The sequence below is a fragment of the Bradyrhizobium semiaridum genome, assembly GCF_020329505.1.
Lineage (GTDB): Bacteria > Pseudomonadota > Alphaproteobacteria > Rhizobiales > Xanthobacteraceae > Bradyrhizobium > Bradyrhizobium semiaridum.
Map to the genome: position 1 here is coordinate 1 of NZ_JAGKJJ010000011.1, position 112496 is coordinate 112496.

Below are 112496 nucleotides of genomic sequence, written 5' to 3' on the forward strand. Positions count from 1 at the left end.
CAGCCCGCGGCAACGAGCTCGGCATCGGCGCCATCGGTCACCTGCGCGAGCAGGTTCGCGACCTCGGCGAGGTGGTTGATATAGGGCTCGTTACCCCGCCCCTTGCGCGCCATGCCGTTATGGCGGCGCGCAGCGAACTCGGCAGCTTCGGAGATCAGACGGATCGCGGGGAGCATGGCTACGGCGCTCCCGTTTGAGCGGGCGCACTATCGGCGCGCGATGAGATGACTTCCGCCGGAGCCCGGGGCTTACCCCTCTCCCCAACCCTCCCCCGCAAGGGGGGAGGGAGCCTGACCAGCGTGCTCACCTCAGCTCGCGTTACCATTACTTTCTGTACCATCAGCGTTCCTCCGCTCTATCGGACCCTGAGGTAAGGGACGCACCAGCGGAAGGGTTCCCTCCCCCCTTGCGGGGGAGGGTTAGGGAGAGGGGTGCCGCTTGCTGCGCTGCTTCCGCGATGCTCAGAGCAACACCTTCCAAATTCTTCGTCACGTCGTCATTGGTGAACCTCAGCACGCGATACCCGCGCGATGCCAACCACGCATCCCGCCGCTCGTCGCGGCGAATACGTTCTTCGAAATCATGGCTCTCGCCATCGACCTCGACAATCAGCTTGCACGAATGCGCGACGAAATCCGCGATATAGTTGCCGATCGGCGCCTGGCGGCGAAAATTGAGGCCGGCGAGTCGATCAGCCTTGAGATGGCGCCACAGCAAAGTCTCCGCACGCGTCATGGTGCGGCGGAGCTGCCTGGCGCGATCGCGCTGCGTATCGCTCACCTGAGTGTGCGGCATACCCCTCTCCCCATCGCAAATGTGAGGGACGCACCAGCGGAAGGGTTCCCTCCCCCCTTGCGGGGGAGGGTTAGGGAGAGGGGTGCCGCTTGCTCTGGTTGGTAAACTGAGGCGAGAAGCACGCTTGCATCGTTCGCGCCGCCGAGTTGGATTGCGCGCGCACGCAACGTCTCATCGGTCGGCGCCCGGGGCTTACCCCTCTCCCCAACCCTCCCCCGCAAGGGGGGAGGGAGCCTGACCAGCGTGCTCATCTCACGTTGCGTTACAACTACTTTCCGTACCATCAGCGTTCCTCCGCTCTATCGGACTCTGAGGTAAGGGACGCGCCGGCGGAAGGGTTCCCTCCCCCCTTGCGGGGAGGGAGCCCTGCCAAAGTACTCACCTCACAAGCCATCACAGCGACCCCGCGCGAATCACAGCTTCCCCTTCACCTCGGCGCGGAAACCGTGGATCACGCGCTTGCCCGCCAGCGCGACGAGCTGGACGTCGCGGGTCTGGCCGGGTTCGAAGCGGACGGCGGTGCCCGCGGCGATGTCGAGGCGCATGCCGCGGGCTTTCTTGCGGTCGAATTTCAGCGCCGGATTGGTTTCGAAGAAATGATAGTGCGAGCCGACCTGGATCGGGCGGTCGCCGGTGTTGGCGACCGAGAGCGTCACGGTCTTGCCGCCGGCATTGAGCTCGATCTCGCCGTCCTTGATGAAGAGTTCGCCGGGGATCATGTCGGGCTCCTATCGGATCGGCTCGTGCACGGTGACGAGCTTGGTGCCATCAGGGAATGTCGCCTCGACCTGGATGTCGTGGATCATCTCCGGGATGCCATCCATCACCTGCGCGCGGGTCAAGACCTTGGCGCCCGCCTGCATCAGATCGGCGACGGTACGGCCGTCGCGCGCGCCCTCGACGATGAAATCGGTGATCAGCGCGATCGCCTCGGGGTGGTTCAGCTTGACGCCGCGCTCGAGCCGGCGGCGCGCCACCATCGCCGCCATCGACACCAGCAGCTTGTCCTTTTCGCGGGGAGACAAATTCATGCGAGCACTCTGATCGTCTTGACAAGGATTGATTGAGCCACAGCCACCTAGCTCAGCCAGAGTCTTGGCAGCGGCACCGCGGAGGCGCGGCCGAGCACCGTCATCATGTCGGCGCGCAGCCTCGCCGCATCTTGGGCACAGAAGCGCGCCATTGCAAAGCCATTCCAGGCGGAGAGGCCGACCTCGCCGCCGAAACTGTCCGAGGCCTCGCGGATGCGCTCGACCAGCGCCTCGTCGCCGGGCACGATCAGCGTGGTGCCGATCGCGGTGGCGCCGGCCGCGACCGCGCGCCTTGCGAGCTTCTCGCCGATCTCGCTATCGAGGCGGACGGTCTCGGCGAACACCAGCCGGCTGCCGCGGCGCAGCCGCCAGCGGTCGACGAACTCGCCGTGGCGCATGGTCTCGCCCATCGCGGCGCGGCCGAACACCACGATCTCGCAGAGCAGCAGCGATGCGCGCTCCGCAAGGTCGATGTCGAAGCTGCGGTGGATCCGCGCACGGTCGAACAGGATGGTCTCCTGCGGCAGCCAGCCGAGATGCGCGCCAGCCGCGACCTTGAGCGCGATGTTAAGTCCGGCCGCCGCGGCAGGGGCGCGATAGACCTTTTCGGCAGCCGCAGTGGTCAATGTCAGGCGGCAGCCCTCGCCGGCCGCAATCGCGATGTCGAACCGATCGCCGCCGGCAATGCCGCCGGCAGTATTGACGAACATCGCCGACAGGCCGTCGTCTTCCGGCGATGGAAAGCGGACGCGCAGCGAACCGGATTCGTGAAGATCGCCGCGGCGGGTGACGCCGTCGGCGAGATGCACGCCGAACCGCACCGCGCCCTGAGCGCGGTTCGCCGCAAACGTCGCCGCCGTCGCGCTTGCGATCCCGCTCCGCATGTCCCCAGACGCTCCCTCACCCACGCCGCAGAGCGACGATACTCTTACAGCGCCATCTGGCGGCTGATCTCGGCGGAATCGAGGTTTGCGCGGTCGCTGGTATATTTCACCGCACCCCGGTCCATCACGGCAAAACTGTCGCCGAGTTCGCAGGCAAAGTCGAGATATTGTTCGACCAGCACGATCGCGATGTTGCCGAGGTTGCGCAGGTAGGAGATGGCGCGGCCGATGTCCTTGATGATCGAGGGCTGGATGCCCTCGGTCGGCTCGTCGAGCAGCAACAGTTTTGGCCGCATCACCAGCGCGCGGCCGATCGCAAGCTGCTGTTGCTGGCCGCCGGAGAGATCGCCGCCGCGGCGGCCGAGCATGGTCTCCAGCACCGGAAACAGCGAGAACACGTCGTCGGGGATGTTGCGGTCCTCGCGCTTCAGCGGGCCGAAGCCGGTCTTCAGATTTTCCTCCACGGTCAGCAACGGGAAGATCTCGCGGCCCTGCGGCACGAAGCCGATGCCGCGCCGCGCCCGCTCATAGGGCTTCAGCGCCGTGATGTCCTTGCCGTCGAAATTGATCGCGCCCGAGGCGATCGGGTATTGCCCGACCATCGCGCGCAGCAGCGAGGTCTTGCCGACGCCGTTGCGGCCGAGCACGCAGGTGACCTTGCCGGGCTCGGCCGCCAGCGAGACGCCGCGCAGCGCCTGCGCAGCGCCGTAGAACAGATTGATGTCTTTCACTTCGAGCATCGGAAACACCTTTGCGGGCGAATAGCGAATGGCGAGTAGCGAATAGGGGAAACAGTCAATCTATTCGCTACTCCCTATTCGCCATTCGCTACCTACCCAGATACACTTCGACCACGCGCTCGTTCGACGACACCTGGTCGATCGAGCCTTCGGCGAGCACTGAGCCCTCATGCAGGCAAGTCACCTTGACGCCGAGCTCGCGGACGAAGGTCATGTCGTGCTCGACCACCATGATAGTGTGGTTCTTGTTGATCTGCTTGAGCAGCTCGGCGGTCAGATGGGTCTCGACGTCGGTCATCCCGGCGACGGGCTCGTCGACCAGCAGCACCTTCGGATCCTGCGCCAGCAGCATGCCGATCTCGAGCCACTGCTTCTGACCGTGGCTGAGACTGCCGGCGAGGCGGTTGCGGGCGTCGGTCAGGCGGATGGTCTCCAGCACCTTGTCGATCCGCTCGGACTCGCCCTTGCTGCCGCGCCAGAACAGCGTGCCGCGCACAGAATGATCGACATTGAGCGCAAGCAAGAGATTGTCCTGCACGGTCTGGCTCTCGAACACGGTCGGCTTCTGGAATTTGCGGCCGATGCCGAGCTCGGCGATGCGGGTCTCGTCCAGCCGGGTCAGGTCGACGCTGCCGTCGAACAGCACCGTGCCCTCGTCCGGCTTGGTCTTGCCGGTGATGATGTCCATCATCGTGGTCTTGCCGGCGCCGTTCGGGCCGATGATGGCGCGCATCTCGCCGGGCTCCAGTGCCAGCGACAAATTGTTGATGGCGTGGAAGCCGTCGAACGAGACGTGCACGCCGTCGAGATAGAGCATGGCCGAGGTGGCGCGGGTATCCATGACGTTCATCTGCCTACTCCGCCGGGTTCGGTGCACCGATGCCGTCTTCGCGCGCGGCGCTTTCCTCGTCGGCCGCAATGCCGGCGCTGCGCCGAGCTTTCCACGGCTCCCACCACGCGTTGAAGGTGCCGACGATGCCCTTGGGCAGCAGCAGCGTCACCAGGATGAACAGCGCGCCCAGCATGAACAGCCAGTACGGCGCCAGCGGCCCCGAGGTGAAGAAGGTCTTGGCGTAATTGACGACGACGGCGCCAAGCGCCGCGCCGACCAGCGTGCCGCGGCCGCCGACCGCGACCCAGATCACCGCCTCGATCGAATTGGCCGGCGCGAACTCGCTCGGATTGATGATGCCGACCTGCGGCACGTAGAGCGCGCCGGCGACGCCGGCCATGCAGGCCGACAGCGTGAACACGAACAGCTTGTAGGTTTCGACCCGGTAGCCGAGGAAGCGTGTGCGGCTTTCGGCGTCGCGGATCGCGATCAGCACCTTGCCGAGCTTGGAGGTCACCACGGCCCGGCAGATCAGGAAGGCGATCACGAGCGCGAGGCAGCTGAGCAGGAACAGCGCGCAGCGCGTGCCATCGGCCTGCACGTTGAAGCCGAGGATGTCCTTGAAGTCGGTCAGGCCATTGTTGCCGCCGAAGCCGAAATCATTGCGGAAGAAGCCGAGCAAGAGCGCATAAGTCATCGCCTGCGTGATGATCGACAGATAGACGCCGGTGACGCGCGAACGGAAGGCGAGCCAGCCGAAGCAGAACGCAAGCAGCCCCGGCACCAGCAGCACCATCAGCGCGGCAAACCAGAACTTGTCGAAGCCGTACCAGTACCAGGGCAGCTTGTCCCAGTTCAGGAACACCATGAAGTCGGGCAACACGGGATTGCCGTAGACGCCGCGGCTGCCGATCTGGCGCATCAGATACATGCCCATGGCGTAGCCGCCGAGTGCGAAGAACGCGCCGTGACCGAGCGAGAGGATGCCGCAATAACCCCAGATCAAGTCGATCGAGAGCGCCAGGATGGCGTAGCAGACATATTTGCCCCACAGCGCCACCAGATAGGTCGGCACCTGGAACATCGAGCCCTGCGGCATCAAGAGGTTCGAGAGCGGGATCAGCACGCCCAGTCCGGCGACGATCAGGATGAAGGTCGTCGCGGCGCGATCCAGCGAACGGGTGAGGATATGCGGGGTCATCGGCGCGCTCCCTTGCCTCTCCCGCTTGCGGGGGAGCGCCGGCCGCCATAGGCGGCCGTTCTTGGAGAACGCCGAAGCGAAGCTTCAGCTACGGCGCGCGTCAGCGCCTGGCGGGTGGGGGTTCCTCCACATCGGGAGTGCACGAGGTGGAGAGACCCCCACCCCAACCCTCCCCCGCAAGCGGGAGAGGGAGTGGCAGCGCAGTTCGGGGCAATCAATGGTCGCTGAAGCCAGGTCATGCTTCCACCGTCCGTCCCTTGAGCGCGAACAGGCCGCGCGGCCGCTTCTGGATGAACAGGATGATCAAGACCAGGATCGCGATCTTGCCGAGCACCGCGCCCGCCACCGGCTCCAGGAACTTGTTGGCGATGCCGAGCGTGAAGGCGCCGACCAGGGTGCCCCAGAGATTGCCGACGCCGCCGAACACCACGACCATGAAGCTGTCGATGATGTAGCTCTGGCCGAGATTGGGACTGACATTGTCGATCTGCGACAGCGCCACGCCGGCGATGCCGGCGATCCCGGAGCCGAGACCGAAGGTCAGCGCATCGACGCGCGAGGTGGCGATGCCCATCGAGGCTGCCATGCGGCGGTTCTGCGTCACCGCGCGCATTTCGAGGCCGAGCGCGGTGTAGCGCAGCATCGCCAGCAGGATCGCGAATACGGCGAGGGTGAAGCAGAGGATCCAGAGCCGGTTATAGGTGATGGTGATCTGGCCGAGATCGAAGGCGCCGCTCATCCAGGAGGGATTGCCGACCTCGCGGTTGGTCGGGCCGAAGGCGGTGCGCACCGCCTGCTGCAGCACCAGCGACAGGCCCCAGGTCGCGAGCAGCGTCTCCAGCGGACGGCCGTAAAGGAAGCGGATGATGCTGCGCTCGATCAGCACGCCGATCGCGCCGGCGACCAGGAAGGCCAGCGGCACCGCGATCAGCAGCGAATAGTCGAACAGCGCGGGGTAGCGGGTGCGGATCACCTCCTGCACCACGAAGGTGGTGTAGGCGCCCAGCATCACCATCTCGCCATGCGCCATGTTGATGACGCCCATCACGCCGAAGGTGATGGCGAGGCCGATCGCGGCGAGCAGCAGCACCGAGCCGAGCGACAGGCCGTACCAGGCATTCTGCACCATTGACCACATCGCCAGATTGCTCTGGATCGAGGCGACCGCGCTCGCGGCCGCCTTGGCGACCAGCGGCGGCTGGTCGCCGCCGAGCCCGGTGAGCAGCGCCAGCGCCTCCTGGTCGCCGCGCGCCTTGACCACCGAGACGGCGTCGAGCTTGTCGCTGTCCGAGGCGTCGGACTTGAACAGGATGATGGCGGCGCGCGCCTCGGCGAACGCCTGCTTGATCGCCTTGCTGCTCTCCTTGGCGAGCGCGCTCTCCACGGTCGGCAGCAGATTCTCCTCGTGGCTCTTGAACACCGATTGCGCGGCGGCAAGGCGTTTGGCCGGATCGGGCGACAGCAGCGTCAGGCCGCCGAGCGCAGCCTCCACGGTGCGGCGCAGGCGGTTGTTGAGCCGCACGGCGGCGGCACCGTCGGGCAGCTTGTCGACCGCGGCGCCGCTGGCGGCGTCGACGATCTTGCCGTCGGTTCTTGTGATGAAGACCTTCTTGCTGCCGGGATCGGCGGACAGCCGGCCATCTTGCAGCGCGCTGATGATGGGCGAGGCAAGCGGATTGCCTGACGATGCGACCTCGCCGACCGCAGCCTCCGTGTCGGAGAACTCGTCATTGGCGAATTTTGCCACGGAGTCCTCGAACGGGCCGGCCAGCGCCGGCAGGGCAAAGCAACTCAGCAGCAAGATCGACAGAAGCAGCGCACGAGCGCGATCAATACAATAGACAAACACCTGAAAACCCCGGCAGGAGTGTGGGGAGAAGGCGGCGAGCGGTGCCGCCTTCTCCGGTGTTGGAAGGTTGTGTTGTGTCGTGGATCGAGTCAGCAGCGCCCGATCAGGAGCCCTGACCGCCGCACTTGTTGGTCTTGACGTTATAGTTGCCGCACTTCTTCTCGACCCAGTCGCCGATCAGGTCCTTGGAGCCATCGAGCTCCTTCGACCAGGCATCGCCGGCAACGAGGCCCGGGGTCTTCCAGACCACGTCGAACTGGCCGTTGCCCTTGATCTCGCCGATGAACACCGGCTTGGTGATGTGGTGGTTCGGCAGCATCTTCGAGATCCCGCCGGTCAGGTTCGGCGCCTCGGTGCCGGGAAGCGCGTCGATCACCTTGTCCGGATCGGTCGACTTCACCTTCTCGACCGCCTTCACCCACATGTTGAAGCCGATCACGTGCGCTTCCATCGGATCGTTGGTGACGCGCTTCGGGTTCTTGGTGTAGGCCTGCCACTCCTTGATGAACTTCTCGTTCTCCGGCGTCTTGATCGACTGGAAGTAATTCCAAGCGGCGAGATGGCCGAGCAGCGGCTTGGTGTCGATGCCGGCGAGCTCTTCTTCGCCGACCGAGAACGCGACCACCGGAATGTCGGTCGCCTTGATGCCCTGGTTGCCGAGCTCCTTGTAGAAGGGAACGTTGGCGTCGCCGTTGATGGTGGAGACCACGGCGGTCTTCTTGCCGGCCGAGCCGAACTTCTTGATGTCGGCCACGATGGTCTGCCAGTCGGAGTGGCCGAACGGCGTGTAGTTGATCATGATGTCGTCCTGGGCGACGCCCTTGGACTTCAGATAGGCTTCCAGGATCTTGTTGGTGGTGCGCGGATAGACATAATCGGTGCCGGCCAGCACCCAGCGCTTCACCTTCTCTTCCTTCATCAAATAGTCGACGGCGGGGATCGCCTGCTGGTTCGGCGCGGCGCCGGTGTAGAACACGTTGCGCTCGGACTCCTCGCCCTCATACTGGACGGGGTAGAACAGGATGTTGTTCAGCTCCTTGAACACCGGGAGCACGGACTTGCGCGACACCGAGGTCCAGCAGCCGAACACGACCGCGACCTTGTCCTTGGTGATCAGCTCACGCGCCTTCTCGGCGAACAGCGGCCAGTTCGAGGCGGGGTCGACCACGACGGCCTCGAGCTTCTTGCCGAGCACGCCGCCCTTCTTGTTCTGCTCGTCGATCAGGAAAAGGATGGTGTCCTTCAGGGTGGTTTCGCTGATGGCCATGGTGCCGGAAAGCGAATGCAGGACGCCCACCTTGATGGTGTCGTCGGCCGCTTGCGCGGGCGAGAGCGGCGAGGACGCTGCCAGGCCCATAACCAGGCCGGCGGCCGCCGCGAGGGCGCGGCGACGGGTCATCGTCGCTATATCGTGAGTAAGCTGAGTAAGCATGAAATGTCATCTCCCTGACGCAGGCGTGAACGCTCGCGAAACGGCCGTCTGGCCGCCTGCGGTTAAGAGAATCGCAAGAACTGTGCCACGCCTCGCGGGTGCGTTAAGTCAATGAACCGGCTAGGTAATTTCGCGCACTCCGGGTAAATACGGAGCTGACTGCTCAATCCTTGGGCCATCAAAATGGATGTCGAAAAGGCAGACTGACTATAGAATAGGCAGATTTGGTGCTTTGGCTAAATTTCCGGCATCCGATTGTGACGGTGTGCGCGATCATTGGTCGACCAGCTTTCGCCGCCGGCGGCGCCGGGAACACCTTGAAAGCGCCGCGTTCCTGCGCCATATCGGTGTCGTTGCCCGCGTGAATCGCGGTGCACCACGCGAGCTGCGTGTTCCAAGCCGTCTCAACGGCTTCTGGCTCGCCTTTCAGCTAACCCCAGCTTGATGCCCCAGACACGCGGGTGTCCCGACGCCCTCGTGCGATCCTGGCCATATCCGGCCGGGACGACGACTGCTTTACGGAAAGAACCACCTTTTGACCTCCTTTCAGGATTTCGGCCTGGCCGATCCCATCGCCCGCGCGCTTCGAGAAGAGAATTATCTCACGCCGACCCCGATCCAGGCCCAGACCATCCCGCTCGCGCTCACCGGGCGCGACGTGGTCGGCATCGCCCAGACCGGCACCGGCAAGACCGCGTCCTTCGCGCTGCCGATCCTGCACCGGCTGCTCGAGAACCGCGTCCGTCCGCAGCCGAAGAGCTGCCGCGTGCTGGTGCTCTCCCCCACCCGCGAGCTGTCCGGGCAGATCCTCGACAGCTTCAACACCTATGGCCGCCACATCCGCCTGTCCTCGGCGCTCGCGATCGGCGGCGTACCGATGGGCCGCCAGGTCCGCGCCGTGATGCAAGGCGTCGAAGTTTTGGTGGCCACCCCCGGCCGCCTGCTCGATCTCGTGCAGAGCAACGGGCTCAAGCTCAACCAGGTCGAGTTCCTGGTGCTCGATGAGGCCGACCGCATGCTGGACATGGGCTTCATCAACGACATCCGGAAAATCGTCGCCAAGCTGCCGATCCGGCGGCAGACGCTGTTTTTCTCGGCCACCATGCCCAAGGACATCGCCGAGCTCGCCGAGGCGATGCTGCGCGACCCGGCCCGCGTCGCGGTGACGCCGGTGTCCTCGACCGCCGACAGGATCGCCCAGCGCGCGATCCAGGTCGATTTCGCGGCAAAGCCGGCGGTGCTGGCCGAGCTTCTGAAGCAGGAGCCGGTCAATCGCGCCCTGGTCTTCACCCGCACCAAGCACGGCGCCGACAAGGTCGTGAAGACGCTGGCGAAGGCCGGCATCGAGGCCAATGCGATCCACGGCAACAAGTCGCAGAATCACCGCGAGCGCACGCTGGCGGCGTTCCGCTCCGGCGAGATCCGCACGCTGGTGGCAACCGACATCGCCGCCCGCGGCATCGACGTCGACGGCATCAGCCATGTGGTGAATTTCGACCTGCCCAACGTGCCCGAAACCTACGTGCACCGCATCGGCCGCACCGCGCGCGCCGGTGCCGAAGGGGTCGCGATCTCGCTGGTCGCGGGCGCCGAGGAGATCGGCTATCTGCGCGATATCGAGCGGCTGATCCGGATCACGGTGCCGCGGGAAGACCGCCGCACGGCCGGCAGCCGCGACGCCGCGGCGCCGGCCCAGGCGCCCCAGCCGCACCGGGGCGGCCGTTCCGCGCCGCGAGCCCACAATGTCCGTGGGAACGAGGCCGTTCAGAGCGCAAAAGGGCCTCGCCGCCGCCGCCGTCGAGGTGGTAATACTGGCGCGCCGCAGACGAACCGGGGCGAGTCGCCGCGTCCGTCGCAGGCCGGCAACAGCGAAGGCATCCAGGGCGTCGCCTTCTTGCATCGCGAGAGCCGGCCGAAACCGCAACACAACCGCAACAACCGACCGAAGCACTAGCCGTCGCTCGATCTGGAGAACCATATGGCTAAGGAAGAGCTGATCCAGTTCGAAGGACTGGTGACCGAAATCCTCCCCGACGCTCGTTACCGGGTGCAACTCGATGCCGGACACGAGATCGTCGCCTACACCGCCGGCAAGATGAAGAAGAACCGGATCAAGACGCTGGCCGGCGACCGCGTCACGATCGAAATGTCGCCCTACGACCTCGAAAAGGGCCGGCTGATCTTCCGCCACAAGGACGAGCGGCCGAGCACGCCCGGCGGTCCGCCGCGGGGCGGACCGCAGCGCGGCGGCCAGTTCCGCCGCCGCTAACGCGGGACGTTGCAACTGCTGCGCGCATGACGGCTCGATGTCATGCATGATAATGGCCGGCGTCCGCGCCGGCCAAAAAATCGCGCACGTCAGGATTGTTTTGAGGCCTTCTATCGAATAATATCCTACCCATCGATTTTCGGCCGGACGACATTAGCTAATACCGGTACAGCCGGTTCAGACGCTGACGACCCTTCCAAAAATTCGATCTCACCACCCCGCCCACCAGCGGGTCTTGAACTTGTATATCTGAGAAGGGACTACCCACGTGAGCATGGGAACCGTGAAGTGGTTTAACGCAACCAAGGGCTACGGCTTCATCCAGCCGGATGAAGGCGGCAACGACGTGTTCGTGCACATCAGCGCCGTCGAGCGCGCCGGTCTTGGCACCCTGCGTGAAGGCCAGAAGATCTCCTACGAGATCGTGGCTGACCGCCGCTCGGGCAAATCCTCGGCCGACAATCTCCGCGCCGCTGGATAAGCCGATTTCCTGCCGGGCGTGAGCCCCGGGAAATTGCCTTAGGCAACGTCAACGCAATGATGGCCGCTCCTTCGGGGGCGGCCATTCTTGTTTGGATGTTCGGATCGTGCCGTCAGGGATCGCGAATGAAGCCCCAGCGCCGTCACGTCGTCGGACAGGGCGTAATGGTTCCCGAGGCCGGCGTCGGATAGATCACGCATTGCGATTGCCGCGGGCGGGTGTAGGCGACGTCGCTGAGGTTGATGCCGGTCTTGCCCATCACATAGCCGACCGCCGGCTTGTAGGTGTAGCTGACCTCGCTGAAGATCAGAAAGGTGTTCGGGATCAGCAGCGCCGACGGAATGACGCTGGTGACGTCCTGCCCGCTGGCGCGCGTCGACGTCGTCAGCGTCGCCGTCGTGGAGCCGCTGGCAATCGTCGCGGCCTTGCTCCACTTCACCTTAGCGACCTTCGTCGCGTCGACAAAGACCTCCGACAGCTGGGCTTTGGTCGGCGTCGCATCGTAGGGCATCATGATGCCGATGCTGGCGCTGAAGAAGCTGGTGAGATCGCTGTCCGCCACCGATTGCGACTGCGAGGCGAGGTCGGACAGCGTGCGCGCCATCAGCGTCACCTTGCGGTCGACCGCGATGCCCGACGAGAACTCGACGGTGCCGAAGAACAGCACCAGCATCACCGGCAGGATCATGGCGAATTCGACGGCGGCAAGGCCCCGGCGATCGCTCTTGAACGTGATGAGGGCGCGCAGAAACGCGGGCAGCATTTTCGTGAACTCGCTCATGAGCATGTCGTACCGGACGCGCCGGAGGGTTCGTTTTTGAATGCCGCGCTCGCGGTCAGCAGCCGCTTGCCGTTGGGAAGGTTGGCGACGTTGAAGCCGAGATTGGTGACGAACAGCGGCCATTGATAGAACAGCCGCACCACGACGACGTCACCTTGACTGCCCGGACACCATTTCACCTGGCTGGGATCGAGTATGGGCACGATGTTGACGGCGCTGAAGCCGTTGTTGGGATAGCTGCGTACGTCGACATAGATTCCGTTGGTACAGTCGAACAGGGCGCTGATCTTGTTGCAGACATAGTCCTTGAACTGTCCCTGGGTGTAGGCCGCGTTCTGCGCCTGGCCGGTCATGATCATGCGCGCGGAGTCCTGCGTCACGGTCTCGAGCACCTGGCCGGCGAAGAACACCATCGCGATCTCGATGATCGCGAACAGCAGCGCGAAGAACAGCGGCGCCACGAGCGCGAATTCGACCACGGCCGAACCGCGGCGGTTACGGCGAAAGCGGCGCAGGAGGTGGAAGAAGGAACGGGCGGGCAACGGCATTAACGACCCCGGAACTGCATGGCGGCAACAACTACCGAAAACTCATTGTTGAAGTGTTTCGCCGGATCGAGACAGAATGACCCGATCCGTTAGGCCGGTGTTAACCATGCAGTGTGGATCGCGCTGCGATCGGCCCATGCGCCTTGCGGCGCCGGGACGGCAGCGCGTCAGTTGGTGGGCTTACCCGCGGCGGCGCCCGAGCCGGAGGCTTGGCTGCTCAGCGAGCCCGCCTGGTCCATCGTCGCCTTGAAGTAGGTCTCGCCGTCGCCGAGGGTGACGCGGCGCTGGCAGACCGGCATGCAGCTGTAGGTCTCGCGGTCGACGCCGCGATAGACCGTGACGAGCTGGTCGGTCGGACCCTCAACCTGGATCTGGCGATCGACCAGCACCTGTCCGGTGCGGTCGAGTGCGATGAAATTGGTTGCTCCATAGCCCTTGCCGGTGACCACGACGACGCCGCCATTCTGCAGCGTGACGTCGGCGATCAGGGGATTGCCGACCACGATCGTGGCAATGCCTGATGGCAGCTTGACGAGCTTGGCCTGGTCGACATTGACCGCGATCCGGTCGGGATCGGGCGCAGCCATCGAGACGGCGGGCCAAAGCAGCATGGCTGCGGCCGCGAAGATGAATCCAACGCGCGTGACGGCGCGAATACGCTGGGACTGAAACGACATACTCTACCCCGGGACGTTGACAAGCCGGCAAAAGCGATACGCAGCGGACCGGCGCCCGACAGCGGCGAATCTGACGGGAATTCATTTAAGAAGAGCAAAAATCGGCCCGCGAATTGCGCGGATGGACCAACTTGCCCGGCGCTCACGCGAGCTGCCGGGCAGCCTCACCGCTCGGCAATCGCCGGACTGAGCCGCAGCGGCGGCTCCGCGGTTGCGTGCTGGCGGCGCAGCACGACCACGATCAGCGCCATCGTCAGCAGCGGCGCGAACCTGCTCGCGGCGATCAGTGCCGGCGGGCTGATCGTCGGCACCAGCCACAGCATCAGCGCGAATGTCCAGCGCCATGACGGCGGGGATTGCGCCGCCGTCAGCCAATAGGCCGCGGCCACCACCAACAGCGCCTGGTCGTAGGGCCCGGAATGCGGCGCGGCGAGCACCGTGGCGGCGAGGAAGACCACCAGCTTCTCCCGCGTGCCGAGCCGCGAGCGAAACGCGACGATGACGGAGCCGGCGGCGAACAGGATGGCGGCCAGTTGCAGCGCCGAGGCCAGCCGCTGCGGCGCGCCGAGCAGCACCGTGCAGGTATAGACGCTGTTGCCCCACATCCGGCCGTACTCGATCCACTTGGCATCGGGGCTGATCAGGTTCTGGACGATGACGGGTAACCAGCGCAGCCAGAGGTCCCAGCCGAAGATCAATCCGCTCGCTGCCGCCAGCGCCAGCGCCGAGAGGCCGGACGCCCACAGCGTACGCCATTGCCCCGCCGCGACCAGGGCCAGCGGCACCAGAATGCAGAATTGCGGCTTGAACGTCAGCAGCCCGAGGACCAATCCGCCCAGCGTCGGCCGGCTGTCGAGCAGCCGCAATCCGCCGACGATCAGCGCGGCCACCAGGAACACGAGCTGGCCGTCGATCACGTTGATGACGGAGCCCGGACACAGCAGCACGATCGCGAGCACGACGCCGTAGGCCGCCCAGCCATCACCCCTCGACCGCAAGGCGAGCGCCAGAAGGCCTGCGCTGACGAGCTGGAATGCGACATAGGCGCCAAAGAAGCCCAGCGGCGCGAACGGCAGCAGCAGCACCAGGAAGCTCGGCGGATAGGCCCAGGGCCGAAACGCCAGCGGCTGCGACAGCCAATCGGCAAAGGACCCGTTGAGGAATGCAGTGAAGCGGTCGCCGTCGAACAGCAGCGCCTCGTGGCCATCGAGCACCGCGCGGATCGCGCCGTAGAACACCATCCAGTCGGTGCCGAGCGTGTTGTGGTCGAACCCGATCGTGCCGGGATGGTGGATGGTCGTGACCAGAAGCGCCACCGCGTAGAACGAAGTGACCACGCCGGCGATGAACACGACCATCGGCGGCCGCAGGACCGGCGCACTGATCGGCGGCGAGGCAGGAGGGTTGTTCATCGCACGATCCATCACGTGGTGGTGACAACGGCTTTCGGCCCGCGGCCCGCCGCGGCAAGCGCATGGCCCAGCCGAATGAAGTGGCGCTCGATCCTCGGTTCGATCAGATAGACGCTGAATGCCAGCGACGCCGCCGACGCCAGCAGGAACAGCGGCATCGTATCCAGCGTAACGGCGGAGACGATCGCCGACACGACCGCGAAGTGGATCAGGTAGATGGCGTAGGAGTGCCGGCCCAGCAGCGCCATCCACGACAGCGAGACATTCGAGAGCAGGACCACGAACGCGATCGCGGCCAGCACGAGCAGCTCCGCGCCCCATGTCGAGACCAGCGCCGCGCCGGCCAGCAGCAGCGCTCCAACAACCGGCCTGCCTTTCAGCTCGACGACATCATACATCAGGATGCCGAATGCGAAGCAGATGATCTGGCGCGGCAGCCATGAGGTCGAGATGCCGTCGGCGAGGTAGGCGTGGCTGCCCGGCAGCGACGCCGCCAGCCACGGCGTCACGTAGTGATCGGCGGCGAGCTGGCCGGCGACCGCGACCAAAGCGAGCAGCGCGTAGCACTGTATCGGGCCATTGGGCCGCCGAAACAGATAGAGCAACAGCGGAAACACGAGATAGAACTGCATCTCGACCGCGATGCTCCAGCCACCCGGCACGACCGAATTGTAGGCGGTGACGCTGGTCCAGTGCAGGAACAGGAAGGTGAGCAGCACGTCCGAAGCGCTGACGCCGTCAGGCGCGAAGTTCCTGATCCCCTGGCCCCTCGTCAGCAGCAGATAGAAGACGATGGCGATCCAGAACAGCGGCACGATCCTGAACACGCGCCGGATATAGAACGAACGGGCCGCGGCGAGATCGACCGTGCGGCCGAAGGTCAGCATCATGGTGTAGCCGCTGACCATGAAGAACAGCGGCACACCGAGCTCGCCGCAGCGCTGCGCGAACCAGGCGAGCGCGGGGCTGGCGGTCCTGGCCTCCTCCTGGCAATGCACCAGGACGACCATCAGGATGGCCATGCCGCGCAACAGATCGAGCGAGGCATTGCGCCGCGTCGCTGCGCCGCCGGTCGCATCGACGCTCATTTCAGAACACCGGGATTGGCAAGCTCGCTGCCGGTGCGGACATGCACCACGGCGTCGCCGTCGGCGTAGATGCGCCGCCAGCCACCGAGGCGATCGAGCACCTGCACGGCAGGCGTCGCCGGCTCGAGCATCACCGCGTCGATGTCATAGGTCTTGAGCAGGCCGAGGAAACCGTCGACGTCCTTGAGCTGGAGCGCGCGGTAATAGTTCATCTCGAACTTCTCGCCGTAGAGCTCGGCGCGGCCGTCGACGAACACCGGCACCTGCCGCCAGATCAAATAACCGCCGAACGGCAGGTCGTTGAGCACGCGCTTGACGCCGTGCGCCTTGAGGGCGTCCACCGCCGCCACGGGCGACTGGGCCGCCGGCGGCGCGATGTCCTGGCGTGCCGCAACGGCAACGGTCGAGGCGCAGAGCCCGGCAACCAGCAGCGCCATGGGCACGGCCTGCAATCGCACGGCGGCGGCGCCGCGCCAACCGAACTGGGCTGCCATCGGCGTGAGCACGACGAGCGGCAACAGCAGCGCGAAGACCTCGATGTTCCTGGTGTGCGACAGCACCATGTGGAGCAGCCCCAGCACCAGCGCGATCCGCGGCGGCGGCAGCCGGACGCCGCAATAGAGCGCGCCGCCGATCAGGCCGAGCAGCGCCAGCTCGAGCGGCCCGATGCGGCCGAAATCGGCCGGCATCCACTCCGCGATCAGACGCAGCAGCTCGCCGAGGCTGAGGATCTTCAGCGACGCCAGGATCGAGCCCCAGCCGTAGGGCGTCACGCAGCAGGCAACCAGCGCGCCGATCCCGAACGCGGTCCAGCGCAGCGCCAGCGGCAGCCGCTGCTCCGGGGCGGCATTCCAGAGCGCATCGAGCGCGAAGGCGCCGAGCAGCACCAGGCCGAACAGGAATCCGCCGTGCAGATTAGCCCACAGCGCAATCAGCGGCAGCAGCCAGAACGAGGGCGCCTCGCGCCGCTCGCTGGCGCTCATCAGGCTGTACGTCCACAGGATCATGACCGGCAGCACCAGCACATGCGGACGGGCGAGCAGATGCCCGCAGGCCAGCATCAGCGCCACCAGCGCGACGAGGCTGGCATGAAGCGCCGGCATGCGGCGGCTGAGGATATCGGTGAGCAGCGCGACGGCGGCGGCGATGCAGGCCGCGGCCAGCGCCGCCGGACCGGCCCATCCGGCCAGATCATAGGCCTTGGCAAACAGAACCTGCGACAGCCAGGACGACGACAGCCAGGGCTCGCCGGCCTTGGTGAAGGAATAGATGTCGACGGTCGGCAGCGCGCGGTGGTCGAGGATCCAGCGCCCCACCGCGATCTGCCAGTAGCTGTCGGAATCGGCCAGCAGCCTGACGCCGACGATCAGGAGCGCCGCATAGACGCCGCACGCCATCCAGCACCAGGCCGGCACCGCGCTGAATAGGGATGCCCTCTGCTGCGGGATGGTTGCGGTTTCAGAGCCCATGGCGACAAACGCCGATCAGCGCGTCATTGGCGGAACGGATAGGCCAGCTGTCCCGGCAGCTCCGAGGGAATTGCCTTGTCGTCCGCGCCATAGGTCTCCGGCAGCACGTTGTCAGGCATCCGGAACGTTCCGAACAGGATATCCCAGAGCGGGAACGTGCCCGCGAAATTGGTGTCGCCGCCCTCCTCGGCCGCGGTGTGATGCCAGCGATGGAAGACGGGCGTCGCGATCACGTATTTGAATGGCCCGAGCGTCCAGTTGAGGTTGGCGTGCACGAACGCCGAATGGAACGTGGTGAACGGGCCGACCCACAGCATGATGTTCGGCGAGATGCCGGCCATCAGCAGGATGACATCGACCGAGATGGTGCCGATCAGCAGGTTGACGGGATGGAAGCGCGCTGCCGAGATCCACTCGAGATCTTCGGATGAATGATGAATGGCGTGATACTTCCAGAACCCGCCGCCATGAAACATCCGATGCAGCCAATAGAGCATGAAGTCGGAGGCGACGAGAAAGATGATCGCCTGCAGCCACAGCGGCAGCTCCGACAGCGGACCGTGGCCGTTGTCGTAGAACGCGACGAGCTCGTCGGCGCCGTGCACGTTGAACACCGCGGCCGCGCCGACCACCAGCAGCCCGATGCGAAACACGCGGGCGAACACCGGCACGAAGAACCAGTAGCAGATGTCGGTGACGAGCTCGCGCTTGCGCCACCACGGCTTGCCGGGATTGCAGGCCCAGAAATGCGTGAGCACCGTGAAGACGACTGCCAGCATGAGCGTGATCGGCAGCACCTTCACCATGGTCTGGCCGATCATCTCGAGGATTTCAAACGGCAGCGTGGACATAGACCGGCCTCATTCGACGGGAAGTCTCATGGGTATAACTCCGCGCTTAAGGAGCTGTGAATCACGGCCGCCGCCAAGGGCTGCAAGCGGCAGCAGAAACAATGCGCAATTTTAGCAGGCCGCTTAATGCCAAATTTACTGTGCGCAACAACAGCCTGTTCCCGCCGAGTTTACTCGATCAAATTAACTGCAACGAAATCGTCGAACCGTAGCTTGCGGCAATGGTCACGGTGCTGAGAACGCCGGGCAGACCTAATCGAGTTCGACCAGCCACGTGCACACAGGAGCTATTTATGAAGAACCTCGTCTCGCGCTTTTTGAAGGATGAATCGGGCGCGACCGCGATCGAGTACGGCCTGATTGCTGCCGGCATTGCCATCGCGATCATCGCTGCGGTCAACGGCGTCGGCACCCAGCTGTCCACCAAGTTCAACACGATCTCGTCCTCGCTGAAGTAAGCCGGTTCCGGCACTTCGTGCTCAAAGGTCCCGGTATTCCCGGGACCTTTGCTATTGGCGGGACAGTCGTCCGCCGCCCCGGATTCGCGGGCGATCGTTTCCCGATTGTTCACCATTGGCCGCTAGCGTCGGTCCTCGACCTCAGCTCCCGGCTTGACGGCGTACACCCATGATTCTCGACCTCGCACGCTTGATGCTGTTTCCGGCCCTGATGGCCTTCGCCGCGGCGAGCGATCTGTTGACCATGACGATCCCGAACCGGGTCTCGCTGGCGCTGCTGGCCGGCTTCCTGATCATGGCGCCGCTGACCGGGATGGGCCTGCACGAGATGCTCAATCATGCCGGCGCCGGCGCGCTGGTCCTGGTGGTGGCGTTCGGCATGTTCGCCATGGGCTGGCTCGGCGGCGGCGACGCCAAGGTCGCGGCGGCCGCCGGCCTGTGGTTCGGGTTCGAGCATCTGCTGGCCTATCTGGTATTCGCCTCGCTGTTCGGCGGCGCGCTGACCGTGCTGCTGCTGCAGCTCAGGCAGTATCCGCTGCCGTATCCGCTGACGTCGCAGGCCTGGCTGATGCGCCTGCACGACAAGCAGACCGGGGTGCCGTACGGCGTCGCGCTCGCGCTCGGCGCCCTCGTGGTCTATCCGGAGACCGACTGGATCAAGGCGATCGATATCGCGCGCTTCGCGATCAGTTGAATCTGGGGCTGAAGCCGGCCGGACAGCAGGTAACCCCCTGTTAAGGCGATTTAGATACGCCTCATTAACCATGCTTTGACGAATAGCTGGTCAACTCCCATCACGGCGGCGGCAGCGTCGCGGCGTCATGTGGAAAGTGAAGCGTAATGAATACGGCCCGCATTCTGGTCCTCGCTATCGCAGGCTGCGCCGGCCTCGCCGCGCTCTATCTGGCGAGTGGAAACGACGAAAAGCCGGCGCCCGCTCCGGCGGTCGTGCAGCTGCCGACGGTCGACATCCTGGTCGCAAAATCCGACATCGGGCTCGGCCAGTCGCTGAAGCCTGAAGACCTGCAGTGGCAAACCTGGCCGGCCGCGACCGCCAGCACGAGCTTCCTGCGCAGAGACACCAACGCCGAAGCCATCAGGGACGTTACCGGCTCGATCGCTCGCGCGCCTTTCATCCAGGGCGAGCCAATCCGCGAGCAAAAGCTGGTCAAATCCGATGGCAGCGGCTTCATGGCCGCGATCCTGCCGAGCGGCATGCGCGCGGTGTCGACCGAGATTTCGCCCGAGACCGGCGCCGGCGGCTTCATCCTGCCGAACGACCGGGTCGACGTGCTGCTGTCGAAGCGGGAGAAGAATCCGGACCGCAGCGGCGCCGATATCGTCAATTCCGAGGTCATCCTGACCAATGTCCGCGTGCTCGCGATCGACCAGGCGCCGAAGGAGAAGGACGGCGCCAACGCGCTGGTCGGCAAGACGGTCACGCTGGAGCTGAAGCCCGAGCAGACCGAAACGCTGGCGCGCGCGCGCCAGAGCGGCGTGCTGTCGTTGGCACTGCGCAGCATCGCCGACGTCAACGCGCCCGAGGTCAGGACCGAGGACAATCACAGCAAGCGCGGCGAGACGGTGAACGTCATTCGCTACGGCGTTGCCAGCCAGGCAACCATGCAGAAGTGACGATGAGGGCAGACCAGATGAAGTGCGGGGCAACTCACCGGACGATGCGGACCCTCCTGGTCCGCGCCCTGTCGTTTTCGGCCGTCGCGGCGCTCACGCTCAACCCGGCGCTGACGCCGGTGGTGGCCAGCGACTACCGCGCCGCCGCGCCCGCGGCGGCCGACGGCAGCCAGATGAACGCCCGCTTCCTGGCGCTCGGCATCGGCAAGTCGGTGGTGATCGACCTGCCGCGCGACATCAAGGACGTGCTGGTCGCCGATCCCAAGATCGCCAACGCCGTGGTGCGCTCGGCGCAGCGCGCCTACATCATCGGCGCCGCCGTCGGCCAGACCAACATCGTGTTCTTCGACGCCAGCGGTCAGCAGATCGCGGCCTATGACATCGCCGTCAAGCGCGACCTCAACGGCGTGCGCCAGGCGCTGCGCCAGTCGCTGCCGAATTCCGACATCACGATCGAGGGCGTCGGCGACGGCGTGATGCTGACCGGATCCGCGGCGAGCCCGATCGAGGCGCAGCAGGCCGGCGAGATCGCGGCACGGCTCGCAGGCGGCGCCGATAAGGTGGTGAACTCGATCGTGGTTCGCGGCCGCGACCAGGTGATGCTGAAGGTCACCGTCGCCGAGGTCGCGCGCAGCCTGATCAAGCAGCTCGGCATCGATCTCACCGCTAACCTCAACTACGGCACCGCCGTGGTCAAATTCACCAATGCCAATCCGTTCACGGCCTATGGCCGCAGCCTGACCGGCAACACGCTAGGCGCCTCGTTCGGACCGACCGGAAACCCGTCGGTGTCGGCGACGCTGCGCGCGATGGAAAGCGCCGGCGTGGTCCGCACCCTGGCCGAACCGAACCTGACCGCGATCTCGGGCGAATCCGCCACCTTCATCGCCGGCGGCGAGTTTCCGGTCCCTGCCGGCTACTCCTGCGATCCGACCACGCATGTCTGTACCACGCAGATCAGCTTCAAGAAGTTCGGCATCTCGCTGAACTTCACGCCGGTCGTGCTGACGGAGGGACGGATCAGCCTGCGGGTGATGACCGAGGTCTCCGAGCTCTCCAACGACAATTCGATCACGCTGTCGCAGGCGGTGACCGCGACGACGGTCAACTCGGTGACGGTGCCCTCGATCAAGACCCGCCGCGCCGAGACCACGCTGGAGATTCCCTCGGGCGGCGCCATGGCGATGGCCGGCCTGATCCAGGAGCAGACCAAGCAGGCGATCAACGGCTTCCCCGGGCTGATGCAGCTGCCGATCCTCGGCACGCTGTTCCGCAGCCGCGACTACGTCAACAGCCAGACCGAGCTGATGGTGCTGGTGACGCCCTATGTGGTCCGCGCGGTGGCGCAGAAGGACCTCTCGCGTCCGGATGACGGCTTCGCCAACGCGGCCGATCCGCAGGCCGACCTGCTCGGCAGCATCAATCGCGTCTACGGCGTGCCTGGCCGAACCGAGCCGGCGCGGAATTACCGCGGCACCTACGGCTTTATTACGGACTGAGGCGGGACGATGAGACAGATGACATCCACGACTTCAGCCGAACGCAGGCACCCGCTCGGTCTCGCCGCCGCGCTGCTCGGCCTCGCCGTGACGCTCGGCGCCTGCCAGCACGCCGCCGACAACAGCCTTGCCTATATCGACGCACCGGCCGACTACCGCCAGCGCCATCCGATCGCGGTGACCGAGGCCGATCGTTCGATCGTGGTCTTCGTCGGCCGCAGCCGCGGCGGCCTGACCGCCGAGCAGCGCGCCGAGGTGATGGGGATGGCGCGGGACTGGATGCGCGAGGGTACCGGTGCCGTCACCGTCGACGTCCCCGTCAACACCGCGAACGCCCGCGCCGCCCAGGAATCGCTGCGCGAGATCCAGGCCTCCTTCACCGCCGCGGGCGTGCCGCCGCGCGGGATCATCGTTCGCAATTATCATCCCGAGGACCCGCGCCAGATGCCGGCGATCCGGGTCAACTATCCGAAGATGACGGCAGTCGCCGGGCCGTGCGGCATCTGGCCGGAGGACCTTGGCCCGTCGATCCACAACAAGTCCTACGGACAGAACAATTCCTACTACAATTTCGGCTGCGCCAGTCAGCGCAACCTCGCCGCGATGGTCGCGGATCCGACTGATATCGTGCAGCCGCGCGCGGAGACCCCGGCCTATACGTCGCGCCGCAACATCGCCTTCGACAAGTACCGCAAGGGCACCACCACCGCCACGACCTATCCCGAGGCCGACAAGGCCAAGCTCAGCGACACCGGCAAATGATCACCTACGCGCGACAAAACTCCGAAGAGCAAACGGACGTCACGCTGCCGGCCGCGGAGGATCACATCGCGCCGGCGCCGAGGGTTTCCGTTCAGGCATTCTGCGAGACGGTCGAGACCGCTGCCGCGGTGCAGTCGGCCGGCGAGGATCGCCGGCTTGCCAAGGCCCATCTCAAGATCCAGATGGGCGGCCTGCCGGCCGCGGTCGAGGCCTATCGTTCGGCGCCGACGCCCAACGTCATCATCCTCGAGACCGAGGGTCGCAACGACGTGCTGACCGGGCTCGATCAGCTCGCCACGGTGTGCGATGCCGGCACCCGTGTGATCGTGATCGGCAAGGTCAACGACGTCACGCTGTACCGCGAGCTGGTGCGCCGCGGCGTCAGCGATTACGTGATCGCGCCGGCGCAGGCGATCGACGTGGTGCGCGCGGTCTGCAGCCTGTTCTCGGCGCCGGAAGCCAAGGCTGTCGGCCGCATCATCGCCGTCGTCGGCGCCAAGGGCGGCGTCGGCGCTTCGACCGTCGCCCACAACGTCGCCTGGGCGATTGCCCGCGATCTCGCGCTGGATTCGGTGGTCGCCGACCTCGACCTCGCATTCGGCACCGCCGGCCTCAACTACAACCAGGACCCGGTGCAGGGCATCGCCGACGCGGTGTTCTCGCCCGATCGCGTCGATACCGCCTTCATCGACCGCCTGCTGTCGAAATGCACCGACCATCTCAGCCTGCTGGCTGCGCCGGCAACGCTCGACAAGGTCTACGATTTCGGTACCGAAGCATTCGATGCGATCTTCGATACGCTGCGCACCACGATGCCCTGCATCGTGCTCGACGTGCCGCACCAATGGTCCGGCTGGACCAAGCGGGCGCTGATCGCGGCCGACGACATCCTGATCGTGGCGGCGCCCGATCTTGCCAATCTGCGCAACGCCAAGAACATGTTCGATCTGTTGAAGGCGTCCCGGCCCAACGACCGCGCGCCGCTGTACTGCCTGAACCAGGTCGGCGTGCCGAAACGCCCGGAGATCGCAGCCGGCGAATTCGCCAAGGCGATCGAAAGCGATCCGATCGCCACGATTCCGTTCGATCCGCAGATCTTCGGTTCAGCCGCCAACAACGGCCAGATGATCGCGGAGATCTCGGCCAATCACCGCGCGGTCGAGATGTTCCTGCAAATGGCGCAGCGGCTGACCGGCCGCGCCGAGACCAAGAAGCCGAAAGGATCGTTCCTGTCGCCCCTGCTCGAAAAGCTGCGGGCGAAGTAACGGCCCGCATGGAGTTACGTCGTGTTTGGTAAGCGTAGCGGAAACGATGTGGACGTGCGGGCACCCAAGCCCGCATATCAGGCGCCGGAACCTGCCGGAGCGCCAACTCTGGCGCGCGAGTCCGCAGCGCCCGTGACGTCGTCTCCGCCGCTCGCGCCCGCCAAGCCGCCGCCTCCGCCCGTCGTCGAAGCCCGCCGCTCGGACAATTACTACCAGGTCAAGGCGACCATCTTCGGCGCCCTGATCGAGGCGATCGACCTCGCCCAGCTTGCCAAGCTGGACAGCGAATCGGCGCGCGAGGAAATCCGCGACATCGTCAATGAGATCATCGCGATCAAGAACATCGTGATGTCGATCGCCGAGCAGGAGGAGCTGCTCGACGACATCTGCAACGACGTGCTCGGTTACGGCCCGCTGGAGCCGCTGCTGTCGCGCGACGACATCGCCGACATCATGGTCAACGGCGCCGGCACCGTGTTCATCGAAGTCGCCGGCAAGATCCAGCGCACCGGCATCCGCTTCCGCGACAACCAGCAGCTGCTCAACATCTGCCAGCGCATCGTCAGCCAGGTCGGCCGGCGCGTCGACGAATCCTCGCCGATCTGCGACGCCCGCCTCGCCGACGGCTCCCGCGTCAACGCGATCGTGCCACCGCTGGCGATCGACGGCCCCGCGCTCACCATCCGCAAATTCAAGAAGGACAAGCTGACGCTGGATCAGCTGGTCAAGTTCGGCGCGATCACGCCGGAAGGCGCCACCATCCTGCAGATTATCGGCCGCGTCCGCTGCAACGTCTTGATCTCCGGCGGTACCGGTTCGGGCAAGACCACGCTGCTGAACTGCCTCACCAACTACATCGAGCACGACGAGCGCATCATCACCTGCGAGGACGCCGCCGAGCTGCAACTGCAGCAACCGCATGTGGTGCGGCTGGAAACCCGTCCCCCGAACATCGAGGGCGAAGGCCAGGTGACGATGCGCGAACTGGTGCGCAACTGCCTGCGCATGCGTCCCGAGCGCATTATCGTCGGCGAAGTCCGCGGACCCGAGGCGTTCGACCTGCTGCAGGCGATGAACACCGGCCACGACGGCTCGATGGGCACGCTGCACGCCAACAACCCGCGCGAGGCGCTGTCGCGCTGCGAATCGATGATCACGATGGGCGGCTTCGCGCTGCCCTCGCGCACCATCCGCGAGATGATGTGCGCCTCGATCGACGTCATCATCCAGGCTGCGCGCCTGCGCGACGGTTCGCGCCGCATCACGCACATCACCGAGGTGATGGGCATGGAAGGCGACACCATCATCACCCAGGACGTCTTCGTCTACGATATCGTCGGCGAGGACGCCAACGGCAAGATCATCGGCAAGCATCGCTCGACCGGCATCGGCCGGCCGCGATTCTGGGAGCGCGCACGCTATTTCGGTGAAGAGAAGCGACTTGCGGCGGCAATCGACGCCTCCGAAGCCCCGCCGCCGGCCTAAGGGGAGCACGCAATGCAGATGCAAACCCTCGCTTTGGCCTTCCTCGCCGCCACCACCGTGGGCGGCCTCGCCTGGGTGTTCCTGTATCCCTATCTCTCCGGCGAGAAGAAGGCGGCCTCGCGCCGCGCCTCGGTCACGCGCAGCGAGCCCGCGGCGACGCGCGGCGCCGACCGCACGCAGCGTTCGCGCCGCGAGCAGGTCGAAGGATCGTTGAAGGAGCTCGAGGCGCGCAGCCGGCAGGACAAGAAGATCCCGCTCAGCCTGCGCATCTCGCAGGCCGGGCTGGACTGGTCCGAGCAGAAATTCTGGATCATCTCCGGCGTGCTTGGCCTAGTCGGCTTCGGCGCCGCGTTCATGGCCGGCGGCGGTCTGCTCGGCGCAGCCGGTATCGGCTTCGCGATGGGCCTCGGCGCACCGCGCTGGCTGCTCAGCTTCAAGAAGAAGCGGCGGGAAAAGGCCTTCCTGAAGGCGCTGCCCGACGCCGTCGACGTGATCGTGCGCGGCATCAAGGCCGGCCTGCCGCTGTTCGAATCGATCAAGGTGGTCGTCAACGACTCGCCGGAACCGCTGCGCAGCGAGTTCCGCCAGATCATCGAGACCCAGGCGATCGGCATGCCGCTCGGCGAGGCCTGCTCGCGGCTTTACGAGCGCATGCCGCTGCCGGAGGCGAACTTCTTCGGCATCGTGATCGCGATCCAGCAGAAGTCCGGCGGCAACCTGTCGGAAGCGCTCGGCAACCTGTCCAAGGTGCTGCGCGACCGCAAGAAGATGGCCGAGAAGATCCAGGCGATGTCGATGGAAGCCAAGGCCTCCGCCGGCATCATCGGCTCGCTGCCGCCGATCGTCATGCTGCTCGTGTTCATCACGACACCCGACTACATCGCGCTGTTGTGGACGAACTCGATGGGTCAGCTGATGCTGGTCTGCTGCCTCGTCTGGATGTCGATCGGCGTCATGGTGATGAAGAAGATGATCAATTTCGATTTCTGATGGTGCAGCATGATTGATTTCCTCGCCAGCAAGCTCCACGACGCCCGGTTCATGACCATGCTGCTTGCCTTCTTCGCGGCAAGCGCGACGGTCTATACGCTGGTGATGCCGCTGTTCGCCGGCAACGACCTCAACAAGCGCATGAAAGCCGTTGCCAGCGAGCGCGAACGCATCCGCCAGCGCGAGCGCGACCGGCTCGCCAAGGCGGAGAAGGTCACGCTGCGGCAGACCCCGAAGCAGGTCGTCTCCAAGGTGGTGGACGATCTCAACCTCACCAAATGGCTTGCCCAGGAGTCAGCGCTCGAGAAGCTGGTCATGGCCGGCTATCGCGGCCATGCCCCCTACGTCACCTTCCTGTTCGCACGCGCGATCGCACCGATCGTGATGCTGCTGCTGGCCGCCGTCTATACTTTCCTGATCGCGGGCACGCACTGGTCGCTGACGCTCAAGATCGGCATCTGCATCGCGGCGGCCTATGCCGGCCTGCAGGCGCCGATGCTGTTCCTGAAGAACGCCATCGCCAAGCGGCAACTCTCGATCAAGCGCGCCTTTCCGGATTCGCTCGACCTGCTGCTGATCTGCATCGAGTCCGGCATGTCGGTCGAGGTCGCCTTCCGCAAGGTGGCGAACGAGATCGCCGGCCAGTCGCTGGCGCTGTCGGAGGAGTTCGCGCTCACCACCGCGGAGCTGTCCTATTTGCAGGACCGCAAGGCAGCCTATGAGAACCTCGCCCGCCGCACCGGGCTCGACGGCGTCAAGTCGGTGTGCATGGCGCTGCAGCAGTCCGAACGCTACGGCACGCCGCTCGGCCAGAGCCTGCGCGTGATGGCGCAGGAAAACCGCGACATGCGGATGAACGAAGCCGAGAAGAAGGCGGCCTCGCTGCCGCCCAAGCTGACCGTGCCGATGATCCTGTTCTTCCTGCCCTGCCTGTTCATCGTGATCCTCGGGCCGTCCTACATCAAGATCGCCAACATGCACTGAGTTCGTCGCAACCGTCTCCTACCCCTGAACGGGGGCCGGCCGCGGGGGGCACGGCCAAAACAGCGAAAACAACCCCATGCAAAGGAGGCTGCACGGCCTCCTCAGGGTGACGGTGATAGATATTGTGGCAAGCGGCCTCCCCACACCGTCGTCCTGGCGAAAGCCAGGACCCATAACCACCGAATTCGATTGAGAGCGGTATAGTGGCCCAGCGTCGCGCAACAACAAGCGGTTGGTAATGGGTCCTGGCTTTCGCCAGGACGACGTAAGCTAATTGTCGCCGCTCTCTAATCGTCCTTGGCGACCACCGGCGCGGCGCGCGAGGCCGTCTTCGGGCCGTCCTTGCGGCTCAGCATGTCGCGCAGATAGGCGACGTTGGCGGCGGCCTCTTCCGGCGGCAGGTCGGCCTTGACGATGCCTTCGGCCTCCGCGAAACGGCCCTGCAGCCCGACCACGAGCGCGAGGTTCTGCCGGATGCGGGTATCGGCGCGGGCGCTGGCATAGGCGCGGCGCAACGTCTCCTCCGCCTTCGGCAGTTCCTTGGTCAGCATGTAGGACAGGCCGAGATTGGACAGTACCGACGGCTCGTCCGGGGCGAGCCGCAGCGCACTCGCATAATAGCCGCGCGCCTCCTCGTTGCGGCCCATCCGGTCGAGCGTGGTGCCTTGCACCGACAGGATCCGCCAATCCGGATTGTCGGGACTGTGGGCGCGGCCCAGCACGTCGAAGGCGGCCTGCGAATTGCCGTTGTCGGCGAGCGCGCGGCCATAGGCGGCGAGCAGCGGCCGGTTGCCCGGGTTGGCGATGGTGGCCTGCTCCAGCACGGCGCAGGCCTGCGCGCGCTGGCCGGCAGCGCGCAATGCCTGGCCATAGGCCAGTGCGGCGTCGACATTCTTGGGATTCTTGCGGTAGCGTTCGCCATAGACTTCGAGGGCGCGCTGCGGATCGTTGGGGACCGGGTCGCTGTTCCGAGCGACCAGCGAACCCGTCACATCGGACATGGTCTGGCAGCCGCCGAGGCTTGCACCCAGCAGTGTCACGAAGGCCGCGGAAGCGAGATGCCGGGCAATGGACCGGGCCAGGTTGGACTGTCGACGCATGGCACTTTGACTCATGAAATCGGGCGAATGGATCGAGCCGAACGCGCCAGCAATAGACTGTTAACCCTAACGTCCGGTTAATCGGCGACGGTCATGCCTTGTAGCCGGATATCCCGCGCGCCAGCGGACGCGCTACCAACGGCAACGAAAGGCGTGTAGTAGCGAGGTAAAGGCCAGAACAGCCGAGAGTCGCATGCCATCGATCTTCGAAACCGCTCCAAGTTCCGCCGCCATTCCCATCACCTTCGTCACCAAGGCGACGTGGGATGCGATCCGAAGCGCATTGCCCGTGCCGGCGCGGCAATTCGCCGAGGCCAACGGCTTCGCCGCCAAGCCCGGCAAACACCTGGCCTTGCCGGCCGCCGACGGCAGCATCGCGCAGGTCTTGTTCGGCCTCGAGGACGCAGGCCACAAGGCGCTCGATCCGTTCCGGCCCGGCGCGCTGCCCAGCCTGCTGCCGCCGGGCGTCTATCGCTTCGCCAACGCGCCGCACGACGCGAGGCTCGCCGCGCTGGCGTTCGCGCTCGGCTGCTACCGTTTCGGCCGCTATCGCAAGAACGAGGCACCCGAGGTTCGCCTGGTGCCGCCGGATGGTGTCGATGCCGCCGACGTCACGCGGATGGCGGAAGCTGCGGCGCTGGCGCGCGACCTCATCAACACGCCGTCCAACGACATGGGACCCGCCGAACTCGCGGACGCCGCGCGCGAGCTCGCGGCGCGGTTCGGCGCCCGGTTCGACTGCATCACCGGCGATGCGCTCGAACAGGGCTTCCCGCTAATCCATGCCGTCGGCATGGCCTCGACGCGCGCACCGCGGCTGATCGACCTGACCTGGGGCGATCCCGCTCACCCGAAGGTGACGCTGGTCGGCAAAGGCGTCTGCTTCGACACCGGCGGGCTCGACCTCAAGCCGTCGAGCGGCATGCTGATCATGAAGAAGGACATGGGCGGCGCCGCCAACGTGCTGGCGCTGGCGCAGATGGTGATGGATGCGAAGCTCAAGGTCCGGCTGCGCGTGCTGATCCCGGCAGTCGAGAATGCGGTGGGCGGCAATGCGTTCCGTCCGCTCGACATCTTCCGCTCGCGCAAGGGCATCACCGTCGAGATCGGCAACACCGACGCCGAGGGCCGGCTGGTGCTGGCCGACGCACTGGCGCTGGCCGACGAGGAGAGGCCCGAGCTGCTGGTCGATCTCGGCACGCTGACCGGCGCGGCGCGCGTGGCGCTGGGGCCTGACCTGCCGCCGTACTACACCAATGACGAAACGCTGGCCGCCGATGTCGCCGCCCACGCCAAGGGCGAGAACGATCCGTTGTGGCGGATGCCGCTGTGGCCGGCCTACGATGCCTGGCTCGACTCCAAGACCGCCGACATCAACAACGCGCCGTCGGGCGGGTTCGCCGGCTCGATCACCTGCGCGCTGTTCCTGCAGCGCTTCGTCGAGCATGCCGGACAGTGGCTGCATGTCGACATCTACGGCTGGACGCCGTCGGCAAAACCCGGCCGCCCCGAAGGCGGCGAGTGCCAGGCCGCGCGTGCGATCTACAAACTGCTGAGCCAGCGCTATGCATGATCCCCGCCTGACCCCTGTCCGCGCCGACCTCGCCGCCAAGTATCTCGAGGGCAAGGTCAAGGCGGCGCGCTTCGTCGAGGGCGAGGACTACGAGATCTCCGAGGCGATCGCGCCGCTGCGCCGCGCACCGGCGGCCGATGCCGAGCAGATGACGCAGGCGCTGAAGGGCGAGCGCGTCACGATCTACGACCGCAACGGCGAAGGCTGGGCGTGGGGCCAATTGGCCGACGATGGCTATGTCGGCTGGATTCCCCACGCGGCGTTGATGAAGCCCGGCGCGGCGCCGACGCACAAGGTGACGGCGCTGCGCACGCTGGCGTTTCCGGGACCGTCGATCAAGCTGCCGCCGGTCGAGGCGCCGGTGATGGGAACGAAGCTGACCGTGATCCGCGAGGACGGCGCCTTCGCGGTGACCCGCGAGGGCTGGCACCTGCCGCGCCACCACCTCGCCGCGCTCGATGCGATGCAGCCGGACTTCGTCGCGATCGCCGAGCGCTTCGCCGGCACGCCCTATCTGTGGGGCGGCAAGTCGAGCCTCGGCATCGACTGCTCCGGCCTCGTCCAGGTCGCGCTGACCGCCGCCGGCACCGGCTGCCCGCGCGACAGCGACATGCAGCAGGACGGGCTCGGCCGACAATTGACCGGCGCGGAAGCAAAGCACCTGCAACGCGGCGACCTGATCTTCTGGAAAGGGCATGTCGCGATCGTGCGCGATGGCACCACGATGGTGCACGCCAATGCGCATCACATGGCGACCGTAGTGGAGAACACGCAGGCCGCGATCGCGCGAATCAAGGCTGCCGGCAGCGAGATAACCGCGATCAAGCGGCTATAGCCCCATCCGTCATTCCGGGGCGCGCGAAGCGAGAGCCCGGAATCCGTTGGGCCGCATAGTCCGTGGATAAATGGATTCCGGGCTCGCGCTTCGCGCGTCCCGGAATGACGGCGGGGGTTACGTCGCCACCACGCCTTCACCGTCCGTCTCCAGCCGGAACGCGGCGGCGAACAAAGCGCGGGTGTAGTCGCTCTTCGGATTCTTGAACAATTCGGAGGCCGGCCCCTCTTCCTCGACCTTGCCGGATTTCATCACGATCAGGTGGCTCGCCAGCGAAGCTACCACGCGCAGATCGTGCGAGATGAACATGTAGGTGAGATCGCGCTTGCGCTGCAAATCGCGCAGCAGGTCGACCATCTGGGCCTGGAACAGCATGTCGAGCGCGCTGGTCGGCTCGTCCAGCACGACGAAGTTCGGCTCCAGCACCACCGCGCGCGCGATCGAGATGCGCTGGCGCTGGCCGCCGGAGAATTCGTGCGGGTAGCGGAAGCGCGAGTTCGGATCGAGGCCGACGTCATTCAGTGCCTTGACGACGCGCGCCTCGCGCTGCTCGCGCGACAGCTGCGGCTGATGTACCTCGAGTCCTTCGGCGATGATGTCCTCGACCGATAGACGCGGGCTGAGCGAGCCGAACGGGTCCTGGAACACGATCTGCATGTCGCGGCGGATCGGCCGCATCTGCTTGAAGCGCAGGCCCTGGATGTCCTTGCCGAGGAACACGATCGGGCCGTCGGAGGAGATCAGCCGCAGCAGCGCCAGCCCGAGCGTGGTCTTGCCGGAGCCGGACTCGCCGACGACGCCGAGCGTCTCGCCCTTGCGCACGGCGAGGCTGACGCCGTCGACCGCCTTGATGTGGCCGACGGTCGAGCGCAGCAGCCCGCGCTTGATCGGAAACCACACCTTGAGATTGTCGGCCGACATCACCACCGGCGCGGCGGGTTGCGGCGGCGCCGGATCGGGCTTCGGCTCCGCTGCAAGCAGGGCCTTGGTGTAGGCGTGCTGGGGCGCGGTGAAGACCTGCTCGACCGGCCCCTGCTCGACGATCTTGCCGTTGTTCATCACACAGACGGTGTCGGCGATGCGGCGAACGATGCCGAGGTCGTGGGTGATGAACAACAGGCTCATGCCGAGCCGCGCCCGGATCTCGGCGAGCAGCGCCAGGATCTGCGCCTGCACGGTGACATCGAGCGCGGTGGTCGGCTCGTCGGCGATCAAGAGGTCGGGCTCGTTGGCGAGCGCCATCGCGATCATCACGCGCTGACGCTGGCCGCCGGACAATTGGTGCGGATAGCTCTGCAGCCGCGTCTCGGGCTCGGGGATGCCGACCTGGCGCAGCAGTTCCAGGGTCCGGGCCCGCGCCGCGCTGCCACCGATGCCCCGATGCAGCGACAGGATCTCGCCGATCTGGGTCTCGATGGTGTGCAGCGGATTGAGCGAGGTCATCGGCTCCTGGAAGATGATCGAGATGTCGTTGCCGCGGACCTCGCGCATTTCCTGGTCGGATGCGGTGAGCAGGTCGCGGCCGCGGAAGCGGATCGCACCCGACGGATGCGACGCAGCGGGATAGGGCAACAGCTTCAGCACCGACAGCGCGCTGACCGATTTCCCCGAGCCGGACTCGCCGACCAGCGCGACGCATTCGCCGCGCTTGATCGAGAACGAGATGCGGTCGACCGCGAGCGAGCGGCCGAACGCGACCGAGAGCTCGCGGATGTCGAGCAAGGGCTGGTTGATGGTATCCATGCGTCAGCCCTTCGGATCAGCCTTTGGAGAACGTCTTGCGCGGATCGAAGGCGTCGCGCGCCGCCTCGCCGATGAAGATCAGCAGCGACAGCATGATCGCCACCGAGAAGAAGCCGGTGAGGCCGAGCCACGGCGCTTGCACATTGGCCTTGCCCTGCGACAGCAATTCGCCGAGCGACGGCGAGCCAGGCGGCAGGCCGAAGCCGAGGAAGTCCAGCGCCGTCAGCGTCATCACCGAGGACGACACGATGAACGGCAGGAACGTCATGGTCGCCACCATCGCGTTCGGCAACAGATGGCGGCGCATGATCACGACATTGGAGACGCCGAGCGAGCGCGCCGCCTGGATGTATTCGAAATTGCGCCCGCGCAGGAATTCGGCGCGCACCAGGCCGACCAGCGAGACCCAGGAGAACAGCAGGAGGATGCCGAGCAGGATGAAGAACCCCGGCGGCAGCACCGCCGAAATGATAAGCAGCAGATAGAGCGAGGGGATCGCGGTCCAGATCTCGATCAGGCGCTGGAAGATGAGATCGGTCCAGCCGCCGAAATAGCCCTGGATGCCGCCGGCGGCGATGCCGATGATCGAGGACAGGATGGTCAAGGTCAGGCCGAACAGCACCGAGATGCGGAAGCCGTAGATCAGCCGCGCGACGACGTCGCGGCCCTGATCGTCGGTGCCGAGCCAGTTGTATTCAAGGTCGCGGCAGCCGGTCAGGCCCTTGCGCTGCACCACGTCCTTGCACTGCGCCTCGGTCAGGAGCCAGGTCGGCTTCGAAGGCACCGGTGTCGGCGGATCGAGGTTGCGGGTGTCGTAGGAGTAGCGGATCGGCGGCCAGATCATGCTGCCACCCTTGGCCGCGATCTGCTTCTGCAGATACGGATCTCGATAGTCGGCCGCGGTCTCGAAGTCGCCGCCGAAGGTGGTCTCGGCATAGCTGAACAGCACCGGCCAGTAGAGCCGGCCGTCATATTTGACCAGCAGCGGCTTGTCATTGGCGATGAAGTTGGCGAACAGCGATACCACGAACAGGACGAGGAATATCCAGAACGACCAGTAACCGCGCCGGTTGGCCTTGAAATTCTGCCAGCGCCGCTTGTTGAGCGGCGACGGTGAGAAGCCGTGGCGCGTGGCGGGCACCGCCTCGCCGAGCGGCGATTGCGTCGTGGTTTCGACCGGCTGGGGCGCGAGCAGCGTCATCAGACCTCACGCGCTTCGAAATCGATCCGTGGATCGATCCACATATAGGCGAGATCGGAGAGCAGATTGACCACCAGACCGACCAGCGAGAAGATGAACAGCGTGCCGAACACCACCGGATAATCGCGGTTCAGCACGCTCTCGAAGCCGAGCAGGCCCAGCCCGTCGAGCGAGAAGATGGTCTCGATCAGCAGCGAACCGGAGAAGAAGGCGTGGATAAATGCGCCCGGGAAACCCGCGATCACGATCAGCATGGCATTACGAAAGATGTGGCCGTACAGCACCTGGCGCTCGCTGCAACCCTTGGCGCGCGCCGTCATGACATATTGCTTGCGGATCTCGTCGAGGAACGAGTTCTTGGTCAGCAGCGTCATGGTGGCGAAGGCGCCGAGCGCCATCGAGATCAGCGGCAGCGTGAGGTGCCAGAAATAATCGATGATCTTCCAGTACCAGGGGAATTGCGACCAGCCGTCCGAGGTCAGGCCGCGCAGCGGGAAGATGTTGAAGAAGGAGCCGCCGGCGAACAGGATGATCAGGAGGATCGCGAACAGGAAGCCCGGGATCGCAAAGCCGATGATGATCACGGCCGAGGTCCAGGTATCGAACCGCGAACCGTCCTGCACCGCCTTGCGGATGCCGAGCGGGATCGAGATCAGATAGGTCAACAGCGTCATCCAGATGCCGAGCGACATCGAGACCGGCAGCTTCTCCTTGATCAGCTGGATCACGCTGACGCTGCGGAAATAGCTGTTGCCGAAATCGAAGCGGGCGAAATTCCACACCATCAGCGCGAACCGCTCCGGCGCCGGCTTGTCGAAGCCGAACTGCGCCTCGAGCTTCTTGATGAAATCAGGGTCGAGCCCCTGCGCGCCGCGGTACTTCGAATTGACCGAGCCGGACGCGTTGGCGCCCTGGCCGCGCTGCGCGCCGAAATCGCCGCCACCACCCGAGACGCGCGAGGTGCCGCCGGTGTCGGCGCCGTTGATCTGCGCGATGACGCGCTCCACCGGCCCGCCAGGCGCGAACTGCACGACCACGAAGGAGACGAACAGGATGCCGAGCAGCGTCGGCAGCATCAAGAGAATGCGGCGGGCGATATAGGCGCTCATGAGCTACTTCGCCTGCTCGAGCTTGGCGGCCTTGGCCGCGTCATACCACCAGTTCTCCGGCGCGCCGACACCCGACGCATATTTGGCCGGCTTCGGTGGGTGATCGAACTGATCCCAATAGGCGACCGGATGCGTGTTGCGGTACCATTGCGGCACCCAATAGCGGCCGGCGCGGAAGACGCGGTCGAAGGCACGGCAGGCGATGGTCAATTCGTGGCGATTGTTCGCGCCGATGATCTTCTCGATCAGCGCGTCGATCGCCGGATTGGCGATGCCCGCGAGATTGTAGGAGCCCTTGGTCGTCGCGGCATGCGAGGAGAAGAACGGCCGCATGCTATCGCCTGGAGTCGCCGACGAGCTGAAGCGCTGCATGGTTATGTCGAAATCGAAGTCTTCGACACGGGCGCGATACTGCACTGCGTCCACCAGGCGGAAGGTCGCGGCGATGCCGAGCGTGCCGAGATTCTTGATGTAGGGGCCGTGATGCGGCTGCAAGGAGGGCTCATCCACGAGAAACTCGATGGTGAAGGCTTCGCCGTTCGGCAGCATCCGCTTGCCGTCCTTGATTGTACAACCGGCGTCGTTGAGCAGTTGCGCGGCCTTGCGCAGCTGCGCGCGATCCTGTCCCGAACCGTCGGACACCGGCGGCACGAAGGGCAGGCCGAACACCTCGTCCGGCACCTGGCCGCGGAACGGCTCGAGCAGCGCCAATTCCTCCGGCGGCGGCAGCCCGTTCGCCACCATGTCCGAATTCTGGAACGGCGAGACTGTGCGCGCGTAGGCGTCGTACATGATGGTCTTGTTGGTCCACTCGAAGTCGAAGGCGTAGATCAGCGCCTCGCGCACCCGCGGATCCTTGAACTTGTCGCGGCGGGTGTTGATGAACCAGCCCTGCGCGCCGGACGGCGTCTCGTCGGGCAGCGTCTCGCGCTTGACGCGGCCATCCTTCACCGCGGGGAAATCGTAGCGTGTCGCCCAGACCCGGGCGGTGAACTCCTCGCGGAACAAATAGCTCTTCGACGTAAAACCCTCGAACGCCACATCACGGTCGCGATAGTATTCGTAACGCACGGTGTCGAAATTGTAGCTGCCGCGATTGACCGGCAGGTCGGCGCCCCACCAATCCTTGACCCGCTGATATTCGACGTAGCGGTTGATCTCGAACCTGCCGACCTTGTAAGGCCCCGAGCCGAGCGGCGTATCGAGCGTCGATTCGTCGAACGGGCGCGTCGCGTAATAGGCCTTCGAGAAGATCGGCAGGCTCGCGACATAGAGCGGCACATCGCGGGCACGACCCGCCGCGAAGGTCACGACCACGGTCGCATCGTCGAGCGCCTCCGCCTTCACGAAGTCGCGCAGCTGCACCTGGATCAGCGGGTGCCCTTTGTCCTTCAGCGTATTGAGCGAGAAGGCGACGTCCTGCGCGGTCAGCTTCGAGCCGTCGTGGAAACGCGCCTCGGGGCGCATCGTGAAGCGATACGTCAGCTTGTCCGGCGAGACCTGCACCGATTTCGCGGCGAAGCCATACATCGCGTCAGGCTCGTCATTGGCGCGCGACATCAGCGAGGCGAAGGTCATGTCGATGCCCTGTGCGCCCTCGCCCTTCAGGATGTACGAATTGAAAGAGTTGAAGGTGTAGTAGGACTGGTTGTAGGCGCGCACCCACGGGATCACCGAGAACGTGCCGCCCTTCGGCGCCTTCGGATTGACGTAGTCGAACTGCTGGAAATCCGCTGGGTATTTCAGGTCGTCGAACACCGACATGCCGTGCATCTCGGTTCCGTTGTCGGCCGCAGCCGGCGCCACACGAAATCCTGCAGCACTCAACGCACCGATGCCGAGACCGAGTGCGTGCCGACGGGAGAATAGCGCCATGCGCGGATCCTTGATCTATGAACGCTTGAGCTTGGCCGCCTTGTCGGCGTCGTACCACCAGAGGTTTGGGAAACCCGAAACACCATATTTCGGCAACGGGTCGGGACGGCTGAAACGATCCCAATAGACGTAACGCTGCTTGTCGTAATTGAAGTGGGGAACGCAATAGAAGTTCCAGAGCAGCACCCGATCCATCGCCTTGGCGGCGGCGATCTGCTCGGCGCGGCTCTTGGCGAAGATGATGCGCTCGATGAGGGCATCGACGGCCGGATTCTTGATGCCGGGAAGATTGTTCGAACCGGGACGATCGGCCGCCTGTGAGCCGAAATTGTCGCGCTGCTCGTTGCCGGGCGAGAGCGACTGCCCCCACACCTGCGTGGTCATCTCGAAATCGAAGTCGCGGATCCGGTTCTGGTACTGCACGGTGTCGACGGCGCGCAGATTGACGGTGATGCCGAGGCGCTCGAGGCTCGGCTTGTAGAACAGTGCGATCCGTTCCATGCCGGGATCGGCGCTGGCGCCGAGCAGCTCCACGGTGAACGGCTGGCCGGACGGATCGACCAGCTTGCGGTCGCGGACCTCGAAGCCGGCTTCCTTCAGCAGCCGGGTTGCCTCGCGTAAATTGGCGCGCACATTCTCCGGGGTGCCGCCGACCGGATCCTTGTAGGGCGTGGTGAAAACCTCGGGCGGGACCTTGTCGCGCACCGTCGTGAGGATCTCGAGCTCCAATCCTTCCGGCAATCCGGTCGCCATCAGGTCTGGGATGCCGTCGAAATAGCTGGAGTCGCGATGATAGTCGCCATTCGACAGCGTGCGGTTCATCTCCTCGAAATCGAACGCGTAGTTGAAGGCACGGCGCAGCCTGGGGTCGGCAAACTTCGGACGACGGAGATTGAACACCCAGCCCTGCATCCGTCCGACATTGCGAACGGGGAACAATTCCTTGATCAGCCGCCCCTCACGAACCGACGCAACGTCGTAGGAGGCGGACCACTCCTTGGCGCTGCGCTCGCCGTACCAGTCGAACTGGTCGGCCTTGAGCGCCTCGCGTCCGACGGTGTCGTCACGGAAGTACTCGTAGCGCAACTCGTCGAAATTGTTCTGGCCGACCGCGATCGGATTGTCCTTGCCCCAATAGTCCTTGACCCGTTCAAGCACCAGCGATCGTCCGGCGACGAACTCCTTGATCTTGTAGGGACCCGAGCCGAGCGGCGGCTCCAGCGTGCTCGCGGTGACGTCGCGTTTCCTGCCCTGCGCGTCGGTGCCCTCCCACCAATGCCTGGGCAGGACAATGAGCTGGCCGGTGATCATCGGCAATTCGCGATTGCCTGGGCTGTCGAAGGTGAACTTGATGTCGCGCTCGCCGATCTTCTCGGCCTTCTCGATATGGCGGTAATAGCTACTGAACATCGGGCTGTTGCCCTTCAGCGCCTCGAACGAGAAGATCACGTCCTCGGGCGTGATGGGCTTGCCGTCGTGCCAGCGTGCATTGGGGCGCAAGCGGTAAACGACGTAGGAGAAATCGTCGGGAAACGCCGCGGCTTCGGCGAGCTCGCCGTAATACGTATCGGGCTCGTCGAGCGAGGCTTCCATGAGGGATTCGTAGATGCGGCTGACGCCGGTCGCGACCGTGCCCTTCAGGCCGGCCACGACGATGTTGAAGCTGTCATAGGTGCCGAGCTGGAACAGCCGCACCACGCCGCCCTTCGGCGCGGCTGGATTGACGTAGTCGTAATTCTTGAAATCGGCGGGATATTTGGCCTCACCGTAGGTCGAGACGGCATGCCGCCATTTCAGCCCGTCCGGGGCGGCGTCGGCGAGCGCCGGTGTGATCGCGGAGAGTCCGGAGTTGAGTCCGAGCGCCGGCGCCATTGCGGCGAGCGCGCTGCCTTGAAGGAGGTGTCGTCGGGTGATCGCCAAAATCGCTCTTCCTGTTCGCGGCCCCCGCCTACATGGGACCCAGTATAAGGCAACGGTTCGACAGATTACGTTGCTTTTTCCTCATGATGATCGCCGGGGAACCATTCCGGTGCGGCGAAACGTCCCGATAACAAGCCTGCGATACGGATTCCGCATGCGAAAACGGCCAGGCAATGCCTGGCCGTTTGATCCCTGGCGGAGCCGCACGAAGCAATCGTTACTTTGAGGCGGTCGGCAGCGGAGCCGGATGTTCCGAGTTGGAATTCAGATAGGCGATGATATCGGCGCGCTCGCTGTCCTTCGGCACGCCGGCGAAGCCCATCGCGGTGCCCGGGATGAACGCCTTCGGATTGGTCAGGAACTTGTTGAGGTCGTCGAAGGTCCATTCGCCGCCCTTGGCCTTCATGGCCGCCGAGAAGTTGAAGCCGCGGCCCTCGCCCTTCTTCTCGCCGACGACGCCGAACAGGTTCGGGCCGACGCGGTTCGGGCCGCCCTTCTCGAAGGTGTGGCAGGCGCCGCACTTCTTGGCGGCGGCGGCACCCTTCTCGACCGAGGCGGTCTGCAGCAGTTTCTCGATTGGCTCGGACTGCGCCGCGGCCGCGCCGCCAGCACCGTGGGTCTCCTCCTTCACGGCGATCTCGAAGCCCGGCTTCTCCGGAGCCTTGGCCGAAATGATCGACCCGGCGGCAAAGCTCATCACCAGGACAAAAATGCAGGTGCCGAGAACCGCACCGAGAATCTTGTTGAGTTCGAAGGAGTCCATTTCGGGTCAGGCTCCGGGCCTTGAATGTCGACTTCAGGCCGGGAAACGGCCGGGGGGAAGACCTGGGAATCGGCCTTTTGTCCGCCCCCCAAGCAGGGTTGAGATATCGGTTTGCCCGCGCTCTGGCAACCCGTATAAACGCGCCGGATTCCACCCCCTCCCCATCAATTCCGCAGGCCGGACGGGCCTGGAGGCGAATGACCGATCTGCGCACCTTGGTGCTGATTCCGGCCCGCATGGCCGCGACCCGACTGCCCGGCAAGCCGCTGCTCGACATCGCCGGCCAGCCGATGATCGTCCATGTGCTGCGGCGGGCCGAGGAGGCCGGCATCGGCCGGGTTGCGGTCGCCACCGACACGCCCGAGATCGCGGCCGCGGTGAAGGCCGCCGGCGGCGAGGTGGTGATGACCCGCGCCGACCACCCGTCCGGCTCGGACCGCATCCACGAGGCGATGACGATCCTGGACCCTGACGGTGCTGCCGAGATCGTGGTCAATCTGCAGGGCGATTTCCCGACCATCACGCCCGAGACCATCCGCAGCGTGATGCCGGCGCTGAGCGACCCCGCCGTCGATATCTCGACGCTGGCCTCGCAAATCCATACCGAGGACGAGGACCTCGCCCCCAGCGTGGTCAAGGCGGTCGGCTCGCCGATCGGGCCGAACCGGCTCCGCGCGCTGTATTTCACCCGCGCCACCGCGCCCTATGGCGAGGGGCCGCGCTACCACCATATCGGCCTTTACGCCTACCGCCGCGGCGCGCTGGAGCGGTTCGTGGCGCTGCCGCCCTCGCCGCTGGAGCAGCAGGAGAAGCTGGAGCAGCTCCGCGCGCTGGAGGCCGGGATGCGGATCGACGTCACCATCGTCGACACCGTCCCGCGCGGCGTCGATACCCCGGCGGACCTCGAAACCGCGCGCAGGATACTTTCCAAGACCTGAGCTGGTGCTAAAAGGCCCGCAGGACAGAACCCATGACTCAGAAGCTGAAAATCGCGTTCCAGGGCGAACCTGGCGCCAATTCCCATATCGCGATCGCCGAGGCCTATCCCGACGCCGAGCCGATGCCCTGTGCGACCTTCGAGGACGCGCTGGCCGCGATCTCCTCGGGTGAGGCCGACCTCGGCATGATCCCGATCGAGAATTCGGTCGCCGGCCGCGTCGCGGACATCCATCACCTGCTGCCGGCCTCCGGCCTCTACATCGTCGGCGAATGGTTCTTGCCGGTCCGCCACCAGCTGATGGCGGTCAAGGGCACCAAGCTTGCCGACATCAAGAGCGTCGAGAGCCATGTCCACGCGCTCGGCCAGTGCCGCCGCGTGATCCGCAAGCTCGGCATCAAGCCGATCGTCGCCGCCGACACCGCCGGCAGCGCCCGCGACATCTCCGAGCGCAAGGACAAGAGCGTCGCGGCGATCGCCTCCCGCCTTGCCGCCGAGATCTACGGCCTCGACATCCTCGCCGAGGACATCGAGGACGAAGCCCACAACACCACGCGCTTCGTGCTGCTGGCGCGCGAGGCCAAATGGGCCGCGCAGGGCTCGGGGCCGCTGGTCACGACGTTCGTCTTCCGGGTGCGCAATCTGCCCGCCGCGCTGTACAAGGCGCTGGGCGGCTTTGCCACCAACGGCGTCAACATGACCAAGCTCGAGAGCTACATGGTCGACGGCAATTTCTTCGCCACGCAATTCTATGCCGACGTCGACGGCCACCCTGACGACCGCGGGCTCGCATTTGCGCTGGAGGAACTAAAATTCTTCTCGCGCGAATTCCGCATCGTCGGCGTCTATCCCGGCCATCCGTTCCGCGCGACTTTCAGCGAAACGCGGGATTAGCCGAAGCTGCCTCCAGCGTCGTCCCGGCGAAGGCCGGGACCCATCACCACAAATGCAGCTTGCTGCACGACTCCGGAACGACGAGTCCCTTTCTCAACAATCGCCGCGGCGTATGGGTCCCGGCCTCCGCCGAGACGACGACCATTATGCGGCCGCCCTCTTGTTCAGCCCAAACGCCTCGGCCAGCAGGCTGTACGACTTCTTCCTTGCCGCGTGATCATACACCGCGGTGATCACCATCAGCTCGTCCGCCTTCGTCGCTGAAATCAGCGGCTGCAGCCTTGCCAGCACCGTCGATGGGCTGCCGACGAAGAAGCGGGCGCGGTTGCGGGCGATCGCGGCGCGCTCGGCGTCGCTGTAGGGATAGGCCATCGCCTCCTCGACGCTGGGCAGCGGCAGATACTGGCCGCGGTCGCGGCGCAGGCGGTTGAGGTCCATCGACATCGCGAGCTGCTCGGCCTCGGCATCGGTCTCCGCCGCGACGGCCGCGACCGCCAGGATCGCCTACGGCGCGCTGCGCCAGCCCGACGGCGTGAAATGCGCGCGATAATTAGTCATCGCCGCGACCGCATCATGGGTCGCGAAATGATGCGCGAAGGCAAAGCCCATCCCGACCTGCGCGGCAAGCTCGGCGGAGTAGTCGCTCGAGCCGAGCAGCCAGATCGGCGGCAGCGGCGAATCGTCCGGCATCGCCACCACCTTGTTGTAGGGATGGCCCGGCGGGAAATCGCGCGTCTCCCACAAGGTCAGCTCACGCAGCCGCTCGAGGAAATCATCGCCCTCGCGCTTGTCGAGCCGGCTGCGCAGCGCGTAGGCGGTGGCACCATCGGTGCCGGGCGCGCGGCCGAGCCCGAGATCGATGCGGCCGGGAAACAGCGCCTCCAGCATCTTGAAGCGCTCGGCGACGACCAGCGGCGCGTGGTTGGGCAGCATCACGCCGCCGGAGCCGACCCGGATGTGCTGCGTCACCGCCGCGATCTGCCCAATCATCAAATCGGGCGCTGGGCTCGCGACGGAAGCGAGGTTGTGGTGTTCGGCGAGCCAGTACCTGACATAGCCGAGGCCATCGACATGGCGCGCCAGATCGATGCTGTTGCGCAGCGCGGCGGCAGGCCTGGTGCCTGTGGTGACGACGGAGAGGTCGAGGACGGACAACGGGATCATGGCCGCAACCTAGTGTGACCTCGCGAGCCGACAAAGACGCGGGCCGCGCAGGTCAGGCCCGCGCCGGAAGGCTGCCGCCGGGCCATCGCAGCTGCCAACTACCTTGGGACGAAATACGACACTTCATCGAAGCTTCAATACTGCCCACACTATTTTGAGCGACTTGAACGAAGTCGCAAATGTGGTATATTATTCATATAATTCAATAGTTTGTATGTTTTTTTAGCGGATCCAATTGGGTTGCCCACCAGCTCCTTTCAAGGAGCAATATGCGGATATAATTTCCACACAGTGGGCAAATTCCCATCTCCGATGGGCTGTCTGATTGGGCCGGTTTGGCCTATCTTGGAGCACTCATACACCGGCCAGCTGTTGCGGAGCCCTTGCGTATCATGACCGAGACCTTCTCTCCCGTGCCGAGCGGGCAGCGCGCGCCAAAGACTCCGAAAATCTCCTTCGAGTTCTTCCCGCCGAAGACCGAGGAGATGGAGCGCAGCCTGTGGGAGACGATCAACCGCCTGGCGCCGCTGACGCCGAACTTCGTATCGGTGACCTATGGCGCCGGCGGCTCGACCCGCGAGCGCACCCATTCGACCATCGCCCGCATCCTCAAGGAGACCGACCTGCTGCCGGCAGCGCATCTGACCTGCGTCGGCGCCAGCCGCGGCGAGATCGACGAGATCGTCGACCGCTACCACGAGGTCGGCGTCCGCCACATCGTGGCATTGCGCGGCGATCCGCCCGGCGGCATCGGCACGCCCTATTTCACCCATCCGGACGGCTACCAGAGCTCGGCCGAGCTCGTCGCCGGAATCAAGAAACGCCATCCGGATATCGAGATCTCGGTCTCCGCCTATCCGGAGAAGCATCCGGAAGCCGCAAGCTTCGATGCCGATATCGACACGCTGAAGGCCAAGGTCGACGCCGGCGCGGCGCGCGCGATCACCCAGGTGTTCTTCGACAACGATCTCTACCATCGCTATCTCGACCGGGTGCGCGCGCGCGGCATCGATATTCCGATCGTGCCGGGCATCATGCCGATGCACAATTTCAAGCAGGCCCGCAATTTCGTGACCCGCGCCGGCACCAGCGTGCCGGACTGGCTCGCCGAGAAATTCGACGGCCTCGACAACGACGCCGAGACCCGCAAGCTGGTGGCGGCCACCGTCGCCGCCGGCCAAGTGCAGAAGCTGTTCAAGCACGGCGTCGACACCTTCCACTTCTACACCATGAACCGCGCGGACCTCGTGTTCGCGATCAGCCATCTGCTCGGCATCCGGCCGAATGGCGCCCAGAAAGCTGCCTGAACCATGACTGTGCCTGTTTCTCCCAAGCGTAACGCTTTGCTCGCGGCCGCCCGCGAACGCATCCTGGTGCTCGACGGCGCCATGGGCACGATGATCCAGGGCCTGCAATACGACGAGGCCGCGTTCCGCGGCGCGCGCTTTGCCGACTTCCACCGCGACATCAAGGGCAATAACGACGTCCTGATCCTGACCCAGCCCGACGCGATCACGGATATCCACGCCGCTTATCTGCGCGCCGGCGCCGACATCGTCGCCACCAATACCTTCTCGTCGACCTCGATCGCGCAGGCCGACTACGACATGTCGGACCTCGCCTATGAGCTGAACCTGCAGGGCGCCCGGCTCGCCCGCGCCGCGGCCGAGCGCGTCTCGGCCGAGGACGGCAAGGAGCGCTTCGTTGCCGGCGCGCTCGGCCCGACCAACCGTACCGCGTCGATCTCGCCCGACGTGTCCAATCCCGGCTATCGCGCCGTGACTTTCGACGATCTGCGCAAGGCATATGGCGAGCAGGCGAAGGGTTTGCTCGACGGCGGCGCCGACCTGCTGCTGGTCGAGACCATCTTCGACACACTGAACGCCAAGGCCGCGCTGTATGCGATCGCCGAGATCATCGAGGAGCGCGGCATCGACGTGCCCGTGATGATCTCCGGCACGATCACCGACAAGTCCGGCCGCCTGCTCTCCGGGCAGTTGCCGGAAGCGTTCTGGCATTCGGTGCGGCACGCGCGGCCGATCACGATCGGCTTCAACTGCGCGCTCGGCGCCGAGGACCTGCGCGCCCACATCGCCGATATCGGCCGCGTCGCCGACACGCTGGTCTGTGCGTACCCGAACGCCGGCCTGCCCAACGAGTTCGGCCAGTATGACGAGACGCCCGAGTACATGGCGCGGCTGATCGGCGAGTTCGCCGCCGCCGGCCTCGTCAACATCGTCGGCGGCTGCTGCGGCACCACGCCGGACCATATCGCCGCGATCGCCAAAGCCGTCGCCCCGCACAAGCCGCGCGTCGTGCCCGAGATCGCGCCAAAGCTCAAGCTGTCCGGCCTCGAGCCGTTCACGCTGACGGACGCGATCCCGTTCGTGAATGTCGGCGAGCGCACCAACGTCACCGGATCGGCGCGCTTCCGCAAGCTGATCACCGCGGGTGACTACACCGCGGCGCTGCAAGTCGCGCGCGATCAAGTCGAGAACGGCGCCCAGGTCATCGACGTCAACATGGATGAGGGCCTGCTCGATTCCGAAGCCGCGATGGTGACGTTCCTCAACCTCGTCGCCGCCGAGCCCGACATCGCCCGCGTGCCCGTGATGGTCGATTCGTCGAAATTCCATGTCATCGAGGCCGGCCTGAAATGCCTCCAGGGCAAGCCGATCGTGAACTCGATCTCGCTGAAGGAAGGCGAGGAGAAGTTCATCCACGAGGCGACGGTTGCGAAACGCCACGGCGCCGCCGTGGTCGTGATGGCGTTCGACGAGACCGGCCAGGCCGACACATTCGCCCGCAAGACCGAGATCAGCAAGCGCGCCTACGACATCCTGGTCAATCGGCTCGGCTTCCCGCCCGAGGACATCATCTTCGATCCGAACATCTTTGCGATCGCGACCGGCCTCGAGGAGCACAACAATTACGGCGTCGACTTCATCGAGGCGACGCGCTGGATCCGTCAGAACCTGCCCGGCGCCCACGTCTCCGGCGGCGTCTCCAACCTGTCGTTCTCGTTCCGCGGCAACGAGCCGGTGCGCGAGGCGATGCACTCGGTGTTCCTGTATCACGCCATCAAGGCCGGCATGGACATGGGCATCGTCAATGCCGGGCAGATGATCGTCTATGACGACATCGACCCTGAGCTGCGCCAGGTTTGCGAGGACGTGATCCTGAACCGCGATCCCGGCGCCTCGGAACGGCTGCTGGCGCTGGCGGAGAAATTCCGCGGCAAGGAGAAGCAGGCGAAGGAGGCCGATCTCGCCTGGCGCGAATGGCCGGTCGAGAAGCGGCTGAGCCATGCGCTGGTGCACGGCATCACCGAATTCATCGAGGAGGACACCGAGGCCGCCCGCCAGAACGCCGCGCGTCCGCTCGACGTCATCGAGGGTCCACTGATGGCCGGCATGAACGTGGTCGGCGATCTCTTCGGCGACGGCAAGATGTTCCTGCCGCAGGTTGTGAAGTCCGCCCGCGTGATGAAGCAGGCGGTCGCCTATCTGATGCCGTTCATGGAGGAGGAGAAGGCGCGCAACCTCGCCAATGGTGTGGCCGGCGGCCGCAACGCCGCGGGCAAGATCGTGCTCGCGACCGTGAAGGGCGACGTCCACGACATCGGCAAGAACATCGTCGGCATCGTGCTCCAGTGCAACAATTTCGAGGTCATCGATCTCGGCGTCATGGTGCCCGCCACCAAGATCATCGAGACCGCCAAGGCCGAAGGCGCCGACATCATCGGCCTGTCCGGCCTGATCACGCCGTCGCTCGACGAGATGAGCTTCCTGGCCGGCGAGCTCGAGCGTCAGGGCATGAACGTGCCGCTCTTGATCGGCGGTGCCACCACGAGCCGGGTGCACACTGCGGTGAAGATCGACCCGAACTACAGGAGCGGGCCGGTCGTGCATGTCAACGATGCCAGCCGCGCGGTCGGTGTCGCCTCCTCGCTGCTGTCGGCCGAGAAGAAGCAGGCCTATGCCGCCGAGGTGCGCGCCGAATACGCCAAGATCTCCGCGGCGCATTTCCGCGCCCAGGCCGACAAGAAGCGGCTGAAGCTCGCCGAGGCCCGCGCCAACAAGGTCGCGATCGACTTTGCCAAGGCGCCGCCGAAGCAGCCGACGTTCTTCGGGCTGAAGAGCTTTGACGCCTACGATCTTGCCGAGCTCGCCGATTACATCGACTGGACGCCGTTCTTCCAGACCTGGGAGCTGACGGGACGTTTTCCGGCGATCCTCGACGATCCCAAGGTCGGCGAAGTCGCGCGCTCGCTCTATGACGATGCGCGCAAGATGCTCGATACCATCATCAGGGAGCAGTGGTTCACCGCTCGCGCCACGATCGGCTTCTGGCCGGCGAACGCCGTCGGCGACGACGTCGAGGTCTATGCCGACGAGACGCGCCGGCAGAAGATCGCGACCTTCCATACCCTGCGCCAGCAGCTCGAGAAGCGCGAGGGCCGCTTCAACGCCGCGCTGTCCGATTTCATCGCGCCGAAGGAGAGCGGCGTGCCCGACTATATCGGCGGCTTCGTCGTCACCGCCGGGATCGGCGAGGATGCGGTCGCCGACCGCTTCAAGAACGCCAATGACGACTACTCTTCGATCCTGTGCAAGGCACTGGCGGACCGCCTCGCCGAGGCCTTTGCCGAGCGCATGCACCAGCGCGTGCGCAAGGAGTTCTGGGGCTATGCGCCGGACGAGACGTTCACGTCGGACGAACTGATCCTCGAGAAGTATGACGGCATCCGGCCGGCGCCGGGCTATCCGGCACAGCCCGACCACACCGAGAAGCAGACGCTGTTCGCGGTGCTCGACGCCGAGAACACTGCCGGCGTCAAGCTCACCGAGAGCTTTGCGATGTGGCCGGGCTCCTCGGTCTCGGGACTCTACTTCAGCCATCCCGAAAGCTTCTATTTCGGCGTCGGCAAGATCGAGCGCGACCAGGTCGAGGACTATGCCGCGCGCAAGGCGATGAGCGTCACCGAGGTCGAGCGCTGGCTGGCGCCGGTGCTGAACTACATCCCCGCGCAGGACGGCGCGAAGGAGATCGCGCCAGCCGCAACCCCCGCCAACGACGCCGCGGACCTTGCCTCGCATCCGAAGGGCTGCACCTGCGCCGTGCACCTCGCCTGGCGCAAGAAGGCGATCGGCGCGGGGTAGCTCTCTTCGCCTCCCCCCGCTCTTCGCCGGGAGAGGCCGAAGCCGCAGGCTTCGGGTGAGGCGTGGTGCCGCAACAACGGTCTCTCCTTGAGGATGAGGATTTTCGAATCCGAGAGCGCTATAGTGCGGCACCATCGCGCCATGCCCCTCACCCGGATCGCATCTGCGATGCGATCCGACCTCTCCCCGCAGGAGCGCGGGGAGAGGTGAAGAACGGAACTCTCCCATGCAATTCTTCTCCTTCTGGCGATCGCTGGCGAGCTTTCGGGTGCGGATCGCGCTCAACCTGAAGCAGGTGCCGGCCGAGGTGAGCTTCGTCGACCTCGACGCCGACGCGCATCGCACCGACGCTTACCGCAAGCTCAATCCGCAGATGGCGCTGCCGGCGCTGGTGACCGACGACGGCACGGTGCTGTTCCAGTCGCTCGCGATCATCGACTATCTCGACGAGACCTATCCCGATCCGCCGCTGCTGCCGGCCGATGCGCTCGGCCGCGCCCGGGTGCGCGGACTGGCGCTGATGGTCGCCTGCGAGGGCCATCCGCTGCTGACGCCGCGGGTGCGGCGCTATCTCGACCGCGAACTGGATTTGCGCGACAGCCAGCAGAGCGCCTGGCGCCGACACTGGACGGTCGAGACCTTGGCCGCGCTCGAAGGCCACCTCGCCGGGCACAAGGCGACCGGCCAATTCTGTCACGGCGATGCGCCCGGGCTCGCCGACATCTGCCTGGTCGGCCACGTCACCGCGGCGGTCAATCAGCAGATCAACCTGTCGCCCTGGCCGACGGTGAAGCGCATCCACGAAACTGCAATGGCGCTGCCGGCATTCGCGAAGGCACATCCGTCGGTGCAACCCGACACACCGGAAACGATGCGGGCGAAGTAGGTGCGGTGCAGCTGAGGCCGGCGCGCTGGTCAGGCTCCCTCCCCCCTTGCGGGGAGGGTTGGGGAGAGGAGTGCTACCGGGCGAGATCATCGAGAGAAGCGGCGACGCTGCAATTCAAGCGCGTGGAAGAAGGTGGAGAGAGTGCCCGTGTGGTACCCCTCTCCCTAACCCTCCCCCGCAAGGGGGGAGGGAACCCCTCCGTTGGAGGCTCCTTACCGCAGCACGAGCGCTCGAGCTTAACTGTGCCTAGCTCAACACCATCCTCATAACACCTGATGCACGTCGATCACCACGCGGTCGGCGTGGCGGGCTGCGGAGGCGATGAAGATGTGCTGCATCAGCCAGCGGTAGTTTTCGGCGCCGGTCTCGAATTTCGGCACGGTACGGAAATAGATCAGCTTCGGATCGACCGGCTCGCCGCGCTTCAGCTTCTGCAACAGGTCGACCGGCCCGAAGCGGATGCCGCGGTTCTCGACGTACACCACGGCGCCGTCGTCGGTCTCGAAGGCGTATTTCGCTTCCAGCTCGATCAGCTCGTTGGGGCGGATGATCTGGAAATCGGCGCCGAACGGCAGCACCTTGCCGTTGATGCCCTCGCCCCTTACCTCGCCGCCGATGATCGGGATGATCCGGCGGACGCCGGTGCCGATGTCGCCGGCGGAGGTCACCTCGGCGATGCGGGCGGTGATGGTGAAGACGTACTTCGTCTGAATCTCCGGAGCCATTGGGTTAGCCTATCATCCTTTGCGGCAGCCAGGTCGCGAGCAGCGGGAACAGGATCAGGATCACCAGCCGCACCAGGTCGGTAATCACGAACGGCAGCACGCCGACGAAGATCGTCGACATGTTGACGTCCTTGATCACGCTCTTGATCACGAACACGTTCATGCCGACCGGCGGATGGATCAGGCCGAGCTCGACGGTCATGACGATGATGATGCCGAACCAGATCGGATCGAAGCCGAGCGCGGTGACGACAGGGAACACGATCGGTACCGTGAGGATGACCATCGCCATCGCGTCCATCAGGCAGCCGAGCACCAGATACATCAGGAGGATCAGCGCCAGCACGCCATAGGGGCCGATGCCGAGCCCGGTGAGAAACGCCGTGACGTTCTGCGGCGTCTGGGTGATGGTGAGGAAATAGCCGAAGCAAAGCGCACCGATCAGCACGGTGAACACCGCGGCCGCGGTGCGGGTCGCCTGCAGCAGCGATTGCAGGATGCCGTCGCGGCTGAGTTTGCCGCGGAGGATGCCGATGATGAAGGCGCCGACCGCGCCGACCGCGCCGGCCTCGGTCGGGATGAAGAAGCCGCCATAGAGGCCGCCGATCACGAACAAGAACAGCAGCAGCGGCGACCACACGTCGCGCAGCGCGACCAGCCGCTCACCCCACGACGCCTTCACGCCGGCCGGCAGGAAGCCCGGCCGCACGATGCCGATGATGCCGATCGTGATCATGTGCATGAGGATCGCGAGCAGGCCCGGCACCACGCCGGCGATGAACAGTTTTCCGATGTCCTGCTGGGTGATGATGCCGTAGACCGCGAGCACGGTGGACGGCGGCAGCATCGCGCCCAGCGTGCCGCCGACCGCGATCACGCCGGTCGCAAACGACTGCGGATAGCCGAAGCGACGCATCTCCGGATAGGCGACGGCCGAGAAGGTCGCGGCGGTCGCGACCGAGGAGCCGGAGATCGCGGCGAAGCCGCCGCAGGCGCCGATGGTGGCGATGCCGAGTCCGCCCTTCCAGTGGCCGACGAAGGTGTTGGCGGCGCGGAACAGCTCGCGGCTGATGCCCGAGACGGAGACGAAGGCGCCCATCAGCAGGAACATCGGGATCACGCCGAAGGAATAATCCGTCACCGTTCGCATCGTGGTCTGGCCGACCAGCTTCAGCGCCGGCGCGAAGCCGGTGAGATAGCCGAAGCCGGTGATGCCGACGAGGCCCATTGCCATGCCGACGGGCACGCGCAGCAGCATCAGCACGAACAGGCTGACAAAGCCGATGACGGCAACGGTCTCGGGACTCAGGTCAAGACTCATGGCCGTCTACTCCGCGGTCTTGATCTTGGCGTCGTGAATATCTTCCGGATGGAAGATCAGGCGCCAGGTGCGGATCGCGATCAGCAGTACCGCGGAAACGTCGCCGAGCCACGACACCAGGAAGAACGGCCAGATCGGCACGCCGAGATCCATGGTGACGATGTGGCCGTTCTTGGTGTCGATCACCTTGTCGATCAGCGTGTAGGTCTGCACCGTCACCACGAACAGCAGCACCAGCGTGGCGAAGATATCGATCCAGCGCTGGTAGCGCGGCCTGACATTGGCCCAGACCAGGTCGACGGTGATGTGGGTGCCGCGATAGCTGGTCGCCGCGATACCCCAGAAGATCAGGATGCCGAGCAGGAATTGGCCGAAATTGTAGTAGTCAGGGATCGTCACCGCGAAGAACTTCCGCATGAACACCGCGAGAAAGGTGTTGAGCGCGACCACGCCGACGAAGAACGCCGCGACCCATTCGATGGAGTCGATGAAGCGGTCCATGAAATTCTTGCGCGCCGGCCCGGGTGGGCCGGTGATGACGCCGTCTTGGGAGACTTCGGCAGATTGTGTCATGCGTTGCTTCGACAAGCTCCCCCTCCCCGCCTGCGGGGAGAGGGTTGGGGTGAGGGACTATCCGCGAAACTGGGGCGAGTGGAGCAACCTGTACCCCCTCATCCGGATCGCCCGACGGGCGATCCGACCTCTCCCCGCGAGCGGGGAGAGGTGAAGGGACGGCGACGTTAAATCCCCGCCTCGAACTTCTTCAGCGTGGCCTGCAAATCGGCGTCGATCTTGGCGGCGTCGCCGCCGGCCTTCTTCACCGCCTCGGCCCAACTGTCGCGCAGCGGCTTCACGGCCTTCTTCCATTCGGTGAGCTGGTCAGCCGTGAGCTGATAGACCTCGTGGCCTTCCAGCGCCTTCATCTTGGTGCGGCCGTTGGCTTCGAAATCGGTCCAGGGATCGGTGACCTTGGACGCCCATTCCGGCGAACAGTGCGCGTCGATCACCTTCTTCTGGGCGTCCGACATCGAGTTATATTTGGCGAGGTTCATGTTGTAGGTGAACACCGTCGAGTACAGCGGCACGTCCATGTGGTACTTCACCACCTTGTCGATGCCGAACAGGAAGATCGAGCCCCAGGGGAAGGTGATCTCGTCGGCGACGCCGCGCTCGATCGCATCACGCGATTCCGGCGCCGAGGCCTGCACATTGGTGCCGCCGAACATCTTCACCATCTCGCCGATCGTGCTCTGCGCCGGGCGCACCTTGACGCCGTTGAGGTCGTTCGGCAGCACGATCTTCTTCTTGCCGTGCAGCGCGCCGGGATCATGGATGAAGGCGAAGCACAGCTTGGTGTCCTTCATCTCGGTCGGCGCATATTTGTGGTACCACTCGTTCAGCGCCAGCGTGCCCTTCTTGCCGTCGGAGAAGGTGAACGGCAGTTGGCCGGCGGCCGCGATCGGGAAGCGGCCGGGCTGATAGCCGGGATTGACATAGGTGACGTCGGCGATGCCGTCGCGCGCCATGTCGTAATGGTCGAACGCCTTGCCGAGCTGTTCGGAGGGGAACACGGTGACCTTGATGGTGCCGCCCGAGGCCTTCTCGATGTCTTCGGCCCAGGCCTTGGTCGCCGGCACCAAAGGATGCGCCGGCGGCACCCACAGCGACACCTTGAGATTGACGGTCTTGTCCTGCGCCAGAGCAGGCGTGACGACAGGCCCGACTGCCGCGGCCACGAGCAGCGCCAACAACGATTTCCTCATCGCATCTCCTCCCTCTCCATGATCGCGGGCTTCGTGCCCGCTTAGTTAGTTAACATGTTATATAATTTGCCCGCCCGATCAAGCCGGAATGCGCGCCGCGGACGCCACGTCGCACCCCGTCCTGGCCGTTGCATCGCCTTGCATCCCCTCGCATCTCGCATTGCGGGACAGGAATTTCCCGATGCAAAGATGCTTTGCCAGAACCGTTATATGATATAATTGCCATGGCAAGTTTCACGGCGGCAGCGGCGCGGGCGCCTCGCAGCAGCCTATCGCATCGGGAGGAGCAGGTATTGCGGACAAAAGTAGCAATCATCGGCGCAGGTCCGTCCGGACTGTTGCTTGGGCAACTACTTCATAAATTCGGCGTCGACAACATCATTCTGGAGCGCCAGACGCCGGAATATGTGCTGGCGCGGATCCGCGCCGGCCTGCTCGAGGAGGGTACGGTGTCGCTGCTCGATGCGGTCGGCGCCGGCGCCCGGCTGCATGAAGAGGGCCTGGTCCATCACGGCGTCGAGTTGGCGTTCGGCGGCGCCCGGCATCGCATCGACATGCATGCGGCGACCGGCAAGACCGTGACGATCTACGGCCAGACCGAGGTGACGCTCGACCTGATGAACGCGCGCAAGGCCGCCGGGCTGACCTCGGTCTACTCGGCAAGCGACGTCAAGCCGCATGATTTCGACACCGACCATCCGCGCGTGACCTATGTCAAGGACGGCGTCACGCACGAGATCGCCTGCGATTTCATCGCCGGCTGCGACGGCTTTCACGGCGTCAGCCGCGCCAGCGTGCCGGCCTCCGCGATCACGAGCTATGAACGGGTCTATCCGTTCGGCTGGCTCGGTATCCTCTCGGAGACGCCGCCAGTCTCGCCCGAGCTGATCTACAACAACCACGAGCGCGGCTTTGCGCTCTGCACCATGCGCTCGACCCACCGCAGCCGCTATTACGTGCAGTGCCCGCTCGACGATCATGTCGACCAGTGGTCGGACGCGCGGTTCTGGGACGAATTGAAGCGCCGGCTCGACCAGAAGGCCGCCGACGAGCTCATCACCGGCCCCTCGATCGAGAAAAGCATCGCCCCGCTGCGCAGCTTCGTCGCCGAACCGATGCGGTTCGGCAGAATGTTTTTGGCCGGCGACGCCTCGCACATCGTGCCGCCGACCGGCGCCAAGGGATTGAACCTCGCCGCCAGCGACGTGCACTACCTCTCGCAGGCGCTGCGCGAATATTACGACGAGAAATCCTCCGCCGGCATCGACGGCTACTCGGCCCGCGCGCTGGCGCGGGTCTGGAAGGCAGTGCGGTTCTCGTGGTGGATGACCTCGATGCTGCACAAATTCCCCGACGAGGGCGATTTCGCCGCGCGCATCCAGATCGCCGAGCTGGACTATCTGGTGAGTTCGAAGGCGGCATCGACCTCGCTGTCGGAGAATTACGTCGGGCTGCCGTTCTAGCGCTGCGGCGATGCCCCGCCCGTCATCCTGGCGACGGGTTGAGCAGCGCTGCAACATAACCGGTGTCGTCCTGCGAAAGCAGTGACCCATACCACCAAGGGTCATGGTTACGCCGCGCTGGGGCCACAACGTTCTCAACAACCCGACCCTGTGGCTATGGGTTCCTGCTTTCGCAGGGACGACACCGAATGTTTGGTGCCACTCGCGAGTGACGGGGATAGCGCTTTCAAACACCTCAGCGAATCACGTTTAAAACTTTGTAGGCGGTGAAATCGTCATCGACATCGCGTTCAATGGCGGCAACGCAACGCCACACGCGAGCCTCACATGACCACCGATGCATCCGTCGCCGCCGACGTTCCTGACGGCTTCGAACCGCATTTCCGCAAGAGTCCGCTCACCGAACCCTGGGAGCCGCTTTACGCCAAGAAGACCGACAAGGCCGTGATTATCGGGCTGCGGCTGGCGCGGCCGCACACCAACGGCCGTGGGCTGATCCATGGCGGGCTGATCGCCGCGCTCGCCGACAACGCAATGGGCTACAGCTGCGCGCAGGCAACCGGCTGGAAGACCACATTCGTGACCATCTCGCTGTCGGCCGATTTCGTCGGCACCGCCGATATCGGGCAATGGCTTGCGATCGAGAGCGACGTGATCAAGACCGGCAGCACGATCTGCTTCGCCCAGTGCCTGATCAAGGCCGACGACGTCACCATCGCGCGCGCCAGCGGCACCTTCCGCGTGGTGCCGAAGAAGGAACCTGTCGGCTAGCCGAAATGCCAGTCGGTGATCTCGGTGACGAGATCGATGAAGGTGCGCACCTTGGCGGAGAGCAGCCGCGTCGTCGGATAGACGACATGGATCGGCACCGCCGGCTGCTCGAATTCCGCGAGCACGATCTTCAGCCGCCCGGCCTTCAGCGATTCGGCGGCCTGATAGGCCATCACCCGCGTCAGTCCGCCGTCCTGCTCGGCATACTGGATGGCGGCATCCGAGCTGTTGCTGGTGAAGCGCGGCGAAGGGCCGACGCGGACCTCGCGCCCGTCCTCGACGAAGCGCCAATCCGGCTCCGCGGTCATGGCGCCGAACTGGATCGTGTCGTGGGCCAAGAGGTCGGCGGGCCGCTTCGGCTCCCCGCGGCGCTTCAGGTAGCCGGCCGACGCCACCACGATCCGGCGCATCTGGCCGACATGGCGCGCCACCAGCGTCGAATCCGGCAGATGGCCGATGCGGACCGCGAGGTCGACGCCGTCCTCGACGAGATTGATCCGGCGATCCGACAGGCGCAGGTCGACGCCGACATCCGGATAGCGCTTCAGGTAGGCGGTCACGACCGGGCTGACATGCAGCCGGCCGAAGCCGAACGGCGCCGAGATCACCAGCCGGCCCTCGGGCCGGGTGCGCTCGCCCTCGATGGCGTCCTCGGCCTCCTCGACATCGGCGAGGATCCGGCGCGCCCTCTCGAGGTAGCGCGAGCCGGCGTCGGTCAGCGTCACCTGGCGGGTGGTCCGCTGCAGCAGCCGCGCGCCGAGCCGCTCCTCCAGCGCCGCGATCAGCCGCGTGACGGCTGACGGTGAAAGGCCGAGCTTGCGTGCCGCGGGGGCGAAGCCCCGCAAATCGGCCACGGCGACGAAGGCCTGCATGGCGTCGAGACGATCCATTGCGTCATTGCATAATCGGCAACAGTGAAGTGTCAATCACCCAGATTGATTACAATCCGGAAACGTCCATTTTATGGAGCGAAGGACGGCCGTGGTGGCGCCCGTGACGGGAGGCTCAGATGTCAGACGTTCATGCCATTTCCAGCGATGTCGCGTTCAGCCCGGCCGTGAAGGCGATCCAGACCCGCAAAGGCTCGCGCGACGGCTATGCCGAGATGGAGGCGCACGGCGGCTTCCGCACCGCGATCGACGAGAACCTTGCTGCCTTCCTCGCCAGCGCCAACAGCTTCTATCTCGCCACGGCCTCCGCCGACGGCCAGCCCTACATCCAGCACCGTGGCGGGCCGGCGGGCTTCATCAAGATCCTAGACAAGTCGACGATCGCGTTCGCCGACTATGCCGGCAACCGGCAGTTCATCACGCAAGGCAATCTGTCGGAGAACCCGAAGGCCTACATCTTCGTCATGGATTACGCACACCGCCGCCGCGTCAAGCTGTGGGGCGAGGCGCGCGTGGTGGAGGATGATCTGGCGCTGACACGCTCCCTGATGCCGCAGGGTTATCGCGCGCGGCCCGAGCAGGCGATCCTGTTCAAGGTCGAGGCGTGGGACACCAACTGCCCGCAGCACATTCCGCAGAAGTTCGACGCCGCCGATGTCGCCGCGGCGCTAGCGACGCGCGATGCGCGCATCGCCGAACTCGAGGCCGAGTTGGCCGCATTGAAGGGCCAGTCCGCCCCCGCTTCGGCGGGTTAAGCCGCTTGCTGCTGCAACGGTGCCCAAGCGAACTCCGGATAATATTGCAGCATCATCCGGTCGACATAGGCGGTGAGATTGTCGAACTTCTCGACCCGCGCGCGCAGCGGCGAATCGAAGAACGGGGTGAGGATTCCCGCGAGCGCGCCGAACGCGGTGGCGTCGGTGCCGCATGGCGTCTTTCCCATCAGATAGGGCTTGTCGCCGAGCTGTACCGACAGCGCGAACAGCGATCGCATCGCAAGGTCGACGTCCTCATCGGGCGCGTGACGGCCGAGACCGCTCAGCAGATAATTCTCGGCGACGCGGAACTGGGCATCCTCGCGCATCTTGTCGCGCATGTGATCGGGCGCGCCATCGAAGAAATGCGCCGGGCCCTTGGCGAAATTGGTGTCGTCGACCCAGCGAGCGCCGACCAGCGCCCAGTAGACGTGATGCTCGATCATGCGCTCGAAGGCCCAGGCCTGCGCGCGTGCCTGCAAGCTCAGCGGCGCGTCGAAATCGAAACCGTATTTGCCCTCGATATGGGCGCGGATGAAGGTCGAATCGGCGATCGTCTCGCCGTCATCCGAGATGAACGGCAGCTGGCCCTTCGGAGAGGCCGGCGGCATCGCCTTCTCCTTGCGATAATCGAGCCCGGCCATCTTGAGCTGGACTTCCGTCTTGGTCACGAAGGGGCTGATCTCGGGCAGGCCGAACCCCGTGCCGAAGCCAAAAAGCGTAATCATATGAAGCTCCTGATTGCCTGGTCGTGAATCGAGACTAGCCGCCCCCTGCTGCCACCATGGTGTCAGCAGCAGTGGCATTCACTGTCGAAGCTGCGGGCGGGAGCGAGGCGGCGAACCGCCTCGCCGACCCGCTTGACCAGCCTCGCCCGCCCGTACGACCACGCCGCGGCGATCGACTGTGCGAGCAGCGCAACCAGGGCCCAGCGCATGTCGCCGGAGGTGGAGTAGACCGTGATAATCTGTTCCAGAGCAAAACCCCGCGCCTGCCCGAAACCGAGTTCATCAAGATTCGTCATGGACAAATTCCCTTCAGTTGAGGTGTTGTCCTGGTATAGCCCCCGCCTGCTGCCAACATGCTGTCAGCAGCAAACGCCGCGGGGTCCGAAAAAGCCCGCGGGCCGCCAGATCGGGCGACCTGCCGAGTGAGCGATTCAAGAGACGTAAGAGAATTCAAATGAGACGCGCCGACCGGCTGTTTCAGATCATCCAGGTGCTCCGCCGCACCCGAAAACCCCTCACTGCGGATGCCATTGCCGCCGAGCTCGAGACCTCGAAGCGCACGATCTATCGCGACATCGCGAGCCTGATCGAGCAGCGGGTGCCGATCCGCGGCGAGGCCGGCATGGGCTACATCCTGGAAAAAGGATTTGACTTGCCGCCGCTGATGCTGACGCCTGACGAGATCGAGGCCTGCGTGCTCGGCGCGCAATGGGTGGTGGGCCATGCCGACCCGGCGCTGGCGCGCGCGGCGGAAGATTTGATGGCCAAGATCGCCGAGACAGTGCCGGACCGGCTGCGGCCGTTCGTGCTGGAGCCGGCGAGCCGCGCCCGCTCTGCCTGGAATCGTGAGCCCGACCGCATCGACATGGTGAAGACGCGCAGCCAGATCCACGAGGGCAAGAAGATCACGCTGAACTATCGCGACGAGCACGGCCGCGATTCCGAGCGCACGATCTGGCCGATCGCGGTTGGCTATCACGAGGCGGTGCGCCTGATCGCGGCCTGGTGCGAACTGCGCAAGGATTTCCGCAGCTTCCGCACCGACCGCGTGGTCACCGCGACCTATCACGACGAGAAATATCCTGAACGGCGCGACCTGCTGAGAGCGCGCTGGCGGCGCAGCCTCGTCTGGGAAGCGCCGAAGGTGACGTGATGGCAGGAAGCGAGATCGCCGCGGTAGACCAGAGCCCGTGCCAGTGCTGCGGCGCCTGCTGCAGCTATTCGGAAAACTGGCCGCGCTTCACCATCGAAGACGACGACCAACTCGATTTGATCCCAGCCGAGTTCGTCAACCCTCGGCAATCCGGGATGCGCTGCGACGGCGACCGCTGCGCGGCGCTGTCAGGCAAGGTCGGTGAAGCGACGCGCTGCGAAATCTATGCGGTGCGGCCAGAGGTCTGCCGCACCTGCATGCCGGGCGATGCGGAGTGCGCGATAGCCAGGCGGCGGCATGGGCTGCCGGTGATTCAACCGCAAGCGGGCTGATCGGGCTAGACCGTCACCTTCTCTTCGACATCCTCGTCGTCGAACTCATCGATGATCGGCGCGAAGGTCGCGAGCGGCTTGGTCGACAGCGTGATCGGCTTGCGGCCGCCATGCGAGGCGGACACCGTGCGGGCCGGCTCACGCGACAATGCGTAGAGCGTCGAGCCGACGCGGCCGCCGAAATTGATCAGCTCGCGCTCGGTGCAGCTCGACGCGATCGCAAGTGCGAGCGCGTGCAGGTGGCTGCGCTTGTAGCAGAACAGCGCCAGCCGCGCCCGGTCGTCCGGCGCGACATTCGCAACCAGCAGCGACAGGCCATTCGGATTGGCGCGGTACATCTGGCCGAGCAGATCGTCGGCAACCGGACAGGCATCGTTCTCGAAGGCGTCGCGGCTTGAAAACATTTGCAAATCCCCCTCGATCCGGAAGATGCAGCGCAATTCCATAACGAAAGGTTAACCACGGCCTCCAGTCGATCCCGGAGGCTCTTGCCCGTTGCGCGCGAATCACATCCGTGCGGCAGACGGTCAGTGATCGGCATGTCAGGTTATGAGAGCGGATGACGCACTTTCCCGACCGTCATTGCGAGCAGCGAAGCGACGACTTGTCCGCCGAAGCCTTGGCGAAGCCGGAAGCAATCCATCCATCCGAATATGCGGACAGATGGATTGCTTCGCGGAGGCCTGTCATCGGGCGGCGCTTTGCGCCGACGCGTTGGCTTGCAATGACGGGTGGAGATAGTTCGGCCCTTCAGTAGGGGCGCGTCCGCAAACGCTCAGTTCGCGGCCATGTAGATCGACAGCGCGAAGCCGGTGAGGTGGTGCAGCGCCTGGTCGATCCCGATCAGGGTCCAGAACCAGGGATGGCCGGCCTCCAGCGTGATGCCGAAATGCGAGGCGCAGATGCCCTTGGCGCGGTCGACGATGATGTGGATGACGAAGTCGACGACGGCGACGTACCAGAACCGCGGCGCCACCAACAGGATCAGCACCAGCGAGACGGCGAGATGGACGAGGCAGTGCGCGAGCAGCGGCAGCGCCCAGCCCTTCTTCTGGTCCTTGCCGATCGCCATCCAGGCGTTCTGCAGCATGAAGTCGGCGATGATGTGCTTCGTCGTGAGAAGCAGCATCCATCCCACCAGGGCACCAACCGACACCGACGATGACAGGGAGGGAAACAACAAGCTGACGCCCTTCGCTGGGATGAATGTGGTCGCAGATAATCCGGGTCAGGCCGTCGTCAGCACGATGTCGCACGCCAAAGCTTGTCTCATTTATGACATCTCCGGCGGCCGAATGCACCTGTAGCCGTTGCGATAAGCATACGTGTCCCCACCGCGATAGTGGCGAACGTCATGCGGCATCGCAGCGCAGGCCGCCGCCGGTTAAGGTTACGGCCGGCGGCGGTTTGCATTCCGGCGAGGGAGGTATATCGTCCTGAAAGCCGCGAAATTTTCGTTCTTTTATAGTGATTTACGAATGCTCCGGGCAGCGCCGCGCCGGTTCGGCTGTGGCATACGGGATTCCCGGACGGGTGACGAGCCATGAGTGCTGAAGCCCCCACGCCTCCGCCGGCCTCGCCGCCGGCGCGTGCGACGGTCGCCAAGAGCAACCGCGCGCAGATCATCCTCTTCACGCTGCTGACGCTGCTGCTGACCGCCGCCACCGTGTGGGGCGGCCGGACCTGGCTGCGCAATTCGGAGACGCTGGTGTTCGCGGTCGGCGACCCCAAAGGCCCGGAGGCGAAGTTCGCCGCCAGGCTCGAGACCGTGCTCAAGACCAATTCCTCGCGGCTGCGGCTCAAGATCGCCGCCAACCCCGACAACACGAGGGCACTGGCCCAGTTCGAGCGCCGCGCCGCCGAGCTCGCGATCCTGCGCACCGACGCCAAGGTGCCGCCGCGCGCCCGCGCGCTTGCAATCCTCGAGCATGATCTGGTGCTGGTGCTGAGCCCCGGCGGCAAGAAGATAAAGTCGCTCACCGAGCTGAAGAAAAAGAAGATCGCGGTGATCGGCGACGGCGACAACAGCGTCGCCTTCGTGCGCAGTGCGCTGGAGATGTCGGAGAGTCCGGACGCGGCGCAGCGGGTGCAGCCCGCGCCGCCGAACACGCCGTTCGACAGGCTGTTCGCATCAGGCTTCGGCGCCGTGATCGCGATCGAGCACGCCTCCAGGATCGTCAAGGACAAGACCTACGAGCAGTATGCGCGGCGCAGCGGCGGCTTCACGCTGAGCGCGATCGATGCGGCCAAGGCGCTGGCCCGCAAATATCCGGCGATCTCGGAGGAGACCGTCTCGACCGGCATGCTGTCGTCCTCGCCGGCGATTCCCGATGACGATGTCGACACCATCGGGCTGCAATGGCTGCTGGTGGCGCAATCGCGGATGCCGGCCACCACGGCGAGCGAGCTCGCCCGCATCATCTACGAGAACAAGGCCGAACTTGCGCTGAACGACGGCTTCGCCTCCAAGATCGAGCCGGCGGAGACCGACAAGGACGCCTTCATCATCGCCCATCCCGGCGCCGCCGAATACATCAACGACGACACCAAGTCGTTCATGGATCGCTACAGCGACATGATGTATCTCGGCGCCGCCGCGCTCAGCATCATCGGCTCGATCTTCGCCGCGATCTACACCAAGATCACCCGGGTCGCGCCGAAGCGGGCGAGCGAGCTCGCCGGCGCGATCCTCGGCATCGGCGAGCGGGTCGAGCACGCCACCTGCGCCGAACATCTCGACGAGTTGCAGGACGAGCTCGAGGCGATTCTGCGCCGCGCCGTGGTCGGCCTGCGCGACGGCAGCGTTTCCAGTGACGGGCTCGATACGTTCAAGCTCGGCTACGAGCTGGTCCGCGACGAGATCGCGCTGCGCCGCGACCATCTCAAGCGCCATCCGCCGGCGCAGGACGACAATGTCGTGGTGGTGAAGGCCGCGAGCGGGTGAGCGACGACGCGGCTGTGGTGGCCGCGCGACCGTCCCGCCACTTTCATCGCTGTCGTCCCTGCGAAAGCAGGGACGACAGTGAATTTGCGGTGCGACCGGTGCGCCACATCGCGCAGCGTCATCCCGCCAGCCCCGCCAACACTCCAGCAATCGCGCTGAAGGCGACCACGACGAGCGGTGGCGCGCGCCAGATCGTGAGCAGGACAAACCCAACCAGCGCGATGGCGAAGTCGCGTGGGCCGAGCACCGTGCTGGTCCACACCGGATGATACAGCGCCGCGCCGAGGATACCGACGACCGCCGCGTTGACGCCGCGCATCATCGCCTGCGCACCGGCCCGCTTGCGGAACGTGTCCCAGAACGGCAGCGCGGCCAGCAGGATCAGGATGCCGGGCAGGAAGATGCCGACGAGGCCGACGATCGCGCCAGCCATGCCATGCGGCGCGATTTTCACCACCGTGCCGAGATAGGCCGCGAAGGTGAAGAGCGGACCGGGCACGGCCTGCGCGGCGCCATAGCCGCTAAGAAACGCATCGTCGGTGACCCAGCCCGGAGCGACCACCGCCTCGCGCAGCAGCGGCAGCACGACATGGCCGCCGCCGAACACCAGCGCGCCGGAGCGATAGAAAGCCTCGAACAGCGCAATGCCGGAATCCGGCGCGAGCCGCGCCAGAACCGGAAGGCCAATCAGCAGCAACGAAAACGCTGCCAGCGCCGACAGCCCGGCGATTCGCGACACCGGCATCGCGAGATGGCCACCCGCATGGGCCTCACCGTTGCGGCACAGCGCAAGCCCCGCGATGCCACCGAGCAGAATGGCGCCAATCTGCGCGATCGACGAGGTACTGAACAGGATCAGCAGCGCCGCGACGACGGCGATCGAGGCGCGCGTGCGGTCCGGGCACAACGTGCGCGCCATGCCCCACACCGCCTGCGCGACGATCGCAACCGCGACGAGCTTGAGCCCGTGCACCAGACCCGTTCCGATCGGGCCGCCGAGGACGCCGGCGCCATAGGCGAACAGCACCAGCACGATGGCCGATGGCAGCGTGAAGCCGGTCCACGCCGCCAGCGCGCCGCCATAGCCGGCGCGCATCAGGCCGAGCGAGAAGCCGACCTGGCTGCTGGCCGGGCCGGGCAGGAATTGGCAAAGCGCCACAAGGTCGGCATAGGCCTGCTCGTCGAGCCATTTGCGGCGCTCGACGAACTCATGCCGGAAGTATCCGATATGGGCGATCGGCCCGCCGAACGAGGTGAGCCCCAGTTTCAGGAACGCCGCGAAAACCTCGGCCGCCGTACCCTCCGGTCGCTTGTCAGCCGTCATGGTGTTGCCGTTGAGATGTCCTGCGAACACTGGTCTCGGCATCTATCATATCGCAGAAGATATGAAACCGCTTCGACGCGCTCCGAAACCGAATTGATCATCGATCCATATTTCAATAATCGTTGGGACCATCGGCCGACCTAGGCCCGGCGCATCGCCACGCGACGACAGAGCGCATAACACGCGGGGTCGGACGGGATTTCACGCCCGTCCGCCGGGCGCTACGATGGCAATGAGGTCCGGGAAGGAAGCAACATGCGAAAACTCTTCATTGCCCTGGTGGGCATGCTGGCCTGGTGCTCGGCCGCAAGCGCGCAGGAGCGAACGATCACGGTCGCTTCGACGACGTCGACGGAGCAGTCCGGGTTGTTCGGCCATCTGCTGCCGCAGTTCACCAAGGCGACAGGCATCGGCGTCAAGGTCGTCGCCGTCGGCACCGGCCAGGCCCTCGATATCGGGCGGCGCGGCGATGCCGATGTGGTGTTCGTGCACGACAAGCCGGCCGAGGACAGGTTCATGTCCGAGGGGCAAGGCGTGAAGCGCTTCGACGTCATGTACAACGATTTCGTGATCGTCGGACCGAAGGCCGATCCGGCGCACATCGCCGGCGGCAAGGATGTCACCGACGCGCTGCGCAAGATCGCCGCGGCCCAAGCACCCTTCATCTCGCGCGGCGACCGCTCCGGAACGCACCAGGCCGAGTTGCGTCTCTGGCAGGATGCGGGCATCGACCTGTCGGCTGCGAAGGGCGACTGGTATCGCGAGATCGGCCAGGGCATGGGGCCGGCGCTCAACATGGCCTCATCGACCAACGCCTATGTGCTGTCCGATCGCGGCACCTGGCTGTCGTTCAAGAACCGCGGCGATCTCGCGATTCTGACCGAAGGCGACAAGCGGCTGTTCAACCAGTATGGCGTGATGCTGGTCAATCCGGCGAAGCATCCGACGGTCAAGGTCCAGGACGGCCAGGCCTTCATCGATTGGCTGATCTCCGCGGCGGGGCAACAGGCCATTGCGGGCTACAAGGTCGGCGGTGAGCAGCTATTTTTCCCCAACGCGGCCCACGAGCAGAAACGCGACGGTTGAAACCGCGACGCTCAGCGCCAGCAGGATCAGTCCGAGCCCGAGCGCCAGCGGCAGATCGCCCTTGCTGGTCTCGAGCGCAATCGCTGTCGTCATGGTCCGCGTGTAGCCGCTGATATTGCCGCCGACGACGATGATGGCGCCGACCTCGGCGATGGCACGGCCAAAGGCGGCGAGGAAGGCGGTCAGTAGCGAGGCTCGCCCCAGCGCGAACAGCAGCGCGATGCTGCGCGGGACCGACAGGCCGTCGGTCCGTGCGAGATCGCCATACTCCGTCCACAGCAGCGACGATGGCCGATGCACCAGTGCGACCACGATCGGCGTCGCGAGCAGCGTCTGGGCCATCACCATCGCGGTCGGCGTGAACAGCAAGCCGGCCGACCCGAACAGCCCGGACCGCGACAGCATGAGATAGAGCGCAAGTCCGACCACGACGGGAGGAAGGCCGAGCAGCGCGTTGGTCAGCACGATGATGACGTGGCGGCCGCGAAACCGGGCGATGGCGAGCCAAGCGCCGATCGGTGCGCCGATCAGCAAGGCAAGAATGCTCGCCGTCAGGCTGACGCGCAGCGACAGCGCGACGATGCCGAGCAGCTCTGAATCGGCCCGGCCGATCAGCGACAGCGCCGCCCCGGCGGATCGTACGAAGTCGTTCATCCCCCGCAGATGGCTCTGGCGGCGAGGGGGATGAGGCCGTAGATGCGCTTCATTTGGACCGGGACCTGCGGGGTTTGGCGGGCAGCAGCGGCCAGGCGAGCAGGTCGCGCGGCCGGTTGCGGAACCATAGCGTAGATCAGGTGTGGAAGGTCAAGGCACCCGGCTGCCGGCCAGACGCCGCACGGCCCCCTGCGGCGGCCTTCAGCCGCATCCGGCCGCGGCGTCGACGGTCCTGGCGTCGAGCTGCCGCCCCTCGTGATCCATGTGCAGATAGTTCGGGTTGAACAGCCCTGCCCGCATCAGGCGGTCGAGATCGGGGACGGCAAGGGTCCTGCCCTTGAGCACGATGAGCCCAGCAGCACGCAGCTCCTGCAACGTGCGATTGAGGTGGACCTTGGACAGGCCGGTGGCGTCGGCGAGATCGGCCTGGGTCAGCGGAAACTCGCAGCTGTTGCCGCTGGTCAGCCCGGCGAGCCGCAGGCGGAGCCAGATCTCGCAGAGCAGGTGCGCTGTGCGCTCCAGCGCCGTGCGCTGGCCGAGATTCATCGTCCACTCGCGCTGGATAGCGGCGTTGACCAGAGTGTCCCACCACAGCGCGGTGGCGATGCGCGAGTGATTTGCGGCGACCTCCTCGAAGAAATCCCGGGAGAGATCGGCAGTCGAAACCGCCGTGATGGTGCCGATCGAGTGATCCATTTCGCGCAGGATGAAGACGTTGCTGTCGCAGATGTCGCCGGGCAGGAAGAACGACACCACCTGCCGGCGGCCGTCCTCGAGCTGCTTGTAGCGGCAGGCCCAGCCAGACAGAATCAGGTGCACGTCCGTCGGCTTCTCGCCTTCGCGCACGATATCAACCCGCGGACCAAAGCGGCGGACGCGCTCGGATGAGGCTCGATTGAGGATGGCATGATCGGCGGCCGACAGCCGGACGAATTGCTCCAATTTCCGAACCAGCGATGCCAACGACATGGTCTCCCGGCATGTACATCGGGTCACCATCGGGCCGGTTTCAATAACGTATGTTACATTGCACAGATATCGGCGGGTGTTCACAAGTGTACACACGCCGACCAAATCGGATGGATCGATACCATCGCCGCGCAACGTCGTGTGTTAGGTTCAGACGAACGGCACGCCGTAATAGTCGTTGACCGCGCGCGTGGTGCCGATGTCGGCCCAATTCCAGTCCCGCTCATTGCCATATCTCGGCGCGCCGCGCAGCTGGTCCTCGGTCACGCCAGTCACGTAACCGCCGAGCCGCGTGTCGTATTTCAGCGACTGCCAGGGCAGCGGATAGTGGTCATTACCGAGGCCGAGAAAGCCGCCGAAGCCGAGCACGGCGTAGGACACGCGCCCGCTCTTCTTGTCGATCATCACGCGCTCGATCGAACCGATCTTCTGCTCGCCCGCGCCATAGACAGCGGTGCCTTCGACCTTGTCGCTGCCGATGAGATTGCCGATTTCCCGCTCGTCGCCGTTCATGCACGCCTCCGTTCAGCCACTCACACCGGCAACAGCCGATGCAGGTCTTCGTTCCTGCGGCATTTGGCTCGTTCAGCCGGTCGGGGCTTCGGCCTCGTCGTCGGGCGCCATGCCCGAACCCGGCGTCTTGTCGCCATCGCTCAGCTTCGGATCGCGCGTCGCCTCGCGCGAGGGTGACGTTCCGGGACCGGTCTTCTGAGCGGTCTGCGCTCGCTTTTTGTCGACAGGCTGCTCCTGCCCCTTCTCGTCCCTGACGATGCCCTGGTTGGAGTGTTTCATTGGAAGCTCCTCGAAACCATGATCCCCAAGGTCATGCGGGCCCCGGCGCCGAAAACGCGCCGAGGCCCGTCACCGGAGTGGTCCACTGCTCTCGGGGAGCAAAGCAGCGAACGCAACTGGCCTACGCATAGCGATGGAGATCGTTCCAGCATTTCGGCATCCGAATTTCGATGCGGTGAATGTCATGGGTTAACGACGCACACTGTGGAACTTGCCTAGAATTTTGCGTTCCAAGCTGGAGGCTGAATGACCAAGAAGAAGCGCAACAGGACACGGCCCGCCGGATCGTTCGAAGATCGCCTGCAGAAATTCGCCGAAAATGCCCGCGTTGCAGCACGCGGCATGCCGCCGGGACGGGAACGCGAAGCCTTGATGAAGAAGGCCAGGCAGACCGAGGCGGTGATGGAGGTCAGCGAATGGCTGGTGCCGCGCAAGTAACGCACGCGAATGGGCATACAGAGGGAGAAGCTGCGATGATCGAGGAAAGGTTCGACTCGCGTACGCTTGCCATCATGAACATGGCGCTCGACCGGGTTTGCCGGGCAACGCCGCATGGCGAGGAACATGCCACCCGCCGACGCGTTGCCCGGTACATCATCAAATGCGCCAAGAGCGGCCGGACGACACTCACCGAACTGACCGACGCCGGGTACCAAGCGCTGGCCAAGGTCCCCGCCGCGGCAGGATAACCACCGCACCCCGCGCCTGCCGCTCTCGGCCATCAGCAGAGGCGGCAACCCATGCGCATTGCAATCAGCATCGGCCTGCTGGTCCTTTTGATCGCCGTCGGAGCCTATGTCTATCAGGGCCTGACCGTGCCCGACGCACCGGTACCGACCTCTGGCCTCATCCTGTTCATGATCGGCATCGCGCTGATGGTCGTCGTCGGCGTCGGCCTCATGGGATTGCTGTTCTACTCGAGCCGCCATGGCTACGACGAACCGCCGCATATCGAGCGGTAGATGCTGCCAGGCGAATCTATTCGACTTTAATTCAGCGCGCCGGCGTAACCGGCACCCGGGCGCGAATCTCCGCGATCTTGCGCTTCAGTGCGGCCTGGCGCGGATCGGGCATGGCGGCAGCGCGCGCCTCGGCGATGGCGCCGGCGAGATCAGGCAGCGCCAGCACGCCGTCGAAGGTCGGCTTGGCCAGCCCGTCGATGATCGCGTGCCAGTCCGCAATGCCCTGGCGGTACGGCTCGCCGTAGCCACGGATCATGGTCGCGGTGTGGATGACCGCCGAGGCCGCGGCCGGCTGCTTGGTCAGGCTGCGATCGATCATGTGCAGCCAGCGCTCGACCCAGACGCGCTCCTTGGCATAGCGGTTCGAGAACAGCCGCCAGCGCTTCAGCCCCGCCTCGATCCGCAGGCGACGCACGCTGAACCGGCTGTTGGCGGAAAAGCGGATCGACACCCGGCGCCGCCGCCAGCCGAACCAATCGAGCAGGCCGAGAATCGGATCGGCGATCACGGCCGGCAGGGCGTCGATCAGCTCGTCGAGGCGGAATTGCTTGACATCGTCGGCGGAGCGCGCCGCAAGACCAGTCGCGCTGACCTCAGCGAGCTTGACCTGCGCCAGGCGGATCGGATCCTCATAGGCCATGCGCTCGGCCATCAGCCGCGCGATGTCGGCCAGCATGGCATCGTCGACGCCGCGGCGGCCGACGAAGCGCCTCAGCCGGTCGACATAGAGCTGGGCGTACTTCGTGCTCTGATATTCGATCATCAGATGGATCGCATCGCGGACCGCGGGTCCGAGATGCGCCGGGCAGGCGTCAGGCAGCACCGGCGGCCCCTCGTCCTCGTCGCCGATGATGTCGGCGAACAGGTAACGAAGCGAACCCAGAAGGCCATCGTCGTCCGGCACTGCGGTCTCTCCAGAACTCGTCATGGCCGGCTCATGCGGGCTTCGGCTCCGCGGCGACCGGCGGCGCCGTATGCTGCGCCAGCCGCTGCTCCAGTGTCGAGATGTTCTCGAACAGGCGGGCGCTGGCGAGCCGCAGGAAGTAGAACCCGAACGCCGGATTCTGCACATAGAGCTGCTCGACCTGGTCGTAGGTCACCGACAGCACGGTGCCGGACTCGATGCATTCCAGCGTCTGGGTCCGCGTATTCGTTGGCGACAGCATGCCGAATTCGCCAACGAGGGCGCCGACCGGCAGCTCGATGCCCGATTCGACCAGGCGGTAGCGGCCGCTGACGATGTAGAACATGCTGTCGGCCTTCTCGTCCTTGTAGAACAGCACATCGCCCGCGTTGTATTTCTGCTCCGTCGTGAACGGCCGGAGCCAGTCCATCGACAGGTCGCTGTTGACCGATTTCTTCACGCTGCGGACCAGCTGCAGCATCTGGTGCAGGCGGTAGGTGTTCACAGGCAGCAGCACAGCATGCAGGATAAGCACCGCGTAATTATGTGTCGGGATCGCGGTCGCGATCAGGATGATGTTGGTCAGGATGGCGAAGACGCGCAGCGGGATCATGGTGCGCATCGACAGCGTGGCGACCACGAAGATCGATGCGAAGAGGCTGCCGGCCGCTCCGGCGTGCTGCGCGAGGTGTGAGGTATCCATCGGAAACCAACCAATTCTCGAGAACTGAAACAGTCGCTCATTAGTCGCTGCAGTGCGGCCGAGGTCGCATCGGAGCACCGCATCCCCGATATACGGAGAAAAAGCGACGATTTGTCCGGATTCTCACACTTGTGAGGGGCAAAATCGAGCCAGGATGGCTCAGCCATTCGTCCAACCGATGGCGCCTGCCCGCCAGTGCGCGCCCGCGTTGACGGCTCCGGCCAAGGCAGGCAGGTTGGGTCGGCATACAGGTTATCGGCAACGCCTCAGCGTCTCGCAGAGCGGTTCAGGCATTCTTCGGCAGGCAATGTCCAAGCGGCTCGTCATTCCGGCTTTGGAGCGTTTCGTTTCGGCCACCGCCGGCCGCAACATGACCACGGCGGCTTACTTCGCGGTCGTGCTCGGCGTCGCCACGATGGCGCTGTTGACGATCGCGCCAGCCTACGACGCAGCGGCGCGCTGGGTCGACGCGCTGCTGTGGGGCTGCCTGATCTATTTCGTATTCGAATGGCTGGTGCGCCTCCGCCACATGGGGCGGCAGGGCAAGTTCTGGTTCTACGCGCTGTCCAGCGCCGGGGTGGTGGATGCGATCGGCGCGCTGGCGGTGCCGGTCGCCCTCCTCTGCGGCATCGAGCCGAAGACGGCGTGGCTGCTCGGCGTGCTCTGGGTGCTCAAGGTGGTGCCGGGAATTCCCGGCCTGCGCCAGCTGCGGCGCGTGCTGGTGGTGGAATCCGGCCCGCTGGTCAGCGTGCTCGTGATCTTCCTGATGGTCGTGTTCCTGGCCTCGGTCGCGGAATATTACCTGGAGCGCGACGTGCAGCCGCAGACCTTCGGCAGCGTGCCGGCGGCGCTATGGTGGGCGGTGGTGACGCTGACCACCACCGGCTATGGCGACGTGGTGCCGATCACCCCGCTCGGCCGGGTGGTGGCGGCGATGGTGATGATCTCGGGCCTCGGCGTGTTCGGGCTGTGGACCGGCATCCTGGCCACCGGCTTTGCCGCCGAGACCCGGCGCGACAATTTCCTGAGGACCTGGGAAACCGTCAGCAAGGTGCCATTCTTCGCCCATCTCGGCCCGGCCGCGATCGCCGACGTCACCCAGATGCTGCGCACCATGGACCTGCCGCCGCGCACCATGATCATCCGCAAGGACACCAACGGCGACTGCATGTATTTCGTCGCCGCCGGCGAGGTCGAGGTCGACCTGCCCGGCCGCAAGGTGCCGCTCGGCGAAGGCTCGTTCTTCGGCGAGATGGCGCTGCTCGGCAACACCAAGCGCGGCGCCAGCGTCTCGACCACCAAGGTGACGCGGCTGCTGGTGCTTGACCTCGTCGATTTCCGCCTGTTGATGGCACGGCATCCCGAGCTCGCCGAGACCATCGACGCCGAGGCGAGGCGGCGCGAACGCGAGAATCAGTGAAGGAGACCAAGATGGCCGATGCGGCCGACACCGCCAGCGGACCCGTGCTCGAAATTGATGGCGCCCGCGCCACCATCCGCCTCAACCGGCCCAAGCACCTCAACCGCCTGCAGGCCGAGGATCTCGGCGAGCTGGTGCAGCTGTTCGAGCGGATCGAGGCCGATCCGGCGATCCGCGTGCTGGTGCTGACCGGCACCGGCCGCGCGTTCTCGGCCGGCTACGACCTCAACTCGGTGGCTGAGCGCGCGGTGAGCGCGAACGAGCAGGAGAGCGCAGGCTCGGCGTTCGAGGTCGTGGTCAACCGGCTCGAGAATTTGTCCGTACCGACGATCTGCCGGCTCAATGGCGGCGTCTATGGCGGCTCGACCGATCTCGCGCTGGCCTGCGATTTCCGCATCGGGGTCGACACGTCAGAGATGTTCATGCCAGCGGCCCGGCTCGGGCTGCATTACTACCGCAGCGGCATCCAGCGCTACGTGACGCGGCTCGGCGTCGACAATGCCAAAATGCTGTTCCTGACCGCACAGAAGATCTCGGCGCCGGAGATGCTGCGGATCGGCTATCTCACCGCGATGGTGCCGCTGGAACTGCTCGACGAGGAGGTCGACAAGCTGGCCGCGATCCTGGCCGGCAATGCGCCGAAGGCAATGGCCGGGATGAAGCGCGCCATCAACGAATTCGCCCGCGGCGAACTCGACGAAGCCGCCGCCGACGCCCGCCACCGCGAGAGCATGCGCGGCGACGAGATCAAGGAAGGCATCAAGGCATTCGCGGAGAAGCGCGCGCCGCGGTTTTAACTGGGCGTACAAGCGCCACTCGCTATCCCCGTCATCCCCGCGCAAATGCTTCGCCGTGCGAGTCTCTTCGGCGAGCCCCGAAGGATGAAGCGGCCCGGCTGGTGGCCGTGCATCCTTCGAGGCTCGCAAGCGCTCGCACCTCAGGATGACGGGATTGAGCGTGTCTTCCCGTCATTGCGAGCGAAGCAGTCCACCGCGCCGCACGCGCAATGGCATGGCCTCCGCCCACATCGTTCTAGGCTGTCTGCGGCGTCCAATCAGCCCAGACGAGGAAGATCTCAATCATTTCGCCAAGATTCATTGGCCCGCCGAACGCCTCGAAGATTTCATGGTTCCTGCGAGCGACGATCCAATCCCGGCCCGACCTTTCTATCGAACCTCTTGGAATAACTTCTCTTGAATGACCGTTCCTCTTAGGTCGATCTTCAACGACCATCCTGGATTGTCCAGCGTGTCAATCTTGACACCACGGTCCTCGTGCCACTCATTCGTGCATTGGCGCGCATACCATGCACAAAGACTTGAAATGACATCCATCAATTCTGAATCCCCTCACCCCCGCTTGCTGCGCATCGCACGGACCTGCGTCAACTCCGGGTCCGCGGCCAGCGCCTGATAGCGCTGGCTGCCGACGGCGTAGATTGCGATGCGGCCATCGGCATCAGCATGGATGCCCCAGCCGAAACGCTTGCCGAGCGGGGAAGCGCGCATGCAGGCCTGGCCGCGCGAAAAGAACGCCTCGCGGGCCTGGTTGCGTTCCTTCTTGCCTGCCTTCGCATCAAGCGCGCGGCCCGGCGCCGACGTGGCGAACACCACGTCGTCGGAGGTGTATTTGTACGGCGCGCCCGCGATCATCGCATATTGCAGCGTGGCGACGGTCGGCTGCCCGCCACGCGGCTGCGGTTGCTCGCCGCCGCGCGCCGGACAATCCTCTGCGACGCGGATGAAGGTGTTGACGACGTTGGTCGTATGCAGCGCCTTGGCCATCGCAGCGTCGTATCACACGCCCGCCGCGGCCGCATGCCGGGCCGCCATCTCGGCGTCTTCGGCCGTGACCCGCTGATACGCCGGGCGCGATGTGATCCGCTCGGCATAGCGGACGAAGACATCCTTCTTCGGCACGATGCCGAACGTCATGGTCCAGTTGAACGCGATGCCCCAGAGGATATCGGCCGCCGTGATCTTGTCGCCCAACAGATACGGACCCTTCGCAAGCTGCGCTTCGAGCGCGCCCAGCATGGTGTCGTAGTCGGCATAGGGCGACTGCGTGATCGGCGCCGGCTCGCGCTTCATGAAGTGGTCGATCACCGCCGGCTCGAACGAGGAGCCGTAATAGGCGATCCAGCGCAGATACGGGCCGCGGCGCGGATCATCGAGTGCGGGCGTCAGGCCGGCCTGCGGGAACAGGTCGGAAAGGTAGATGTAGATCGCGACCTGCTCGGTCACCAGCGCATCGCCATGGCGGATCGCCGGCACCTTGCCGAGGGGATTGACGGCGAGATAGGCGTCCTTGCGCTGCTCGCCGGCCTTCATGTTGAGGACGTGCAGATCATACGGCGCGCCGAGTTCCTCCAGCAGCACGCGGGTGCCGGTGGCGCGGCTCTGCGGCGAGTAATACAGCGTGATGCGGTCGGTCGTGGTCATGGCAGGTCTCCTTGCGCCGTTCGGGGGTGACGCCCCTTTATGCCCGACTATACCTGACATCCTGTGTCAGGTATGATTGCAGATGCGCGCGAGCCGGCTGTTTTCCATCCTCACCACCTTGCAGGCGCGGGGGCTGGTCACTGCGCCCGAGCTCGCCGAGGCCTGCGAAGTCTCGGTGCGCACGATCTATCGCGATATCGACGCGCTCGCCGCCGCCGGGGTTCCGGTCTACGCCGACCGCGGCGCCGAGGGCGGCTACCGCCTGCTCGACGGCTACCGGGTGCGGCTGAACGGCCTGTCGCAGGGCGAGGCCGAGGCGCTGTTCATGGCAGGCCTGCCGGGCCCCGCCGCCGCGCTTGGCCTCGACGCCGCGATGATGGCGGCCCAGACCAAGCTGATGGCGGCGCTGCCGGAGAGTTTGCGGCCCAATGCCAACCGGATGCAGCAGCGCTTCCATCTCGACGCGCCCGGCTGGTTCGGCGCGTCCGAGGAGCCGAAGCATCTGCGCGCCATCGCCGCCGCTGTGTTGCGCGACGGCCTGATCGAAATCCGCTACCGGAGCTGGAAGGCCGAAAAGCGGCGGCGCGTGGCGCCGCTCGGCCTCGTGCTGAAGGGCGGCAACTGGTATCTCGCCGGCCTCGTCGACGGCAGCGTCCGCACCTATCGCGTCGCGCGCGTGCTGGATTGCACCGCGCTGGACGAGGCATTCGCACGGCCGGCGGATTTCGACCTCGCCACCTATTGGCGCGCCTCGATCGAGCGGCTGGAAGCCGAGCTGCACCCGAACGAGGCCACCGTGCGGCTGTCGCCGTTCGGGCTGAAACTGTTCGACGTGCTGGCGCATCCTTACGTGCGGGCGCGGATGCAGCTTGCCGAGACAGCCGATGCCGACGGCTGGCGGATCGCCACCATGCCGGTCGGCAAGACAGTGTGGCACGCCGCGACCGAGTTGCTGCGGCTCGGTGCCGAGGCCGAGGTGCTGGCGCCGGCGGAACTGCGCGAGAAGATGACGGAGATGACCGGCGCGATGGCTGCGCGTTATGCCGATGCACAACAGCGGCAGGTGCCGAAAGCGCGGAGAGCGTGAAGGTTCTTCACCGTCCCCTGGAGGGGCGCGCGCGGGAGCATTGGGGTGGGGGTCTCTCCACGAATCATACTGCGGAAATAGCCCCCACGCGGATCGCATCCGCGATGCGATCCGGCCTCCCCCGCAAGCGGGAGAGGCGAAGCGAGCCAGCGGCTCATCCAGCGCCCTTCATATGCGATTGCCCTGCCTTCCAGGGGAGGATGGGCAGAGCGCGTGGGTTCCCAGCTATTCGTCGACGAACGTCACCGCGTCAGCCACGCTCGCGCGCGAGGTGCGGTAGCTGTTCACCTTGTGCGCATGGTCGGCATAGCCGAACGAAATGCCGCAGACAACGCGGCGGTCGTCGGGCAGGTTGAAGTGGCGGCGGATCAGGCCGGAGTGGCGGGCGATCGCGGCCTGCGGAATGGTGCCGAGCCCGAGCGCCTGCGCCGCCAGCATGAAGTTCGAGACATAGCCGCCACAATCGATCGCGCCGTAGATGCCGAGCGGCTCGCTGCTGTGGATCACCGCGACATGCGGCGCGCCGAAGAAATTGTAGTTCTCCAGCGCCTGCTTTGCATAGGCGGCCTTGTCCCCCCGCGCGATGCCGAGCGTGTTGTAGAGCTGAAAGCCGCTTTCGCGGCGGCGCTCCAGATAGACGCCGACATATTCGCGCGGCGGCGCGAAGTCGTAGTCCTCGCCGAGGCCGCGCGACGCCTCGGCATAAATCGCCTTGCGGAAGCGCTCCTTGGCCTCGCCGGAGACGATCAGCACCTGCCAGGGCTGGCTGTTGCACCAGGACGCGGTGCGCTGCGCCGTGGCGAGCACATGCTCGATGGTTTCGCGCGGCACCTCGCGGGGCTGGAACGCGCGCACCGAGTAGCGCTCGTTGAGCAACTCTTCGAGCGTGCCGATGCGGTCTTCGGTGGAATAGCGCGGGTTCGGTGTCTTGGCGTCCATCGTCGAACTCACTTTCGTGCCACGGACACGGCGCGGCACGAAGTGATGCGCCGCAGAGCCGGGGCCCAGGGAGGGTTAACTCCCGGCTCAGCGAAGCAGCGCTGCGTGCTGCATCGCGTCCGGGACATGAGAGATCAGCGTCCCTTGGTCGGGATCTTGTTGTACGGCACGTCCTTGTCGACACGGATGTCGCCGGGCAACCCGAGCACGCGCTCGGCGATGATGTTGCGCAAAATCTCGTCGGTGCCGCCGGCGATGCGCATCGAAGGCGACGACAGCAGCATCTGCTGGAACTGGCCATGCACCAGCTCCTCGCTGTCGCCGGTGAGCGCGCCCGCGGCGCCCTGCAGATCCATCGCGTAGGTCGCGATGTCCTGCAGCATCATTCCAGAGACCAGCTTGCCGATGGAGTTTTCCGGTCCGGGACGCTCGCCCTTCGACAGCGCCGAGATGGCGCGGTAGCTGGTGTATTTCAGCCCGCTCGATTTCACCGCCCAGCTGGCGAGCTTGGAGCGCACCGCCGGATCGTCGATCGCAAGGCCATCTTCCAGCATCAGATTGGAGCAGAACTCGAACATCTCGGGGACGCCGGTCGCAAGCCGCGCGCCGATCGACATGCGCTCGTTCATCAGCGTCGTCAGCGACACGTTCCAGCCCTCCCCGACGGCGCCCAGCCGCTGGCTGTCCGGGATCACGACGTCGGTGAAATAGACCTCGTTGAACTCCTGCATGCCGTTAGCCTGCTTGATCGGCCGCACCTCGACGCCGGGGCTCTTCATGTCGAGGAAGAACATGGTGAGGCCCTTGTGCTTGGGCACGTTCGGATCGGTGCGCGCGATCAGCAGGCCGTAGTCGGAGTAGTGCGCGCCGGAGGTCCAGATCTTCTGGCCGTTGACGACCCAGTTGTCGCCCTTCTTCTCGGCGCGGGTGCGCAGGCCGGCGACGTCGGAGCCGGCCGACGGCTCGGAGAACAGCTGGCACCAGATCTCCTCGCCCGAGGCGAGCTTCGGCAGATAGCGGCGCTTGGCGTCCTCAGAGCCCCAGGCCATCACGGTCGGGCCGCACATGCCCTCGCCGATCTGGAACGGTTGCGTGAGCTTGCCGTAGACGCCCTCTTCCTGCTGCCAGATCACGCGCTCGATCGGAGTGGCGCCGCGGCCGCCATATTCCTTCGGCCAGTGCAGGCAGGCCCAACCGCTCTCGGCCTTCTTCTTCTGCCAGGCCTTGCCGACCTCGACCATGTCGTGCTTGGCGAGCTTGATGCGGCCGAGCGAGGATTTTGACAGTTCGGCCTCGAACTCCTTCGGCGCGTTGGCCTCGACCCACTTGCGGGCGAGGCTACGAAATTCGGCTTCCTGCGGCGTGTCGTCGAAATTCATGGCGAACCTCTCTGTTGTTCTTCCGGGCTCACGCGCGGCCCTTGGTCGGGATCTTGTTGAACGGCACGTCCTTGTCGACCCTGATGTCGCCCGGCAGACCCAGCACGCGCTCGGCGATGATGTTGCGCATGATCTCGTCGGTGCCACCTTCGACGCGGGTGCCCGGCGCACGCAGCAGCATCGCCTGGAACTTGCCGGCGACCTCGGCATCATCGGGACCGTTCAGCGCGCCGGCGGCGCCCTGCAAATCGAGCGCGTAGGACGCAACGTCCTGGATCATCGATCCGGCGACCAGCTTGCCGATCGAATTCTCCGGTCCCGGGCGCTCGCCCTTCGACAGCGCCGAGATCGCGCGCATGCTGGTGTATTTCAGCCCGCTCGCCTTCACCGCCCAGTTCGCCAGCTTCGAGCGCACCGCGCGGTTCTCGATCGCCGGGCCATCCTCCAGCATCAGGCTGCTGCAGAAATCGAACAACTCGGGAAAACCGGTCGCGACGCCGGCGCCGATCGACATGCGCTCGTTCATCAGCGTGGTCAGCGACACGTTCCAGCCGTCGTTGACGTTGCCGAGCCGCTGCGAGTCCGGAATGCGGACGTCGGTGAAATAGACCTCGTTGAAGTCGGAGGCACCGCTGGCTTGCTTGATCGGCCGCACCTCGACGCCCGGGCTCTTCATGTCCAGGAAGAACATGGTGAGCCCCTTGTGCTTCGGCACGGTCGGATCGGTGCGGGTCAGCAGGATGCCGTAGTCGGAATAATGCGCGCCCGAGGTCCAGATCTTCTGGCCGTTGATCACCCATTCGTCGCCGTGCTTCTCGGCGCGGGTGCGCAGGCCTGCGACGTCGGAGCCGCCGGCCGGCTCGGAAAACAGCTGGCACCAGATCTTTTCGCCGGAGGCGAGCGGCGGCAGATAGCTGCGCTTCTGCTCCTCGCCGGCGAACGCCATCATGGTCGGGCCGCACATGCCGTGGCCGATGATGAACATCGCGCTGAGGCGGCCGAACGGGCCCTCCTCCTGCTGCCAGATCACCCGCTCGATCGGCGAAGCGCCGCGGCCGCCATACTCCTTGGGCCAGTGCAGACAGGCCCAGCCGGCGTCAGCCTTCTTCTTCTGCCAGGCCTTTGCGACCTCGAGGATGTTGGCGCCCTTGAGCTGGACGCGGCCGAGCGAGGCCTTGCGCAGCTCCTCCTCGTATTGCTTCGGCGCATTCGCCGCGATCCAGGCCTTCGCCTCGGCGCGGAATGCGGCCTCTTGCGGGCTGTCGTCGAAATTCATGACGCGTTTCCTCGCTTACGCCGCGTTCTTCTTGCGCATGCGATCGATCAGCGCGTCTTCCCAATAGGACAGGCTGCCGAGCCCGACTGCGACCGCGTTGGCGCGGCGGTAGTACATGTGGCAGTCGAACTCCCACGTAAAACCCATGCCGCCATGGACCTGGATGTTGTTCTTGGCGCAGTGCTGGAACGCCTGCGTCGCGCTGATCCGCGCGGCGGCGGCAGCTTCCGGCAGCTCGCCGGCGTTGGTCGAGAGCGCCCAGGCGCCGTAGTAGCAATTGGAGCGCGCCAGCGTCGCCGAGACATACATGTCGGCGAGCATGTGCTTGACCGCCTGGAACGAGCCGATCGGACGGCCAAAGGCGATGCGGTCGAGCGCGTAGTCGCGGCCCATCTCCAGCGCGCGGTCGGCGCCGCCGACCTGCTCGAACGCCATCAGCACCGCGGCGCGATCCAGCACCTGGGTGATCACGCTCCAGCCTTCGCCGGCCGCACCGAGCGGCTCGGCCTTGGCGTCCTTGAAGCTGATCTCGGCTTGGCCGCGGGTCGGATCGATATTGGTCAGCGGCTTGACCTCGACGCCGCCGGCCTTGAGGTCGACGATGAACAGCGAGATATCGGACTCGCGCCCGCTATTGCCGGTGCGTGCGGCCACCACGGCGAAGTCCGCGATCGCGCCGTCGGCGACCGGCTTCTTGACGCCGTTCAGCATGCCGCCATTGGCCGACACGTTGATCGCCTTCGGCGAGGGATTGCCCTTGCCCTCGAACAGCGCCAGCGTGCCGATCGCGTCGCCGGAGGCGATCTTCGGCAGCCACTTCTGCTTCTGCGCCTCGCTGCCCGCGATCAGGATCGCTTCGGCGGCGAGGTAGACGGTGGACGAGAACGGCACCGGCGCCAGCGCGCGGCCCATTTCCTCCGCAATCACGCAGAGCTCGAGATGACCTGCGCCCGCACCGCCGAACGCCTCGGGGATCGCAACGCCGAGAAAGCCCATCTCGGCAAGGCCCTTCCACAGCGCCTTGTCGTAGGGCGCCTTGCCGTCGAGCACCTCGCGCACCGCCTTCGGCGGGCATTGCTCGGCGAGGAATTTCCGCGCCTCGTCGCGCATCTGCTTCTGTTCGTCGGAGAAATCGAAGTTCATGGCGCTACCTTTTTGTCATGAGTTGTTCGCCGTCATTCCGGGGCGCGCGAAGCGCGAGCCCGGAATCCATTGCGCCGCAGATGATGCGGCCTGATGGATTCCGGGCCTGCGCCTGCGGCGCATCCCGGAATGACGAATGGAGAGAGCGGGGATCGCATCACAGCACGATCACCTCGTCGCACGGCGTATCGGCGTAGAGCTTCTCGACCAGCGCGGCACGACGCTCGAGGCCGGCGCGCTGGTTGATGTAGGCCTTGTCGGTGAGCTCGTTGCCGTCGATCGACGGCGGCTCGGCCATCAGCATGGCGCGCGCGATCCGCATGCTGCTGCCGGTCGCGGACGCATTGTGGGCCTGCAGCCCCTTCCTGAGGCAGGCCACCACGTCGGGATGCGCGATCACGTCCTGATAGGTCGCCTCGGCATTGCCGACGAGCTGGCGGCAGGCATGCAGGTTCGGCCAGCATAACAGGCCGATGAACGGACGGTCCTGGCCCGCGACCAGCGCGTCATGCACGACCGGCGTTGCCGCTGCGATCGCATCGGTGCGCAGCGAGCCGACGTGAACGAAGGTGCCGGTGGTCAGCTTGAAATCCTCCACCACGCGGCCGGCGAAGATGATGCCCTTGAGCGGATCCTCGGGATCGACGAACATGCCGGCATCGCCGATGCAGTAGAAGCCCTCCTCGTCGAACATCTTCGCGGTGAGCTCGGGCTGGCCGAAATAACCGGGTGTGACGTTGACGCCGCGCAGCCGCAATTCGTATTTCGAACCGCACGGCACCATCTTCAGCTCGACGCCGGGGAACGGCAGGCCGATCAGACCGACGCGGTCGGTGTCCCAATAGGTGCCGGTCGAGGTCGGCGCGGTCTCGGTCGAACCCCAGCCGGTATAGAACACGATGCGCTCACCGGTCGTCTTCACCGCCAGCGCCTGCATGCGGTCATAGAGATCGTCGGGCAGCCGCGCGCCGCCATAGGCCATGATCGAGAGGTTCTTGAAGAAGCTCCGGCAGAGCCCCTCGTCCTTCTCCATCGCCGCCGCCAGCGCGGCATAGCCGGCCGGCACGTTGGCGTAATAGGTCGGCGATACCTCGCGCAAATTCCGGATCGTCTCCTCGAACTGGCCCGGCATCGGCCGGCCGTCGTCGATGTAGAGCGTGCCGCCGTCGACCAGCACCGGATTGAACGCGGCGTTGCCACCCATGGTGTGATTCCACGGCATCCAGTCCAGCACGGTCGAGAGCGGGCCACCCGGCTCGCGCGGGCGCACCTGCATCATCATCGCCGCATTGGCGCACATCATCTCCTGGGTGTTGATGACGGCCTTCGGCATGCCGGTCGAGCCCGAGGTAAACAGCAGCTTGCCGATGGTCTTCGGCGTGATCTTGGCGATCGACTGCTCGACCGCTGAAGTCACCGGCGTCGCCGCGAGATCGGCGAAGGCTGTGCTCTTGATGCCCTCGCAGGGACGCAGCACGTGAATGACCGTGATACCGGTGAGGTCGAGCGCTTGCAGCGCCTTCTCGAAGGTCGGGCCGTCCTGCACCATCACGACGGCAGGCTTGATCAGGTTGAACAAGTATTTGAGCTTGAGGTGATCCTGGCTCATCAGCGAATAGGCCGGCGACACCGGTGCGGCCGGCAGCCGCGCCTGCATCGCCGCCTGCGTCATCAGCGCATGCTCGATGGAATTGCCCGAGAGGATCGCGACGGGGCGGCCCTCATCGAGACCGAGATCGAGCAGGCCCTGCGTCAGCGCATCGACGGTGCGCTTGGCCTCACCGTAGGACACCTTGCGCCATTGCCGCTCAGGGCCGCCGCGCTGCGCCAGCCAGATCCGCTCTGGCGCCTCGCGCGCCCATTTGGCGAGCGAGGCCGGAATATGCGTCGCATAGGCCTGCAGCGGAATCCGCGACGTCAGAACGACGGTGCCGTCATCGCGCCGCTCGACCGCGATGTCGCGCGCCAGCCAATTCACCTTGCGAAAGGCCGGCTTGGTCAGCATTGCCGCGTCACCATCCATTTTGCGTCTCCCGGAATTTGCTTGTCCTTTGCGGATCTTTTGTCAGCGCCTGATATAGACAGGCTTTCGTTTCTCGAGAAAGGCCTTGATGCCCTCCTGGAAATCTTCCGAGCGGCTGCAGAGCACCTGGTTGCGATCCTCCATCGCGATCACCGCCTCGATCGAGCCGGCATCGACGCTCATGTTGATGCATTCCTTCGATAGGCGGAGGCCGACCGGCGAGGCCGTCATCATCGCGTCGACGTAAGGATTGGCCGCGGCGTCGAGATCGGCGGCCTCGACCACTTCCGAGACGAGGCCGACGGCGAGCGCGCGATCGGCGTTGATGAAGCGGCCGGTGAGGATCAGCTCCGAGGCGACGGAGACGCCGACGAGGCGCGGCAGGAAATAGCTGGTGCCGATGTCGCAGCCGCCGAGCCCGAGTTTGATGAAGGCGCAATTCATCCGCGCGCCTTTCGCTGCGATCCTGATATCGGCGGCAAGCGCCAGCGCAAAACCGCCACCGGCGGCCGCGCCCTGCACCAGCGCGATGATCGGCTGCGGACAGCGCCGCATCAGCATCACGATGTCGGCGATGCGGCGCTGCGAGTCGAGAGATTCAGTGACACCAGGCGGCTCGGCCTGGCCACCGCGGCGGGCCATTGCATGCTTGAGATCGAGCCCGGCGCAGAAGTTCGCACCGGCGCCCTTCAGCACCACGACGCGGGTGTCGCGATTGCGCTGCAGGCCCTGAAAGTAGGTGTTGAGAGCATCGATCAGCGACGGATCGAGTGCGTTGAGACTTTCCGGGCGATTGAGCGTAACCCAATCGACCCCGTCGTGATGTTTGATCAGCAGCGGTTGAGACACGCGTCACTCTCCTGCATCTGCGGATGCGGTGCCCGTTACTGCGCCCTCTCCCCTTGTGGGAGAGGGCATGTGCAGCGTCTTCGCTTGGGTGAGGGATCTGTCTCCGCGGAGAGATACTCCTCATCCGGCGCGCGCCACCTTCTCCCACGGGGGAGAAGGGAAGTGCAGCGGAGCTTGCGGCTAGCGCGGAGCCATGCGGATGGCGCCGTCGAGACGGATGGTCTCGCCGTTGAGCATCGGGTTCTCGACGATGTGCACCGCGAGCGCGCCGTACTCGCTGGCATCGCCGAGGCGGGCCGGATGCGGCACCTGGGCGCCGAGGCTCTTGCGGGCTTCCTCGTTGAGGCCCATCAGCAGCGGCGTCAGGAACAGGCCCGGCGCGATGGTGTTGACGCGGATCTTCAGGCTGGCAAGGTCGCGCGCGGCCGGCAGCGTGAGGCCGACGACGCCGCCCTTCGACGCCGAATAAGCGATCTGGCCGATCTGGCCTTCATAGGCCGCGACCGAGGCGGTGTTGATCGCAACGCCACGCTCCTCGCCGATGGTCTCGATGGTGGCCAGCCGCTCCGCGAACAGGCGTAGCACGTTGAACGTGCCGATCAGATTGACGTTGATGATGCGGACGAACTTCTCCAGCGGATAGACGCCGTCCTTGCCGACGACGCGTTGCGAGCCGCCGATGCCGGCGCAATTCATCAGCACGCGCGCGACGCCATGCGCCGCTTCGGCCTTGGCGATCGCCGCCTTGATCTGCTCCTCGCTGGTCACGTCGGCATGCAGGGCAACGCCCTTCACTTCCGCGGCGACCTTCTCGGCGTTTTCCTTGTTCTGGTCGATCACGCCGATCTTGGCGCCTTTCGCAGCCATGGCGCGGGCGGTCGCGGCGCCGAGGCCCGAGCCACCGCCGGTGATGAGAACGGCAACGTCTTTCAACTGCATCTTGATAGCCTTTCCTTGGGGTCGTTTTCTTTCATTGGCGAAAGGCGAATAGGGAGTAGCGAATAGGGCAGAAGACTATTCGCTATCGCTACTCACCATCCGCTCCTTCTCGCTCAGTATTCCACCAAACATCATCGCCTCCATATGCTTGATGTAATCGCGGCAGACCTCGTCGGTGACCGGGCCGACGCCGACCGCGCGCGACATCGCGTGGCGGCCGAAGAACAGATGATCGCAGGCGCCGATCAGGCTGGTGTAGAACAGCACCGGATCGATCTTGCGGAATTCGCCGGCCTTGATGCCCTCGGCCAGCAGGCGACGATGAAAGTCGAGCAGCGGCGCGACGAAGAATTTCGACACCTCGTCCGCGGCCTCCGGCGAGCTCTCGTGCAGCAGATAATGGATCAGCCGGTTCATGTAGGGGAACTGGTGATAGGCGCGGATGATGCCGCCGATATGGTGCCGCAGCTTGGCGCTCGGCGTGATCGGCTGCGCCAGCAGGTATTCCAGTTGCGACATCTCGGTCGCGGCGTCGCGCGCCAATAGCGCCAGCAACAGCCCGTCCTTATTGCCGAAATGATATTTCACCAGCGCGGCGTTGACGCCCGACTTCTGCGCGATGTCCGACAGCGACACCTCGATCGAGGCACGCTCGATCATCAGCTCGCTGGCCGCCACCAGGAGCTTGTCGGCGGTGGCGTTTTTGCTCGGGGCAAGTCTCGTCGGTACGCTGGTATTCAACTGCGCTCTGGTCCCAAAGCTTGGGGCGGGTCGAGGGCGCACATAAGCCCATGGCGGGGCTGCACTCAAGAGTTAATTGATTGATTGACTAAATGCGGAGCCGTCCCTTAAATCCGGCCCATCTTTGCAAGACCCAATCCAGAACATCAGGGAGATCAGACATGGCCGAGGCATATATCGTCGCCGCCGCTCGCACCGCCGGTGGCCGCAAGGGAGGGCGTCTTGCCGGCTGGCATCCGGCCGATCTCGCCGCGACCGTGCTCGACGCGCTGGTCGAGCGCTCGGGCGCCGACCCCGCACAGATCGAGGACGTGATCATGGGCTGCGTGATGCAGGCCGGCGAGCAGTCCAACAACATCGCGCGCAACGCGGTGATGGCCTCGAAGCTGCCGGAGAGCGTGCCCGCGACCTCGATCGACCGCCAGTGCGGCTCCTCGCAGCAGGCGCTGCACTTCGCGGCGCAGGCCGTGATGAGCGGCACCATGGACTGCGTGATCGCCGCCGGCGTGGAATCGATGACCCGCGTGCCGATGGGCCTCGCCTCCTCGCTGCCCGCCAAGAACGGTTTCGGCCACTACAAGAGCCCGGGCATCGAGGCGAAATATCCCAACATCGTCTTCAGCCAGTTCACCGGCGCCGAGATGATGGCCGAGAAGTACGGCCTGTCGAAGGATGAGCTCGACGAATACTCCTACAACAGCCATCAGCGCGCGATCGCGGCCACGCAAGCGGGCCACTTCAAGGACGAGATCGTGCCGGTGCAAATCACCCGCGCCGACGGCTCGACCGACACCCATCATATCGACGAAGGCATCCGCTTCGACGTCAGCCTCGACGGCATCAAGGGCGTCAAGCTGATCGCCGAGAACGGCAAGCTGACCGCGGCCAGCGCCAGCCAGATCTGCGACGGCGCCTCCGGCGTGATGGTGGTCAATGAGAAGGGCCTCAAGGCGCTCGGCGTCAAGCCGATGGCGCGCATCCACCATTTGACCATAATCGGCGGCGACCCCGTGATCATGCTGGAAGCCCCGCTTCCCGCCACCGAGCGCGCGCTGAAGAAGGCCGGCATGAAGATCGACGACATCGACCTGTTCGAGGTCAACGAAGCCTTCGCCTCGGTGCCGACCGCGTGGCTGAAGACCACCGGCGCCGATCCGGCGCGTCTGAACGTCAACGGCGGCGCGATCGCGCTCGGCCATCCGCTCGGCGGCAGCGGCACCAAGCTGATGACGACGCTGCTGCACGCCCTCAAGCAGCGCAACAAGCGCTACGGCCTGCAGACGATGTGCGAAGGAGGCGGCATGGCGAACGTGACGATCGTCGAGCGGCTGTGACGTCCCGCGAATAGCGAATAGCGAATAGAGGAAGCAACAAGGAGCCGCGAACAGCGAGTAGTGGATGGCGAATAGAGGAGCACGGAAGATGTCCCTATTCGCCATTCGCTACTCGCTATTCGCGTGCGGAGAGCCCGATGACCCATCCTTCCATCCATGCCCGCACCACGCCGGACAAGATCGCCTACCAGATGGCGGGCACCGGCAAGGCCATCACCTATCGTGAGCTTGACGAGCTCTCGAACCAGGGCGCGCATCTGTTCCGCTCGCTCGGCCTGAAGGCCGGCGACCACATCGCGCTGCTGATGGAAAACCGGCTCGCCTTCATGGAGATCTGCTGGGCGGCGCAGCGCTCGGGGCTGTACTACACCGCGATCAGCCGCTACCTGACTGAGGACGAGATCGCCTACATCATCAAGGACTGCGGCGCGAAGGTGTTCATCACCACGCCGCACTGCGCCGACAAGGTGAAGGGCCTGATCAAGGGCGAGCCCGGCGAACCCCTGTTCTACATGATGGACGAGCCCGCGCCCGGCTTCCGCTCCTACGACAAGGAAGCCGGCGCGCAGCCGACGACGCCGATCGCCGACGAGGTCGCCGGCTACGACATGCTCTACTCCTCCGGCACCACCGGCCGGCCAAAGGGGATCAAGAAGCAGTTCGAGGGCAACCGGATCGACGTGCCGAACCCGTTCCTGCGCGTGCTCACCGCCGACATGTGCGGCATGGATGCCGACACGGTCTATCTGTCACCGGCGCCGCTCTATCACGCGGCTCCCTTACGCTTCAACATGATGGCGACGGTGCTCGGCGGCACTTCGATCATCATGGAGCATTTCGACGCCGAGGAGTTCCTCAAGCAGGTTGAGCAGCGCAAGGTGACGCATTCGCAGCTGGTGCCGACCATGTTCGTGCGCATGCTGAAGCTGCCCGACGAGGTGCGCGGCCGCTACGACGTCTCCTCGCTGAAGGGCGCAATCCACGCCGCGGCGCCCTGCCCGGTCGACGTCAAGGCCAAGATGATCGACTGGTGGGGACCGATCCTGATCGAGTATTACGCCGGCTCCGAGGGCAACGGCGTCACGGTCTCGACCTCGCAGCAATGGCTCACGCATCGCGGCACGGTCGGCCGCGCCGTGGTCGGCAAGGTCAAGATTCTCGACGAGAACGACGAGGAGACGCCGGTCGGCCAGATCGGCCAGGTCTATTTCGCGGACGCCCCTGCGTTCAGCTATCACAACGATCCCGAGAAGACGAAGAAGGCCTATAACGCCAGGGGCTGGTCGACGCTCGGCGACGTCGGTTACCTGGATGAGGAAGGCTTCCTCTACCTCACCGACCGCAAGAGCTACATGATCATCTCCGGCGGCGTGAACATCTATCCGCAGGAGACCGAGGACGTGCTGATCACGCATCCCGCGGTCTCCGACGTCGCGGTGTTCGGCGTACCGAACGAGGAGATGGGCGAAGAGGTCAAGGCGGTGGTGCAGCCGCACGACATGACCAGAGCCGGCAAGGAGCTCGAGGCCGAGCTGATCGCGTTCTGCAGACAACATCTGTCGCCGATCAAATGCCCAAAGAGCATCGACTTCGAGGCCGAGCTGCCGCGGACGCCGACCGGCAAGCTGGTGAAGCGCCATTTGCGCGAGCGGTATTGGCCGAAGCCGGCGGTGAAGGCGTAATCTCGTAGGGTGGACACGCTACGCTTTGCCCGACTTACAGATTGCAAGCGTTACTGATACCAGCCCCACGCCCAGAGCGACGGCGCCGGCCGGCGCTGGGCCTTCAGCGCGGCGACTTCATCCACCGACCGCAGATAGGGGCCATAGAGTGCCGGCGGATAGACGTCGTCCCAGAACACGTATCCCGTCCTGTAGGCGGGTGCTGCCCCCGCGCGATGCGCGCGAGGGACCGCCAGTTCTGCCGCCGAGGCCGCATCGGCCGCAACTGAGACGCCGGACGTGCACAGCAGGACGCTCAGGATCAATGCTCGGGCGCGCATGCGGGGATATCCTTCTCGATCGCCATGGTGAACTCTAACCTCGACTGGTCGCCAACGGTTCCCGTCGTCGGGCAACTCTCGCCGGCAAAGGCGGCTAGAGCGAGGCGACAGGCTCGCACAGGGCCGACGACGCCGCGCGCAGATGCAGCTGTCCCCGCTGGCCGGAGGTCGTCGTGGTCCATTGCGCATCGATGCGCTGAAGATCGTCCGACAGCGTGCCGCGATGGCTGCCGCCGGTCTCGAACGTGCTGTTGCCCTCCGGTGCCTGCTCGAGGATCTCGACCGTGAGATCGGACAGCCGCACGAACATCTGCACCTTGATCTTGGTCACGCGGCGGCCGACCTCATACGAGCCGCAGCCGAGCGCCTCCACATTCCGTCCGTTCAGCGCGCGGATCTTGTCGAAGGTGATCACGACGTTCTGCACGGTCGTGTCGCCATCCCACCGAAATTCGCCGATATAGGCGCGCGGCAACTTGCCGGTGAGCTGCTTCATGTCGGTCGCTTGGGCGGCCGACCCGAGCAGCAGCATTGCCGCCGCGATCATGACCGCAAGACGGGACATCCAGCCTGGCAATTTCGCGATCCCTGTGCAGCGCATGCGGCAATGCATCCCATGAACAAAGTTGCTATCGTTCGACCTCGAACGCTCTCCGGTTTGTCCGTCGCGACAAGGCCCGCATCGGTTCATCGGGTGACGGCCGGCGCGCCATCGAACGCACTGCACCCGTGGTGATGTTGAACCAGGTGATTTGTCCAATGCAAACGCTCCCCGACGTTCCGCTCCCCTCCACCATCCGCTCGCGCTATGTCGACGGGATCAACGGCCTTCGCATGCACGTGCTGGAGGCCGGCTTCGAGACGCCGGGGCGGCCCTGCCTGTTGCTGCTGCACGGATTTCCCGAGCTGGCGTTCTCCTGGCGCAAGGTCATGCCGGCGCTGGCCGCTGCCGGCTATCACGTGATCGCGCCGGACCAGCGCGGCTATGGCCGCACCACCGGCTGGAGCGCCGACTATGACGGCGATCTCACGCCGTTCCGCCTGCCCAACATGGTGCGCGATGCGCTCGGGCTGGTGGCGGCGTTCGGCTACCGGCATGTCGATGGGGTGATCGGGCATGATGCCGGCTCGTCGGTCGCGGCGTGGTGCGCGACAATCCGGCCCGACGTGTTCCGCGCCGTCGTGATGATGAGCGCGCCGTTCGCGGGACCGCCATCGCTGCCGTTCAACACCGCGAATGAACGGGCGAAGCCCACAACCGAAGATCCCGTGCACCGCGAGCTGGCGGCGCTGCCGCGGCCGCGCAAGCATTACCAATGGTACTATTCGACGCGACCGGCCAATGCCGACATGCATCGCGCGCCGCAGGGCGTGCACGATTTCTTGCGCGCCTACTACCATCACAAGAGCGCGGACTGGAAAGACAACAAGCCGTATCCGCTCCAATCATGGTCGGCCGGCGAGCTGGCCAAGCTGCCGACCTACTACATCATGGATCTCGCCAAGGACATGGCGGCGACCGTCGCCGAAGAGATGCCCTCGCGCGAGGCGATCGCCGCCAACACATGGCTGCCGGAGCATGAGCTTTCCTATTACAGCGCCGAGTACGGGCGCACGGGTTTCCAGGGCGGGCTGCAATGGTATCGCTGCGGCACGTCCGGCATTTTCACGCCGGAATTGCAGACCTGGGGCGGCCGCACCATCGACCAGCCCTCCGCCTTCATCTCCGGCAAGCAGGATTGGGGCACCTACCAGCGGCCCGGCGTGTTCGAGGCGATGCAGGGCAAGGCCTGCACGAAAATGATCGGCTGCCATCTGATCGAGAGTGCCGGCCATTGGGTGCAGCAGGAGCAGCCCGCCGAGGTCAGCCGCCTCCTGCTCGAATTCCTGCGTGAAGCGCAGGCGAATTGACCCGGCCAGCGCCTGCGCTATAGTTTAGAATTATTCTAAACTATGGAGACAGGCGCCGCCGTGAAGAATTTCGCCGATCTAACCGAGCGCGAGGTGCTGGCGGTCGCGATCGCCTCCGAGGAGGAGGATAGCCGCATCTACATGAGCTTCGCTGAGGATCTCACGGAGCGCTATCCCGATACCGCAAAGATCTTCGAGGAGATGGCCGAGGAGGAGCGTGGCCACCGCCACCGGCTGCTCGAGCTCTACGAGCAGCGCTTCGGCCCCAATCTGCCGCCGATCCGGCGCGAGGACGTCAAGGGCTTTCTTCGCCGCCGCCCGATCTGGCTGACCAAGAACCTGCCGCTCGACACCATCCGCAAGGAAGTCGAGACCATGGAGCTGGAAGCCGAGCGCTTCTACGCCAAGGCCGCCGAGAAGGCCGAGGACGTCGGCGTACGCCGGCTGCTGGGCGACCTCGCCGAGGAGGAGAAGCATCACGAGAACCTCGCGGTGAAATTGACCGACGAGATCCTCCAGCCCAACGTCCGCGCCGAGGAAGACCGCACGCGGCGGCGAATGTTCGTCCTGCAATATGTGCAGCCGGGCCTTGCGGGATTGATGGACGGCTCGGTCTCGACCCTGGCGCCGCTGTTCGCTGCGGCCTTCGCCACGCATAACAACTGGCAGACCTTCGTGGTCGGGCTCGCCGCCTCGATCGGCGCCGGCATCAGCATGGGCTTTGCGGAAGCTTTGTCCGACGACGGCTCGCTGACCGGTCGCGGCTCGCCCTGGCTTCGCGGCCTGACCTGCGGACTGATGACGACGCTCGGCGGTTTGGGCCATACCCTTCCCTATCTCGTGCCGGATGCATGGCCGAACGCGTTCTGGATCGCGACCGCGATCGCCGGCATTGTGGTGTTCTTCGAATTGTGGGCGATCGCCTTCATCCGCGCCCGCTACATGGACACGCCGTTCCTGCAGGCGGTGTTCCAGATCGTGCTCGGCGGCGCGATCGTGCTCGCAGTGGGAATTTTGATCGGCGCGGCGTAGAAGTCGACACTTCTCCCTCTCCCCGTTCTTACGGGAGAGGGTCGGGGTGAGGGGCTTTTTCAACCAGCGCAATACGCGGTGAGTCCCCCTCACCCGGATCACATTCCGCTTCGCTCCATGTGATCCGGCCTCTCCCCGCAAGCGGGCGAGGTGAACGCGCTCCTGATCGCACAAATCAATTCCGGTCAAACGCAGCTTCCGCGTTGCGGCTACACCCACGACGGCCCCAGCGCTTGCGGGCCGTGGACAAACTGCGCATCATCGATGCCAACAACAAACCGGGAGCACGCCGTGGCCAAATCGCAATGGAGTTTCAAGACCGCCGTCGAACTGTCGGCGGCGCTGCGCAACAAGCAGGTTTCGGCGGTCGAACTCGCGGAGGATGCGATCGGCCGCATCGAGCGGCACGACGGCAAGGTCAACGCGATCTGTGTACGCGATTTCGAGCGCGGCCTCACTGCTGCCCGCGCCGCCGATGCCGCGATCGCGCGCGGCGAGCACAGGCCGCTGCTCGGCATCCCCATGACGGTGAAGGAGTCCTACAACGTCGCGGAGCTGCCGACGACCTGGGGTTTCCTGCCGCACAAGGATTTTGTGCCGTCCGAGGACGCGCTGCCGATCACGCGGGTGAAGGACGCCGGCGGCGTGATTCTCGGCAAGACCAACGTGCCAGTCGGCCTCGCGGACTGGCAGAGCTACAACGAGATCTACGGCACCACCAACAATCCCTACGATCTCGGCCGTACGCCGGGCGGCTCCTCCGGCGGTTCGTCGGCGGCGCTGGCCGCGGGCTATGGCGCGCTGTCGCTTGGCTCCGATATCGGCGGCTCGCTGCGCGTGCCGGCGTTTCACTGCGGCATCTATGCGCACAAGCCGACCTTCAACCTGCTCGCCTCGCGCGGCCACACCGCGCCGCCGCTGGCGCCGCTGACCTATGAGCGCGACCTCGCGGTGATCGGCCCGATGGCGCGCGGCGCGGCCGACCTCTCGCTCCTGCTCGACGTGATGGCCGGTCCCGATCCGCTGGAGGCGGGCATAGCCTACAAGCTCGACCTGCCGGCGGCGCGGCACGCGAGCCTGAAGGATTTCCGCATCCTCGTCATCGACACCGATCCCGTGCTGCCGACCGACAAGGCGGTTCGCGGCAGCATCGACAAGCTTGCCAGCAACCTCGACAAGGCCGGCGCCAAGGTCTCGCGGTCCAGCCCGCTGCTGCCGGACTTCGCGGCGTCGTCGCGGCTCTATATGCGGATGCTGCTGTCGTTCCTCGGCGCGACCTTTCCGCCCGAAATCTATTCCGGCGCCTGCGCAGCGGCGGCCGCACTGCCGGCCAGCGATACCAGCCTGCAGGCCGAGCGGCTGCGCGGCATCGCGCTTAGCCATCGCGACTGGGTGCACGCGACGGGCGCTCGCGCCCGGCTGCGCGCAGAGTGGCGCGAGCTGTTCAAGGCGTTCGACGCGGTGATCTGCCCGATCATGCCGACGCCGGCCTATCCGCACGATCATGCGCCCGACCAGGAGCAGCGCCGCGTCCTGATCGACGGCGAACCGCGCGTCTACACCGACCAGCTCGCTTGGCCCGGCATCGCCACCCTGCCCGGCCTGCCATCCACCGCGATTCCGACCGGCTTTGCACCCGACGGACTGCCGGTCGGCGTGCAGATCGTCGGTCCCTGGCTCGAGGACCGCACGCCGCTCAAGCTCGCCGAGCTGATCGAGCGCGAGTTCGGCGGCTTCGTGCCGCCGACGATGTTTGATGATTGAGTGAGGGCATTACCGTCATTGCGAGCGAAGCGAAGCAATCCATATATCCACTTGCGCGGAGGCATGGACTGCTTCGTCGCTTTGCTCCTCGCAATGACGAGGGTGAGATGGGAGGAAGAATGAGCAGCGATCTCGAGGAACTGGCAAAACTCAACAAGGACTACGTCGATTCCGTGCAGAACTGCGACGTCAAGCGTTTCGACGAAATCCTGGCGCAGGACTTCTATTGCAGCAATCCCGACAAGAGCCTGGTCGACCGCGCCGGGTTCCTGAAGCAGACCGCGATCCCGGTGAAGATCAAGGGCCTCAAGGCCGAGGACGTCAAGATCCGCATCCTCGGCGACTTCGCCATCATCCATGCCCGCACCAGCTACACCAACGCGGACGGCGAGCCCGCGCACGGCCGCTACACCGATTGCTGGTCGAGGCAGAACGGCAAGTGGCTGGCGGTGTCGGCGCACGTGTCGCGGTGACTTCACCTCTCCCCGCTCTTCGCGGGGAGAGGTGAAGCCGGAGCGAAGCGCAGGCGGCCGAGGGGCAAGGCATACTGGACGCGGCGATCGCAACAATCTGCGAATCCGGAGTCGGAAAGGCTTTCGACGTTGTCAGAGTCGTGTCCGGCCCCTCACCCGGATCGCATCTTGCGATGCGATCCGACCTCTCCCCGCAAAGGGCGGGGAGAGGTCGAAGAAGATCAGCTGTCAAACATGATTACGCTGCGCAGCGTCTTGCCGGCCTTCATATTGGCAAAACCTTCGTTGATCTCTGACAGCTTCAGCTTGGCCGAGATCCAGTCCTCCAGATGCAGCTTGCCGCGCATGTAAAAGTCGACGAGGCGCGGCATGTCGACCCGGAAGTGGTTGGAGCCCATCGACGAGCCCTGGATGCGGCGCTCGCGCAGGAAGTCGAACCCGTGCAGCTCGATCTTCTGGCCGAACGGGATCATGCCGACGATGGTCGCGGTGCCGCCGGGCGCCAGCATGCCGAACGCCTGTTCGGCGGTGTCCTTGCGGCCGAGCACCTCGAAGGAATGCTGCACACCGCCGCCGGTCAGCTCGCGCACCTGCTGCACGACGTCGCCGCGGGCAGGATCGACGATGTCGGTGGCGCCGAGTTTCGTCGCCAGCTGCAGCTTGGCCGGGTTGGTGTCGATCGCGATGATGCGGCCGGCGCCGGCGATCTGCGCGCCGTTGATCGCGGCCATGCCCACGCCGCCGCAGCCGATCACTGCCACGGTCTCGCCGGCGGTCACCTTCGCGGTGTTGACCACGGCGCCATAGCCGGTGATGACGCCGCAGCCGATCAGCGCGGCGAGATCGAGCGGCATCTCCTTCTTGATCTTCACGATGGCGTTCTCGTGCACCAGCATCTGCTCGGCGAACGACGACAGGTTGAGGAACTGGTTGAGCTTCTCCGGCCTGTTCCAAGACAACCGGTTGGAGGCGCCGGGCAGCATCTTCACCGTGGTGTCCGTGCACAGCACGGTGCGGCCGGTGGTGCAATTGTCGCAGGTGCCGCAGAACACTGACAGGCACGTCACGACGTGATCGCCGGGCTTCACATAGTTGACGTCGGAGCCGACCTTCTCGACGACGCCGGCCGATTCATGGCCGAGCACCGCGGGCAGCGGATGCGGATACAGGCCTTCCATGAAGTGCAGGTCGGAATGGCAGAGGCCCGCGACCGCGGTGCGGATCAGGACCTCGCGCGGCCCCGGATTGGGCAGGCTGACATCCTCGATCACCAGCGGCTTGTTGACTTCATGCAGGACGGCGGCCTTCATCGGGTTTCCTCATGTTTATTGTTTTGCACGCTCTCCACCTCTCCCGTAGGGAGAGGTGGAGCGCATCGAAGATGCGATCCGGGTGAGGGGCTCAGGTCTCTCGATAGAGCGTGCCCCCTCACGCGGATCGCTGGCGCGATCCGACCGCTCCAATGGAGAGGTAAGAATGCGCAAGCAGCACGAATGAGCCTACGCTGCGACGAGCAATTCGCCAACCTCGGCCATGCCGATGGCGCGATCGCCCAGCAGGTGCTCGGTCATCGTGCGCTGAAGGGTATTTTCCGTGAGCCGGAACGGATCGCCCGGCGTCACGCGGTGGTCGATCACCATCCGCGACAGCAGCAGCCGGCGCGCATCGCCGCGCATCTCGTGGATGCGGCCGCCTTCCCAGGCCAGCGCCACCGCGCTGGCGACATGATAGAGCAGGCTGGTGGCGCGGCGCGCATCGCCCTCATTGTCGATGCGGCCGGCGACTTCGCGCGCAAAACCGACCGCGCGGTCGCTGAGATCGCGCAGGCGATTGCGCCAGGCCTGCGGCACATTCGGGCTGTCGTCGAGCCGCGCATGCAGGTCGGCAGCGAGCGCAGTGTCGGCGCCATGGCGGCCGACCGCGCGCTTCAGCGCGTCGATCGCCACGATGTTGCCGGTGCCTTCCCAGATCGAGCCGAGATGCGCGTCGCGCAACAGGCGCGGCGTGACGAATTCCTCGATGTAGCCGATGCCGCCGCGCATCTCCATCGCATCGCCGCAGACCTTGCGGGCATCGCGGGTGGCGCGGAATTTCAGGGTCGGGGTCAGGATGCGGAGCAGCGCGGCTGCATCCTGGCTACCGGCCTCGGCGCGGTCGAGCGCGTCGGCTGTAAGAAAACTCATCGACAGCGCCTGCTCGGTCGGCAGCAGGATCTTCATCAATTGGCGCCGCGCCAGCGGCAGGTCGATAATGCGCTGGCCGAACACGACGCGGTTTCGCGCGACCGTGATCGCATCGTGCCAGGCGCGGCGCATCAGCGCGGTGGACTTCACGCCGTTGCTGAGCCGTGAGGAGTTCACCATCTCGGCCATTTGCACAAAGCCGCGGTCGAGCTTGCCGACCGCATAGGCGATCGCGCCGTCGAACTTGATCTCGCCCGAGGCCATCGAGCGGGTGCCGAGCTTGTCCTTCAGCCGCACGATCCGGTAATGGTTCTGCGATCCGTCGTCGAGGAAACGCGGCATCAGGAACAGGCCGACGCCGCGCGTGCCCGGCCCCGCGCCCTCGGGCCGCGCCAGCAGCATCACCACCTTGGCATCGGCGTTCGAGCAGAACCATTTCTCGCCATAGAGCCGCCAGTGGTCGCCCTCCTGCACCGCGCGCGTCGTCAGCGTGCCGACATCGGACCCGCCTTCCTTCTCGGTCATGAACTGGCCGCCCTGAGTCAGCTTGCTCATGTCGATCTGGGTCAGGCCGTCGAGATATTTCGCCTTCAAAGCTTCGCTGCCGAAATTCGCCAGCAGCTTGGCGCAACCGTCGGTGACGTTGATCGGGCAGCCCATACCGAATTCGGTCTGGTTGAACAGGAACGTGAAGGCATGTTTTGCGACCACGGGATATTTGTCGGGCCAGCCCATGATACCCTTGCGGAGCGACAGCGCGTGAATGCCGAACTCGCCGAACGCGATCTTCTCGATCTCCCGATAGGCCGGGTGATATTCGATGTGCTGGACGTCGCGGCCGAACTTGTCGCGCGCATGCAGCACCGGCGTGTGGCGGTCGGCGAGCCGCGCGCATTCGTCGAGATAGCCGCCGGCGAGGCCTCCGAGGCGGTCGAGATGCGGCTCGATATGGCGGAACAGGGCGTCGGGCAGGTGCAGCTTGAGCAAATCCGTCAGCGCCGGATCGGCCCGATAGAAGTTCATTCCCGTCGTGTCGGGGGCCAACAATCCCGGCTGGCTGGCCGAAGATGGAAAATCTTGCTTGAGCGGCTGCATTGAATTCCCGGCTGCGTTCCTCATGTCTTCAGGCAAGACTATCCTCCCCCGGCAGCGCAAAGGAAAGCCCAATGGACATCCCAAAATACAAGATCGCCCTGATCGTCGGCGCCGGCGAAGGCCTCAGCGCCTCGCTGGCGCGGCTATTTTCGCGGGAGGGAATTCGCGTGGCGCTGGCCGCGCGCAGCATCGAGAAGCTCGGCGCGCTCTGCACCGAGACCGGTGCGCGCGCCTATGCCTGCGATGCCACCAAGGCCGAAGACGTCGAGCGGCTGTTCGGCCTCGTCGAGCGTGAGATCGGAACGCCCGATCTCGTGGTCTACAACGCCAGCGGCCGCTCGCGTGGACCGTTCGTCGAGCTGGTGCCATCGGAGGTCGAGCGCGCGATCGCGGTGTCGGCGTTCGGCGGCTTCCTGGTGGCGCAGGAGGCGGCCAAGCGCATGGTGCCGAACAAGAAGGGCGCGATCCTGTTTACCGGTGCGTCCGCCAGCGTCAAAGGCTATGCGCAATCGGCGCCCTTCGCGATGGGCAAGTTCGCGTTGCGCGGGCTTGCGCAGAGCATGGCGCGCGAATTGTCACCGCAGGGCATTCATGTCGCGCATTTCGTGATCGACGGCGGCATCCGCAGCGCCGCGCGCACCGAGCCCGCCGACCGTCCGGACTCGATGCTCGATCCCGACGCGATCGCGCTGAGCTACTGGAACGTGCTGCAGCAGCCGCGCAGCGCCTGGACCTGGGAGCTGGAACTGCGGCCCTGGGTGGAGAAGTTTTGAGATGACGAGGATCATCCATAAAGCGTAGGTTTACGCGGAAGGAGACCACGTTCGTCATTGCAATGAGGGCAGGAATTGACCCCGGGAGGAAACATGACCAGCGAAATCAAGATCGAGACAGGCACCGACGAACTGCTCTGCGTGATCCGCGACCGCGTTGCGATCATCACGCTGAACCGGCCCGACGCCCGCAACTCGCTGTCGGATACGCTGACGCCGGCGCTGCGCACGATGATCCGGACCTGCGGCGAGAATCCGGAGGTCGGCGTGCTGCTGCTCACCGGCGCCGGCAAGGCGTTCTGCGCCGGCGGCAACGTCAAGGGCATGGGCGCGCACCGCGACCCGAAGAAGCTGGAGATGTCCTACGAGGACAAGGTCGCCGATTTGCAGGAGCGCCAGCGCCTGCTCACCGGCGCGCTCGCCTCGGTGCGCAAGCCGACCATCGCCGCACTGCCCGGCCCTGCGGTCGGCGCCGGGCTCGCGATCGCGATGGCCTGCGACATCCGGATCGCGGCGCAATCCGCCTTCGTCTCGACCGGCTATTTGCGCGTGGCGCTCAGCGGCGATTACGGGATCGCCTGGCTCTTGACGCGCTTGGTCGGCACTTCGCGCGCCCGCGAATTGATGTTCACCTCGGAGAAGGTCGATGCTGCGAGGTGCGAGCAGATCGGCCTCGTCAACCGCGTGGTGCCGGACGAGGCGCTGCAGAACGAGGCGTTTGCGTTGGCGAAATCGATCGCCGAAGGTCCGACGCTAGCGCTGCGCTACATGAAGGACAATCTCGACGAAGCCCTGCAGTTCGACTTCGCCACCGCGCGCGACCACGAGGCCGAACGGCTGGTCCGGCTGACCACGACCGCCGATCACAAGGAAGCGGTGCAAGCGTTCATCGACAAGCGCAAGCCGGTGTTTCGGGGCAGTTGAGCCTCCGCACATACAATCGTCATTGCCGAGCTTGACCGGCAATCCATCGCAAAGGAATTCTTGCCCGATGAATGCGCGGGTCGAGCCCGGGCATGACGTTCTGTAGATGGGCAACGGGCCGAAGTTTAGGCCAAAAGAAAAGAGCCCGGTTCTGGAGGGGCCAGAACCGGGCTTAGTTTGTCAAACCGCAAGCGAGGACATCGCGGCAGTGCGGGAGATGGCGGCGAGCCGCCAGCTGGCACAGGGAATGTCTTGCGGTTCGACGTGGATCTGTTTCTCGAAACGCACCAGCTTCCAATCGCCGGGGCTGTTCGTGAAGGCGTAGTCGGACTTGCGGGCGAGGCCGATCATCGTCGCGTTGGAACGCAACGTGTCGCCGAAGATGCGCTCGGCTCCAAAGGACGCCGCACGGCATTCGAGGTTCTTCAACAGCGCCTTGCCGATGCCAAAGCCCTGCCACCGGTCGGAAATCGACAGGCCGAACTCGACGCTCGACGTATCGGCCTGGAAGGCATAGCGGGCTTCGCCGACGATGGTCTCGAAGCCGTCGACCATGATCGTCGCGACCACCGTGAACCGGTCAGCCTCGCCGACATGGATGAAGCGCTCGAGCTCCGACTTCGGCAGCTCGCTCAGCGCGCCCAGGAAGCGGTTGTAACGGGACCCAGCGGAGAGCGAGCGGATGTAGTTCTGCAGTTCCTCGCGGTCGCGCGGCTCGACAAAGCGCACCTTGATCTCGCTGCCGTCCTTGGCGCGCAGCACGTCAGAATATTGCTTGAGATCGTCGAGATGCAGCGCAGCCATGACCCGCTCCTCGGGGGGAAGTATTGGCCGGCGCCCCTCTCCGGAGGCGGCGCCGGCAGTCGCGGCCTGTCAGGCCCGCCAGAACGGCTTTTCGGTTTCGAAAGCCACGTCGCTCCGGGACACGCCGATGTCGTGCAGATCACGATCCGACCACTGCGACAGCTCGCGGCGGCGCTCGTACCGCTGCCACCAGACGTGAAGGGTCTCGCCGACCTGGTTCAGCAATCCAGGGGCATGATGATTTGTCATCGATTCATGGGTGAAAATGGACATTTACGGCTCCTATCGGTAACCTGTTGTCGCTAATATCTGCCCGGCTAGAGCTTTCTACAAACGACACTTTGTACCGTTTCGCATGAATTAAAGTCATGAATTGGGAGCCCTCCGGAGATGACCGGCCGACTGCCATCGCTGAATGGATTGCGGGCCTTCGAGGCCGCCGCGCGGCACATGAGTTTTACGCTGGCGGCGTCCGAACTGAACGTGACGCAGACCGCGATCAGCCATCAGATCCGCCGGCTCGAGGAGGAGCTCGGCGTGCGCCTATTCGTTCGCCAGAACCGCTCGCTGAGCCTGACCCCGGAAGCCGCCGAATACCTCCCCGGTGTGCGCGCCGCCTTCAACGACTTGCGGTTGGCGACCGACCGCCTGCTGCGCCGGGACGACGATCACGTGCTGACCGTTTCCACGCTGGCCTCACTCGCCGCCAAATGGCTGCTGCCGCGGCTCTCGGCGTTCCAGGAGGCGCATCCCGGCATAGACGTTCGCATCACCACCTCGACCAATCTGGTCGACTTCCAGCGCGACAAGGTCGATGCGGCGATCCGCTACGGCCGCGGCCAGTGGGCCGGGCTGCGTGCGGACTGGCTGATGGCGGACGAGTTGTTCCCGGTGTGCAGCCCGTCGCTGCTGCAGGGAGCCAAGCCACTGAATGCTCCCGAAGACCTCAGGGATCATACGCTGCTGCACACCAGCAACGCCAACAGCGACGACTGGCGGCTGTGGCTGACCGCAGCGGGGCTGCCGGCCGACATTTCGAGGCAACCGGGCGTGACGTTCGACCTGCTGTTCGTGACCATCCAGGCCGCCATTGACGGGATCGGGATCGCGATGGGCCGTACCTCCTATGTGCGGGACGACATCACCAAGGGCCGCCTCGTGGTTCCCTTCAAGATCGCACTACCCGCAGATGCCGGCTTCTACCTAGTGTCTCCCCAGGGGCGGGCAGATTCCCACAAGCTGGCCGCATTCCGGAGCTGGCTCCGCGCCTCGGCCCATGCGCCGTCCTGACCCGGCGCGCACGCGGCCGGCGGAGATTCCCCCAGCCATCCCTTTTTCCGATGGCATCTGCCCGGTTTCGGGGTTGGTGGCGCCGGGCAGGCGTGCCAAATTGTCGCAGAAGGCAGGGGTAACTGCCTTGGCTGGCGAAACTATCTGCGCCGGCCTTTTGCGCTCCGGGGAGGAAGGGACGTTATGCCGCAGCCGAGTTCATCGCCAACACCGCAAATCAAGTCCCGCCTCGGCGCCATCCTGCGCGCGACCAGCGGCAATTTCCTCGAGCAATTCGACTTCTTCCTGTTCGGCTTCTATGCGCCGCTGATCGCCAAGGCGTTCTTCCCGTCGGAGAACGAGACCGCGGCATTGCTCAACGCGTTCGGCGTATTCTGGCTTGGCGCCCTGATGCGCCCGGTCGGCGCCATCGTGCTCGGCGCCTACATCGACAAGATCGGTCGCCGCAAGGGCCTGATCGTGACACTGGCCATCATGGCGGTCGGCACCGTCGTGATCGCGATCTGTCCCACCTATGCGACGATCGGCATTGCCGCCCCGATCATCGTGCTGCTGGCCCGCCTGCTGCAAGGCTTCTCGGCCGGCGTCGAGCTCGGCGGCGTCTCGGTCTATCTCGCCGAGATCGCCACACCGGGCAATCGCGGCTTCTACACCTCGTTCCAGTCGGCGAGCCAGCAGGTCGCGATCTTCGTGGCCTCGATCCTCGGCTATGTCCTCAGCGGGAGCATGCCGGCCGCCACCGTGACCGCCTGGGGCTGGCGCATCCCGTTCTTCGTCGGGTGCCTGATCATCCCGGTGATCTTCTTCCTGCGCCGGACGCTGGAGGAGACGCCGGAATTCCTCGCGATGAAGAAGCATCCGACCACGCTCGAGGTATTTGCCTCGGCGCGCGAGAACTGGCGCATCGTCGTGCTCGGCATGATGATCGCGGTGCTGACCACCACCACGTTCTACTTCGTCACCGTCTACACCCCGACCTTCGGCAAGACCGTCCTGAAGCTGTCGACGCAGGACGCGCTGCTGGTGACGCTGCTGGTCGCGGTGACCAACTTCATCTGGAATCCGGTCGGCGGTGCGCTCTCCGACCGGCTCGGCCGCAAGCCGGTGCTGCTGGCGATCGCGGGCCTGTCCTTCGTCACCGCCTATCCGGCGCTGCACTGGCTCGTTACCAATCCGACCTTCGGCAAGATGTTGGCCGTCGAGATGATGTTCTCGTTCTATTTCGGCGTCTACAGCGGCACCATGCTTGGCTCGCTGGTCGAGATCGTGCCGGCGCATGTCCGGACCACCTGCTTCTCGCTGGCCTTTGCGCTCGCCGCCGGACTGTTCGGCACATTCACGCCGTTCGCGTCGACCTGGCTGATCGACCATACCGGCGACAAGGCCTCGCCCGGCTATTGGCTGATGTGCGCCGCGGTGCTCGGCATCGTCGCCGCGCTGATCGTCTATCGCGGCGGGCAGACCGTCGAACAGCGCGAGACCGTTGCCGCGTGACGTTGCGCATGCAATCGGGGCAGGCCGACCGCCTGCCCCGGCATGTTGCTTTCCATGCCAACAACGATAACAAGAGCGCATGGTTGATCTGACGCGCAGGTTCGACGTGCTGGTGATCGGGGGCGGCAATGCCGCCCTTTGCGCTGCGATCAGCGCGCGGCGCGCCGGCGCATCGGTGCTGGTGCTGGAAGGCGCGCCCAAGTTCTACCGCGGCGGCAACACCCGCCACACGCGCAACATGCGCTGCGCCCACGATGCGGCGACCGAGATCCTCACCGGCCCCTACACCGAGGAGGAATTCTGGAACGATCTGTTGCTGGTGACCGGCGGCCAGACCGACGAGGAACTGGCCCGCTTCATGATCCACGAGTCCAAGGACATCCTGAACTGGATCGTCGAACAGGGCGTGCGCTGGCAGCCTTCGCTCGGCGGCACGCTCAGCCTCGGCCGCACCAACTCGTTCTTTCTCGGCGGCGGCCGCGCGATGCTGAACGCGCTGTATCGCACCGCCGAGGAGCTCGGCGTCGACATCCTCTACGATGCCGAGGTGATCGACCTCAACATCGAGGACGGCATGTTCCTCTCGGCGCAGCTGAAGCAGCCGGTCGGCGGCAAGACCGAGGTGCGCGCCTCGACGCTGGTCGCGGCCGCGGGCGGCTTCGAGGCCAACATCGAATGGCTGAAGCAATATTGGGGCGAAGCCGCCGACAATTTCCTGATCCGCGGTACGCCCTTTAACCGGGGCGCCATCCTGAAGATGCTGCTGGCCAAGGGCGTGCAGGAGATCGGCGATCCCACGCAATGCCATGCGGTGGCCATCGACGCCCGGGCGCCGAAATTCGACGGCGGCATCATCACCCGCCACGACTCGGTCGTATTCGGCATTGTCGTCAACAGGCATGCCGAGCGGTTCTACGACGAGGGCGAGGATATCTGGCCGAAGCGCTACGCGATCTGGGGCCGCCTAGTCGCAGCGCAGCCGGACCAGATCGCCTACATCATCTTCGATTCCACCGTCGTCACCAGCTTCATGCCGACGCTGTTTCCGCCGATCGCCGGCGCGACCATCGCCGAGTTGGCCGGCAAGCTCGAGCTCGATCCGGCCGCGCTGGAAAAGACCATCACCGAATTCAACGCCGCGGTGCAGCCGGGCACCTTCGACCACACCATCCTCGACGACTGCCGGACCGAAGGCATCAGTCCGCCGAAGACGCATTGGGCGCGCAGGATCGAGACGCCGCCCTATCTCGCCTATCCGGTACGGCCCGGCATCACCTTCACCTATCTCGGCGCCCGCGTGAACAAGCAGGCGCGGATGCTGATGCAGGACGGCAAGCCCTCCGCCAACATGTTCGCCGCCGGCGAGATCATGGCCGGCAACGTGCTGGGCAAGGGCTACGCGGCCGGCATGGGCATGACCATCGGCAGCGTGTTCGGCCGCGTGGCAGGACGGGAAGCGGCAAAGAATGCACGGAACTAGAATCCTCGACGAGGCCGACCGTCTGATGACGGTGTGCAACTCCTGCCGCTATTGCGAAGGCTTGTGCGCGGTGTTTCCGGCGATGGAGATGCGCCGCGCCTTCTCCGACGGCGACCTCAACTATCTCGCCAATCTCTGCCATTCCTGCGGCGCCTGCTACACCGACTGCCAGTTTTCGCCGCCGCATGAGTTCAACGTCAATGTGCCGAAGACGCTCGCGGTGGCGCGTGCCGAATCCTACGCGGCCTATACCTGGCCGAGGACCTTCTCGGGCGCGTTCGCGCGCAACGGCCTCGTCATCAGCCTGGTCGCGGCGCTCAGCGTCGCCGGCTTCATCTTTGGCTTCGCCGCGATCAACGACCGTGGCGTGCTCACCGGCATCCACACCGGCGCAGGTGCGTTCTACAAATTGATGCCGCACAATGCGATGGCACTGCTGTTCAGCGCCGCGTTGCTTTACGCCATCCTCGCCCTGGTGATGGGCGTGCGTGCGTTCTGGCGCGATATCGGCGAGCCGGTCGGGATGAGGATGGATGCGAAGGCGCTGCTGCGGGCAATCCGGGACGCCGGCGAGCTGCGTTATCTCGACGGCGGCGGCGTCGGCTGCTTCAATGAGGACGACCGCCCGACCGACCGCCGCAAGCTGTATCACCACTTCACCTTCTACGGCTTCTCACTGTGCTTCGCTGCAACCTGGGTGGGCACGCTGTATCATTACCTACTGGCGCGCGAGGCACCCTATGCGTGGTGGGATTTGCCGGTCGTGCTCGGCACGCTTGGCGGCATCGGCCTCGTGATCGGCCCGGTCGGGCTGCTGACGGCGAAATGGACGCGCGCCCGCGTGCTGGTCGACGAGCAGCGTATGGGCATGGACACCGCTTTCATTTTGATGTTGTTCCTCACCAGCGTGACCGGCCTCGCGCTCCTGCTATGGCGCGAGACCGCTGCGATGGGCCCGCTGCTGGCGTTGCATCTCGGCGTGGTGTTCGCGCTGTTCATCACGATGCCCTACGGAAAATTCGTCCACGGCATCTACCGCTTCGTCGCGCTGGTGCGCTACGCGCGGGAACGGCAGATGATGCTGGGTGATTAGTTATCGGTCGTCATTCCGGGGCGATGCGGAGCATCGAGCCCGCAATCCATTGAGCCCCAGAGCAAAGTGTTGGAATGGATTCCGGGCTCGCCGCTTCGCGGCGCCCCGGAATGACGGCGGCGGTTAGAGGTCGACCACCACGTAATCGCTCTCCACCGCGACCTTGAGGGTCTCGGCCACATACGGGCCCTTCACCAGATTAGTGCCGGGCTCGACATTGACTGGATAGGCGCGGACGCGGAAGCGGCGGGGATCGCAATAGGACTGGCCGGTGCGGATGTCGAACTCCCAGCCGTGCCAAGGGCAGCGGATGATCTCGCCGAGTTTTGTGTACTCGATCTCGCCCGGGTCGGAGGACGAAGCGAGCCCGATCAGCGGACCCTCGCACAATGCCGCGCCCTGATGCGGGCAGCGGTTCAGCAGGCCGAAGAACTCGCCCTTGACGTTGAAGACTGCAATCGGCCGTCCGTCGATCTCGAGGAATTTTCGCGAGCCCGGCGGCAGTTCGTCGACGGGAGCGATGACGTGACGCGCCATTTATGAGATGCCGTACAGCTGTTTCGCATTGTCGAGATAGAACGCCTGGCGGTTGGCGTCGCTGACGCCGGCCGGCAGCACGCGCGACGGCTCGTCATAATCCCAATGCGGGTAGTCGGTGGCGAACAACAGCTTGTCCCAGCCGATCCATTCGATGACCTGGAACAGATGATCGCGGCTCTCCGGGTCCTCCATCGGCTGCGTGGTCCACCAGATGTGGTCGCGGATGTATTCCGACGGCTTGCGCTTGAGGTGCGGCACCTCGCCATGCAGCTTCGAAAACACCTTGTCGAGCCGCCAGGCCAGCGACGGCGCCCAGCCGAAGCCGGCCTCCACCATCACCATCTTCAGCTTCGGAAAGCGCTCGAACACGCCTTCGAGCACGAGGCTGGCCAGCGCGGTCTGCTGGCACTGCGAGTGGCCGACCATCTCCTCGATGTAGTAGCTCGGCCAGCCCGACGCGGTGATCGGGTTGCCGCCGAAGCCGAAGGCATGCACGCCGATCGGCAGGCCGGCCTCCTGCGCCGCCTCATAGATCGGCCAGTAGCGGCGCTGGCCGAGCGGCTCGACATTGCGGCTCAGCAGCAGCACCTGGACGAAGTTCTTGTCGCCGGCGCGCTTGCGGATTTCGGCGGCGGCCGACACGCCGTCCTCATTGGCGACGACGACGGACCCCTTCAGTCTAGCATCCTTGCTGGTCCACTTCTCGATCTGCCAATCGTTGATCGCCGCGCAGATCGCCGCGGCAAGGTCCTGGTTGCGGATGCCTTGCCCGGTGTTGAGCGGATTGAGCACGCCAAGCGCGACATTGTTGGGATCGAGGTGCTGCTTCTGCATGAAGGACAGCGAGGAGCCCTGCGGCCCGCCTTCCGGCGGATAGGCATCGCGGCGGGAGGCATTGGGCTGCGCCTTCGGATAGGGCGGGCCTTCCATCATGCCCTGATAGGCATGGACACCGAAGGTCTCGATATGGCCGTGCCAGCGTTTTGCCAGATAGGGATGCAATTCATCTTTCGTTGCGCGGGCCGGATGGATGTCGCAATCCGCAATCGCGGACTTGATGCCCGTCGATGAAGCGGCTTGCGGGCGTTCGCGAAGCTGGACGTTCATGGCGTCATCTCCTTCACTGTCAAGCGCGGATAGGTCGCATGCGGATTGTCGATCATGATCTTGCGGACGAGATCGGGCGACAATCCCTTCGGCAGCACCTCGTCACCATCGAACTGCCAGTGCGGATAGTCGGTCGAGAATAGGATCAATTCGTCCGACTGCATATGGTCGAACAGGCGGTTCAGCGTGTCGGATTCCGGCGGCGCGTCGACCGGCTGCAGCGAGAAGCGGATGTTGCTGCGCACAATCTCCAGCGGCGCGCGGTCGACCCAAGGCGTTTCCATCCGCACGCCGCGCCAGAACTTGTGCAGCCGCCACAGGAACGGCGGCAGCCAAGTGAAGCCGCTCTCCAGCATCACCATTTTCAGGTTCGGATGCCGCGCGAACACGCCCTCGACGATCAGGCTGGTAAGCTGGGTCTGGAACGCCTGCGCCTGCGCAACATAGTCCTCGATGTGATAGGAGCCCCAGCCGACCGAGGTCGGCGGATTGTGATAGGCGCTGCCGGCGTGGATGCCGATCGGCAGGCCGAAACGTTCGGCGGCAGCATAGATCGGCCAGTAGTGGCGCTTGCCGAGCGGCATGTCGCCCATCACCAGCATCAGGACCTGCACGAAGCGCTTGTCGGCGGCGCAGCGCTCGATCTCGGCGACCGCCTTCTCGATGCTCTGCACGGGGATCACGATCGAGCCGCGCAGGCGCTCGTCCTTGTCCAGCCATTCCTTCGCCAGCCAGTCGTTCAGCGCGCGGCAGAAGGCATTCGCCATGTCCTCGGAGAACACCATCTGCACGCCGTAGAGCGGATTGCAGATGCCATACGCGGTGCCGAACCTGTCGAGGGCCTGGCGCTGCAGATCGGCGATGTCGGAACCAGGCTTGCCTTTAACGGGCCTCCAGTCGGGACGCGAGGAGATCGGCGAATTGACCGGATAGGATTGCGAGATCAGATCGGTCATGCCGCGCGTCGTCACCTGGTCGCGCCAGTAGTCGTTCATGTAGGGCAGCAGACTGGTGAGATGAGGCACGGCGGGATGCAGGTCGCAATCCACGCCGCCGGCAATCGGCGACGTCATGGTGTTTCCTCTTCGACACGCATTCGCGCCAGATCACGCGGCGCGCCGCTTCGTTGTTGAATCTCATTCAAGCAGGCCCTCAGCCGGCCCGCAACTCGGCAGCGGTCCGTGTGGTGTGCTAGGACAGCAGAACGCCCCAAGGAATTTTCATGGCAAACAACAAGAAAGGCCACCGATGAACGCGCTCACCTCCATCGCCCAACAGGCTGCCGCGAAGCTGATCGCGAACAAGCAGACCATCGCCGTCGCGGAATCCTCGACCGGCGGCCTGATCTCCGCATCGCTGCTCGCTGTGCCCGGCGCATCGGCCTACTTCCTCGGCGGCGGCGTGATCTACACCCGCGACGCGCGGCGCGCGCTGATGGATATTCCAGATGACGCAATGAAGGGCATCCGCTCGGCATCCGAGCCCTACGCGCAGCTGCTGGCGCGTCAGATCCGCGGACGCCTCTCGACCGATTGGGGCCTGTCGGAAACCGGCGCCAGCGGACCGACCGGCAATCGCTACGGCGACGCCGCCGGCCACAGCTGCATGGCGGTCGCCGGCCCGCAGCACGAGGTGATCACGCTGGAAACCGGCAGCAATGACCGCGCAGCGAACATGCAGGCGTTTGCAACGGCGGCGCTGGAATTGCTGCTGAAGAACCTGGCGCGGTAGTTCCACGGCGTCGTCCCGGCGAAGGCCGGGACCCATAACCACAGGCTTCAATCGTTGAAGTGGGCTGTGGCGCCAGCGTCGCGCAATAATGACCCTCGGTGGTAATGGGTCCCGGCCTTCGCCGGGACGTCGCTGGAGGGAGATCTCGCCAGCTTCACTTCTCGCGGAAGGAGCGCATGAACTGGTCGCTGAGCGGCTTCATCAGGTAGGACATCATGGTGCGGTCGCCGGTCTGGACGAAGGCTTCCACGGGCATGCCCGGGATGATCTTCACCTCGCTGCCGAGCCGCGCGACCTCTTCGGGCGGCATCGAGACGCGGATAGTGTAGTAGCTCTGCCCGGTGCGCTGGTCGGTGGTGACGTCGGCGGAAACGCGGGTGACGATGCCGTTCAGCTCCGGCGTGGTGCGCTGGTTGAATGCGGAGAGCCGCAGCACGGTCTTCTGCCCGACCTGCAGCTTGTCGATGTCCGCCGGATTGACCTTGGCCTCGACCGAGAGATCGTCGGCCTTCGGCACGATCATCATGATGGCATCGCCGGCGGTGATGACGCCGCCGACCGTGTGCACGGTCGATTGCAGCACCACGCCATCCTGCGGCGCGCGGATGTCGATGCGGCGGAGCTGGTCCTCGGCGGTGACCTTACGCTCGACGAACTCGCCGATCTTGTCGTTGGTCTCGCGCAGATCCTTCGACACCTCGGAGAGCATGTCCTTGTCGACCTGGATGATCTGCAACTCGGTCTCGGTGATCTTGCCCTTGGCCTGCGCGCGCGAGGCGATGTACTGCGCGCGTTCGCCCGACAGCCGCGCGGCGTCGCGCTCCAGCGTGGTCAGGCGGGTGATCTGCACCAGATGCTGCTCATAGAGCTGGCGAACGCCGACCAGCTCGGTTTTCACCAGCTCGATCTCCTTGTCCTTGGCCTTTTCCTGCGCCTGCAGTCCCGAGATTTCCTCGTTGAGCTGGGTAACGCGCTCGCGCAGCTGCGCCTTCTGGCCGGTGCGGCCGTTGACGCGAACCTCGAACAGCTTGGCTTCGTTGGTCATGATGTCCCGGACATCGGGATCGTTGGCCTGATCGGTCAACTGCCTCGGAAACGCGATCGTGTCGCGGCCCTGCTGCTCGGCCTCAAGCCGGGCCTGGCGCGCATAGAGGCCGTTCAGCGTCTTGACCACGATCGCCAGGCTCGCCTTCACGACGGTCTCGTCGAGCCGCACCACGATATCGCCCGCCTTGACCACGTCACCGTCGCGCACCCGGACCTCGCCGACCACGCCGCCGGTCGGATGCTGCACCTTCTTGACGTTGGAATCGACCACCACCGAGCCCGGCGCGATCAGCGCGCCCGAAATCGGCACCGTAGCGGCCCAGCCGCCGACGCCGCCGCCGAGGACCAGGACCACGGCAAGACCGACAATCAGATGCTTTCGGATCGAGTAATGCGCATCGCGCGGCTGATCGGTCATGACTTGGCTGCCCCGGCATCGGCGACGATCTTGATCGGTGTAGGCGTCGGCGGCGCAACCCGCTGCAGCACCTGCGCGAGCACGGTCTCCTTCGGCCCGAAAGTCTGCATGCGGCCGTCCTTCAGCACCAGCAGCTGATCGACACCCTCGATGCCGATCGGCCGGTGCGCGACCACGATGACGATGGCGCCGCGCTCGCGGGCGCTGCGCACCGCGCGGGTCAGCGCCTCATCGCCCTCGCTGTCGAGGTTGGAGTTCGGCTCGTCCAGCACGATCAGGAACGGATTGCCGTAGAGCGCGCGGGCCAGCGCGACGCGCTGTGCCTGGCCGGCGGAAAGCGCGGTGCCCTGCTCGCCGACCTGGGTGTCGTAGCCCTCGCGCATCTTGATGATCATCTCGTGCACCCCGGCTTCCTTGGCCGCGGCGATGATGGCGTCGGACTTTGCCTCGGGATCGAAGCGGGATATGTTCTGCGCGACGGTGCCGCCGAACAATTCGACGTCCTGCGGCAGGTAGCCGATATAGCGCCCGAGCACGTCCGACGACCACTGGTCGAGCGCCGCGCCGTCGAGCCGCACCTTGCCGCGAACCGGATTCCAGACACCGACCAGCGCCCGGATCAGCGACGACTTGCCGGATCCGCTCGGGCCAATCACGCCGACGCCGGTGCCGGCTTCGACCGCGAAGGTGACGTCCTGCACGATGATGCGCTGGTCGCCCGGCGCGACCATCGTCACGGCCTCGACCGACAGTTTCTTCTCCGGCGCCTGCAACAGCGTCTGCGCGGCGCGGGCCGGCATCTGCTGCAGCAGGCGGTTGAGGCGCGCCCAGCTCTGCCGTGCCGCAACGAACCCCTTCCAATGCGCGATCGCCAGATCAACCGGCGCCAGCGCCCGTGCGCTCAAGATCGAGCCGGCGATGATGATGCCGCCGGTCGCCTCCTGGTTGATCACGAGCCATGCGCCGACCGCCAGCACGGCGGACTGCAGCATCATGCGCAGCACCTTGGCGACGGCGCCGAGGCCGCCGCTGACGTCGCTCGCGTGCTGGTTGCCGGCGAGATATTCCTCGTTGGCATCATTCCAGCGCTTGTTCATGCGCCCGGCCATGCCCATCGCCACCAGCACCTCGGCATTGCGGCGGCTGGAAGCGGCCAGATCGTTGCGCCGCGCCGCGAGCGTCATCGCTTCCTTGGCCGGCGAGCGCGACATGTATTCGGTGATCAGCGTCAGCGTGATCAGAATGATGGCGCCGACCAGCGCGGTGACGCCGAGCAGCCAATGGAACGCGAAGCAGATCGCCATGTAGAACGGCAGCCAGGGCAGGTCGAAGAACGCGCCGGGGCCCATGCTGCCGAGGAACGAGCGCACATTGTCGAGGTCGCGCAGCGGCTGCAGGCCCTCGCTGCGGTTGCCGGCCATCAGCGGCAGGCGGACGATGGTGTCGAACACCCGCGCATTGAGCGCTTCGTCGAGCGAGGTTCCGATGCGGCCGAGGATTCGTCCGCGCAGCAGGTCGAGGAAGCCCTGCGCGATGTAGAGACCGGCGGCGATGACGACGAGGCCGACCAGGGTCGGGACGCTGCGACTCGGCAGCACCCGGTCATAGACCTGCAGCATGAACATCGAACCTGTCAGGTACAACAGGTTGATCATGCAACTCATGAGACCGACGCCAATGAAAGCACTGCGGCATGCACGCAACGCGTCACTCAGTTCGGAACGCCGGACAACGGGTGCGGCTGCCATTAAATTTCTCTGCAAAAGGGCTTACGTAATGCCCTGGTTGTAGCGGGGTTTGTGGCCATCGTCCATTTAAGTCGCGTTAACCCGGAGAAGGTTTGCGCTCTCTTTTCGTGATGGCACAGAGAGTTGACGGAATAATAATGGCCAGTTTGCCGCCGAACCGGGCCGTGAAGCGGGCAATGTTCGGGAAGGCGGCGCGCGATGGACATTATTATCGCCGAACTCGCGCCGCAACCATCCGGGAAACCCCGGATTCGACGCAACATCTAGGCGCCTGGAACTCTAAAGCCGCGCGTCACGCAGGTTCCGGCCCCTTCAGGGAACTACAACCACAGGTTGGGCAAGGATGCAGCGGGCAGTATGGCCCGGCGCGATCGGCACATTGGGCGGCAGCTCCTCACTGCAGCGGGGCTGGGCAAGGCCACAGCGCGGCGCAAATGAACAGCTGGCCGGGGCGTGGGCGAGCGAAGGGGGCGTGCCCGGAATCGTCTCCAGCCGCTGGCCACGCTTGGCGCCATGAACGGTCGAGGCCAGCAGGCCCCTGGCATAGGGATGAACCGGCGTTCGCACGATGTCGCGCAGGGCCCCCTGCTCCACGATCTGCCCCGCATACATCACCGCGACCCGGTCGCAGATCTCGATGGCGACGCCGATGTCATGGGTCACGAAGATGACGGACATGCCGAACTCGCGCTGCAGCTCGCGTAGCAGCAGTAGGATCTGGATCTGCACCGTGGCGTCGAGCGCGGTGGTCGGCTCGTCCGCCAGCAGGATCTTGGGCTTGCAGGCCAGCGCCAGCGCGATCATGGCGCGCTGGCGCATGCCGCCGGACATCTCGTGCGGATAGGAATCGAGCCGACGTTTGGCAGACGGGATTCGAACCACCTCGAGCATCTCGAGCGCGCGGGCGGTGGCCTCGCGCTCGCTCTTGCCCTCGTGGCGCATCACGGTTTCCGCGATCTGCCGGCCGATGGTGTAGACCGGGTCGAGCGCCAGCGCCGGCTCCTGGAAGATCATCGAGACGGTCTGGCCGCGAAACGCGGACAGCGCCTCATCATCCATTGCCAACACCTCCTGGCCCAGCACCTTGACGCTGCCGGAGATCTGCGTCCGCTTCTTCGGCAGCAGCCGCATCAGGGCCCGCAGCGTCACGCTCTTGCCGGAACCGGACTCGCCGAGCAGCCCCAACACCTCGCCCTCGCCGAGCGACAGGCTGAGATCGTTCACGGCATGGACCGTGCGATCGCCGGTGAAGCGGATGTTGAGGTTGTTGATCTCGACGAGGTTGGTCATGCGAGCTTTGGCAACCTGGCGTGGAAGTCGGTCGCGCGCTGGAAGGCGGCACCGATCCGCAGCAGCACGGCCTCCTCAAAGGAGCGGCCGATCAGCTGCATGCCGACCGGCAGGCCCGCCTTGGTGAAGCCCGATGGGATCGAGAGCGACGGCAGGCCGAGGTAGTTCACTGGCCGAGTAAACCGGGTCAGCCGCTGGATCACCGCCTCAGCGCCCGGACCATTGCCGACATCGCTCTCGGCGATGGTCGGCGCCGGGACCGGAGCCGACGGGGCAATCACGGCATCGACACCGCCCACCGCCGCGTTGTGCGCGGCGAGCGCCGGGCCGCGCCAGCGCATCGCCTCGAGATAGGTGACCGCCGGGATGGCGAGCCCGTTCTGCAGCCGCATCAGCACCTGCGCGCCGTAATCCTGCGGACGCTCGATCATCCAGCGCTTGTGGAAGGCGGCGGCTTCGACCGCGAGCACCAGTTGCGACGCGGAGCTGAGCTGGCGCTGATCCGGCAGCTCGACCTTGACAATCTCGGCGCCCTCCTTCTTCAACGTCGCAACGGTCTCGTCGAGGCAGCGCGCGACCTCGGGATCGAGATCGTCGACGTAGAACGCGGTTGGCACGCCGATCTTGAGACCGTTCAGCGATTCCCTAGTCGCGGCCATGTAGTCCGGCACCGGCAGCGTGGAGGCTGTCGGGTCTTCCGGATCCGCACCGGCCATCAGACCGAGCAGCAGCGCGCAATCCTCGGCGGTCTGCGCCAGCGGGCCGACGGTGTCGAGCGATTGCGACAGCGGCATCGCGCCGGCGCGGCTGACGCGGCCGACCGTCGTCTTCAGCCCGGTGACGCCGCAGAAATGCGCGGGCATCCGCACCGACCCGCCAGTGTCTGAGCCGAGCGCCGCAAAGGTCAGGCGTGCAGCGACCGCCGAGCCCGAGCCTGATGACGAGCCGCCGGTGATGTGATCGGTGTTCCAGGGATTGCGCACCGCGCCGTAGTGCACGTTGTGGCCGGTCGGCCCATAGGCGAACTCGACCATCTGCAGCGAACCGAGCCGGACCTGTCCGGCATCCTTGAGCCGCTGCAGCGCAGTTGACGTGGTCTTCGGCACGAAGTCGCGGCGGATCAGCGAGCCGCAGGTCACGACCTTGCCGGCGTCGTAATACATGTCCTTGTGCGCCATCGGCACACCGTGGAGCACGCCACGGCTGTTTCCCTTGGCGAATTCGGCATCGGCCTCGCTGGCGGCGGCGAGCGCCTGTTCGGACTCGATTGCCATATAGGCGTTGAGCCGCGGCTGCCACTGCGCAACGCGATGCAGCACGGCACGCGTCACCTCATGCGAGGAGACTTTCTTCTCGGCAATCGCCTTTGCGACCGCGGTCAGCGTCATCAAAGCAGGTTCGGTGCTCATTTCGACACCTTTGCGATCTGCGCCAGCACAAAGCTCGCGGGTTCGAGGTCGAACGGCAGCGTACCGGAGATCGGCGCGAACCCGTCGAATGCCGGCCCGATCGAATTGGCGATGCGGTTGGCGACCTCGTCATCGGCGGGCACGTCGGCGACGTGCGCGATCACCTTGACGTCCTTGGGCGTGGGTCTGGTCATGCCGCGTTTTCTCCTTTTGCTTCTGCCGGCGCGCGGCTGTGCCCCGAGCCTGGAATGGCCATGTAGCACGCCGCCTGATGGCCCATAGTATCGAGATCGCCGAGCTTTGGCGTGTCGTTTGCGCAGAGCGGCTCCGCGAACGGACAACGGGTGTGAAACCGGCAGCCGGAGGGCGGATCGATCGGATTGGGCGGATCGCCCGAGATCGGCGGCACCTCGGTGCGGCTGTCAGGATCGGATGACGGCATCGCCGCCAGCAGCGCGCGGGTATAGGGATGCGCCGGCGCGTCCCAGACCGCATCGA

The 112496-nt window shown here is 65.3% G+C and carries 109 protein-coding genes and 3 pseudogenes (1 of these 112 running past the window's edge); 45 read left to right on the forward strand and 67 right to left on the reverse strand.

Annotation, left to right across the window (positions count from 1 at the left end):
• From J6500_RS15070 to urtA, 10 genes and pseudogenes are all read right to left on the reverse strand, one after another.
• Positions 1–176: pseudogene (locus J6500_RS15070) on the reverse strand (phosphohydrolase); the annotation flags it as partial.
• Positions 177–339: 163 nt separating this feature from the next.
• Complete coding sequence (locus J6500_RS15075; protein WP_225713492.1) at positions 340–795, reverse strand: endonuclease domain-containing protein; 456 nt, start codon at positions 793–795, stop codon at positions 340–342.
• Positions 796–1208: 413 nt separating this feature from the next.
• Positions 1209–1514, reverse strand: a complete 306-nt coding sequence (locus tag J6500_RS15080; protein WP_225713493.1) for an urease subunit beta — start codon at positions 1512–1514, stop codon at positions 1209–1211.
• Between the two features lie 9 nt (positions 1515–1523).
• Entirely contained in the window at positions 1524–1826 is a 303-nt protein-coding gene (locus tag J6500_RS15085) for an urease subunit gamma (protein WP_176528888.1), read from the reverse strand.
• A gap of 47 nt (positions 1827–1873) precedes the next feature.
• Positions 1874–2710, reverse strand: coding sequence for an urease accessory protein UreD (locus tag J6500_RS15090; protein ID WP_225713494.1), 837 nt, complete (start codon positions 2708–2710; stop codon positions 1874–1876).
• Between the two features lie 44 nt (positions 2711–2754).
• The gene (urtE, locus tag J6500_RS15095; protein ID WP_225713495.1) at positions 2755–3450 is read right to left on the reverse strand and encodes an urea ABC transporter ATP-binding subunit UrtE; all 696 of its coding nucleotides are present in this window, start codon (positions 3448–3450) and stop codon (positions 2755–2757) included.
• A gap of 88 nt (positions 3451–3538) precedes the next feature.
• Positions 3539–4300 (reverse strand): urea ABC transporter ATP-binding protein UrtD, encoded by a 762-nt coding sequence (urtD, locus tag J6500_RS15100; RefSeq protein ID WP_225713496.1) that lies wholly within the window; start codon positions 4298–4300, stop codon positions 3539–3541.
• 4 nt (positions 4301–4304) lie between these two features.
• Positions 4305–5483, reverse strand: a complete 1179-nt coding sequence (gene urtC, locus J6500_RS15105) for an urea ABC transporter permease subunit UrtC (RefSeq protein WP_225713497.1) — start codon at positions 5481–5483, stop codon at positions 4305–4307.
• Positions 5484–5718: 235 nt separating this feature from the next.
• The gene (gene urtB / locus J6500_RS15110) at positions 5719–7317 is read right to left on the reverse strand and encodes an urea ABC transporter permease subunit UrtB (protein WP_376707810.1); all 1599 of its coding nucleotides are present in this window, start codon (positions 7315–7317) and stop codon (positions 5719–5721) included.
• Positions 7318–7435: 118 nt separating this feature from the next.
• Positions 7436–8764 (reverse strand): urea ABC transporter substrate-binding protein, encoded by a 1329-nt coding sequence (gene urtA, locus J6500_RS15115; protein ID WP_225713499.1) that lies wholly within the window; start codon positions 8762–8764, stop codon positions 7436–7438.
• 535 nt (positions 8765–9299) lie between these two features.
• Here urtA and J6500_RS15120 point away from each other — a divergent pair.
• From J6500_RS15120 to J6500_RS15130, 3 genes are all read left to right on the forward strand, one after another.
• Positions 9300–10718 (forward strand): DEAD/DEAH box helicase, encoded by a 1419-nt coding sequence (locus J6500_RS15120; RefSeq protein ID WP_225713500.1) that lies wholly within the window; start codon positions 9300–9302, stop codon positions 10716–10718.
• 24 nt (positions 10719–10742) lie between these two features.
• The gene (gene infA / locus J6500_RS15125; protein WP_139480297.1) at positions 10743–11033 is read left to right on the forward strand and encodes a translation initiation factor IF-1; all 291 of its coding nucleotides are present in this window, start codon (positions 10743–10745) and stop codon (positions 11031–11033) included.
• 268 nt (positions 11034–11301) lie between these two features.
• Positions 11302–11514 (forward strand): cold-shock protein, encoded by a 213-nt coding sequence (locus J6500_RS15130; protein ID WP_016842648.1) that lies wholly within the window; start codon positions 11302–11304, stop codon positions 11512–11514.
• A gap of 142 nt (positions 11515–11656) precedes the next feature.
• Here the strand turns inward: J6500_RS15130 and J6500_RS15135 are convergent, their stop codons facing one another.
• From J6500_RS15135 to J6500_RS15165, 7 genes are all read right to left on the reverse strand, one after another.
• Positions 11657–12301 (reverse strand): TadE/TadG family type IV pilus assembly protein, encoded by a 645-nt coding sequence (locus J6500_RS15135; RefSeq protein WP_376707808.1) that lies wholly within the window; start codon positions 12299–12301, stop codon positions 11657–11659.
• A complete protein-coding gene (locus J6500_RS15140; RefSeq protein WP_225713502.1) occupies positions 12292–12843 on the reverse strand; it encodes a TadE/TadG family type IV pilus assembly protein in 552 nt (183 codons plus the stop codon). The genes J6500_RS15135 and J6500_RS15140 overlap by 10 nt, the downstream gene beginning before the upstream one ends.
• 167 nt (positions 12844–13010) lie before the next feature.
• On the reverse strand, positions 13011–13520 hold the full coding sequence (locus tag J6500_RS15145) for a pilus assembly protein N-terminal domain-containing protein (RefSeq protein ID WP_225713503.1): 510 nt from the start codon (positions 13518–13520) through the stop codon (positions 13011–13013).
• Between the two features lie 164 nt (positions 13521–13684).
• A complete protein-coding gene (locus J6500_RS15150) occupies positions 13685–14932 on the reverse strand; it encodes a glycosyltransferase family 87 protein (protein WP_225713504.1) in 1248 nt (415 codons plus the stop codon).
• Positions 14933–14943: 11 nt separating this feature from the next.
• Positions 14944–16020: an acyltransferase family protein gene (locus tag J6500_RS15155; protein ID WP_225713505.1), complete on the reverse strand. Its 1077-nt coding sequence runs from the start codon at positions 16018–16020 to the stop codon at positions 14944–14946.
• A complete protein-coding gene (locus J6500_RS15160) occupies positions 16017–17489 on the reverse strand; it encodes a hypothetical protein (protein WP_225713506.1) in 1473 nt (490 codons plus the stop codon). Before J6500_RS15160 ends, J6500_RS15155 begins: the two co-directional genes overlap by 4 nt.
• Positions 17490–17512: 23 nt before the next feature.
• Complete coding sequence (locus tag J6500_RS15165) at positions 17513–18340, reverse strand: sterol desaturase family protein (protein WP_225713507.1); 828 nt, start codon at positions 18338–18340, stop codon at positions 17513–17515.
• Positions 18341–18633: 293 nt separating this feature from the next.
• On the opposite strand from J6500_RS15165, the gene J6500_RS15170 reads away from it, so the two are divergent.
• The 9 genes from J6500_RS15170 to J6500_RS15210 all read left to right on the forward strand — a co-directional run bounded on the left by J6500_RS15170 (position 18634) and on the right by J6500_RS15210 (position 27418).
• Positions 18634–18798 (forward strand): Flp family type IVb pilin, encoded by a 165-nt coding sequence (locus tag J6500_RS15170; RefSeq protein ID WP_211987897.1) that lies wholly within the window; start codon positions 18634–18636, stop codon positions 18796–18798.
• A gap of 169 nt (positions 18799–18967) precedes the next feature.
• The gene (locus J6500_RS15175; RefSeq protein ID WP_225713508.1) at positions 18968–19492 is read left to right on the forward strand and encodes an A24 family peptidase; all 525 of its coding nucleotides are present in this window, start codon (positions 18968–18970) and stop codon (positions 19490–19492) included.
• A 146-nt stretch (positions 19493–19638) separates the two neighbouring features.
• Positions 19639–20433, forward strand: a complete 795-nt coding sequence (gene cpaB, locus J6500_RS15180; protein WP_225713509.1) for a Flp pilus assembly protein CpaB — start codon at positions 19639–19641, stop codon at positions 20431–20433.
• A gap of 17 nt (positions 20434–20450) precedes the next feature.
• Complete coding sequence (locus tag J6500_RS15185) at positions 20451–21932, forward strand: type II and III secretion system protein family protein (RefSeq protein WP_225713626.1); 1482 nt, start codon at positions 20451–20453, stop codon at positions 21930–21932.
• An 18-nt stretch (positions 21933–21950) separates the two neighbouring features.
• The gene (locus J6500_RS15190; RefSeq protein WP_225713510.1) at positions 21951–22694 is read left to right on the forward strand and encodes a CpaD family pilus assembly protein; all 744 of its coding nucleotides are present in this window, start codon (positions 21951–21953) and stop codon (positions 22692–22694) included.
• Entirely contained in the window at positions 22691–23959 is a 1269-nt protein-coding gene (locus J6500_RS15195; protein ID WP_225713511.1) for a CpaE/TadZ family protein, read from the forward strand. The genes J6500_RS15190 and J6500_RS15195 overlap by 4 nt, the downstream gene beginning before the upstream one ends.
• A 21-nt stretch (positions 23960–23980) precedes the next feature.
• Positions 23981–25444 (forward strand): TadA family conjugal transfer-associated ATPase, encoded by a 1464-nt coding sequence (locus J6500_RS15200; RefSeq protein ID WP_225713512.1) that lies wholly within the window; start codon positions 23981–23983, stop codon positions 25442–25444.
• A 12-nt stretch (positions 25445–25456) separates the two neighbouring features.
• Positions 25457–26434: a type II secretion system F family protein gene (locus J6500_RS15205; RefSeq protein WP_225713513.1), complete on the forward strand. Its 978-nt coding sequence runs from the start codon at positions 25457–25459 to the stop codon at positions 26432–26434.
• A gap of 9 nt (positions 26435–26443) precedes the next feature.
• Positions 26444–27418, forward strand: coding sequence for a type II secretion system F family protein (locus tag J6500_RS15210; RefSeq protein ID WP_225713514.1), 975 nt, complete (start codon positions 26444–26446; stop codon positions 27416–27418).
• A gap of 287 nt (positions 27419–27705) precedes the next feature.
• Here the strand turns inward: J6500_RS15210 and J6500_RS15215 are convergent, their stop codons facing one another.
• Entirely contained in the window at positions 27706–28518 is an 813-nt protein-coding gene (locus J6500_RS15215; RefSeq protein ID WP_225713515.1) for a tetratricopeptide repeat protein, read from the reverse strand.
• Positions 28519–28711: 193 nt separating this feature from the next.
• On the opposite strand from J6500_RS15215, the gene J6500_RS15220 reads away from it, so the two are divergent.
• Positions 28712–30091, forward strand: coding sequence for a leucyl aminopeptidase family protein (locus J6500_RS15220; protein WP_225713516.1), 1380 nt, complete (start codon positions 28712–28714; stop codon positions 30089–30091).
• A complete protein-coding gene (locus tag J6500_RS15225; protein ID WP_225713517.1) occupies positions 30084–30926 on the forward strand; it encodes a C40 family peptidase in 843 nt (280 codons plus the stop codon). Before J6500_RS15220 ends, J6500_RS15225 begins: the two co-directional genes overlap by 8 nt.
• Positions 30927–31043: 117 nt before the next feature.
• Here the strand turns inward: J6500_RS15225 and J6500_RS15230 are convergent, their stop codons facing one another.
• From J6500_RS15230 to J6500_RS15255, 6 genes are all read right to left on the reverse strand, one after another.
• A complete protein-coding gene (locus tag J6500_RS15230; protein WP_225713518.1) occupies positions 31044–32669 on the reverse strand; it encodes an ABC transporter ATP-binding protein in 1626 nt (541 codons plus the stop codon).
• Positions 32670–32685: 16 nt separating this feature from the next.
• Complete coding sequence (locus tag J6500_RS15235) at positions 32686–33870, reverse strand: ABC transporter permease (RefSeq protein ID WP_225713519.1); 1185 nt, start codon at positions 33868–33870, stop codon at positions 32686–32688.
• Positions 33870–34979: a microcin C ABC transporter permease YejB gene (locus J6500_RS15240; RefSeq protein ID WP_225713520.1), complete on the reverse strand. Its 1110-nt coding sequence runs from the start codon at positions 34977–34979 to the stop codon at positions 33870–33872. Before J6500_RS15240 ends, J6500_RS15235 begins: the two co-directional genes overlap by 1 nt.
• A 3-nt stretch (positions 34980–34982) precedes the next feature.
• Complete coding sequence (locus J6500_RS15245) at positions 34983–36854, reverse strand: extracellular solute-binding protein (protein ID WP_225713521.1); 1872 nt, start codon at positions 36852–36854, stop codon at positions 34983–34985.
• A gap of 15 nt (positions 36855–36869) precedes the next feature.
• Positions 36870–38726, reverse strand: coding sequence for an extracellular solute-binding protein (locus J6500_RS15250; protein WP_225713627.1), 1857 nt, complete (start codon positions 38724–38726; stop codon positions 36870–36872).
• Between the two features lie 265 nt (positions 38727–38991).
• Positions 38992–39537, reverse strand: a complete 546-nt coding sequence (locus J6500_RS15255) for a c-type cytochrome (RefSeq protein WP_225713522.1) — start codon at positions 39535–39537, stop codon at positions 38992–38994.
• Between the two features lie 197 nt (positions 39538–39734).
• Here J6500_RS15255 and J6500_RS15260 point away from each other — a divergent pair, with 197 nt between their 5' ends.
• The gene (locus tag J6500_RS15260) at positions 39735–40475 is read left to right on the forward strand and encodes a 3-deoxy-manno-octulosonate cytidylyltransferase (RefSeq protein ID WP_225713523.1); all 741 of its coding nucleotides are present in this window, start codon (positions 39735–39737) and stop codon (positions 40473–40475) included.
• 32 nt (positions 40476–40507) lie between these two features.
• Complete coding sequence (locus tag J6500_RS15265; protein ID WP_225713524.1) at positions 40508–41368, forward strand: prephenate dehydratase; 861 nt, start codon at positions 40508–40510, stop codon at positions 41366–41368.
• Positions 41369–41512: 144 nt separating this feature from the next.
• On the opposite strand, the pseudogene J6500_RS15270 reads toward J6500_RS15265, so the two are convergent.
• A pseudogene (locus J6500_RS15270) lies at positions 41513–42532 on the reverse strand (LLM class flavin-dependent oxidoreductase).
• A gap of 392 nt (positions 42533–42924) precedes the next feature.
• Between J6500_RS15270 and metF the strand changes: the two are divergent.
• From metF to maiA, 3 genes are all read left to right on the forward strand, one after another.
• Positions 42925–43839: a methylenetetrahydrofolate reductase [NAD(P)H] gene (metF, locus tag J6500_RS15275; protein ID WP_225713525.1), complete on the forward strand. Its 915-nt coding sequence runs from the start codon at positions 42925–42927 to the stop codon at positions 43837–43839.
• A 3-nt stretch (positions 43840–43842) separates the two neighbouring features.
• On the forward strand, positions 43843–47694 hold the full coding sequence (gene metH, locus J6500_RS15280) for a methionine synthase (RefSeq protein ID WP_225713526.1): 3852 nt from the start codon (positions 43843–43845) through the stop codon (positions 47692–47694).
• 226 nt (positions 47695–47920) lie between these two features.
• Entirely contained in the window at positions 47921–48580 is a 660-nt protein-coding gene (gene maiA / locus J6500_RS15285; protein ID WP_225713527.1) for a maleylacetoacetate isomerase, read from the forward strand.
• Between the two features lie 263 nt (positions 48581–48843).
• On the opposite strand, the gene J6500_RS15290 is transcribed toward maiA, so the two are convergent.
• The 4 genes from J6500_RS15290 to J6500_RS15305 form a co-directional block, all read right to left on the reverse strand.
• Complete coding sequence (locus tag J6500_RS15290) at positions 48844–49305, reverse strand: DUF3237 domain-containing protein (RefSeq protein ID WP_225713528.1); 462 nt, start codon at positions 49303–49305, stop codon at positions 48844–48846.
• A gap of 4 nt (positions 49306–49309) precedes the next feature.
• Complete coding sequence (locus tag J6500_RS15295; protein WP_225713628.1) at positions 49310–50614, reverse strand: TRAP transporter large permease; 1305 nt, start codon at positions 50612–50614, stop codon at positions 49310–49312.
• A gap of 18 nt (positions 50615–50632) precedes the next feature.
• Positions 50633–51199 carry a TRAP transporter small permease gene (locus J6500_RS15300; RefSeq protein ID WP_225713529.1) on the reverse strand — a complete coding sequence of 189 codons (567 nt, stop codon included), beginning with the start codon at positions 51197–51199 and terminating at the stop codon, positions 50633–50635.
• A 167-nt stretch (positions 51200–51366) separates the two neighbouring features.
• Positions 51367–52389 carry a TRAP transporter substrate-binding protein gene (locus J6500_RS15305; RefSeq protein ID WP_225713530.1) on the reverse strand — a complete coding sequence of 341 codons (1023 nt, stop codon included), beginning with the start codon at positions 52387–52389 and terminating at the stop codon, positions 51367–51369.
• A 293-nt stretch (positions 52390–52682) separates the two neighbouring features.
• Between J6500_RS15305 and pobA the strand changes: the two genes are divergently transcribed.
• Positions 52683–53852 carry a 4-hydroxybenzoate 3-monooxygenase gene (gene pobA, locus J6500_RS15310; protein WP_225713531.1) on the forward strand — a complete coding sequence of 390 codons (1170 nt, stop codon included), beginning with the start codon at positions 52683–52685 and terminating at the stop codon, positions 53850–53852.
• Between the two features lie 327 nt (positions 53853–54179).
• Positions 54180–54623 (forward strand): PaaI family thioesterase, encoded by a 444-nt coding sequence (locus J6500_RS15315; RefSeq protein ID WP_225713532.1) that lies wholly within the window; start codon positions 54180–54182, stop codon positions 54621–54623.
• Here J6500_RS15315 and J6500_RS15320 read toward each other — a convergent pair.
• The gene (locus J6500_RS15320) at positions 54620–55513 is read right to left on the reverse strand and encodes a LysR family transcriptional regulator (protein ID WP_225713533.1); all 894 of its coding nucleotides are present in this window, start codon (positions 55511–55513) and stop codon (positions 54620–54622) included. The genes J6500_RS15315 and J6500_RS15320 overlap by 4 nt on opposite strands.
• Before the next feature lie 119 nt (positions 55514–55632).
• Between J6500_RS15320 and J6500_RS15325 the strand changes: the two genes are divergently transcribed.
• On the forward strand, positions 55633–56268 hold the full coding sequence (locus J6500_RS15325) for a pyridoxamine 5'-phosphate oxidase family protein (RefSeq protein ID WP_225713534.1): 636 nt from the start codon (positions 55633–55635) through the stop codon (positions 56266–56268).
• Here the strand turns inward: J6500_RS15325 and J6500_RS15330 are convergent.
• Both J6500_RS15330 and J6500_RS15335 read right to left on the reverse strand, forming a co-directional pair.
• On the reverse strand, positions 56265–56996 hold the full coding sequence (locus J6500_RS15330; protein ID WP_225713535.1) for a glutathione S-transferase family protein: 732 nt from the start codon (positions 56994–56996) through the stop codon (positions 56265–56267). The genes J6500_RS15325 and J6500_RS15330 overlap by 4 nt on opposite strands.
• A gap of 62 nt (positions 56997–57058) precedes the next feature.
• Entirely contained in the window at positions 57059–57292 is a 234-nt protein-coding gene (locus J6500_RS15335) for a hypothetical protein (RefSeq protein WP_225713536.1), read from the reverse strand.
• A gap of 158 nt (positions 57293–57450) precedes the next feature.
• On the opposite strand from J6500_RS15335, the gene J6500_RS15340 reads away from it, so the two are divergent.
• Both J6500_RS15340 and J6500_RS15345 read left to right on the forward strand, forming a co-directional pair.
• A complete protein-coding gene (locus J6500_RS15340; RefSeq protein ID WP_225713537.1) occupies positions 57451–58149 on the forward strand; it encodes a helix-turn-helix transcriptional regulator in 699 nt (232 codons plus the stop codon).
• Complete coding sequence (locus tag J6500_RS15345) at positions 58149–58481, forward strand: YkgJ family cysteine cluster protein (RefSeq protein ID WP_225713538.1); 333 nt, start codon at positions 58149–58151, stop codon at positions 58479–58481. The genes J6500_RS15340 and J6500_RS15345 overlap by 1 nt, the downstream gene beginning before the upstream one ends.
• 5 nt (positions 58482–58486) lie before the next feature.
• Here J6500_RS15345 and J6500_RS15350 read toward each other — a convergent pair whose 3' ends face one another.
• Together J6500_RS15350 and J6500_RS15355 are read right to left on the reverse strand one after the other, a co-directional pair.
• The gene (locus tag J6500_RS15350; protein ID WP_225713539.1) at positions 58487–58885 is read right to left on the reverse strand and encodes a hypothetical protein; all 399 of its coding nucleotides are present in this window, start codon (positions 58883–58885) and stop codon (positions 58487–58489) included.
• A 371-nt stretch (positions 58886–59256) separates the two neighbouring features.
• Entirely contained in the window at positions 59257–59610 is a 354-nt protein-coding gene (locus J6500_RS15355) for a DUF3307 domain-containing protein (RefSeq protein WP_225713540.1), read from the reverse strand.
• A 414-nt stretch (positions 59611–60024) separates the two neighbouring features.
• Between J6500_RS15355 and J6500_RS15360 the strand changes: the two genes are divergently transcribed.
• The gene (locus J6500_RS15360) at positions 60025–61425 is read left to right on the forward strand and encodes a TAXI family TRAP transporter solute-binding subunit (RefSeq protein ID WP_225713541.1); all 1401 of its coding nucleotides are present in this window, start codon (positions 60025–60027) and stop codon (positions 61423–61425) included.
• Between the two features lie 118 nt (positions 61426–61543).
• On the opposite strand, the gene chrA is transcribed toward J6500_RS15360, so the two are convergent.
• Entirely contained in the window at positions 61544–62749 is a 1206-nt protein-coding gene (gene chrA / locus J6500_RS15365; RefSeq protein WP_225713629.1) for a chromate efflux transporter, read from the reverse strand.
• Between the two features lie 255 nt (positions 62750–63004).
• Between chrA and J6500_RS15370 the strand changes: the two genes are divergently transcribed.
• Positions 63005–63835: an ABC transporter substrate-binding protein gene (locus J6500_RS15370; protein WP_225713542.1), complete on the forward strand. Its 831-nt coding sequence runs from the start codon at positions 63005–63007 to the stop codon at positions 63833–63835.
• Here J6500_RS15370 and J6500_RS15375 read toward each other — a convergent pair.
• From J6500_RS15375 to J6500_RS15390, 4 genes are all read right to left on the reverse strand, one after another.
• Complete coding sequence (locus J6500_RS15375; protein ID WP_225713543.1) at positions 63791–64489, reverse strand: ABC transporter permease; 699 nt, start codon at positions 64487–64489, stop codon at positions 63791–63793. The genes J6500_RS15370 and J6500_RS15375 overlap by 45 nt on opposite strands.
• Positions 64490–64690: 201 nt before the next feature.
• Complete coding sequence (locus J6500_RS15380; RefSeq protein WP_225713630.1) at positions 64691–65452, reverse strand: Crp/Fnr family transcriptional regulator; 762 nt, start codon at positions 65450–65452, stop codon at positions 64691–64693.
• Positions 65453–65608: 156 nt separating this feature from the next.
• Positions 65609–65971: a PRC-barrel domain-containing protein gene (locus tag J6500_RS15385; protein ID WP_225713544.1), complete on the reverse strand. Its 363-nt coding sequence runs from the start codon at positions 65969–65971 to the stop codon at positions 65609–65611.
• Between the two features lie 72 nt (positions 65972–66043).
• A complete protein-coding gene (locus tag J6500_RS15390; protein ID WP_225713545.1) occupies positions 66044–66250 on the reverse strand; it encodes a hypothetical protein in 207 nt (68 codons plus the stop codon).
• A gap of 246 nt (positions 66251–66496) precedes the next feature.
• Here J6500_RS15390 and J6500_RS15395 point away from each other — a divergent pair, with 246 nt between their 5' ends.
• From J6500_RS15395 to J6500_RS15405, 3 genes are read left to right on the forward strand one after another with little or no spacing between them, the layout of a single operon-like run.
• Positions 66497–66688 (forward strand): hypothetical protein, encoded by a 192-nt coding sequence (locus J6500_RS15395; protein ID WP_225713546.1) that lies wholly within the window; start codon positions 66497–66499, stop codon positions 66686–66688.
• Between the two features lie 35 nt (positions 66689–66723).
• Positions 66724–66939: a hypothetical protein gene (locus J6500_RS15400; RefSeq protein ID WP_225713547.1), complete on the forward strand. Its 216-nt coding sequence runs from the start codon at positions 66724–66726 to the stop codon at positions 66937–66939.
• A 51-nt stretch (positions 66940–66990) separates the two neighbouring features.
• On the forward strand, positions 66991–67212 hold the full coding sequence (locus J6500_RS15405; RefSeq protein WP_225713548.1) for a cytochrome c oxidase subunit II: 222 nt from the start codon (positions 66991–66993) through the stop codon (positions 67210–67212).
• 31 nt (positions 67213–67243) lie between these two features.
• Here the strand turns inward: J6500_RS15405 and J6500_RS15410 are convergent, their stop codons facing one another.
• Together J6500_RS15410 and J6500_RS15415 are read right to left on the reverse strand one after the other, a co-directional pair.
• Positions 67244–68140, reverse strand: a complete 897-nt coding sequence (locus J6500_RS15410) for a DUF6537 domain-containing protein (protein ID WP_225713549.1) — start codon at positions 68138–68140, stop codon at positions 67244–67246.
• Positions 68141–68147: 7 nt separating this feature from the next.
• Positions 68148–68819: a Crp/Fnr family transcriptional regulator gene (locus J6500_RS15415; RefSeq protein ID WP_225713550.1), complete on the reverse strand. Its 672-nt coding sequence runs from the start codon at positions 68817–68819 to the stop codon at positions 68148–68150.
• 307 nt (positions 68820–69126) lie between these two features.
• Here J6500_RS15415 and J6500_RS15420 point away from each other — a divergent pair, with 307 nt between their 5' ends.
• Together J6500_RS15420 and J6500_RS15425 are read left to right on the forward strand one after the other, a co-directional pair.
• On the forward strand, positions 69127–70239 hold the full coding sequence (locus J6500_RS15420; protein WP_225713551.1) for a cyclic nucleotide-gated ion channel: 1113 nt from the start codon (positions 69127–69129) through the stop codon (positions 70237–70239).
• 11 nt (positions 70240–70250) lie between these two features.
• Positions 70251–71036, forward strand: coding sequence for an enoyl-CoA hydratase/isomerase family protein (locus tag J6500_RS15425; RefSeq protein ID WP_225713631.1), 786 nt, complete (start codon positions 70251–70253; stop codon positions 71034–71036).
• 235 nt (positions 71037–71271) lie between these two features.
• Here J6500_RS15425 and J6500_RS32215 read toward each other — a convergent pair.
• The 3 genes and pseudogenes from J6500_RS32215 to J6500_RS15440 all read right to left on the reverse strand — a co-directional run bounded on the left by J6500_RS32215 (position 71272) and on the right by J6500_RS15440 (position 72680).
• A pseudogene (locus J6500_RS32215) lies at positions 71272–71573 on the reverse strand (immunity 53 family protein).
• A gap of 15 nt (positions 71574–71588) precedes the next feature.
• Positions 71589–72023, reverse strand: a complete 435-nt coding sequence (locus tag J6500_RS15435) for a DUF6157 family protein (RefSeq protein ID WP_225713552.1) — start codon at positions 72021–72023, stop codon at positions 71589–71591.
• 12 nt (positions 72024–72035) lie between these two features.
• A complete protein-coding gene (locus J6500_RS15440) occupies positions 72036–72680 on the reverse strand; it encodes a glutathione S-transferase family protein (RefSeq protein WP_225713553.1) in 645 nt (214 codons plus the stop codon).
• Between the two features lie 82 nt (positions 72681–72762).
• Here J6500_RS15440 and J6500_RS15445 point away from each other — a divergent pair, with 82 nt between their 5' ends.
• Positions 72763–73767, forward strand: a complete 1005-nt coding sequence (locus J6500_RS15445) for a helix-turn-helix transcriptional regulator (RefSeq protein WP_225713554.1) — start codon at positions 72763–72765, stop codon at positions 73765–73767.
• 225 nt (positions 73768–73992) lie between these two features.
• Here J6500_RS15445 and J6500_RS15450 read toward each other — a convergent pair whose 3' ends face one another.
• The 8 genes from J6500_RS15450 to J6500_RS15485 form a co-directional block, all read right to left on the reverse strand.
• Entirely contained in the window at positions 73993–74706 is a 714-nt protein-coding gene (locus J6500_RS15450; RefSeq protein WP_225713555.1) for a nitroreductase, read from the reverse strand.
• 134 nt (positions 74707–74840) lie between these two features.
• The gene (locus tag J6500_RS15455; RefSeq protein WP_225713556.1) at positions 74841–76085 is read right to left on the reverse strand and encodes an acyl-CoA dehydrogenase; all 1245 of its coding nucleotides are present in this window, start codon (positions 76083–76085) and stop codon (positions 74841–74843) included.
• 28 nt (positions 76086–76113) lie between these two features.
• Positions 76114–77361, reverse strand: a complete 1248-nt coding sequence (locus tag J6500_RS15460; RefSeq protein WP_225713557.1) for an acyl-CoA dehydrogenase — start codon at positions 77359–77361, stop codon at positions 76114–76116.
• Between the two features lie 15 nt (positions 77362–77376).
• The gene (locus J6500_RS15465; RefSeq protein WP_225713558.1) at positions 77377–78504 is read right to left on the reverse strand and encodes an acyl-CoA dehydrogenase family protein; all 1128 of its coding nucleotides are present in this window, start codon (positions 78502–78504) and stop codon (positions 77377–77379) included.
• 157 nt (positions 78505–78661) lie between these two features.
• Positions 78662–80527 (reverse strand): AMP-binding protein, encoded by a 1866-nt coding sequence (locus J6500_RS15470; protein WP_225713559.1) that lies wholly within the window; start codon positions 80525–80527, stop codon positions 78662–78664.
• Between the two features lie 42 nt (positions 80528–80569).
• The gene (locus J6500_RS15475; protein ID WP_225713560.1) at positions 80570–81376 is read right to left on the reverse strand and encodes an enoyl-CoA hydratase/isomerase family protein; all 807 of its coding nucleotides are present in this window, start codon (positions 81374–81376) and stop codon (positions 80570–80572) included.
• Positions 81377–81556: 180 nt separating this feature from the next.
• Positions 81557–82315, reverse strand: coding sequence for an SDR family NAD(P)-dependent oxidoreductase (locus J6500_RS15480; protein WP_225713561.1), 759 nt, complete (start codon positions 82313–82315; stop codon positions 81557–81559).
• A gap of 75 nt (positions 82316–82390) precedes the next feature.
• Positions 82391–83056: a TetR family transcriptional regulator gene (locus J6500_RS15485; RefSeq protein ID WP_225713562.1), complete on the reverse strand. Its 666-nt coding sequence runs from the start codon at positions 83054–83056 to the stop codon at positions 82391–82393.
• A gap of 161 nt (positions 83057–83217) precedes the next feature.
• Between J6500_RS15485 and J6500_RS15490 the strand changes: the two genes are divergently transcribed.
• Both J6500_RS15490 and J6500_RS15495 read left to right on the forward strand, forming a co-directional pair.
• Positions 83218–84390 (forward strand): acetyl-CoA C-acetyltransferase, encoded by a 1173-nt coding sequence (locus J6500_RS15490; protein ID WP_225713563.1) that lies wholly within the window; start codon positions 83218–83220, stop codon positions 84388–84390.
• Positions 84391–84527: 137 nt separating this feature from the next.
• Positions 84528–86072 (forward strand): acyl-CoA synthetase, encoded by a 1545-nt coding sequence (locus J6500_RS15495; RefSeq protein ID WP_225713564.1) that lies wholly within the window; start codon positions 84528–84530, stop codon positions 86070–86072.
• A 50-nt stretch (positions 86073–86122) separates the two neighbouring features.
• Here the strand turns inward: J6500_RS15495 and J6500_RS15500 are convergent, their stop codons facing one another.
• Positions 86123–86392, reverse strand: a complete 270-nt coding sequence (locus J6500_RS15500; RefSeq protein ID WP_225713565.1) for a hypothetical protein — start codon at positions 86390–86392, stop codon at positions 86123–86125.
• A gap of 94 nt (positions 86393–86486) precedes the next feature.
• A complete protein-coding gene (locus tag J6500_RS15505) occupies positions 86487–86957 on the reverse strand; it encodes a hypothetical protein (protein WP_225713566.1) in 471 nt (156 codons plus the stop codon).
• A gap of 194 nt (positions 86958–87151) precedes the next feature.
• Here J6500_RS15505 and J6500_RS15510 point away from each other — a divergent pair, with 194 nt between their 5' ends.
• The 4 genes from J6500_RS15510 (at position 87152) to J6500_RS15525 (ending at position 91572) form a co-directional block, all read left to right on the forward strand.
• A complete protein-coding gene (locus J6500_RS15510; protein ID WP_225713567.1) occupies positions 87152–88303 on the forward strand; it encodes an alpha/beta hydrolase in 1152 nt (383 codons plus the stop codon).
• 60 nt (positions 88304–88363) lie between these two features.
• On the forward strand, positions 88364–89335 hold the full coding sequence (gene mbfA, locus J6500_RS15515; RefSeq protein ID WP_225713568.1) for an iron exporter MbfA: 972 nt from the start codon (positions 88364–88366) through the stop codon (positions 89333–89335).
• 291 nt (positions 89336–89626) lie between these two features.
• Positions 89627–91099: an amidase gene (locus tag J6500_RS15520; RefSeq protein ID WP_225713569.1), complete on the forward strand. Its 1473-nt coding sequence runs from the start codon at positions 89627–89629 to the stop codon at positions 91097–91099.
• Between the two features lie 119 nt (positions 91100–91218).
• The gene (locus tag J6500_RS15525) at positions 91219–91572 is read left to right on the forward strand and encodes a nuclear transport factor 2 family protein (protein WP_225713570.1); all 354 of its coding nucleotides are present in this window, start codon (positions 91219–91221) and stop codon (positions 91570–91572) included.
• A 221-nt stretch (positions 91573–91793) separates the two neighbouring features.
• Here J6500_RS15525 and J6500_RS15530 read toward each other — a convergent pair whose 3' ends face one another.
• Positions 91794–92882, reverse strand: a complete 1089-nt coding sequence (locus J6500_RS15530) for a Zn-dependent alcohol dehydrogenase (RefSeq protein WP_225713571.1) — start codon at positions 92880–92882, stop codon at positions 91794–91796.
• Between the two features lie 189 nt (positions 92883–93071).
• Entirely contained in the window at positions 93072–94850 is a 1779-nt protein-coding gene (locus J6500_RS15535; RefSeq protein ID WP_225713572.1) for an acyl-CoA dehydrogenase family protein, read from the reverse strand.
• 71 nt (positions 94851–94921) lie between these two features.
• Here J6500_RS15535 and J6500_RS15540 point away from each other — a divergent pair, with 71 nt between their 5' ends.
• The gene (locus tag J6500_RS15540; RefSeq protein WP_225713573.1) at positions 94922–95623 is read left to right on the forward strand and encodes an SDR family NAD(P)-dependent oxidoreductase; all 702 of its coding nucleotides are present in this window, start codon (positions 94922–94924) and stop codon (positions 95621–95623) included.
• Positions 95624–95716: 93 nt separating this feature from the next.
• A complete protein-coding gene (locus tag J6500_RS15545; RefSeq protein ID WP_225713574.1) occupies positions 95717–96547 on the forward strand; it encodes an enoyl-CoA hydratase in 831 nt (276 codons plus the stop codon).
• 180 nt (positions 96548–96727) lie between these two features.
• On the opposite strand, the gene J6500_RS15550 is transcribed toward J6500_RS15545, so the two are convergent.
• Together J6500_RS15550 and J6500_RS15555 are read right to left on the reverse strand one after the other, a co-directional pair.
• On the reverse strand, positions 96728–97351 hold the full coding sequence (locus J6500_RS15550; RefSeq protein WP_225713575.1) for a GNAT family N-acetyltransferase: 624 nt from the start codon (positions 97349–97351) through the stop codon (positions 96728–96730).
• Positions 97352–97420: 69 nt separating this feature from the next.
• A complete protein-coding gene (locus tag J6500_RS15555; RefSeq protein ID WP_225713576.1) occupies positions 97421–97624 on the reverse strand; it encodes a DUF1127 domain-containing protein in 204 nt (67 codons plus the stop codon).
• Between the two features lie 117 nt (positions 97625–97741).
• Here J6500_RS15555 and J6500_RS15560 point away from each other — a divergent pair, with 117 nt between their 5' ends.
• The 4 genes from J6500_RS15560 (at position 97742) to tcuB (ending at position 102708) form a co-directional block, all read left to right on the forward strand.
• Positions 97742–98641, forward strand: coding sequence for a transcriptional regulator GcvA (locus J6500_RS15560; protein WP_225713577.1), 900 nt, complete (start codon positions 97742–97744; stop codon positions 98639–98641).
• A gap of 183 nt (positions 98642–98824) precedes the next feature.
• Positions 98825–100135 (forward strand): MFS transporter, encoded by a 1311-nt coding sequence (locus tag J6500_RS15565; RefSeq protein WP_225713578.1) that lies wholly within the window; start codon positions 98825–98827, stop codon positions 100133–100135.
• Positions 100136–100214: 79 nt separating this feature from the next.
• The gene (tcuA, locus tag J6500_RS15570) at positions 100215–101615 is read left to right on the forward strand and encodes an FAD-dependent tricarballylate dehydrogenase TcuA (protein ID WP_225713579.1); all 1401 of its coding nucleotides are present in this window, start codon (positions 100215–100217) and stop codon (positions 101613–101615) included.
• A complete protein-coding gene (gene tcuB, locus J6500_RS15575; protein WP_225713580.1) occupies positions 101602–102708 on the forward strand; it encodes a tricarballylate utilization 4Fe-4S protein TcuB in 1107 nt (368 codons plus the stop codon). The genes tcuA and tcuB overlap by 14 nt, the downstream gene beginning before the upstream one ends.
• Before the next feature lie 123 nt (positions 102709–102831).
• Here tcuB and J6500_RS15580 read toward each other — a convergent pair whose 3' ends face one another.
• The 3 genes from J6500_RS15580 to J6500_RS15590 are packed head-to-tail and all read right to left on the reverse strand — an operon-like array spanning position 102832 to position 105428.
• Positions 102832–103245 carry a Rieske (2Fe-2S) protein gene (locus J6500_RS15580; RefSeq protein WP_211987812.1) on the reverse strand — a complete coding sequence of 138 codons (414 nt, stop codon included), beginning with the start codon at positions 103243–103245 and terminating at the stop codon, positions 102832–102834.
• Entirely contained in the window at positions 103246–104355 is a 1110-nt protein-coding gene (locus J6500_RS15585) for an amidohydrolase family protein (RefSeq protein ID WP_225713581.1), read from the reverse strand. It abuts the gene before it with no gap.
• Positions 104352–105428 carry an amidohydrolase family protein gene (locus J6500_RS15590; RefSeq protein ID WP_225713582.1) on the reverse strand — a complete coding sequence of 359 codons (1077 nt, stop codon included), beginning with the start codon at positions 105426–105428 and terminating at the stop codon, positions 104352–104354. The genes J6500_RS15585 and J6500_RS15590 overlap by 4 nt, the downstream gene beginning before the upstream one ends.
• 175 nt (positions 105429–105603) lie before the next feature.
• On the opposite strand from J6500_RS15590, the gene J6500_RS15595 reads away from it, so the two are divergent.
• Positions 105604–106086, forward strand: coding sequence for a CinA family protein (locus J6500_RS15595; RefSeq protein ID WP_225713583.1), 483 nt, complete (start codon positions 105604–105606; stop codon positions 106084–106086).
• A gap of 154 nt (positions 106087–106240) precedes the next feature.
• Here the strand turns inward: J6500_RS15595 and J6500_RS15600 are convergent, their stop codons facing one another.
• From J6500_RS15600 to J6500_RS15625, 6 genes are all read right to left on the reverse strand, one after another.
• Positions 106241–107551, reverse strand: a complete 1311-nt coding sequence (locus J6500_RS15600) for an HlyD family type I secretion periplasmic adaptor subunit (protein WP_225713584.1) — start codon at positions 107549–107551, stop codon at positions 106241–106243.
• Complete coding sequence (locus J6500_RS15605; protein ID WP_225713585.1) at positions 107548–109299, reverse strand: type I secretion system permease/ATPase; 1752 nt, start codon at positions 109297–109299, stop codon at positions 107548–107550. The genes J6500_RS15600 and J6500_RS15605 overlap by 4 nt, the downstream gene beginning before the upstream one ends.
• A gap of 312 nt (positions 109300–109611) precedes the next feature.
• Complete coding sequence (locus J6500_RS15610) at positions 109612–110589, reverse strand: ABC transporter ATP-binding protein (RefSeq protein WP_225713586.1); 978 nt, start codon at positions 110587–110589, stop codon at positions 109612–109614.
• On the reverse strand, positions 110586–111998 hold the full coding sequence (locus J6500_RS15615; protein ID WP_225713587.1) for an amidase: 1413 nt from the start codon (positions 111996–111998) through the stop codon (positions 110586–110588). Before J6500_RS15615 ends, J6500_RS15610 begins: the two co-directional genes overlap by 4 nt.
• On the reverse strand, positions 111995–112192 hold the full coding sequence (locus J6500_RS15620) for a hypothetical protein (RefSeq protein WP_225713588.1): 198 nt from the start codon (positions 112190–112192) through the stop codon (positions 111995–111997). Before J6500_RS15620 ends, J6500_RS15615 begins: the two co-directional genes overlap by 4 nt.
• A protein-coding gene (locus J6500_RS15625) for an ABC transporter ATP-binding protein (RefSeq protein ID WP_225713589.1) crosses the window boundary here: on the reverse strand, positions 112189–112496 show its 3' end. 766 nt of this gene lie beyond the right edge of the window; 308 of the gene's 1074 nt are visible here — the last part of the coding sequence; the start codon falls outside the window, past its right edge; its stop codon occupies positions 112189–112191. The genes J6500_RS15620 and J6500_RS15625 overlap by 4 nt, the downstream gene beginning before the upstream one ends.

What these genes read in the sequence shown, in the direction of transcription:
- J6500_RS15075 (WP_225713492.1), bottom strand. Translation starts at nt 795, where the DNA reads ATGCCGCACACTCAGGTGAGCGATACGCAGCGCGATCGCGCCAGGCAG.
- J6500_RS15080 (WP_225713493.1), bottom strand. Translation starts at nt 1,514, where the DNA reads ATGATCCCCGGCGAACTCTTCATCAAGGACGGCGAGATCGAGCTCAAT.
- J6500_RS15085 (WP_176528888.1), bottom strand. Translation starts at nt 1,826, where the DNA reads ATGAATTTGTCTCCCCGCGAAAAGGACAAGCTGCTGGTGTCGATGGCG.
- J6500_RS15090 (WP_225713494.1), bottom strand. Translation starts at nt 2,710, where the DNA reads ATGCGGAGCGGGATCGCAAGCGCGACGGCGGCGACGTTTGCGGCGAAC.
- urtE (WP_225713495.1), bottom strand. Translation starts at nt 3,450, where the DNA reads ATGCTCGAAGTGAAAGACATCAATCTGTTCTACGGCGCTGCGCAGGCG.
- urtD (WP_225713496.1), bottom strand. Translation starts at nt 4,300, where the DNA reads ATGAACGTCATGGATACCCGCGCCACCTCGGCCATGCTCTATCTCGAC.
- urtC (WP_225713497.1), bottom strand. Translation starts at nt 5,483, where the DNA reads ATGACCCCGCATATCCTCACCCGTTCGCTGGATCGCGCCGCGACGACC.
- urtA (WP_225713499.1), bottom strand. Translation starts at nt 8,764, where the DNA reads ATGCTTACTCAGCTTACTCACGATATAGCGACGATGACCCGTCGCCGC.
- infA (WP_139480297.1), top strand. Translation starts at nt 10,743, where the DNA reads ATGGCTAAGGAAGAGCTGATCCAGTTCGAAGGACTGGTGACCGAAATC.
- J6500_RS15135 (WP_376707808.1), bottom strand. Translation starts at nt 12,301, where the DNA reads ATGCTCATGAGCGAGTTCACGAAAATGCTGCCCGCGTTTCTGCGCGCC.
- J6500_RS15140 (WP_225713502.1), bottom strand. Translation starts at nt 12,843, where the DNA reads ATGCCGTTGCCCGCCCGTTCCTTCTTCCACCTCCTGCGCCGCTTTCGC.
- J6500_RS15145 (WP_225713503.1), bottom strand. Translation starts at nt 13,520, where the DNA reads ATGTCGTTTCAGTCCCAGCGTATTCGCGCCGTCACGCGCGTTGGATTC.
- J6500_RS15150 (WP_225713504.1), bottom strand. Translation starts at nt 14,932, where the DNA reads ATGAACAACCCTCCTGCCTCGCCGCCGATCAGTGCGCCGGTCCTGCGG.
- J6500_RS15155 (WP_225713505.1), bottom strand. Translation starts at nt 16,020, where the DNA reads ATGAGCGTCGATGCGACCGGCGGCGCAGCGACGCGGCGCAATGCCTCG.
- J6500_RS15160 (WP_225713506.1), bottom strand. Translation starts at nt 17,489, where the DNA reads ATGGGCTCTGAAACCGCAACCATCCCGCAGCAGAGGGCATCCCTATTC.
- J6500_RS15165 (WP_225713507.1), bottom strand. Translation starts at nt 18,340, where the DNA reads ATGTCCACGCTGCCGTTTGAAATCCTCGAGATGATCGGCCAGACCATG.
- J6500_RS15170 (WP_211987897.1), top strand. Translation starts at nt 18,634, where the DNA reads ATGAAGAACCTCGTCTCGCGCTTTTTGAAGGATGAATCGGGCGCGACC.
- J6500_RS15175 (WP_225713508.1), top strand. Translation starts at nt 18,968, where the DNA reads ATGATTCTCGACCTCGCACGCTTGATGCTGTTTCCGGCCCTGATGGCC.
- cpaB (WP_225713509.1), top strand. Translation starts at nt 19,639, where the DNA reads ATGAATACGGCCCGCATTCTGGTCCTCGCTATCGCAGGCTGCGCCGGC.
- J6500_RS15185 (WP_225713626.1), top strand. Translation starts at nt 20,451, where the DNA reads ATGAAGTGCGGGGCAACTCACCGGACGATGCGGACCCTCCTGGTCCGC.
- J6500_RS15190 (WP_225713510.1), top strand. Translation starts at nt 21,951, where the DNA reads ATGACATCCACGACTTCAGCCGAACGCAGGCACCCGCTCGGTCTCGCC.
- J6500_RS15195 (WP_225713511.1), top strand. Translation starts at nt 22,691, where the DNA reads ATGATCACCTACGCGCGACAAAACTCCGAAGAGCAAACGGACGTCACG.
- J6500_RS15205 (WP_225713513.1), top strand. Translation starts at nt 25,457, where the DNA reads ATGCAGATGCAAACCCTCGCTTTGGCCTTCCTCGCCGCCACCACCGTG.
- J6500_RS15210 (WP_225713514.1), top strand. Translation starts at nt 26,444, where the DNA reads ATGATTGATTTCCTCGCCAGCAAGCTCCACGACGCCCGGTTCATGACC.
- J6500_RS15215 (WP_225713515.1), bottom strand. Translation starts at nt 28,518, where the DNA reads ATGCGTCGACAGTCCAACCTGGCCCGGTCCATTGCCCGGCATCTCGCT.
- J6500_RS15220 (WP_225713516.1), top strand. Translation starts at nt 28,712, where the DNA reads ATGCCATCGATCTTCGAAACCGCTCCAAGTTCCGCCGCCATTCCCATC.
- J6500_RS15225 (WP_225713517.1), top strand. Translation starts at nt 30,084, where the DNA reads ATGCATGATCCCCGCCTGACCCCTGTCCGCGCCGACCTCGCCGCCAAG.
- J6500_RS15230 (WP_225713518.1), bottom strand. Translation starts at nt 32,669, where the DNA reads ATGGATACCATCAACCAGCCCTTGCTCGACATCCGCGAGCTCTCGGTC.
- J6500_RS15235 (WP_225713519.1), bottom strand. Translation starts at nt 33,870, where the DNA reads ATGACGCTGCTCGCGCCCCAGCCGGTCGAAACCACGACGCAATCGCCG.
- J6500_RS15240 (WP_225713520.1), bottom strand. Translation starts at nt 34,979, where the DNA reads ATGAGCGCCTATATCGCCCGCCGCATTCTCTTGATGCTGCCGACGCTG.
- J6500_RS15245 (WP_225713521.1), bottom strand. Translation starts at nt 36,854, where the DNA reads ATGGCGCTATTCTCCCGTCGGCACGCACTCGGTCTCGGCATCGGTGCG.
- J6500_RS15250 (WP_225713627.1), bottom strand. Translation starts at nt 38,726, where the DNA reads ATGGCGCCGGCGCTCGGACTCAACTCCGGACTCTCCGCGATCACACCG.
- J6500_RS15255 (WP_225713522.1), bottom strand. Translation starts at nt 39,537, where the DNA reads ATGGACTCCTTCGAACTCAACAAGATTCTCGGTGCGGTTCTCGGCACC.
- J6500_RS15260 (WP_225713523.1), top strand. Translation starts at nt 39,735, where the DNA reads ATGACCGATCTGCGCACCTTGGTGCTGATTCCGGCCCGCATGGCCGCG.
- J6500_RS15265 (WP_225713524.1), top strand. Translation starts at nt 40,508, where the DNA reads ATGACTCAGAAGCTGAAAATCGCGTTCCAGGGCGAACCTGGCGCCAAT.
- metF (WP_225713525.1), top strand. Translation starts at nt 42,925, where the DNA reads ATGACCGAGACCTTCTCTCCCGTGCCGAGCGGGCAGCGCGCGCCAAAG.
- metH (WP_225713526.1), top strand. Translation starts at nt 43,843, where the DNA reads ATGACTGTGCCTGTTTCTCCCAAGCGTAACGCTTTGCTCGCGGCCGCC.
- maiA (WP_225713527.1), top strand. Translation starts at nt 47,921, where the DNA reads ATGCAATTCTTCTCCTTCTGGCGATCGCTGGCGAGCTTTCGGGTGCGG.
- J6500_RS15290 (WP_225713528.1), bottom strand. Translation starts at nt 49,305, where the DNA reads ATGGCTCCGGAGATTCAGACGAAGTACGTCTTCACCATCACCGCCCGC.
- J6500_RS15300 (WP_225713529.1), bottom strand. Translation starts at nt 51,199, where the DNA reads ATGACACAATCTGCCGAAGTCTCCCAAGACGGCGTCATCACCGGCCCA.
- J6500_RS15305 (WP_225713530.1), bottom strand. Translation starts at nt 52,389, where the DNA reads ATGAGGAAATCGTTGTTGGCGCTGCTCGTGGCCGCGGCAGTCGGGCCT.
- J6500_RS15315 (WP_225713532.1), top strand. Translation starts at nt 54,180, where the DNA reads ATGACCACCGATGCATCCGTCGCCGCCGACGTTCCTGACGGCTTCGAA.
- J6500_RS15320 (WP_225713533.1), bottom strand. Translation starts at nt 55,513, where the DNA reads ATGGATCGTCTCGACGCCATGCAGGCCTTCGTCGCCGTGGCCGATTTG.
- J6500_RS15325 (WP_225713534.1), top strand. Translation starts at nt 55,633, where the DNA reads ATGTCAGACGTTCATGCCATTTCCAGCGATGTCGCGTTCAGCCCGGCC.
- J6500_RS15330 (WP_225713535.1), bottom strand. Translation starts at nt 56,996, where the DNA reads ATGATTACGCTTTTTGGCTTCGGCACGGGGTTCGGCCTGCCCGAGATC.
- J6500_RS15335 (WP_225713536.1), bottom strand. Translation starts at nt 57,292, where the DNA reads ATGACGAATCTTGATGAACTCGGTTTCGGGCAGGCGCGGGGTTTTGCT.
- J6500_RS15340 (WP_225713537.1), top strand. Translation starts at nt 57,451, where the DNA reads ATGAGACGCGCCGACCGGCTGTTTCAGATCATCCAGGTGCTCCGCCGC.
- J6500_RS15345 (WP_225713538.1), top strand. Translation starts at nt 58,149, where the DNA reads ATGGCAGGAAGCGAGATCGCCGCGGTAGACCAGAGCCCGTGCCAGTGC.
- J6500_RS15350 (WP_225713539.1), bottom strand. Translation starts at nt 58,885, where the DNA reads ATGTTTTCAAGCCGCGACGCCTTCGAGAACGATGCCTGTCCGGTTGCC.
- J6500_RS15355 (WP_225713540.1), bottom strand. Translation starts at nt 59,610, where the DNA reads ATGCTGCTTCTCACGACGAAGCACATCATCGCCGACTTCATGCTGCAG.
- J6500_RS15360 (WP_225713541.1), top strand. Translation starts at nt 60,025, where the DNA reads ATGAGTGCTGAAGCCCCCACGCCTCCGCCGGCCTCGCCGCCGGCGCGT.
- chrA (WP_225713629.1), bottom strand. Translation starts at nt 62,749, where the DNA reads ATGACGGCTGACAAGCGACCGGAGGGTACGGCGGCCGAGGTTTTCGCG.
- J6500_RS15370 (WP_225713542.1), top strand. Translation starts at nt 63,005, where the DNA reads ATGCGAAAACTCTTCATTGCCCTGGTGGGCATGCTGGCCTGGTGCTCG.
- J6500_RS15375 (WP_225713543.1), bottom strand. Translation starts at nt 64,489, where the DNA reads ATGAACGACTTCGTACGATCCGCCGGGGCGGCGCTGTCGCTGATCGGC.
- J6500_RS15385 (WP_225713544.1), bottom strand. Translation starts at nt 65,971, where the DNA reads ATGAACGGCGACGAGCGGGAAATCGGCAATCTCATCGGCAGCGACAAG.
- J6500_RS15390 (WP_225713545.1), bottom strand. Translation starts at nt 66,250, where the DNA reads ATGAAACACTCCAACCAGGGCATCGTCAGGGACGAGAAGGGGCAGGAG.
- J6500_RS15395 (WP_225713546.1), top strand. Translation starts at nt 66,497, where the DNA reads ATGACCAAGAAGAAGCGCAACAGGACACGGCCCGCCGGATCGTTCGAA.
- J6500_RS15400 (WP_225713547.1), top strand. Translation starts at nt 66,724, where the DNA reads ATGATCGAGGAAAGGTTCGACTCGCGTACGCTTGCCATCATGAACATG.
- J6500_RS15405 (WP_225713548.1), top strand. Translation starts at nt 66,991, where the DNA reads ATGCGCATTGCAATCAGCATCGGCCTGCTGGTCCTTTTGATCGCCGTC.
- J6500_RS15410 (WP_225713549.1), bottom strand. Translation starts at nt 68,140, where the DNA reads ATGACGAGTTCTGGAGAGACCGCAGTGCCGGACGACGATGGCCTTCTG.
- J6500_RS15415 (WP_225713550.1), bottom strand. Translation starts at nt 68,819, where the DNA reads ATGGATACCTCACACCTCGCGCAGCACGCCGGAGCGGCCGGCAGCCTC.
- J6500_RS15420 (WP_225713551.1), top strand. Translation starts at nt 69,127, where the DNA reads ATGTCCAAGCGGCTCGTCATTCCGGCTTTGGAGCGTTTCGTTTCGGCC.
- J6500_RS15425 (WP_225713631.1), top strand. Translation starts at nt 70,251, where the DNA reads ATGGCCGATGCGGCCGACACCGCCAGCGGACCCGTGCTCGAAATTGAT.
- J6500_RS15435 (WP_225713552.1), bottom strand. Translation starts at nt 72,023, where the DNA reads ATGGCCAAGGCGCTGCATACGACCAACGTCGTCAACACCTTCATCCGC.
- J6500_RS15440 (WP_225713553.1), bottom strand. Translation starts at nt 72,680, where the DNA reads ATGACCACGACCGACCGCATCACGCTGTATTACTCGCCGCAGAGCCGC.
- J6500_RS15445 (WP_225713554.1), top strand. Translation starts at nt 72,763, where the DNA reads ATGCGCGCGAGCCGGCTGTTTTCCATCCTCACCACCTTGCAGGCGCGG.
- J6500_RS15450 (WP_225713555.1), bottom strand. Translation starts at nt 74,706, where the DNA reads ATGGACGCCAAGACACCGAACCCGCGCTATTCCACCGAAGACCGCATC.
- J6500_RS15455 (WP_225713556.1), bottom strand. Translation starts at nt 76,085, where the DNA reads ATGAATTTCGACGACACGCCGCAGGAAGCCGAATTTCGTAGCCTCGCC.
- J6500_RS15460 (WP_225713557.1), bottom strand. Translation starts at nt 77,361, where the DNA reads ATGAATTTCGACGACAGCCCGCAAGAGGCCGCATTCCGCGCCGAGGCG.
- J6500_RS15465 (WP_225713558.1), bottom strand. Translation starts at nt 78,504, where the DNA reads ATGAACTTCGATTTCTCCGACGAACAGAAGCAGATGCGCGACGAGGCG.
- J6500_RS15470 (WP_225713559.1), bottom strand. Translation starts at nt 80,527, where the DNA reads ATGGATGGTGACGCGGCAATGCTGACCAAGCCGGCCTTTCGCAAGGTG.
- J6500_RS15480 (WP_225713561.1), bottom strand. Translation starts at nt 82,315, where the DNA reads ATGCAGTTGAAAGACGTTGCCGTTCTCATCACCGGCGGTGGCTCGGGC.
- J6500_RS15490 (WP_225713563.1), top strand. Translation starts at nt 83,218, where the DNA reads ATGGCCGAGGCATATATCGTCGCCGCCGCTCGCACCGCCGGTGGCCGC.
- J6500_RS15495 (WP_225713564.1), top strand. Translation starts at nt 84,528, where the DNA reads ATGACCCATCCTTCCATCCATGCCCGCACCACGCCGGACAAGATCGCC.
- J6500_RS15500 (WP_225713565.1), bottom strand. Translation starts at nt 86,392, where the DNA reads ATGCGCGCCCGAGCATTGATCCTGAGCGTCCTGCTGTGCACGTCCGGC.
- J6500_RS15505 (WP_225713566.1), bottom strand. Translation starts at nt 86,957, where the DNA reads ATGTCCCGTCTTGCGGTCATGATCGCGGCGGCAATGCTGCTGCTCGGG.
- J6500_RS15510 (WP_225713567.1), top strand. Translation starts at nt 87,152, where the DNA reads ATGCAAACGCTCCCCGACGTTCCGCTCCCCTCCACCATCCGCTCGCGC.
- J6500_RS15525 (WP_225713570.1), top strand. Translation starts at nt 91,219, where the DNA reads ATGAGCAGCGATCTCGAGGAACTGGCAAAACTCAACAAGGACTACGTC.
- J6500_RS15530 (WP_225713571.1), bottom strand. Translation starts at nt 92,882, where the DNA reads ATGAAGGCCGCCGTCCTGCATGAAGTCAACAAGCCGCTGGTGATCGAG.
- J6500_RS15535 (WP_225713572.1), bottom strand. Translation starts at nt 94,850, where the DNA reads ATGCAGCCGCTCAAGCAAGATTTTCCATCTTCGGCCAGCCAGCCGGGA.
- J6500_RS15540 (WP_225713573.1), top strand. Translation starts at nt 94,922, where the DNA reads ATGGACATCCCAAAATACAAGATCGCCCTGATCGTCGGCGCCGGCGAA.
- J6500_RS15545 (WP_225713574.1), top strand. Translation starts at nt 95,717, where the DNA reads ATGACCAGCGAAATCAAGATCGAGACAGGCACCGACGAACTGCTCTGC.
- J6500_RS15550 (WP_225713575.1), bottom strand. Translation starts at nt 97,351, where the DNA reads ATGGCTGCGCTGCATCTCGACGATCTCAAGCAATATTCTGACGTGCTG.
- J6500_RS15555 (WP_225713576.1), bottom strand. Translation starts at nt 97,624, where the DNA reads ATGTCCATTTTCACCCATGAATCGATGACAAATCATCATGCCCCTGGA.
- J6500_RS15560 (WP_225713577.1), top strand. Translation starts at nt 97,742, where the DNA reads ATGACCGGCCGACTGCCATCGCTGAATGGATTGCGGGCCTTCGAGGCC.
- J6500_RS15565 (WP_225713578.1), top strand. Translation starts at nt 98,825, where the DNA reads ATGCCGCAGCCGAGTTCATCGCCAACACCGCAAATCAAGTCCCGCCTC.
- tcuA (WP_225713579.1), top strand. Translation starts at nt 100,215, where the DNA reads ATGGTTGATCTGACGCGCAGGTTCGACGTGCTGGTGATCGGGGGCGGC.
- tcuB (WP_225713580.1), top strand. Translation starts at nt 101,602, where the DNA reads ATGCACGGAACTAGAATCCTCGACGAGGCCGACCGTCTGATGACGGTG.
- J6500_RS15580 (WP_211987812.1), bottom strand. Translation starts at nt 103,245, where the DNA reads ATGGCGCGTCACGTCATCGCTCCCGTCGACGAACTGCCGCCGGGCTCG.
- J6500_RS15585 (WP_225713581.1), bottom strand. Translation starts at nt 104,355, where the DNA reads ATGAACGTCCAGCTTCGCGAACGCCCGCAAGCCGCTTCATCGACGGGC.
- J6500_RS15590 (WP_225713582.1), bottom strand. Translation starts at nt 105,428, where the DNA reads ATGACGTCGCCGATTGCCGGCGGCGTGGATTGCGACCTGCATCCCGCC.
- J6500_RS15595 (WP_225713583.1), top strand. Translation starts at nt 105,604, where the DNA reads ATGAACGCGCTCACCTCCATCGCCCAACAGGCTGCCGCGAAGCTGATC.
- J6500_RS15600 (WP_225713584.1), bottom strand. Translation starts at nt 107,551, where the DNA reads ATGACCGATCAGCCGCGCGATGCGCATTACTCGATCCGAAAGCATCTG.
- J6500_RS15605 (WP_225713585.1), bottom strand. Translation starts at nt 109,299, where the DNA reads ATGGCAGCCGCACCCGTTGTCCGGCGTTCCGAACTGAGTGACGCGTTG.
- J6500_RS15610 (WP_225713586.1), bottom strand. Translation starts at nt 110,589, where the DNA reads ATGACCAACCTCGTCGAGATCAACAACCTCAACATCCGCTTCACCGGC.
- J6500_RS15615 (WP_225713587.1), bottom strand. Translation starts at nt 111,998, where the DNA reads ATGAGCACCGAACCTGCTTTGATGACGCTGACCGCGGTCGCAAAGGCG.
- J6500_RS15620 (WP_225713588.1), bottom strand. Translation starts at nt 112,192, where the DNA reads ATGACCAGACCCACGCCCAAGGACGTCAAGGTGATCGCGCACGTCGCC.